Genomic DNA, 114347 nt, shown 5'->3' on the forward strand with positions numbered 1-114347 from the left:
GGCACCGCGCACCCGCGACGCCGAGGCCGAGCGGGACGCGCTGGACGAGTTCGAGGCGGCGGTGGAGCGCGCCCGGCGCGAGAGCGACACCGGAAGCCACGAGCGGCCCAGGCCGCACATCGACCCCACGCACCCCCCGCAGGACCAGAACCACCTTCCGGAAGGAGCCGAGCAGTGAGCACGTCGACAGGTGACACCCCGACGGGCGGCGTCACGCCGACCGACCTGCAGGCGGCCGCAGCCGACTTCACCTGGCTGCTGAACCGCTTCGCGAACGAGACCGCCGGCGTGGTCGACGCGATCGCCGTGTCCTCCGACGGTCTGCTGATCGCGGTCTCGGAACTGCGTGAACGCGCCCACTCCGAACGGCTGGCCGCGATCGTCTCCGGCATCACCAGCCTGGCCGCCGGCGCGTCCGGCAACTACGGCCTGGGCGGCCTCAACAAGGTCATCATCGACCTGGAGGGCGGCCATGTCATCGTCTCCGCGATCGGCAGCGGCGCCGTGCTCGGCGTGGTCGCCGACAAGGAGGCCAAGCTCGGCAACATCGCCTACGAGATGACGTTGTTCGCCAACCGCGCGGGTGCGGCGCTCAGTCCGCAGCTCGTCCTGGAGCTGAAGAACAGCGTCGGCGTCCCACAGACGCGCTGACCGGCACCGCCGGTCGGCACAGCCGAGAAGGCCGAGAGAGGAAGACACAGCCATGGCGGACGGCACCCCGCCCCCGGGCCCGGACCCGGTCGGCCCCGCCCCCGCCGTACGGCCGTTCCTGGTCACCGCCGGCCGGGTGGCGGACAGCGCCTCCGGACCGGCGATGCCCGTCGAGACCCAGGTGGTGGCCACCGCCGCCGGGCTCGCCGTGCTGGACCGGCTCTCCTTCGAGCAGCACGACATCGTCGCCGCGTGCCGGATTCCGCAGTCGCTCGCGGAACTGGCGGCCCGGCTGCGGCTGCACCTGAACGTGGTCCGGGTGCTGGCCGAAGACCTGCGCGAGGCCGGGCAGCTGACGGTGCACGTGCCCGACTTCGAGGCCACCCACGACTCGTCCGTCCTGCGCAGGGTTATCGATGGCCTGCGGGCCATCCCCGACTCCCGAGGGGTACTCCGTGACACCGACTGACTCGCTGACCCGGGGCACCGGGCGTACGGCCGTACGGCCGCCGCTGCCGGTGAAGATGGTCATCGCGGGCGGTTTCGGCGTGGGCAAGACCACCGCCGTCGGCTCGATCTCGGAGATCGAGCCACTGACCACCGAGGCGTCGATCACCGAGGTCGCGGCGGGCGTGGACGACCTCTCGCTCACGCCGCGCAAGACGACCACGACCGTGGCGATGGACTTCGGCTGCATCACCATCGACCCGACGCTGAAGCTGTACCTGTTCGGCACGCCCGGGCAGGAACGGTTCGGCTTCATGTGGGACGACATCGTGGAAGGCGCGCTCGGCGGGCTCGTCATCGTTGACACGCGTCGCCTCGACGACTGCTACGCGGCGGTCGACTACTTCGAACACAAGGGGATTCCGTTCGCCGTCGCGATCAACGCGTTCGACGGCCGCGTCGAGCACACGCTGGACGAGGTGCGGTGGGCGCTGGACGTCGCCGAAGGGACGCCGCTGGTCGTCTTCGACGCGCGGGAACGGGGTTCTGTGCGGGATGCGCTGCTTGTCGTGCTGGAACTGGCGCTGGCGCGTAGTGGGGGGTAGTGCGGTGGGTGGGGAACTGCGGGCCGGATGTGGCCGGCCGCGCAGTTCCCCGCGCCCCTGACGGGGCGCTAACTCCGCCGTACTCCGGGAGAGACCGTCAGTCTCTGTACCGCCCAGAAGATGCCCAGCGTGGCCAGGGCCATGGCCGCCACCAGCGTGGCGCCGCCCACGACCTTCTCGTAGTTCTTCTGGTAGAGGCCGTCGATGATGTAGCGGCCCAGGCCGCCCAGGCTGACGTACGCCGCGATGGTCGCCGTCGAGACGATCTGGATGGCCGCTGAGCGCAGGCCGCTGAGGATCAGCGGGAGGGCGACCGGGAGTTCCACCTGGAAGAGGACGCGTGCCTCCGGCATGCCCATGCCCCGCGCCGCGTCCACCGGGGACGGGTCGACCGAGCGCATCGCCTCGTACGTCGTGACCAGGATCGGCGGTACGGCGAGGATCACCAGCGGGATCATCACCGGCAGCATGCCGAAGCCGAGCCAGATGAACATCAGGACCAGCAGGCCGAAGCTGGGCAGCGCCCGGCCGGCCGTGGCGATCAGGGCGAGGGTGTTGCCGCCGCGCCCGTAGTGGCCGGTGACCAGGCCGACGGGCAGGCCGATGACGGCCGCGTAGGCCAGCGCCTCCAGCGAGTACTGGATGTGTTCCCACAGGCGGGTGGGGATGCCGTCGTAGCCGTGCCAGTGGGAGCTGTCGCTGAAGAACGCGTGGATGAAGTTGAGGACGTTCACCGGGTGCTCTCCTTCGGCATCCAGGGCGTCAGCACACGGCGTACGAGGACGAGGACGGCGTCGGCCAGGATGGCCAGCACCGCGGTGGTCACGACCGAGTTCACCGCCAGTTCGGGGCGGTGGTAGATGTTCGCGTCGTTGAGCAGGTTGCCGAGGGCGCCCTGGTTGCCGATCAGCATGCCGACGCTGACCAGGGAGATGCTGGAGACGGTGGCCACCCTGAGGCCCGCGATGATCGCGGGGACGGCGATCGGCAACTGCACCTGGAAGTAGCGGCGTACGGGGCCGAGGCCCATCGCGGTGGCGGCGGCGAGGGTCTCCGCCGGGACCGAGCGGACCCCGTCCACGATGGCGGGGACCAGGACCACCAGGCTGTACACCGCGAGCGGGATCATCACCGTCGTCTCGGTCTGGCCCGTGTAGTCGATGAGGACGACGAAGAAGGCCAGCGAGGGGATGGCGTACAGGATCGTGGTGACCCCCAGCACCGGCGGGTACAGCCAGCGGAAGCGCACGCAGAGCTGGGCTATGGGCAGGGACACCAGCAGACCGGCCAGGACCGGGATGAGGGCCTCGCGCAGGTGCAGGCCGATCAGCCCGAAGTAGGTGTTCTGGAGGTCGCTCGGGATGTCGAAGAAGCCGCTCATCCCCCGACCTTCGCGTCGTCGCGGCCCTCGGCGTGGGCGGTGCGGATCGCGGCGCCGATGACCTGCTGGGAGACGACGCCTACCGCGCGTCCCTCGCCGTCCACGGCCACGGCCCAGCCGGTCGGCGAGAGGACGGAACCGTCGAGGGCGGCACGCAGCGAGTCCCGGCCGGGGACGAAGGGCCGTCCGTACGGGACCAGTTGCTCCGGGCGGATCGACCCGGCGGTCAGGGCCCTCGGCTCGCCCCAGCCGAGCGGCCTGCCGTCCAGGTCCGTCACGAGGAGATAGGGGGCGTCGGCCGTGGCGCGGGCGCCGAGCCGGGTGGCGTCGGCGTCGATCGCGACGATCGGCGCGGTCTGCAGCTCGAGGTCCGCGGACGGGAAGAAGGAGAGCCGCCGGATGCCCCGGTCGGCGCCGAGGAAGTCCTCGACGAAGGCGTCCGCGGGGTCGGTGAGCAGTTCGGCCGGCGGGGCGTACTGGGCGAGATGGCCGCCGGTGCGCATCACCGCGACCATCGTGCCGAGCTTGATCGCCTCGTCGATGTCATGGGTGACGAAGACGATCGTCTTGCCCAACTCGTCCTGGATCCGCAGAAGTTCGTCCTGAAGCCCCTTGCGGACCACGGGGTCCACGGCGGAGAACGGCTCGTCCATCAGCAGCACCGGCGGGTCGGCGGCGAGCGCCCGGGCCACGCCCACGCGCTGCTGCTGGCCACCGGAGAGCTGGTACGGGTAGCGCTTGGCGAGGGCCGAGTCGAGGCCCACCCGCTCCATCAGCTCGGCCGCCCGGGCCCGCGCCCTCTGCTTGGTCCAGCCGAGCAGCCGGGGCACGGTGGCGATGTTGTCGATGATGGTGCGGTGCTGGAAGAGACCGGCGTTCTGGATGACGTAACCCATCGACCGGCGCAGGGTGTTGACGGGCTGCGCGTGGATGTCGGCGCCGTCGAGGAGGATGCGGCCCTCGGTGGGCTCCACCATCCGGTTGATCATCCGCAGGGTCGTCGTCTTGCCGCAGCCCGAGGGGCCGACGAAGACGGTGATCGAGCGGTCCGGTATCTCCAGGGAGAGCCGGTCGACGGCGACCGTACCGTCCGGGTACCGCTTCGTGACTGAATCTATCCGTATCAAAACGCCGAATACCCTTCGGGTTTGCCAGAAAGTGCCCAGTTATCGACCACGGTCGCCGTGGCGCAGGCTGTTGTGGACAGAGTTTAAACCGGAAGTGTTTCAGCACTTTGGCGACTGACTGATCCTCTTCAGTTTGTGACCTGACCGAGGCCCGCTGTGCGACACCTGTGAGTTCGCTGATTCTCATTCCCCGCTCAGTGAAGCCTCAGGGCCGCCCCAGACCGCGCCCCGATCGTCAAGGTCATGAACGAAACGAACGCGGGAGGCGTCCGCCGCCGGTCGGTCGAGATCGTGGTGCCGGTGTCCAACGAGGCACACGTCCTCGCCGACAGCATCGGCCGTCTCGACGCATACCTCGAAGACTCCTTCCCGTTCCCGTTCCGCATCACGATCGCGGACAACGCGAGCACGGACGCCACCTGGACGGTGGCGACCGGCCCGACCCTGCGCCTGCCGCACGTCCACGCACAGCGGCTGGAGCAGAAGGGCCGGGGCCGCGCCCTGAAGCACGTGTGGAGCCGGTCCACGGCCGACGTCGTCGCCTGCACGGACATCGGCCTCTCCACCGGGCTCGACGGCTTTCTGCCCCTGGTCGCGCCCCTCCTCTCCGGCCACAGCGACCTCGCCGTCGGCAGCCGGCTGCACCGGCAGTCGGCGGTGGTGCGCGGCCCGAAGCGGGAGTTCATCTCACGCTGCTGCAACCTGCTCCTCAAGGCAGGCCTCGGCGCCTTCCCCCACTCTCGGCTGCGCTCGAGCGCGGGGACCCCCACCTCGGACGCGCAGTGCGGCTTCAAGGCCGTGCGCACCGAGGTGTTCCGCGCCCTCGCCCCGCACACCGAGGACACCGCCTGGTTCTTCGACACCGAACTGCTGGTGCTCGCCCAGCGCAACGAACTCCGCGTCCACGAGGTCCCGGTCGACCGGGTCGACGACCCCGACAGCCGGGTCGACATCGTCCGCTCCGCCCTCGACGACCTCAAGGGCATGGCCCGCATGCTCCGGGCCACCGTCACCGGCCGTACCCGCGTCCACGCCGTACCCCGCCGCACCACCGTCCCCCAGAACGTCACGCCCCTGCCCGCCGGGGCAGCCACCGCCGTCGAGCCCATGGAGTACGCGTCATGACGACCCTCGCCCCGCCTCCCGCCCCGGTCCAGGACGGCCGGCACCGGGCCGCCGCCCCGCCGGTCTCCCGCGCCAGAAGGCTGTTCCTGGGCGCCCCCGACGACCCGCGCTGGGCCCGCCCGGCCCTGTGGGCGATCCTGCTCCTGGCCACCGCCCTGTACGCCTGGAACCTCACCTCCGTCACCGGCAACACCTTCTACGACGCCGCGGTCTACTCCGGCACCAAGAGCTGGAAGGCGTTCTTCTTCGGCGCCCTGGACGCCGGCAGCTTCATCACCGTCGACAAACCCCCCTTCGCCCTCTGGGTGATGGGCTTGTCGGCCCGCGTCCTCGGGTACGGCACCTGGCAGTTGATGCTGCCAATGGTCGCCGTCGGCGTCGGCTCGGTGGCGTTGCTGTACCGGCTGGTGAAGCGGGACTTCGGGGTCGTGGCGGCCACGGTCGCGGCCCTCGTCCTGACCCTCACGCCGATCACCGTCGCCCTCAACCGCGACACCAACCCCGACCCGGTCCTGGTCTTCCTGATGCTCCTGGGCGCGGCCGCCCTGCTGAAGGCGGTGCGTACCGGCAAGCTGCTGCCCCTCGTCTGGTCGGCGGTCGCGATCGGCTTCGCGTTCAACACCAAGATGATGCAGGCGTACGTCGTGCTGCCCGCGTTCTTCCTGGTCTACCTGTGGGCCACGAACGCGTCGTTGGGCAGGCGCCTCCGCAACCTCGTCGTCGCCACGGCCGCGTTGGTGGTCAGCAGCTCCTGGTGGATGGTGGTCGTCGACCTGATCCCGGCCTCGGACCGGCCGTACATCGGTGGCTCCACCGACAACACCGTGTGGGACCTGGTCATCGGCTACAACGGCTTCGGCCGGATCTTCGGGGCGAGCTCCTCCGTCGGCTCGCAGGGCAACGGCGCGAGCTTCGGTGGCAGTTCGGGCCTGTACCGGATGTTCAACGACATCATGGGCGGCCAGATCTCCTGGCTGATCCCGTTCGCCGCGGTCGCCCTCGTCGGCGGACTCGTGCTGCGCGGCCGGGCGCCGCGCACCGACGCCAAACGGGCCGCGCTGGTGCTGTGGGGCGGCTGGTTCGTCCTGCACTTCCTGACGTTCTCCCTCGCCGAGGGCACCTTCCACCCGTACTACGTCACCGCCATGGCGCCGGGGATCGCCGCCCTGGCCGGCGCGGGCGGGGTCATGCTGTACAAGGCCTTCCGGGAGGGCTCGGCGGCGAGGTGGGGCTGGGTTCTCCCGGCCGCCGTCGGCGCGAGCACCGTCTGGGCGGTCGTGCTGCTCCAGCGGGTCTCCGGTTCCGGCACGGTGTACACGGTCGCCGAGGTGGTGGTCGCGCTGGGCGGTGCGGTGGCGGTGGCCGGACTGCTGATCGGGCGGTTCATGAAGCGGCAGCGGCTGATGGGCCTCGCGGCGGTGGCGGCGGTCGTCGCCCTGCTGGCCGGCCCGGCCGCCTACTCCGTCTCGGCGGCCACCAGCGCGAGCAGCAACGGCACCAACCCGACGGCCGGGCCCAGCACCGGTGGCGGCATGGGCGGCGGCGGTGGCCAGGGTCCGAGCGGCAGCGCGCCCGGCGGGAACGCCCCGAGCGGCTCCGGAAGCTCCACGAGCTCCGGTGGCCGGACGATGGGCGAGCCTCCGACCGGCGGCAACTCCTCGTCGAGCACGCGCTCGTCGTCCTCGTCGTCCTCGTCGTCCTCGTCGTCCTCGTCGTCCTCGTCGTCCTCGTCGTCCTCGTCGTCCTCGTCGTCCTCGTCGTCCTCGTCGAAGACCGCCTCCGGCGGTCAGACGGGTGGCGGCATGGGCGGCAGCCAGGTCGGCTCGGCGATGATCACGTACCTGGAGAAGCACCGGGACGGCGCCGCCTGGCTGGTGGCGGTGGCCACCGACCAGACGGCCTCCTCGATCATCCTGGAGTCCGGTCAGCCCGTCATCTCCATGGGCGGCTGGTCCGGCAGCGACAACGCGATGACCCTCGCCAAGCTCAAGAGCCTGGTGGAGTCCGGCAAGCTGCACTACGTCGTCGTCAGCAGCGACGGCGGCCAGGGCACGAACTCCGAGATCGCGACCTGGGTGAAGAAGCACGGCACGGCCGTGAGCGCGTACGGCGGCCTGTACCGCCTGGACGCCTCCGACGCCGGCTGATCCCCACCCCGGAAAAGAAGGCGGGCCGCCAGGAGCGGCCCGCCTTCTCGTGTCGTACCCGGGGTCACGCGGCGACCGGCAGCCCCGGCGTCCGCAGCACGGCCCGGTCCGTGTCCACCACGAACACCTCGCAGCCCGGGCGGCTCGCCGCCCACGCGGCGCCGTCCGTGCCCATCGCGAAGGCGGCCGTCGCCACGGAGTCGGCCTCCGTCAGCGTCGGCGCGACCACGGTGACGCTCAGCAGGCCGGTGGCCGGGCGGCCCGTGCGGCCGTCGACGATGTGGTCGCCGCGCTCGTAGCGCCCGGAGGTGGCCACCGCCCCGTCCGTGATCTCCAGCGCCAGGCACAGCTGGTCTGCCTGCTCGGGGTGGCGGACCCCCACCCGCCAGGGCCCGCCGGCCGCGACCACGTCTCCCCCGGCGTTCAGGCAGAACCGCTTCGCCCCGGCCGCCGACAGCAGTTCCGCCGCCCGCTGCACCGACCAGCCCTTGACCACCGCGCACGGGTCGAGGCCCCGCCCCGGCAGCCGTACGTCGAACGCGCCCCCGGTCGCCAGCCGGTACTCCTCGCACAGCGCGAGCACCTCGGCGAGGTCCGGGCTCACCTCGGACTCGGCGAGCTCACCCCGGTCCAGGCGGGAGACCTCGCTGTCCGGCCTGAAGGGGCTGAACCGCTCGTCGACCCCGCGCAGCCACGCGAAGGCGACGTCCACGGCCTCCGCGAAATCCCCCTCGTCGTCGATGCGGAGCGAGACCGGGAAGCCCATGACGTGTTCGACTCGGTTCATGATCAGCCCTTCGCGTCGATCGCGGCCTGGAGGGACTCCTTGTAGCCGTCACTGGTGATCGTCGCGCCGGACACGGTGTCGATGTCCGCGCTCTGTGCCTTCAGTGTCTCAGCGATGAGCACCGGCACCGCGGCCGTCGTCTGCGGATGGTTCGGCTGCTGGAGCATCCTCACCGCGGAGATCCTGTCGCCGGAGAAGGTCACCTGGACCTGGACGGGACCCTTGTCCGTGTTGACGGTCGTGCCCTTGACGACCGTGCCCGAAGCGGTGGACGAGGTGGCCGACGGGGTGGTGGCGGGCTCGGCGGTGGTGGACGTCGTACCGCCGATGGACGGCTCGTAGCGCCAGACGGGGATCAGGCCCGCGACGCTCAGGGCGACGACAGATATGGCTCGCTTCACGGTGTCTCTCTCATCCCGCCAGGCTGAAACGCTCGAAGTGGATCTGCGCCTTGGGCACGCCCAGGTCTCCCAGGGTGCGCAGCACCGCGTTCATCATCGGCGGCGGCCCGCACAGGAAAACGTCCCGGTCGGCGATGTCCGGGACCAGCCGGCTCAGCTCGCGCGGGGCCAGCTTGTCGGGGACGGGCGGGCCGGTGACCAGGTGGAGTTCGGCGCCCTTGGCGACGGCGAGGCCGCGCAGCTCGTCGTAGAGGACGGCGTCCCGGTCGGTGGCGACACGGTAGATGACGACCGCGTGGCCTTCGAGGTCCTCCAGGAGGGCGCGGATCGGGGTGACGCCGACGCCGCCCGCGATGAGCAGCGACTCGGGCTTCTGCCGGTGCAGGGTGGTGAAGGCGCCGTAGGGGCCCTCGGCGAAGACCCGGGTGCCGGCCTTCATGTGCCGCAGGCCGGCGCTGCCGTCACCGGCCGCCTTGGCGGTCAGGCGCAGGGTGCGGCCGTCGGGTGCGGCGGAGAGGGAGAAGGGGTTGGCCTGCCACCAGCGGTCCTTGGTGAGGAAGCGCCAGAGGAAGAACTGACCGGCCTGTGCGCCCAGCTTGTCGAGGTCACGCCCTGTGACGTACACCGAGACGACGTTGTCCGACTCGGGGACGACGGCGGATACCCGGAACTGGTGGCGGTGGTTGCGCCACAGCGGCAGGACCAGGCGGCCCAGGGCCACCGCGCCGAGCGCCACGCCCCACACCGCGTACCAGTACGCCTTCGCGGCGGACGACGCCGTGAAGGTCGTACCGACCGCGACCTGGTGGCTGAAGGCGAGCACCACGGCCACGTAGGTGTACAGGTGGATGAAGTGCCAGGTCTCGTAGGCGAGCCGGCGGCGGGCGAAGCGGGCCGAGACGGCGCCGACCACGATGATGATGCCCAGCGCGACCACGGCCCGGAGCACGCCCTCCGTCGTCTCCGCGAGGTCGACCAGCTCACCGACCGGGCCGACGCCCGCGCCGTCGGCGTAGCCGAAGCTGATGAAGACGGCGTGCGCGAGCAGCGTCCAGAGCAGGGCGAAGCCGGTCCAGCGGTGCCAGGAGGTCAGCCGGTCCATGCCGATCCGGCGGTCCAGCCAGGGCAGCCGGGCCACCAGCACCAGCTGGAAGGCCATGACGAGGGCACCGTAGAGTCCGAAGAAGCGGCCGATGACGATCAGCGCGTTGGAGGCGAAGCCGGCCTGGGCGAAGAAGCAGGCGACCACGGCCGCGTTCGCGGCGAGCACGGCGTACAGGCCCGTGCGGGCCACCACCCTGGGGCGTATCGCCGTGGGGGGCGCAGGGGGCGATTGGACGGTCGTCACGGGTGGGCAGCTCCTTGATCGGGTCCTGGGAGTCGAGCTTCACCCGTGGCTGCTGTCGTTTTCCTGTCGGACGACTTTCAACTGCTTATCGATGTCTTTTCTGTGTGAGACGGGGTCTGGCGCACCCGGCCCGGTGGCGCAGTATGAGCGGGTGGAAAAAGTACGACTCCTCGTCGTGGACGACGACCCGCCGATCGCCGACCTGGTCGCGACGGTCGCGCGGTACGAGGGCTGGGACGCGGTCACCGCGTATTCCGGTGAGGACGCGCTGGCCAGGGCCGCCGACTTCCGGCCGGACATCGTCGTGCTCGACCTGATGCTGCCCGACCTCGACGGCTTCGGGGTGCTCGACCGGCTGCGGCGCTCCGGGACGATGGTGCCGGTGGTGTTCCTCACGGCCCGCGACGGGGTCGCCGACCGGGTCGCGGGACTGACCCGCGGCGGGGACGACTACCTGGTCAAGCCGTTCGCGGTGGAGGAGCTGATGGCCCGGCTGCGTACGGTGCTGCGGCGTAGCGCGGGTCCCGGCTTCCAGCGCTCGGTGCTCCGGGTCGCCGACCTGACGATGGACGAGGACACCCGCGAGGTCCGCCGCGGCGACCGGCTGCTCTCCCTCACCCCCACCGAGTTCGAGGTGCTGCGCTACCTGATGCGCAAGTCGCCGACCGTGCTCACCAAGGCGCAGATCCTGGACCACGTGTGGGAGTACGGCTTCGGCGGCCGGTCGAACGTCGTCGAGCTGGTGGTCAGCCGGCTGCGCCGGAAGATGGACGAGACCGGCGGCGAGCCGCTGATCCACACCGTGCGCGGCTTCGGGTACGTCATACGGCAGCAGGCGGGCGAGTGACAGGCCGGCTCCTGCGCTCGTACCGGAGCATGCGCCTGGGCACCCGCCTCGCGCTGGGGCTGGGGGCGCTGGCCCTGGTGGTGTTCGCGGTCGTCGGCACGGCCCTGACGACCTATATGCGGGACTACCTCTCGGCCCAGCTCGACGACCAGCTCGGGCTCGCCCAGACCGCCCAGTCGAAGAGCATCGAGCAGAACGGCACCCTCCAGGGCAAGAAGTACTACCGCTGGTACTACGCCGTGTACGACGTCTCGAACGGCACCCCGGTGCTGCGCAAGCCCGAGGAGACCACCGACCTGCCCGCGGACATCGCCGACCTCACCTCGGTGGCGAAGGCCCAGGTCGCCGCGGGCACCGAGGTGCTGCGCACCAAGGACCTGACCGGGGAGGGCGAGTACCGGCTGCGCGGGTGCGAGGTGGAGCCGGGGGTGGTGCTGGTCAGCGGGGCGCCGATGGACAGCATCGACGACACGGTACGACAGCTGGTCACGGTCCAGGTGGTGGCCTTCGGGCTGGCCCTGCTGGCGCTGGTGGTGTTCGGCCGCCGGCTGCTGCGCAACGGCCTGGAGCCGCTGAGCGACATGGCACACACCGCGCACGGCATCGCCTCGCACAACCTGACGGAGTCGGCGGCCCGGCTGCCGCTGCGCGCGGCCAAGCGGGGCGGCGGACCGGAGGTCGAGGAGCTGCGCACCGCGTTCAACACGATGCTCGAACACATCGACCACTCCCTCGCCGTCCGCGCCGAGGCCGAGCAGCGGCTGCGCCGGTTCGTCGCGGACGCCTCGCACGAGCTGCGCACGCCGCTGATGTCGGTGCGCGGCTACGCCGACCTCTTCCAGTACGCGGCCGCCAACCACCCCGAGGAGCGCGACAGGCACCTGGCCCGGCTGCGCGCCGAGGCGGCCCGGATGGGCGTCCTCCTCGACGACCTGCTGCTGCTCGCCCGCCTGGACGCGGCCGAGGTGGAGGCTCCGCTGCGGCTGGAGGACACCGATCTGACCGAGCTGGTGCGGGAGGCGGCCGACGCCTTCCGCGCGGCCCACACCGACCACCCCCTGACAGTGACCACGGGCCCGGACCCGGTCCCGCTCCGCCTCGACCCGGTCCGGATCCGCCAGGTCCTGGACAACCTCCTCACCAACGCGGCCGTCCACACGCCCGCCGGCACCCCCGTGTCCGTGACGGTCGCCGTCACCGCCGGCTCGGCTTCGGTGATCGTCACCGACCACGGCCCCGGCATCCCGCCCGCCGACCGGGCCCGGGTCTTCGACCGCTTCTACCGTGTCGACAAGGCCCGCAGCCGCGACCGCGGCGGCAGCGGCCTCGGCCTCTCGGTGGCCCGGGCGCTGGTGGAGGCGCACGGCGGGACCATCGCACTGGGCGAAGGCCCCACCGCCACCACGGTGTTCACCCTGACGCTGCCGAGGAAGCCGGGGGTACCCCCAGCGCCCCGAAAGGGGGCGCTGGGGGTACCCCCGGCCGAAGGCTGGGGGAGGAACTGCGCGACCGGCCACGACGGCGCCACAGCCGACTGACGGCAAATCGCGGTACCTCCAGCGGAGCGCTCAGCCCCCCGCCTCCTCCACGGAGCTGAACCCGCCCTGCCGGGGGTGCGGACGCGCCGCCAGCACCGCGACGTCGTCCTCGGCGTGCCGGGCGTCCAGGCGGGTGAGGATGGACTCCAGCAGGCCGTCGACGTCGACGGCGGGGGCGAAGTGCAGTTCGGCGAGGCGGTGCAGGGAGCGGTCGATGTCCTCACCGCGGTGTTCCACCAGGCCGTCCGTGAAGAGCACCAGCGCCTCGTCGGGTTCGAGCTGGTGGGTGGCCGACTCGTAGCCGCCGAAACCGGTGCCCAGGGGAGGCCCGACGGGGACCCGCAGGAGTGCGGTGCGGCCTCCCCTGGTGATCAGCGCGGGCGGCAGATGGCCGGCGCTGGCCAGGGTGACCTGCCCGCGGCCGGGGTCGACGCGTACGAGCAGGCAGGTGGCGGGCCTTCGGTCCGCCTCGTTGGCGGCGATGTCGTCCATCTGCCGCAGCACCCGGTGCGGCGGCAGCTCGGAGGAGGCGATGTAGCGCAGTGAGGAGCGGTACGCGTTCATGTCGACGGCCGCCTCCAGGCCGTGGCCCATCACGTCGCCGACGACGAGCAGCGTGCGCCCGAAGTGCAGCCGTACGGTCTCGCACCAGTCGCCGCCGACCAGCACCCGCCCGCCGGCCGGGAGGTAGCGGATCGACACGTCCAGGTTCGGGTGCGGCCGGCCCGGCTCGGAGAGCAGGGCGCGTTGCAGGTCACCGGCGGTGCGGTTGACCTCGTCGTACTCGCGGGCGTGCCGGATGTGGGAGGCGGCGCGTTCGGCGAGGAGGGCGAGCAGTTCGGCCTCCGCACGGGCGAACGGCGTCCCCTCGCGGGCGCAGACCAGGACGCCGTACTGGTCGGAGCCGCTGGTCAGGGGCGCGCACAGGGCCGGGCGCGAGTGGCTGCCCGGTGGGCGGGACAGCCACGGGTCCGCCCAGTTGTCGGCGGCCGGGGTGCCGGCGTCCCGGGCGACCGCGGTGGCCCAGCGGGCGTCGGGCAGCAGATCGGCGTCGCCGGTGATCGACTCGTAGCCGGAGACGGTGTCGCCGACCCGCCGCATCACGGCCGCGCTGCCGCCGGCCAGCCGTACCGCCGCCCGGGTCAGCTCCGTACAGGTGGTGGACTCGTCCAGGCTGGTGCCGATGCCGGCCGCGGCCGTGCGCAACGCCCGGAGGGGCGCGGCGGGGTCGGCGCCCGCCACGAGCCCGTCCGGTCCGCCCAGGCCGTCGGCGGACGCGAGTCCCCTACGGGACTGGAACCATCGCGCGACACCCGACACCTTCACAGAATCTCAAACAGCGCCGCTCCGGGCACCAGCCGTCTGTGCCAGGAGCCCCGGGAGACGCTTCACCGAGGCCGCGGGCGCGAGTGCCGCGGCCGTCGGCCCACGGGCCCGTCCGCAGACGGGCCCGGCCGGACTCAGCTCTCGTCGGCGGTCAGCCGGAGCGAGATCGAGTTGATGCAGTACCGCTGGTCGGTCGGGGTCGCGTACCCCTCACCCTCGAACACATGCCCGAGATGCGAGCCGCAGCGCGAGCAGCGCACCTCGGTGCGGACCATCCCGTGGGTGCGGTCCTCGACCAGCTCGACCGCGTCGGTGTCCTTCGGGTCGTAGAAGCTCGGCCAGCCGCAGTGGGACTCGAACTTCGTGTCGGAGGTGAACAGCTCGGCACCGCAGGCGCGACAGGAGTACACGCCCTTGGTCTTGGTGTCGGTGTACTCACCCCTGAAGGCCGGCTCGGTCGCCGCCTGACGCAGCACGGCGTACTCGGCCGGCGACAGCTCCGCCCGCCACTGCTCGTCCGGCTTCTCGACGTCGTACGACATGACTCTCAGCCCCTCACTTCGCCAGGCGTTCCAGGATCCTCGGGCCCAGGTCCGTCACGTCGCCCGCGCCCATGGTGAGAACCAGATCACCGGGCTTCGTCATTCCCGCGACCACGGCGGGGACCTCGGCCTTGTCGTGCACGGCCGTGACGTCGGCACCGGCCGCCCGCGCCGCCTCGATGATCAGCTCGCTGGTGACCCCGGGGACCGGGTCCTCACGGGCCGGGTAGATGTCGAGGACCACCGACGCGTCCGCGAGGGCCAGCGCGTCGCCCATCTCCTTGCCCAGTTCCTGGGTGCGGGAGAAGAGGTGCGGCTGGAAGACGACCAGGATCCGGGCGTCCCCGGCGGCGGCGCGCATGGCCTCCAGGTCGGCGGTCATCTCGGTCGGGTGGTGGGCGTAGGAGTCGATCACCTGGACGCCGGCCGCCTCGCCCTTGAGCTGGAGGCGCCGCTTCACGCCGGTGTACGCGGCGAGGGCGGGCGCGAGCTCGGCGGCGGGGACCCCCAGGGCCACGCCCGCGGCCAGCGCGGCGACCGCGTTGTGCGCGTAGTGCCGGCCGGGGACCGACACCGTGAACGTCAGCTCGGTGCCGTCCAGCAGGACGGTGACCTCGCTCTTCAGGCCCTGCGGTACGACGGAGAGCACCCGCACGTCGGCGTCCGCGGCCTCGCCGTACGTCACCGTCCGGACCTTTCCGGCCACCCGCCGGGTCAGCTCGCGCGCCCCCTCGTGGTCGGCGTTGACCACCAGCGTGCCGCCGGGCACGATCCGGCCGGCGAAGGTCTCGAAGGACTCGTAGATCTCGTCCATCGAGGCGTAGTTGGCGTGGTGGTCGAGCTCCACGTTGAGGACGATGGCGACCTCGGGCGCGTACTTGTGGAAGCTGCGGTCGGATTCGTCCGCCTCGGCGACGAAGATCTCGCCCTCGCCGTGCAGGGCGTTGGAGCCGGGTGCGTCGAGGTCGCCGCCGATGGCGTACGAGGGGCTGCGGCCCAGCGCGGTCAGGGACACCGCGAGCATGGACGTGGTGGTGGTCTTGCCGTGCGTGCCGGCGACCGCGATCGGACGCAGGCCGTCCATCAGCGCGGCGAGGGCGTCCGAGCGGTGCACCACCGGGACGCCCAGCTCGGCCGCGCGGGCCAGTTCGGGGTTGTCCTTCCGGATCGCCGACGACACGACGACACAGCTGGCGTCGTCGGCGAGATGCCCGGCCGCGTGCCCGATGTGCACGGTGACGCCGAGCGCCCGCAGCGCCCCGGCCGTCTCCGACTCCTTGGCGTCACTCCCGGCCACCTGGGCCCCGCGCTGGGCGAGGATCTTGGCGATCCCCGACATCCCGGCGCCGCCGATCCCGATGAAGTGCGGACGCTCCATGGCGGAAGGAAGGCCGGGTGCCATGTATTTCTCCCAGAGACGGTGACGTGCGAAAGCGTGCTCAGCCTATGTGCTCGGACATCCGGCGCCTTGCAAGGGGCGCGAGCATCAGCGCCCCGAAAGGGGCGCGGGGCCGTATCGATGTGCGGCTACCGCCGCATGGGCGCGACCAGCCCCCACGCGCCCGCACCCGCCGACGCACCGCACCCCTCGTACGGCGCCTACGCCTTGCTGTGCGAGAACAGCTTCAGCACCGGCACCCCCACCTTGTGCCGCGCCCGCGACGCCCAGTCCCGGTGGAAGAACTCCTCCACATAGTGCGGATCGGTCAGCACGATCACCTCGTCCGCGCCCACCTCTTCCACGAGCTTCCGCAGCGCGTCCAGCGGGTGGTCCTCGACCATCCGCCCCTCCGCGCTGCTGCCCGCCGCCCGCAGGGCCGTCAGGGACACGTCCAGCGCCTGCTCGGCAGGGCCCTTCGCCGCATCCCCCTCCGGCGTCTCCCGCTCGCGCGTGGCCTCGTCGAGTTCGCCGAGCGCGATGTCGTCGATGGCCCGCAGCAGGCGGTCCGCCTGGTCGCCGCGCGGCTGGAGCAGCACGTGGAAGGCGACCTGCTCGTCCCCGTGCAAGGTGGTGACGAACTCCACGTCGGCGGACGTCAGGGCCTTCTCGATCATCAGAACGCTTGTGAACACCAGGCGCCTCTTCTCCCTAGAGGGTCGCTCGACCCTCTGTCCTCCGTGGGGCCGGCACCCCTGCGGAAACCATCCTGCCCCGTGATCGCACGGGTACTGCCGGATTCAGTTTGCCCGCCGGAAGCTAAGCGGAACGGTATATTCCGCCGTTTTCAGGACCGGCGGTAGCGACCGAACAGGAATCCGGCCTCTTCCAGGAGGGACACTAGTTCGAAGCGTCGGGGTACGGCGACACCGGGCCCCCCGGCGATCCGCTGCGCGTGGCCCGCCGTGAGCATCGGGGAGACGGTCAGGCACAGCTCGTCGAGGACGCCGGCGGCGACGAACTGCCCGAGCAGCCGGGGGCCGCCCTCGGTGAGCAGCCGGGTGTGGCCGAGGTCGGCGAGGGCGCGGACCGCACGGGCGGGGTCGACACCGACGCCGTCACCGGCGACCACCACGCGGGCGCCGGCCTTCTCGCATGCGGCGACACGGTCGGGCGCGGCGGCCGCGCCGGTCAGGACCAGCGTGGGCACGAGGGGCGAGGTGAACAGCGGCAGCGAGAAGTCGAGGTCGAGGCTCGCGGTGACGACGGCGACCGCGGCGACCGCGGCCTGACCGGCCGCGGTCCGGGCGCCCGCGAACTCCGCCCGTTCGCGTACCGGCCGGTACCCCTCCTGCCGTACCGTTTCCGCGCCCACGACGACGACGTCCGCGAGCCCTCGCAGGGTGCCGAAGATCCGCATGTCGGCCGCGCCCGAGATGGGCTGCGACCGCCCGTCGTGCTGCCCCGCCCCGTCGAGCGTGGACACCATGTTGGCCCGCAGCCACGCCTCCCGCCCGGCGGATTCGGGGTAGGCATAGGCGAGGGCCAGCTCGGCCAGGCTCCACTCCCGGTCGGCGGAACCGGAACCCTCGGCCCCGCCCTCGGGCAGCGCCCCCTCGGCCGCACCGCCGGAGGCCTGGGCTGTTGTTCGTTCGGTCACAGGGAACAGGCGTCGCATGTCGTGCAGTGTGGCACGGCAACTAGCATGGGTGACCGTGTCGTCTTCTCCCGCCGCATCCGAGGTCAGCCCCATAGCCGACGCGGCCCCGCTGTCCCTGTGCGCCCGTTCGCCGCACGTCCCCGCGGACCGGCTGGTCGCCGAGATGGTGCCGCCGCCCCGCTTCGACTCCGTCCGCTTCGCCACCTACATCCCGGACCCGAACCAGCCGACCCAGACCGAGGCCGTACGGGTCCTGGAAGGGTTCGCCGGCGGTCTCGGCGGGGCGCACGCGGTGGCCGGCGGCAGGCGCGGCTTCCTCGGCCTCGGGAAGGCGAAGGCGCCCAGGACGCCGGCCGGGCCCCGCGGGGTCTACCTCGACGGCGGGTACGGCGTCGGCAAGACCCACCTGCTCGCCTCGCTCTGGCACGCCACCCCGGCCGAGCCCGCGCTGAAGGCGTTCGGCACCTTCGTGGAGCTGACCAACCTGGTCGGCGCCCTCGGCTTCCAGCAGACCGTGCAGACCCTCTCCGGCCACCGTCTGCTGTGCATCGACGAGTTCGAGCTGGACGACCCCGGCGACACGGTCCTGGTGTCGACGCTGCTGGGCCGGCTGGTGGACGCCGGCGTCGCGCTCGCCGCCACCTCCAACACCCTGCCGGGCAAGCTCGGCGAGGGCCGGTTCGCCGCCGCCGACTTCCTGCGCGAGATCCAGGGCCTGTCGGCCCACTTCCGCCCGCTGCGCATCGACGGCGAGGACTACCGCCACCGCGGCCTGCCCGAGGCGCCGGCGCCGTACTCCGACGAACAGGTGACGAAGGCGGCGTACGCCACCCCGGGCGCCTCGCTCGACGACTTCCCGCACCTCCTGGACCACCTGGCCAAGGTGCACCCCAGCCGGTACGGCGCACTCACCGACGACCTGAGCGCCGTCTGCCTGACGGACGTGCAGCCGGTGCCCGACCAGTCGACCGCACTGCGGCTCGTGGTCCTCGCGGACCGGCTCTACGACCGCGAGGTCCCGGTGCTGGCCTCCGGGCTGCCCTTCGACAGGCTGTTCAGCGAGGAGATGCTGAACGGCGGCTACCGGAAGAAGTATTTCCGCGCGATATCCCGGCTCACCGCCCTGGCCAGGGACGCCAAGGGGCTGGTCGACGCCGGCTAGGCCAATAATCGATCAAGCTCCCCAGGTCAAGAGCCCGATCAGGCCACACCACCGGCACTTTTCACGCTCTCTTCGGCTCGCAACACCGAGTTAACCCTGCAAACAACTTTGCAGGGTTAACGTGTTTCTTGACCAACCATTGACCTGTGCTTGGCGCACACAAGAGGCGTGAACTGCTGCGAGGGAGGCTCATGTTCCGAGGTAAGACAGCCCGGACCGTGCTCTCGCTCCTGGCCGCCGCCCTGCTCGCCGTCCAGTTCTTCGCACCCTCGGCAACCTTCGCAGCTGCGCATACCCTCAGTCATGTCGAGGCCAAAGCCCAGTCCGGGCCGAAGTCGTCGGCGAATGCCGTGCGCGCCGCCTCGCACACCCTGCGCGAACACGGCCTCTGCGGCGAGCCGCCCAGCCTGCCGCAGACCGCCGACCGCCATCGCAGCGCCACCGCCGGCTGGGCGGACGACCGCCCGCCCACCGCGCGGCACACCGAGGCCATACGCGCCTCGGTGCCTCCCACAGCCAGGCACCACAGCACGTCGAGAGCGTCGAGAGCCCACTCACCGGCCACGCTTCAGGTCTTCCGCTGCTGACGGGACGGGCTCTGCCCCGGGCTCTCCATGCCCTTCATCCCCCCCCCACGTCGTGCAAGCCCGACGCGCCGCTGTAGCGCGCCAGGAGGAGTCCACACACCATGCAGCCCCTCATCGACAACGCCCGTACGTTCGGACAGCGCCCTGAGGAGTTCGCCAGGCTCGCCGAAGGCCAGTCCCCGCAGGTGCTCTTCATCACCTGCTCCGATTCCCGGGTCGTCCCGGCCCTGATCACCGGCGCCCGCCCGGGCGAGCTCTTCGAGCTGCGCACCGCGGGCAACATCGTTCCGCCGTACGCCTCGACCACCCCCACCAGCGAGGCGGCCACCATCGAGTACGCCGTGGAGGTGCTCGGCGTCCGCGACATCGTCGTCTGCGGGCACTCGCACTGCGGTGCCGTCGGCGCGCTGGTGCGCGGCGACGACCTGACCGCCGTACCCGCCGTACGGGACTGGCTGGCCAGCGCCGAGCCGCGCCCGAGCGGGGCGGCCGAGGACCCGGCCGTCGCGGAGGGCGTGCAGAACCACGTGCTCGCCCAGCTGCTGCGGCTGCGCTCGTACCCCTGCATCGACAGGAAGCTGACGGCGGACGAACTGACCCTGCGCGGCTGGTACTACGAGGTCCACACCGGTGCCGTGCGCGAACACCGCGCCGACACCGACACCTTCGAGGCCCTGTGAGCGCCGCGATGACCAAGTTCCCTTACATACGCCAGGACTTCGCCGCCTCCCTCGTCGTCTTCCTGGTCGCGCTCCCGCTCTGCGTGGGCGTGGCCGTGGCCTCCGGCGTCCCGGCCGAACTCGGCCTGGTCACCGGCATCGTGGGCGGTCTCGTCACCGGGATGCTGCGGGGCAGCAGCCTTCAGGTGTCGGGGCCGGCCGCCGGCCTGACCGTGCTGGTCTTCGAGGCGGTGCGGGAGTTCGGGCTGCCGCTGCTCGGGGTGATCGTGCTGATCACCGGCCTCCTCCAGATCGCCATGGGCGTCCTGCGGCTGGGGCGCTGGTTCCGGGCCATCTCGGTCTCGGTCGTCGAGGGCATGCTGGCCGGAATCGGTCTGGTGCTGATCGCCGGCCAGCTGTACCCGGCACTCGCCGCCAAGGCTCCCGAGTCCGGCCCCGGCAAGATCGCCGGGCTGCCCGGGGCGTTCCTGGACGCCCTCGGGGACGGCGGCGCGCTGGCCTCGCTCGCCCTCGGCGCGGGCACGATCGCGGTCCTGGTGCTGTGGAAGTACGTCCCGGCGAAGGTGCGGACGGTCCCCGGACCGCTGGCCGCCGTCGGCCTCGCCACCCTGGCCGCCTTCCTCCTGGGCCTCCCGGTCGCCACCGTCGAGGTGCACGGGCTGCTGGACTCGGTCCAGCCGCCCCCGCTGAGCGCCTTCGGTGAACTGGCGAGCGCCGGGGTGATCGGCACGATCGTCGCGTTCACGCTGATCGCGTCAGCCGAGTCGCTGTTCAGCGCGGCGGCCGTGGACCGGCTGCACGACGGTCCGCGCACCCGGTACAACCAGGAGCTGATCGCCCAGGGCGCGGGCAACGCGCTGTGCGGGGTGCTCGGGGCACTGCCGATGACCGCGGTGATCGTGCGCAGCGCGGCCAACGTCCAGGCGGGCGCCCGCACCAAGGCGTCCCGGGTGCTGCACGGCGTCTGGCTGCTGCTGTTCGCGGCCCTGCTGCCGGGAGTTCTGGCGTACATACCGATCCCGGCGCTCGCCGGAATCCTGGTCTACTCGGGCGCCAAGCTGATCCCGGTGCGCGCGCTGGCCGTGCTGTGGCGCGAGCACCGGGGCGAGGCGGTCGTCCTCGTCGTCACGGCGGTGTCGATCGTCGCGGTGAGCATGTTCGAGGGCGTGCTGATCGGGCTCGCCCTGTCGATCGTCAAGACCGCCTGGGAGGCCTCGCATCTGAAGCTGGAGGTCGTCGACAAGGGCGCGGGACCGATCGACGCCCACCTGTCGGGCAACGCGACCTTCCTGCGGCTGCCGAAGATCCTCGACAGTCTGGAGGCGCTGCCCCAGGACCGCCCGATCCGGGTGGACCTCTCCGGGCTGCACCACCTCGATCACGCCTGCCGGACCGCGCTGGAGAGCTGGGCCCAGCGGCACAGCGACGCGGACACCGAGCCGGTGAAGGTCACGGCCGCCTGAACCGGCGGCCGCCCCGGGCCGGGGTACCGACGCCCCTCGGCATCCCGGCCCGGACCAGCTGCCCTGGGCCGTGGCCCCGACCCTCCCGACGGGCATATCGTTACAGCAACAGACATATCGGACCTCTTTACCTGGGGGTCGTGATGGTTCAGGAGCTGCTGGTCGCGGTGGTGGTGGCGCTGTGCGTCGGCGCGCTGTATCTGGCCGCCGCGGCGCGGGTCGTCAAGCAGTACGAACAAGGCGTGCTGTTCCGGCTCGGCCGCGTCGCGGGAGACGTACGACAGCCCGGCTTCACCCTGGTGATCCCGTTCGTGGACCGGCTGCACAAGGTCAACATGCAGATCGTCACGATGCCGATCCCCGCCCAGGAGGGCATCACCCGCGACAACGTCACCGTGCGCGTGGACGCGGTCGTCTACTTCCGGGTGGCCGACGCGGTGAGCGCGCTGGTCAAGGTCGAGGACTACAAGTTCGCCGTCTCACAGATGGCCCAGACCTCGCTGCGTTCGATCATCGGCAAGAGCGACCTGGACGATCTGCTCTCCAACCGCGAGAAGCTCAACGAGGGCCTGGAGCTGATGATCGACAGCCCGGCCGTGGGCTGGGGCGTGCAGGTGGACCGGGTCGAGATCAAGGACGTGTCCCTGCCGGACACGATGAAGCGCTCGATGGCCCGCCAGGCCGAGGCCGACCGGGAGCGCCGGGCCCGGATCATCAACGCCGACGCCGAGCTGCAGGCCTCGAAGAAGCTGGCCGAGGCGGCCCAGCAGATGGCGGACACCCCGTCGGCCCTGCAACTGCGGCTGCTGCAGACGATCGTGGCGGTGGCCGCCGAGAAGAACTCCACCCTGGTCCTGCCGTTCCCGGTGGAGCTGCTGCGGTTCCTGGAGCGGGCCGGCGGGCAGCCGGGGCCGAACGGCGGCACCCCGGCCGAGATCGGCGAGAGCACCGTGCGGACCGGACCGCCGCCCGGGTGATCCGGCGCCGTGACGCCCGTCGCGCCACACCAGAAAATAGGACATATCCACCTACGTTCATAGGGTGATCCGACTAGCACGCCGTCTTACCGGTACGACCACCGTATGCGTCGCCCTGGGCGCCGCGCTCGCCGCCTGTGGCACCACCGAGGCCCCCCACGCCGGCCCGCCGGCCCCCGCCAAGGCCTCCTCCTCCGCCACCCCGCCGCCCACGCTCGCCCCCGGGCCCGGCGGTACGGCACCCGTCTTCACGAACGGTCCGCGCACCCTGGGCAAGACCGTCGCCCTGACCTTCGACGCCGACATGACCGCCGACCAGGGGCCGCGCGCGGCCAAGGGCGAGCACTTCGACAACCCCGCGCTGATCGCGACCCTGCGCCGGCTGAAGGTGCCGGCCACGATCTTCATGACCGGCCGCTGGGCCGACCAGTACCCGGCACAGGCCCGTTCCCTCGGCCGCGACCCGCAGTTCGAGGTCGCCAACCACTCCTACAGCCACTACGCGTTCACCGGCGACTGCTACGGCCTGCCGACCGTCGCCGCCGCGAACATGAAGTCGGACGTGGAGCGCGCCTACGCCGCCCTGCTCCGCGCCGGGGTACCGCACCCGATGCCGTACTTCCGCTTCCCCGGCGGCTGCTACGACCGGCAGGCGCTGCGCGCGGTCGGCGCGCTCGGGGTCACCGCGGTGCAGTGGGACGTGGTCAGCGGGGACGCCTTCGCGACGGACGCCGACGCGGTGACCAAGCAGGTGCTGGACGGGGTGAAGCCCGGTTCCGTGGTCGTCATGCACTGCACCCGCAGCGCCGCCCCGACCACCGAGCAGGTGGTGCGGAGCGTCGTACCGGAGCTCCGCAAGCGGGGCTTCCGGTTCGTGAAGGTCTCCGAGCTGATCGGGGAGACGCCGGGGCACCGGTGACCGTCCTACGCTGGAGACATGAGCGACGAGGGGCATGAGGGCTACTGCACGACCGCCGAGGGCGCGAAGCCGCCGACGGCGGACGGTCCGCCGTACGCCGAGTGTGTGCTGTGCCGGGAGCCGACGGAGTACCCGGAGTCGTACAAGGGCATCACGATGTGCCAGCGGTGCGAGTGGCAGGAGGCACAGCGGACCGCCTGCTCAGGATGAGCGGCGGCCGTTGACGGCGCAGGCCATGGTGAAGGCCGCGGCGGTGAGCAGGGCCGCCGCGGCCACCGGCAGCAGCGAGACCGGGATCCGGCCGGATTCCGACCCGGAGACCAGACCGCTGACCGCCGCGTGCGCCGGGGAGCCCCCGGCCACCACGGCGAGCAGCGCGGCCAGCAGCATCGCGGGCACCGCCCGGCCCGGCGAGCGCAGCAGCGGCCGGTTGGTGAGCGCGCCGACCGCGGTGCCCAGCAGGGCACAGGCGAGGGTGGCGAGGAGACCGGCGGCACCGGCCCGCAGGGGTGGTACGGGGAACCGGTGGTCGTTGGTGGCGTGCCGGCTGATCACCGTCACGACCAGGGTGGCCGCCGTGCCGAGCAGCGCGGCGGCGCCGAGGGCGGTGAGCAGGGCGGCCAGATGGGCCCTGGCCGGGCCGCGCGCCGCGGTGACACAGGCGCGGGCGGCCGGCGGTTCGCCCGTGACGCAGATCCGTACCAGCCAGGCGGCCACCGGCAGCAGCGCGGCGGCCGTGTAGCCGAGCGAGTCCAGCACCGGCTGACCGCTCTGCACGCCCACGCCCAGGAACACCGCGTACAGGATCACCGGGGGCAGCCAGCGCTGGGAGCGCAGGAGGAGAGCGGTCTGGTAGCGCAGGAGTGCGGTCATGGGCGGTCTTTCTCGTCCGGCGGGACGTCCGAGGGGCTGCCGGTGAGGCTGTCGGAAGGGCTGACGGAGACCACGTGCCAGGGCGGCCGGGCCGTGAGCAGGGCACGCAGGACCACGTCCGAGTGGGACGCGGGAACCGTAAGACGGTAGGTGCCCTGGGTCGGTTCCTCGGCCACGGCCGCGGTGCGGGTCGCGTCGGCGGGCAGCCGGCCGCCGGCCGGGCCCCGGACGGTGACCACGGTGAGCGGGCCGACGGGTGAAGTCGCCTGCACGGTCCGGGGCCTGAGGGTGCCGTCGACGACCTGGTGGATCGCGTCGGGCGCACCCGCGAGCCGCCGGGGATCGTGGTCGACGAACAGCACGGCGCCCCCGGCGGCGGTGCGCTCGGCGACGGCCCGCTCCAGCTCGGCACGGGCCTCGGCGTCCAGGCCGGTCCAGGCCTCGTCCAGGACGAGGAGTTCGGGGTCGGCGAGCAGCGCCTGGACGACGGCGACCTTCTGGCTGGTGCCCTTGGAGAGCTGGGCCATGGGCGTGGCCGCGTAGGCCGCGGCGCCGAACCGCTCCAGCCAGTCCGCTGCGCGGGCCGCGGCCGACCTGCGGGAGAGGCCGTGGACGGTGCCGAGATGGGTGAGGTAGCCAGAGGGGGTGAAGGGGAGCGCGGAGGGGAAGCGCTCGGGGACGTACGCGGTGCGGGGGCGGCCGGTGACACGGCCCTCGGTGGGGGTGTCTATGCCGGCGACGATGCGGAGCAGGGTGGACTTGCCGGTGCCGTTCGCTCCTTCCACGCGGGTGAGGGAGCCGGGGGTGAGGGTGAGGTCGATGCCTCTTAACACCCAGGGGCCGCGTATGCCGTAGCGGCGGCCTACGCGGGCCAGTTCAAGATCACGGTGCATGGGGATATTGTCGTGCGATCCCGACGCGGGGGTGAGCACCGTCTCGGACTGCGGGCGCGTTGTGGCTGGTCGCGCCCGCGCGGCGGAGCCGCAAATGACACGGCCCGCGCCCCTTAGGGTGATGGGGTGAGCGTTGATTCCATGTCACCCGGCGACAGCCCGTTCAAGACGGAACCCACTGCACGTGACGAAGCACCCCAGTTCGTGTTGCCCCTTGTCGTGCGGATAGAGAAGTCGGCTCCCCCGCCCCGCACCGACGCACTCGAAACGGCCGCTCGGGCCGTGCTGGCCATGCTCAGTGATGAGCGGGCCCTCGGGGACGGTGAGTGGGCGCAGGCCGTTCGGGACTGGGAGGACGCGCGGATCCGGAAGGTCGTGCGGCGGGCTCGGGGGGCCGAGTGGCGGCGGGCCGGGGAGTTGCCCGGGATCACCCTCACGGGGAAGTCGGCCGAGGTGCGGGTGTTTCCGCCGGTTCCCCTGGACGGGTGGCCCCGGGAGCTGGCCAAGTTGCAGGTGTCCGAGACCGAGTTGGACGATCCCGAGCCGCCCGCGGGTGCCGACCGGTCCGCGCCCGTGCTGTGGCTGAACCCGGAGTTGGAGATGTCGGCCGGGAAGGCGATGGCGCAGGCCGGGCACGGGGCGCAACTGGCCTGGTGGGCGCTGTCGGAGGAGGAGCGGGAGGCGTGGCGCGACGCCGGGTTCCCGCTCGCCGTGCGGACCGCCGATCCGGCCGAGTGGCGTGAACTGACGGACAGCGGGCTGCCGTTGGTGCGGGACGCCGGGTTCACCGAGATCGCCCCGGGCAGCTGCACGGTGGTCGCGGACCATCCGGCACTTCACTGACCTGGTCTTTTTTAACTCCCCTGGGAAACTTTGCCTGTTGTTTGAACGGCGCCGTCGTCCCACCCGTACGTCCTGGCACTGAACCAGCGACACGGGGAGGCATCCCTTGCGGCGTTTCAACGGTACGGCCATGGTCCTGGCGGCCCTCGCCACCACGCTCGGGGCGCTCGCCTACCCCGTGTGGTCGTACGCCGACCGCTCCGGCACCGGGCAGGCGAACCTGGCGGCGGGGACCGTGGCCACCCAGTGGGGCCCGCTGTCCGCCGCCGACCGCGATCTGATCGTGCGGGTCCGGCTCGCCGGCCTGTGGGAGCTGCCGGCCGGGCAGCAGGCCATCGAGCGGGCCCCGAGCACGGCGATCAAGGAGGCCGGCGACCATCTGATCGTCGGCCACACCGACCTGGACCGGCGGGTGCGGATCGTCGCGGGGCAGCTGGGCGTCGAACTGCCCAACGTGCCGAACGAGCAGCAGCAGGGCTGGCTCCAGGAGATGTCGGCGGCGACCGGCGCCGAGTACGAGTACAAGTTCGTGAACCTGCTGCGGGCCGCGCACGGCAAGATCTTCCCGGCGATCGGGACGGTACGGAACACCACCCGCAACAGCCTGGTGCGGCAGCTGGCCTCGGACGCCAACCAGACCGTGCTGGACCACATCACGATCCTGGAGAAGACGGGCAAGGTCGACTTCGAGGCCATCGCCAACGAGATCGCCAACGCGAGCACGGCCAGCCCGACCGGTCCTGCGGTACCGGCGCCGGGGGTGGTGGTGCCCTCCGCGCCGGCCGCGCAGGCCAGCGGCGACGTGCGCACCACGTCCCGGCCCTCCCCCGGCGCGCCGGGCACGGTGAACACCGCACGCCCGGATCCGGTGGACAGCCTCGGCGTGCTCGGCGGGTAGCCGGCCGAACAGCTCCCCGGAGCGCGGGCGCGAACCTCAAATGTTGCTCTGAAGCGGCAGACAACGCGGTTCGCGGACGCGCTCCGGGGCCATACCCCCGTCATTCGGAGCAGGAGGGGGACGGCCATGACCGCGGAGCGGCTGGGTACGGGCATCGGCTGGCGGCCGGAGATCGCGGACGCCGTGGAGCGCATGCCGGGCATCGACTGGGTCGAGGTCGTGGCCGAGAACACCTGTCCGGGCCACCTCCCCGAGCCGCTGCGGCGGCTGCGCGAGCGCGGGGTCACTGTCGTCCCGCACGGTGTCTCGCTGGGCCTCGGCGGCGCGGACCGTCCCGACGGGGAACGACTGAGGGCGCTCGCCGAGCGGGCGGAGGCCCTGGCCTCACCCCTGGTCACCGAGCACATCGCGTTCGTCCGCGCGGGCGGCCCGCGCACGGCGTCGCCGGCCCTGGAAGCCGGCCACCTGCTCCCCGTCCCCCGCACCCGGGACGCCCTCGACGTGCTCTGCGAGAACGTCCGCATCGCCCAGGCCGCGCTGCCGGTGCCGCTCGCCGTCGAGAACATCGCCGCGCTCGTCTCGTGGCCGGGCGAGGAGATGACCGAGGGGCAGTTCCTGTACGACCTCGTGGACCGTACCGGGGTACGGCTGCTGATCGACGTGGCGAACCTGCACACCAACCACGTCAACCGCGGGGAGGACCCGGCCAGGGCCCTCTCCGAACTCCCCGTCGAGGCGATCGCCTACGTCCATGTCGCGGGCGGCTTCGAGCGGGACGGCGTCTGGCACGACAGCCACGCCCACCCGGTGCCCCCGGCGGTCCTGGACATCCTGACCGACCTCGCGTCCCGGGTCGCGCCGCCGGGTGTGCTGCTGGAGCGGGACGAGAACTTCCCGGAACCGGCCGAGCTGGAGCGTGAGCTGACGGCGATCCGGACGGCCGTGACGGCGGGCGGTGCGGTGGCCGGCCGCCCGTGGGAGCCCTCGCCGGCGGCTCCCGCCCCCGAGGTCTCCGACGCCGCCCGGCAGCGGGTCGGGCTCGCGCAGACCGCGATGCTGTCGTCGCTGGTCGCGGGGACGCCGCTGCCGGAGGGGTTCGACCGGGCGAGGATGGGGGTGCAGGCGCGGGCGCTGGCCGCGAAGCGGGCGGATGTGGTGGCGAAGATCGCCCCGGAGCTGCCGGAGATCCTGGGGGCGGGGTACCGGGCGGCTTTCCTCACGTATGCGCAGGAGCGGCCGATGACGGGGGGCTACCGGCGGGACGCCCTGGAGTTCGCGGGGGAGCTGCTGCGAACGGGGAGCGGTCCCTCTCATCGGCGGCTGGAGCAGTGGTGGCTGGAGCGGGCGGGGTCGGCACCTCGACGATCGCTTGCGCGCAGGGTGCTGCTGCGGCGGGGTTAGCGGCCCGGGGGCAGGGACGCTCACCGGCGCTTGCCGGGTGCCGCCCGCGCCCACCCGTGCCGCCCCAGCGGCACGACTGCCCGCGGATCACGTGCCCCGTAAGGGGCGCTGGGGGTACCCCCCGGCCGAAGGCCGGGGGAGGAACTGCGCGATCAGCCCCCACCGGCCCACGGCCGACGTACGGCCCACGCGCCCTCGGCGCTGCTTCGTCCGTCACACGGTCCGACCGCTCTCCGCACCCCTCGGTAATATGCCAACCCCGCGCGGCGAAGCCCCACCGTGCGGTGCAGGAGGCAACATGCGCGCGCGACCCCGACCCCCCGTCCAGGGACGAGGCATATTCAGCGGTACCGGGCTGATCATCGTCTGTCTCGCGGCGACCCTCGCCGCCCTGGTGTTCCCGATCTGGTCGTACGCCGACCGTTCCGACCCGACCGGCTCGGTGAACGTGCTCAGCGCCCAGACCGTGACGACGGCGTACGGCCCGCTGTCCGCGCAGGACCGGGACTTCATCGTGAAGGTCCGCCTCGCCGGGCTCTGGGAGCTGCCGGCCGGGGAGATGGCGGAGCAGAAGGGCACCACGGCGGCCGTACGGACGGCCGGGCAGCACCTCGTCGACGGACACACCTCCCTCGACGCCCACGTCCGCACCGTCGCCGCCCAGCTCGGCGTGCCGATCCCGAACAGCCCGAACGTCCAGCAGCAGCAGTGGCTCGCCACACTGAACGCCGCGCAGGGACAGGACTTCGACCGCGAGTTCGCGAACATCGTGCGGCTGGCGCACGGCCGGGTCTTCTCCGTGGTCGCGCAGGTCCGCGCCGCCACCCAGAACACCCTGGTCCGCGATCTCGCCGACGACGCCAACACCACCGTCCTGGACCACATCAAGGTCCTGGAGGCGACCGGCTACATCGACTTCGGCACGCTGGCACAGCAGTTGGCCGCCACCCCCTCCCCCGTCGCCACACCGCCCGTCGTCGCCCCGGCGGACGCGACCCCGATCGCACCGGGGCCGGCAGCGACCCCGTCGCCGTCCTCGACGTACACACTGCCGCCCGCCACCGCCAGCCCGGAACCGGACTCCTCCGACAGCCCCTGACCTGCGCGGGGAAACGGAACGTCACATACCTACAACACTCGGTCCGGAATGTGAACAGGGCATGGCGGTGGCCAGGACCCTGGCATAGAAACGTGTCATGTTCTGGGTCCTTCTCCTGCTCCTGGCCTGGGCCGTCGCCGGCACCGCCTGCACCCGGCTGTGCCTGGCCGCCGTACGGACGGCGGCCGTCGACGCGGACGCGGGCCATGGACACGATCTGACGCTGTACGAGGCCGCGTTCCTGTCCGGCGGGCCCGCGCGGGTCGCCGATCTGACGCTGGTGTCCATGGCCCGGCAACGGCGGCTGCTGCTCGCCCACACCGGCTGGGCGACCGTCGTGGACCCGCGGGGGCGGGACGAGATGGAGCGGTCGGTGATAGGGGCCATCGGGCCCGAGGGGCAGTCGCGGATAGCGCCGGTGCGCTCGGCGGCGGCCGACACGGACGCCGTGCGGAGTCTCGGCGAGGAGCTGGTACGGGCGGGGCTCGCGGTGCCCGACGCGGCGGCGCGCACGACGGTCGCCTCCGGTGTCCGGCAGGTCCGGGCCGCCGCGCTGGCGATCCTCGGGCTCGCCGTCGTCGCGCTCACGCTGCCCGCGCCGACCGAGATGCCGCGCGACCTGGTCGCCGTCTGGTTCGCGCTGCCCCTCACCCTGACGCTGAGCTGCCTGGCCATCGCCCGCGTCGAGGTGCATCCGTACTCGCGCTGGGCCTCCCCGGCCGGCCAGCGGCTCCTCGGCACGCTGCACCGGCGGGCGAACCGCGCGGCCGACGACCAGTCGCTGCTGGCCTCCGTCGCCGTCCGGGGCATCCGCGCGATCGGTGAACCGGAGCTGCGTGCGGCCTTCGCACACCGGGACCAGCTGCCACGGGAGTGAGCGGGGGCGCATAGGGAGCATTGCGCCGACACCGGCCCGATGGTGCTTGCCTTCGCCGACAACCGGTCGAAATATCCCTTTTATTGCTGCCGTGCAGTCGCTGCGGTGTCCTTGCCGCCACGCCACCGCAGCCGTTGCACCGAAGGGATACGCATGAGAGCCCCCGCCCTGTACTCGGCCGCCGGGTCCCTGATCCTGACCACCCTGGCCGCCGCCCCGGCCGGGAGCGCCCCCCGCGTCCCGGACGCGGCGGCGGCCGAACTGCACGGCACCGCCGTGGCCGCCGCGCGGGCGCGCGCGGCGGGCATCGACTTCGGCAGGTGCGCCGCCGACCTGGAGGCGCCGGAGACCCTCCGGTGCGGCACGGTGAGCGTCCCGCTGGACTACGCGCACCCGGACGGCAAGCAGATCAAGCTGACCGTCAGCCGGGTGGCGGCCACCCACAAGGACCCGCACAACAGCAAGCGCAGGGTCCCCCGGCAGGGTGTCCTGGTCTACAACCCGGGCGGGCCCGGCGCCTCCGGCATGCTCTTCCCGACGGTCGGCGTGCTGCCCGAGTGGAAGCGCATCGCCGCCGCCTACGACCTGGTCGGCTACGCCCCGCGCGGCGTCGACCGCTCCGCCCCGCTGTCCTGCGTAGCCCCCAGGCACTTCTACAAGGCGCCGTCGCAGTCGCCGACGCATCCCTCCGAGGAGTACAAGAAGGCCCGGATCAAGGAGGCGCAGGCGTACGCGAAGGGCTGCCTCAAGCGCTCCGGGAGCAGGCTCCGCCACTACACCTCGCTCAACAACGCCCGTGACCTGGACGTGCTGCGCGCGGCGCTCGGCGAGAGGCGGCTGACCTTCATGGGCGCCTCGTACGGCACCTACTTCGGCGCGCTGTACGCGACCCTCTTCCCCTCGCACGTCCGGCGGATGGTGCTGGACTCGGCGGTGAACCCGGACCCGGCGCAGGTCTGGTACCGGGACAACCTGGAGCAGTCGGCCGCGTTCGAGAGCCGCTGGGCGGACTTCCGGGAGTGGATCGCCGGGAACGACGCCGTGTACAAGCTCGGCGACACGGCCGCCAAGGTGCAGGCGAGTTACGACAAGGCCGCCAGGCGGCTGGCGAAGAAGGCGGCCGGCGGGAAGGTCGGGCCGGGGCAGTTGCAGGGCGCGTTCCTGTCGGCCGGGTACTACGACGACTTCTGGCCGAGCCGGGCGGAGGCGCTGTCGAAGTTCCTGAAGGGGGACGCCAAGCCCCTGGTCCGGCTGGCGGCGCCGACCGCGGAGACGGCCGCCGAGGCGGAGAACGGCAACGCGGTCTACACGGCCGTCGAGTGCAACGACGCGTCCTGGCCGACGAAGTGGCAGACCTGGAACCGGGACAACACCCGGCTCGCGCGCGTGGCGCCCTTCGAGACCTGGGACAACGCCTTCATGAACCTGCCGTGCGCCTACTGGCCGGTGCCCCGGCAGAAGCCGCTCGACGTCCGGACGGGCCCCGGTGAGCTGCCGCCGACGCTCATCCTGCAGGCCGAGCGGGACGCGGCCACGCCGTACGCGGGCGCGCTGGAGATGAACCGGCGCCTGTCCGACTCGGTGCTGGTGACCGAGCGGGACGCGGGCACGCACGGCATCGGCGGCGGTCCCAACAAGTGCGTGAACGGCTACCTGGAGGCCTACCTGCTGGAGGGCCGGCTCCCGAAGCGGCACGCCTCGTGCGCGGGGCACGCGGAGCCGAAGGCGGCGGCGCCGGCCGACCATGCCCGGGGGAAGGACCTGCGGGACTCCCTGAAGGGCAAGACCGGCCAGCGCTGACGATCGTCAGGCGAGGCCCGCGACCAGATCGGCCACCGACTTGCGGCGTCCGGTGTAGAACGGGACCTCCTCGCGGACGTGCCGGCGGGCCTCGGAACCGCGCAGGTGGCGCATGAGGTCGACGATGCGGTACAGGTCGTCGGCCTCGAAGGCCAGCACCCACTCGTAGTCGCCGAGCGAGAACGAGGCGACCGTGTTGGCACGCACGTCCGGGTAGCCGCGGGCCATCTTGCCGTGGTCGGCGAGCATCCGGCGGCGGTCCTCGTCGGGCAGCAGGTACCAGTCGTACGACCGCACGAACGGGTACACGCTGACGTAGTTGCGCGGGGTCTCGTCGGCGAGGAACGCCGGGATGTGCGAGCGGTTGAACTCCGCGGGCCGGTGCAGCGCCATGTTCGACCACACCGGCGTGAGCGCGCGGCCCAGCTTCGTGCGGCGGAAGAGGTTGTACGCCTCCTGGAGCTGGTCGCTGGTCTCCGCGTGCCACCAGATCATCAGGTCGGCGTCGGCGCGCAGACCGGAGACGTCGTAGGTGCCGCGGACGGTCACGTCCTTGGCGGCGAGCTGGTCGAACAGCTCCTGGACCTCGTCGGCGTAGCCCGCGCGGTCCTCGGGCAGCACGTCCTTCAGCTTGAAGACCGACCACAGGGTGTAGCGGATGACCTCGTTGAGGTCCTTGGCCAGCTTGCCCTTGTTCGGGATCCTGCCGGACTCGGTGGTGGGGGCGTCGTCACTCATGGTCCCTATTCTCCCGCTCCGCCGTGCAGGCTCTGCACCGGGTTGGCCATCAGCTCCTCGACCCCGCCGAGGTCGCCCGCCAGCTGGTCCACGGCCGCGTACGCGCTCGCGATGCAGGCGGGGATGCCGACACCGTCGTACTGCGCGCCGCACACCGCGAGGCCCGGGAGCTTGGCGACGTGCTCGCGGACGCGGGCCACGCGCGCGTGGTGGCCGACCGGGTACTGGGGCAGGCCGTCGGTCCAGCGGGTGACGCGGGTGGCGACGGGAGCCGCGTCCAGTCCGGTGGCCTCGCGCAGGTCGTGCCGGGAGAGGTCGACGAGGTCGGCGTCCTCGCGGCCGAGGATCGCGGTCTCGCCGTACCGGCCGACCGAGGTGCGCAGGACGACGACGTCCGGGTCCTCGTCGGCGATCCAGCCCCACTTCTGGGAGGCGAAGGTGGAGGCCTTGATGGTGCGGCCGTCGACGGGCGGGACGAGGAAGCCGCTGCCGGCGGGCAGGCCGAGCCCGGCGCGGCGGTAGGCGAGGGTGATCAGGGCCATCGAGGCGTACTCGACGGCGGCCAGGTCGGCCGCGGCGGCGGGTGCCTCGGCGCGCAGCAGGCCGGCGGCGGCGGGGGCGGGAACGGCGACGATCACGGCGTCGGCGGACAGCACCCGGCCGGGGGTGCCGATCCGCCAGCCCCGGGGTTCCCTGCGCAGTTCGGTCACGGGCGTCCCGGTCAGGATCTCTCCGCCGCGGGCCCGCACCGACTCGGCGACCGCGAGCGGCAGGGTGCCGACGCCGCCCTCGATGCCCATGAAGACCGGCCCGGTCTGCTGGGCCGCGGCCGCCTTGGCCTGGATCTCGCGGACGGCCTCCGTCAGCGAGTCGTGGTTCTTGGCGGCCTGGTAGAGCTGGGGGACCGCGGAGCGCATCGAGATGCGGTACGCGTCGCCCGCGTAGACCCCGCCGAGCAGGGGCTCGACCAGCCGGTCGACGACCTCCCGGCCGAGCCGCGCGGCCACGTACTCCCCCACCGCCACGTCGTCGCCGACCTCGGTCCGGGGCAGGTCGGCGTCGCCCTCGATGCGGGCGAGGCCCTCCTCGGAGAGCACGCCGGACAGCGCGGCGGCGGTGCCGGGAACGCCCATGACGTGGCCCTTGGGCATGGGGCGCAGGGCGCCCCGGGTCCAGATGGCGGCCGTGGCGGTGGCGGGGGCCTGCAGCCGCTCGCCGAACCCCACCTCGCGGGCGAGGGCGACCGCCTCGGGCCGGCGGGCCAGCATCGACTCGGCGCCCAGGTCGACCCGCACGCCGGCGATCTCGCCGGGCAGCAGCTTGCCGCCGACTCGCTCCGAGGCCTCCAGCACGGTCACGCGCGCGCCGCGCTCCAGCAGCCGGTGCGCCGCGGCCAGCCCCGCGATCCCGGCTCCGACGACGACGACCTGACCCGTGCCCGTACCCGTTGCGCTCATGACCTCACTCTCTCAGACCGCACTGACGCCCCCGCCCCGGCCCGGTGACCCGTACGCGTCCGGACCGTGACCGCACCGGGACCGCCGCCCCCGAACGTCCCGCCCCGCCCGGGCGTCGAAGTCGCGTCAGTCGTCACCACCCCCGGGGGGAACCATGCGCCATCCCGCACGACCCGTACGCCCCGCCCTCGCCGGCCTCCTGCTCGCCGCCGCGCTCGTCCTCACCGGATGCGGTGCGAACGACGCCTCCGGCGGCGGCTCCGCGAGCGATGCCAAGGCCGACGTGCACAGCGCTGCCGGGGAGGCGGCGGGCTCGGCGGGCGCCAAGGACAGCGGCAGCGGGACCGGCCGGACCACGCCCGATCTCACGGTGAACCGGATCATCCGCACCGCCTCGCTGACCGTGCAGGTCAAGGACGTGCCCAAGGCCCTCGACGCGGCACGCACCACGGCCGAGGACGCCGGCGGCTACGTCGGCGACGAGACCACCACCCGGGATTCCGCGGGCCACGAACGCACCCGCGTGGTCCTCCGGGTGCCCACCGGGAAGTACGACGAGGTGCTCGGCGCCCTCCAGGGCGCGGGCAAGCTGATCGACCGCACCGCGAAGGCGCAGGACGTCACCGACCAGGTGGTCGACGTGGACAGCCGGGTCAGGTCGCAGCGGGCCAGCGTGGCCCGGATCCGCGAGCTGATGGACCGGGCGGCCAAGCTCAGTGACGTGGTCACCCTGGAAGGGGAGTTGAGCAGCCGGGAGGCCGACCTGGAGTCGCTGCTGGCCCAGCAGGCGTCCCTGAAGGACCGCACGAGCATGGCCACGATCACGCTCTCCCTCACCCGGACGCCGGTCAAGGCGGCCGCGGAGGACGACTCCCCGGGGTTCGTGGACGCCGTGTCCGGCGGCTGGCACGTCTTCGTCACCATGCTGCGCTGGATCGCGCTGGCCCTGGGCGCGGCCCTGCCGTTCGCCGCCCTGGCAGCCGTACTGGCGCTGCTGTGGTGGCGGCTGGCCCGCCGGCGGCGGGCCACCGGGCAGCCCGGCAGCGAGACCTGAGCGAGCCCGAAATGCCCGCGCCCCGTAGCGTGTTCGCATGAGCATGAACGGTGGGCGGGAACGACTGGTCGTGATCGGCGGTGACGCCGCGGGCATGTCCGCGGCGTCCCAGGCACGTCGGCTGCGGGGACCGGACGAGTTGGAGATCGTGGCCTTCGAACGCGGCCACTTCACCTCCTACTCGGCGTGCGGGATCCCGTACTGGGTGGGCGGTGACGTCGAGGAGCGGGACCATCTGATCGCCCGCTCCCCCGAGGAGCACCGGGCCCGCGCGATCGACCTGCGGATGCGCACCGAGGTCACGGAGATCGACGTGGCCGGGAAGCGGGTACGCGCGCGTGACGTCGATTCCGGCGCCGAGTCCTGGACGTCGTACGACAAACTCGTCATCGGCACCGGGGCCCGCCCGATCCGCCCCGACATGCCGGGCGCGGACGCGCCGGGGGTGCACGGTGTGCAGACCCTGGACGACGGCCAGGCCCTCCTCGACACGCTGGCACGCACGCGTGGCCGCCGGGCCGTGGTGGTCGGCGCCGGCTACATCGGCGTCGAGATGGCCGAGGCGCTGATCAACCGGGGCTACGAGGTGACGGTCGTCAACCGCGGCAGCGAGCCGATGTCCACGCTCGACCCGGACATGGGCCGCCTGGTCCACGAGGCCATGGAGGGCCTCGGCATCACCATGGTCGACGACACCGAGGTCACCAAGGTGCTCACCGGCCAGGACGGCAGGGTGCGCGCGGTGGCCACGGAGGACGCCGAGTACCCGGCGGACGTGGTGATCCTGGGCATCGGCGTCCGTCCGGAGACCGGCCTGGCCGAGGCGGCGGGCCTGCCCGTCGGCCGGCACGGCGGGCTGCTCACCGACCTCGCGATGCGGGTGCGCGGGCACGAGGACATCTGGGCGGGCGGCGACTGCGTGGAGGTCCTGAACCTGGTCTCGGGCCAGGAGCAGTACATCCCGCTCGGCACCCACGCCAACAAGCACGGCCAGGTCATCGGCACCAACGTGGGCGGTGGCTACGCCACGTTCCCGGGTGTCGTCGGTACGGCGGTGAGCAAGGTCTGCGACCTGGAGATCGCCCGCACCGGCCTGCGCGAGAAGGACGCGCTCCGGGTGGGCCTGCGGTTCGAGACGGTCACCGTCGAGTCCACGAGCCGTGCCGGCTACTACCCCGGCGCCAGCCCCATGACGGTCAAGATGCTCGCGGAACGCCGCACGGGCCGCCTGCTCGGCGTCCAGATCGTCGGCCGGGAGGGCGCGGGCAAACGCGTCGACATCGCGGCGGTCGCCCTCACGGCGAACATGACGGTGGAACAGATGACGGCCCTGGACCTGGGCTACGCACCACCGTTCTCACCGGTGTGGGACCCCGTACTGGTAGCGGCGAGGAAAGCCACGGCAAAGGTGCGAACTTTCTAAGGGGCGCGCAGGTCACCGACCCAGGGGCGCGGGGAACTGCGCGACCAGCCACAGTCCACCCGCACCCCGCAACGCATCTCAAGCCGTGCCGCTGATCCGCGGCAACGAAGTAACCCCCGCCCCTCCCGGCGCAGCCGCGGCAGCAGGCTGCTCGGTCCCCGGCCGCGCATGCGCGGCCGCGGGCCGCGTCGACCGCAGCCGGTTGCTCACCGCCTCGTCCAGCGTCACCGGCCGCTGCATCTGCGCGGCCAGCCGCCCCGCCTCCTGGCCGAGCCGTGCCACGTCCTCCCAGGGCAGCCGTACGACAAGGGAGATCTCGGCCTCACCGTCGGGCAGGGCCTGCATGGGAGGGAATGCCTGAGGAGTAACCCGCTCGTTCATCGCCTGTTCCTCACGTCGCCTGAACCTCACGTCGGTCGCAAGGACATACGCACGCGCGCGTGGCGACGTTCACCGAGGCTCCCCACGCATCGAGCGCCCCCGCCCTGGGCACTAGTCAGCTGTGGTCATCCCCGTTCATGACGTGAACCCGGTGCGTCGCACGCCGTACGTGACGTACGCGTTGATCGCCGCGAACGTGCTCGTCTTCCTGTTCACGCCCGGCATAGCCGGCTCCGTGGCCGGTGGCAGCGACCTGGCGCAGCTGTGTCATCTGCAGGCTTTCATGGATCACTACGCGGCGGTCCCCCGGGAGCTGATCCACCATCAGATGCCGCAGGTGGTCCCGAGCGGCCAGGTGGGCATCGGCCGGAACGGCGCCGGCTGTGTCGTCGGCCCGCCCGGTTACGACAAGTCGCCCGCGCTGTCGGTCTTCACGGCGATGTTCCTGCACGGCAGCTGGCTGCATCTGCTGGGCAACATGCTGTTCCTGCTCATCTTCGGCAACAACGTCGAGGACCGGATGGGGCACATCCGCTTCTTCCTCTTCTACGTCTTCTGCGGCTACGCGGCCGGCTACGGCTTCGCGCTCCTCAACGCCTCGTCGGGCGACCCGTTGATCGGCGCGTCCGGCGCGATCGCCGGGGTCCTGGGCGCGTATCTGGTCCTCTACCCGAGGGCCAGGGTCTGGGTACTGGTCCCGTTCCTGGTCTTCCTGCCGCTGCGGCTGCCGGCCTGGCTGGTGCTGGGCTTCTGGTTCGTGCTCCAGGCCGTCTACTCGTCCGGCGAGGGCGTCTCCGACGCCGGGACCGTGGCGTACGCGGCGCACATCGTCGGCTTCCTGGTGGGCATGGTGCTCGCCTGGCCGCTCAAGCCGGGCACACCCCCGCCGCCGGAGCCGCGCGGCCTGCTGTTCGGCAGGCGGGCCCGGCCCCGGCACGGCTGGTAACGGACCGGGTCAGCGCACGCTCTCGGTGTGCACGAACTCGACGAGGCGGGTCAGCGCGTCCGGGTCGGTGGACGGCATCACGCCGTGGCCCAGGTTGAAGACATGGCCTTCGAGACCGGCGGCCGCGTCGAGCACCTCGCGCGCCTTGGTCTCCACCGCGTCCTTGCCGGCGAACAGGACGGCCGGGTCGAGGTTGCCCTGGAGCGCCTTGCCGGGGCCGACGCGGCGGGCGGCCTCGTCGAGCGGGACCCGGTAGTCGACGCCGACGACGTCCGCGCCGGCCTCGCCCATGAGCTGCAGCAGTTCGCCGGTGCCGACGCCGAAGTGGATGCGCGGGACACCGTATCCGGCGACGGCGTCGAAGACCTTCGCGGAGGCGGGCAGCACCGAGCGCCGGTAGTCGGCGGGGGCCAGCGCCCCGGCCCAGGAGTCGAAGAGCTGGACGGCGGAGGCGCCGGCCTCGATCTGCACCTTGAGGAACACGGCCGTGATGTCGGCGAGGCGGTCGAGCAGGTCGGCCCAGAGCTCCGGGTCGCCGTACATGATCGCCTTGGCGTTCTCGTACGTGCGCGAGGGGCCGCCCTCGACGAGGTAGCTCGCGAGGGTGAACGGCGCGCCGGCGAAGCCGATCAGCGGGGTCGGGCCGAGCTCGGCGGTGAGCAGGCCGACGGCCTCGGTGACGTAGGTGACGTCCTCGGGGGTGAGGTCACGGAGCTGGGCGAGGTCGGCGCGGGTGCGGATCGGGTTGGCGACGACCGGGCCGACGCCGGGCTTGATGTCGAGGTCGATGCCGATGGCCTTGAGCGGGACGACGATGTCGCTGAAGTAGATCGCCGCGTCCACGTGGTGCCGGCGGACGGGCTGGAGGGTGATCTCGGCGACCAGCTCGGGCCGCGTGCACGACTCCAGCATCGGGATGCCCTCGCGCACCTTGTGGTACTCCGGCAGCGAGCGGCCGGCCTGGCGCATGAACCACACGGGGGTGTGCGGCACGGGTTCACGCCTGCACGCCTTCAGGAAGGCACTGTCGTACGTCGCTGTCGGCTGCTGGCCCGCAGGGCTTCCGTTCGCACTCACGACGGCAAGTCTCGCACGCCCCGGAAGCCGACATGGCCGCGCCCTTACATGGTCCTTAGGTGGTGTCTCTCCCTGCGCGAAGGCGTCGTTCCCCTTACTCTTCCCCGCATGGCTGCGGCTCAGGGACGACTGTCGGACGGCGCTGGCGGGATGGGCGAGGGGAAGGACACCGGGGAGGACGAAGGACATACCGGGAGTGCGGCGCCACCGGTACCGCCGGCCTTCCGGGCCGCGGTCGACGCGCTGCGCGGTGCCCGGCTGCGGCCACAGGTCGAGGTGGAGCCGACGCCCGCCCCGCAGCGTCTCGCCCCGTTCGCGTACGCCGTGGAGGCGGCGGTGGTCGACGGTGAGCAGGATCTCGCCGACGGGCGTCTCGTACTGCTGCACGACCCGGCCGGGCACGACGCCTGGCACGGCACGTTCCGGCTGGTCACGCTGGTACGTGCGGAGCTGGAGCCGGAGATGGCGGCCGATCCGCTGCTGCCGGACGTCTGCTGGGCGTGGCTGACCGGCGCGCTGCAGGCGCGCGGCCTGGCGTACGGCGAGCCGAGCGGGACCGTGACGCGCGCCAGTTCGCACTACTTCGGCGGGCTGTCCGCGCGCCCCGCCGCCTCGCAGATCGAGATCCGGGCCTCCTGGACACCCCGGGAGGGCCGCGCCGGCGTCCCGGACACCGCCGCCCACCTCGCCTCCTGGTGCGACCTGCTGGCGCAGGTGGCGGGCCTGCCGCCGGCCGCCCCCGGCGACGCCTCGGTGGTCACGCTGCCGCAGCGCCGCGACCCGCAGGCCCGCTGAACCCGCACCGTCACGGGGACCCGTCCACCCGGGTCCCGTCGACTCACCCTTGATTGACCATCCTTTTGTCGATACGGCCACTTTCTGTCCCGTACGGCAACGGCCCGAACCGATTCGATCTTCGGATGATCGATCGCGTGTCCGAATTGCACGTATTGTTACTCACCAGATCGTGATCATTCTCTAAAGGCGGACGGGTTTGGTGCCGAAGACGACTGTGACCTTGAAAGCACGGTTCGTCCCGGCTTCTTCCCCCACAAGCCGGCCCCGTCCCCCACCCCAGGAGGCCTGGTGTCCGTTCTCCTAGAGCAGCCCGCAAGCCTGGTCGCCTACCGCCCGAACAAGCCCACCGCCATGGTGGTCGTGGCCGACCCGCGCGTCCGCTCCACCGTCACCCGCCACCTGTGGGCGCTCGGCGTGCGCGATGTCATCGAGGCCTCGTCCATCGCGGAGGCTCGTCCCCGCATCGGCAACCCCCGCGACATCTGCGTCGCCGACGTCCATCTCCCCGACGGCTCCGGCCTGACCCTCCTGTCCGAGACCCGTGCGGCGGGCTGGCCCAACGGCCTGGCCCTGTCCGCCGCCGACGACATCGGCGCCGTGCGCAACGCCCTGGCCGGCGGCGTCAAGGGCTACGTCGTCACCGGCACCCGCACCAACATCGGGCTCCCCACCCGACCCGGTGCCGCCCCCATCGGCGCCGCCTCCCGCATGCATCGCCGCCCCCCGGGTGCCCCGAGCCACCCGGGCGGCTACCGCGAGCTCTCCGGCCGTGAGGTCGAGGTGCTCCGGCTGGTGGCGGAGGGCCAGTCGAACAAGGCGATCGGCGTCTCGATGGGGCTGTCCGCCCTCACCGTCAAGAGCCACCTCGCCCGCATCGCCCGCAAGCTCGGCACGGGCGACCGCGCCGGGATGGTCGCCGTGGCACTGCGCACCGGAATCATCCACTGACCGACCGTTCACCGACCGGTCACCGACCGGTCATACGTTCACCGACGTGACCGGACCGGCCGCCGGTCCGGCGTCATGTCGTAACCCGTTGTCCCCCGTTCGTGGACCTGATCTTTCACCGGCCTGACTGGTTTACGACCCTCCGGCGTCCGTCGACGGAACGTTCCGTCGACGGATGCCGTCCACACACAGATACCCTTGACATGTGACCGACGCCCAAGACACCGCAGCAGACAGTTCACTGCGCACCACCGGGGGTACCCCTCCGGACGACGCCGGATCTTCTGTGACGGGGGCGCCGATCCCTTTGCTGGAGCCCCGTGAGGGCATTCCGCCGGTGATCGTGGACGAGGGCTCGCTGGCCGGCGTGATCGCCGCCTTCGCCGCCGGCTCCGGGCCGGTCGCCGTCGACGCCGAGCGCGCCTCCGGCTACCGCTACGGCCAGCGCGCCTACCTCGTCCAGCTGCGCCGCGAGGGCGCGGGGACCGCGCTGATCGATCCCGTCGCCTGCCCCGACCTGTCCGGCCTCGGCGAGGCGCTGGCCGGCGTCGAATGGGTGCTGCACGCGGCCACCCAGGACCTGCCCTGCCTGCGCGAGATAGGCATGACGCCCAGCAGCCTCTTCGACACCGAGCTGGCCGGGCGGCTCGCCGGGTTCCCCCGGGTCGGGCTCGGCGCGATGGTCGAGGGCGTCCTCGGGTTCATGCTCGAAAAGGGCCACTCGGCCGTCGACTGGTCGACCCGGCCGCTGCCCGAGCCCTGGCTGCGGTACGCGGCGCTGGACGTCGAGCTGCTCGTCGACCTGCGGGACGCCCTGGAGAAGGAGCTGGACCGGCAGGGGAAGCTGGAGTGGGCGCGGCAGGAGTTCGACGCGATCGCGGCCGCGCCGCCGGCCGAGCCGCGCAAGGACCCCTGGCGCCGCACGTCGGGAATGCACAAGGTGCGCCGGCGCCGGCAGCTGGCGGTGGTACGGGAGCTGTGGCAGACCCGGGACCGGATCGCGCAGAAGCGGGACGTGTCGCCGGGCAAGGTGCTCAGTGACGCGGCGATCGTGGAGGCCGCGCTGGCGCTGCCGGCCAATGTGCACGCCCTCGCGGGACTGAACGGCTACGGCCACCGGATGGGGCGGCGGCAGCTGGAACAGTGGCAGGCGGCGGTGGACCGCGCCAGGACGCTGCCGGACCCCGCGCTGCCGCAGCCGGGACAGCCCGTGACGGGGCCGCCGCCGCCCCGGGCGTGGGCCGACAAGGACCCCGCCGCGGCGGCGCGCCTGTCGGCCGCCCGGGCCGCGGTCTCGGCCCTGGCCGAGCAGCTCACCATGCCCCAGGAGAACCTCGTCGCGCCGGACACCGTGCGCCGGCTCTGCTGGGAGCCGCCGCAGGTGGTCGACGCGGAGACGGTGGGGGCCGCGCTGGTGGGGTACGGCGCGCGGCCCTGGCAGGTGGAGCAGGTGACACCGGTGCTGGTGGCGGCGTTGTCCGCCTAGGCGGACGGCCGGCACACGACGTCGGCGGCCGGTCCGCCTCGCTCAGTCACTGCGGGTCCCGACGACCGGTTCGCCCTGCGGCGGTTCCGGTTCGGCCGGATCAGTCCGGTCGGCCGGGCCGTCCAGGAACGCGGTGTGGAGATGCCTGCCCCGGTCCACGGAGAAGTCGATCTCGGGCAGGAGTTCCGGAACGGCGATCACGGTCATCAGGTTGCGGTACATACGAGAAATCCGCGTCTCGACATTCCGCATGTGCCGGTCGAGGGTGTTCGAGATGAGCACCACTCCGGCCCAGTTCCCCGCGATCTGGTAGGCCTGCTCCTCGACGTCGACGAAATTCTTCAGCTCGCCGCGTCGCCGCGCTTCGGTGAGCTGCTCCGTATTGAAAGCGATCCAGTCCGGCCAAGGCGTTCCGTAGGTCTCCGGCGCACTACTGTGGAACGACAGCTTCAAAGCGGCCTGAAGGGCGTTCTCGTGGGAGATCCGGTGGGCCAGGATCATTCCGATGTCGACCACCTCCTGGAGCATGATCCGCTGTTCCCGCAGGCCGTCCATGGTCAGCGTGTTGTGCATGATGGCCGTCGCCACTTCGACCTTTCCGCCCGGGAAATGCCGGTAGAAGGCCCCCTTGCTGGTCTGTGCGGCGGTGATGAGGTCACCGATCGACGTGCCTTCATAACTGTCCATCACGAAAAGCGCACCGGCGGTGTCGAGGATTCGCTGCCTCGTGTCGATGGCGCGTTGTTGCTGACGTCGCGGCCTGCGCGGGTTGCTCATTCGATCTCGCCTTCGAGGCCCGCCGACGGGAATACGACCGAACGGGCTTTGTCCGGGACAGCCGCGCACGCATTTCGAAACGCCCCTCCGCGCACGCGCTGATCAGCGCCCCGATACTACCCCGGAGACCGGACCGGGCGAGGGGCTCACGGGACCGGGCGAAGACCGTCCCGCGCCCCGCCCGTGGAGCGGTGGACACCGCCCGCGCCCGCTCCTCGCTTGACGTCACCATGCCAGAGTTCCAGACTTGGCGAGTCATAACAGACCGAGTAGTCCCTTCTAGCCGGGAGACCACCACGGCAACATGGACATAACTCCTCTTTGGGTAACGCTCCTTGGCTGCCGTGAGCACCCAGCCGGCCATCCGGCCCGAACAACGGCCCCTCACATCCGGTAAGTTTCCGGGCAGTTCATGGAACCGACGCACCGTTCCGCCGGAACAAAGGGGAAGCAGCGCGGAAGAGACCACTTGGTCCAAACAGGCCTGGCGACACAGGGCCGGGGCAGTCGGCCGGACTCGGTACGGCAGTGCCCTTTCAGACACTTTCACCGGCCGAGCGGCGAGCCGAACCGTGGCCCCGCCCCCGCCCACACCCGCTGGGGAGTCCGCAGCCATGACCACCGTCCCCTCCGTCGTCGCGGCCGTGTCACGGACCGATCCCGCCGCCGGCACCGTCGCGGTGGTCGCCCCGTACGAGGGAGGGGGACCGTGTCCCCGGGCCTTCGCGGGGCCCGACCGGCCGGCCGTGGCCGTCCTTCCGGAGCACCGGCTGCGGCCGCCTGCGTACCGGAACGCGACGCTGCCCGCCGGGTACGGCGACACGGTCGTGCACCGGGGACTGCGGCAGACGGTCAAGGCGCTGCGGGCGCTCGGGGTGTCCGCCGTCGTCGCGGGCGGGACCGGGGGCATCGAACTGGCCGAGCGGATCGCCTGGCAGCTCGGTCTCCCCGGAGCCGATCCCGCGAACTCGCCGCTGAGATACGACCGCGGCGCCCAGGCGGACCGGCTGGCCCGGCTGGGGATCCCGGCGCCGCGGGGCATCCGTACCGCGCGCCCGGCCGACGCCGTGGCCTGGGCGCGGTCGCACCCCGCGGCCGGCTACCTGCTCGCCCCGGCGGCCGCCGGAACCCCGGTCGACGCGGTGGAATGCGCGGACGAAGGCGGGATCGGCGCGGCCTGGCCGGCGCTGTGGCACGCGGCCGCCCGGCACTCGGGCAGCCCGCACCTGGTGCTGACCGAACTGCCCGGGCGCCGCCGGTACACGGTCGACACCGTCACCCGCCCCGGCCCGGACGGGCGGCCCCAGCACGTGGTCACCGGGCTGCGGGCGGACGACCCTGCCGGACCGCGCGCGCCGGGCAGCCCGTCGGTGCCGGCCCTGACGGGCTACACGATCCGGGTGCTCGACGCGCTCGGCGTGGTGTGCGGCCCGGCCACCGTCCGGCTCGCGTACCGCGACGACGACACGGCCGGCCGTGGGCCACTGCTGATCTGCGCACTCGCGGCGCCCGTCATGACACGGGCCGTCGGCGTGCCTGACCTCCGGCCCCCTCCCACCGTCCCCTTCATCCGGGACCGTCCATGACCCGGCGGCCGTCCGCCCGCGTACCCCACCACCCGAGAGGAACCCCTGTGCTCACGTCATCCGCGCCCCGGCCCCGCCCCGCCGGCACCCGGCGGCTGTTGACGGGCAACGCCCGCATCTTCGAGCTGGGCACACCGCGAACGGCGCCGTCCGCGCGGCGTCCGTTCGCCGCCCCGGTGATGCGCGCCGTACGAGTCCGCGGGTCCGATGGGGCTGGTCGCGCAGTTCCTCCCCAGCCTTCGGCCGGGGGTACCCCCAGCGCCCCTGGCGGGGCGCTGCAGCGCAGGCACCTTCCCATGTGACGTTCGCCGCTCCACCCTCCAGGACTGGGCAGTCACGTTACTCATAAGTAGCATGGGCCTGAGCGCGTGCTCAGCGCATCGCAGCAGTGCCATCCCGCACCCTGGAGGAGAGCCAATCGTGCCTCGTACCGTCAGGGATGTCGTCTTCGTCGACGGCGTCCGTACCCCGTTCGGCAAGGCGGGCCCGAAGGGCATCTACCACGAGACCCGTGCCGACGACCTCGTCGTGAAGGCGATCCGGGAGCTGCTGCGCCGCAACCCCGGTCTGGACACCAAGAAGATCGACGAGGTCGCCGTCGCCGCGACCACGCAGATCGGTGACCAGGGTCTGACCATCGGCCGTACCGCGGGCATTCTCGCGGGCCTGCCGACCTCCGTGCCCGGTTACTCCATCGACCGCATGTGCGCCGGCGCCCTGACCGCCGTCACCACGGTCGCCGGTTCCGTCGCCTTCGGCGCGTACGACGTCGCCATCGCCGGCGGTGTCGAGCACATGGGCCGCCACCCGATGGGCGAGGGCGTCGACCCGAACCCGCGGTTCGTCAGCGAGAAGCTGGTCGACGAGTCGGCGCTGTTCATGGGCATGACCGCCGAGAACCTGCACGACCGCTACCCGCAGATCACCAAGCTTCGCGCGGACGAGTACGCGGTGCGCTCGCAGGAGAAGGCCGCCAAGGCGTACGCCAACGGCAAGATCCAGGCCGACCTGGTGCCGATCTCGGTACGCCGGACCAACCCGGAGGGCGGCGAGACCGGTTGGGGACTCGTCACCGCCGACGAGCCGATGCGGCCGGGGACCACCCTGGAGAACCTGTCGGGTCTGAAGACGCCGTTCCGCGTGCACGGGCGGGTCACCGCCGGTAACGCGGCCGGTCTGAACGACGGTGCGACCGCCTCGATCATCGCCTCCGAGGACTTCGCCCGCGAGAACAACCTGCCGGTGAAGATGCGCCTCGTGTCGTACGCCTTCGCGGGTGTCGAGCCCGAGGTCATGGGCTACGGCCCGATCCCGGCCACGGAGAAGGCGCTCGCCCAGGCCGGGCTGAGCATCTCCGACATCGGTCTGTTCGAGATCAACGAGGCCTTCGCCGTGCAGGTGCTGGCCTTCCTCGACCACTACGGCATCGCGGACGACGACGAGCGCGTCAACCAGTACGGCGGCGCCATCGCCTTCGGTCACCCGCTGGCCTCCTCCGGCGTGCGTCTGATGACGCAGCTGGCCCGCCAGTTCGAGGAGCAGCCGAACGTCCGCTACGGCCTGACCACCATGTGCGTCGGCTTCGGCATGGGCGCGACGGTCATCTGGGAGAACCCGCACTTCGAGGGGGACAAGTGAGCACCACCGCCGAGCTTCTGAAGCAGGCCTCGGACCTGTTCCCCGACGAGGTCGTGACGTCGGCGCACGTACGCCACTTCGACCTGCCGTTCGGGGCGGGCCGCTTCGCGCTGATCACCCTGGACAACGGCCTCGACCACACCAAGCCGACCACCTTCGGCCCGGCCTCGCTGGCGAACCTCAACACCGCCGTCGACCAGGTCGAGAAGGAGGCCGCCGACGGCACGATCGTCGGTGTCGGCATCACCGGCAAGCCGTTCATCTTCGCGGTCGGCGCCGACCTCAAGGGTGTCGAGCTCCTCAAGGAGCACGAGCACGCGCTCGCCATCGGCAAGGGCGGCCACGAGGTCTTCAAGCGCCTCGCGGGTCTCGCGGTGCCGACCTTCGCGTACTACAACGGTGCCGCCATGGGCGGTGGCGTCGAGGTCGGTCTGCACTGCACGTACCGGACCGTCTCGAAGGCCATCCCGGCGTTCTCGCTGCCCGAGGTCTTCCTCGGTCTGGTCCCGGGCTGGGGCGGCTGCGCGCTGCTGCCGAACCTGATCGGCGCCGACAAGGCCGTCTCGGTGATCATCGAGAACAGCCTCAACCAGAACAAGCAGCTCAAGGGCGAGCAGGTCTTCGGCCTCGGCATCGCCGACGCCCTCTTCGAGGGCGCCGACTTCCTTGAGCAGTCGCTGATCTGGACCGCCCAGGTACTGAAGGGCGACATCGAGGTCGAGCGTCCCGTGATCGACCGCGGCGAGGCCTGGGACCAGGCCGTCGCGCGCGGCCGGTTCATCGCGGACTCCAAGGTGCACAGCGCCGCCCCGGCCGCCTACCGCGCCCTGGACATCATCGCCGCCGCCAAGAACGGCGACCTCCAGCAGGGGTACGACGCCGAGGACCTGGCCCTCGCCGACCTGATCATGGGTGGCGAACTGCGCGCCGGCATCTACGCGTTCAACCTGGTGCAGAAGCGCGGCAAGCGCCCGGCGGGTGCCCCGGACAAGAACCTGGCGCGTCCGGTCACCAAGGTGGGCGTCGTGGGCGCGGGTCTCATGGCCTCGCAGCTCGCGCTCCTCTTCCTGCGCCGCCTGGAGGTGCCGGTCGTACTGACCGACATCGACCAGGAGCGCGTCGACAAGGGTGTGGGCTACGTCCACGCCGAGATCGAGAAGCTGCTCGGCAAGGGCCGGATCAACCAGGACAAGGCCAACCGCCTCAAGGCCCTGGTCACCGGTGTGCTGGACAAGGCCGAGGGCTTCTCCGACGCCGACTTCATCATCGAAGCGGTGTTCGAGGAGATCGGTGTCAAGCAGCAGGTGTTCGCGGAGGTCGAGGCGGTCGCCCCGGCGCACGCGATCCTGGCGACGAACACCTCCTCGCTGTCGGTGACCGAGATGGCGTCGAAGCTCAAGAACCCCGAGCGGGTCGTGGGCTTCCACTTCTTCAACCCGGTCGCGATCCTGCCGCTCCTTGAGATCGTGCGCGGCGAGCAGACCGACGACGCCTCGCTGGCCACGGCCTTCGCCGTCGCCAAGAAGCTGAAGAAGACCGCGGTTCTGGTCAAGGACGCCCCGGCGTTCGTCGTGAACCGCATCCTCACCCGCTTCATGGGCGAGATCCAGAACGTCATCGACGAGGGCACCCCGGTCGAGGTCGCGGAGAAGGCGGTCGAGCCGCTGGGCCTGCCGATGTCGCCGCTGGTGCTCCTGGAGCTGGTCGGTCCCGCCATCGGCCTGCACGTCTCGGAGACCCTCAACCGGGCCTTCCCGGACCGTTTCACGGTCTCCCCGAACCTCGCGGCCGTCGTCAAGGCGGGCAAGCGCGGCTTCTACGTCTACGACAGCGGGAAGCCGGAGCTCGACCCCGAGGTCGCCGCGCTGCTCAAGCAGGGCGACGTCGTCCTCACCGAGGAGCAGGTCCGCGACCGTGTCCTGGACGCCGTCGCCCAGGAGATCGGGCTCATGCTCGACGAGGGTGTCGTCGCCGAGGCGCAGGACATCGACCTCTGCCTGATCACGGGCGCCGGCTGGCCCTTCCACCTGGGCGGCATCACGCCGTACCTGGACCGCGAGGGCGTCTCGGAGCGCGTGAACGGCAAGAAGTTCCTGGCCCCGGGCGTGGCTTCGGTCCCGGCGTAACGGCCACAGCAGTACGAGAGGGGCCCTCCGCACCGCGCGGAGGGCCCCTTTTCACGTGCCGTACGGAGGTCAGACCTCGCGCCAGGCCTCAAGGGCCAGCCCGGGCTCGTCCTTGCGGCGGGTGAGGAGGAGCTGGCCGGTGGACGGGGACAGGCTCGTCGCGGTCACCCGGCCCTCCGCGTCCGTGGTCAGGGCCACCCGGGCGTCGGCCGGGAGTTGCGGTCCCGACTCGGTCCACCAGGCGCCGGCCCGCTCGTCCTGGGTCGGATACGCGGCGAAGGCCACCCGGCCGCTCGCCGAGCGCTGGGCGAGCAGGGTGCAGTCGTACCCGTCGAGTTCGCAGCGGACCGCGGCGACCGGGCCGGGCCCGGCGGAGGCCAGCAGGGCGTACGGCTTGCCGCCCGGACGCCAGGCGCACAGGTCACCGGACTCGTCGGTGTAGAAGAGGGTCGTGCTCCCGGCCGAGGTGGCGAGGGCGGTGAGGGTCCCCGGGCGGACCGGGGCCTCCAGCGCCTCCAGCTGCACGGGCGGCTTACCGGCCTCCTCCTGACGCCAGTAGACGATCCCGCCGGGCACGGCCGCGTACACCTCGACGCGCCCCGACTCGCCGGTCACCGCGGCGAGCCCGTCCTCGACCAGCCGCCCCTTCAGGTCCCGCCACGGCTCCCAGCCGCCCTTCTCCTTCTGCGCGACCATGCTCACCCCGCGCCCCCGGTTGCGGACGAAGACATGGGCTCGCCCCTCCGCGTCCACGGCGACGGCCGGTGCCCCGGTCGCCTCCCCCCTCTTGCTCGGGTGGCCGATCGACTGCCAGTCCAGGGCGGCCAGACGCGGCCGGAAGTGGGTGGAGTGGACGAGCCCCGACTCGCCGTTCACGGTGGGCCGCCAGGCGACCAGATGGGCGTACCCGTCGACGCCCTGTCCCACCGCGAAGCCCGGGTGCAGCCGCTGGTCGCCGCCCACTTTCCGGGGCGTGCCCCAGGGCGCGCCGGGTCCGCGTTCCGCCCGGCACAGCACGGCGTCGCCGGACGGCAGATAGACACTGAGCCGGCCGTCACGGCCGCGGAGGAGCCAGTCGCCGTTCACCGCTTCACTCTAAGCGGGGCCGTTCGCGGCAGTGGGGCGGCCCCTGGCGTGCGAGGCTTGGGGCATGGAAGACGAAGCTCCCCTGCTGGTGATCGTCGACGGCGCGAACGTCGTCGGGTCGCGGCCGGACGGCTGGTGGCGGGACCGCAAGGGAGCCGCCGAACGGCTGCGCGACCGGCTCGCCGAGCGGGGGCTGCCCGGCCGCCCGACGCCGGTGGAGCTGGTGCTCGTCGTGGAGGGTGCGGCCCGCGGGGTGGCCTCGGTGCCCGGGGTACGGGTGGAGTCGGCACCCGGCAGCGGCGACGACCTGATCGTGGAACTGGCCGCCGAGGACCCCGGCCGGCCCCGGCTCGTCATCACCGCCGACCGCGAACTGCGCAGCCGGGTCACCGAGTTGGGCGCCGAGGTGATCGGCCCGAGCGCCCTGCTGCACTAGGCGCTCCGCTGGAAGCGCCGCGACAGGCCGGCTGTCGACTGCGGCGCCGTCGTGGCGGGTCGCGCAGTTCCTCCCCCAGCCTTCGGCCGGGGGTACCCCCAGCGCCCCTTACGGGGCACTCGGCGCCCTGACGTACAGCACCGCCCCGTCCACCTCGCCCGCCTGTTCGTACCCGGCCGCGAGCAGTCTGCGCAGGCCGGGGACGCGGTCGGGGCCGTACGGCTTGCCGCGGGAGTCGTCGATCACCAGGGCCGGTGCCCGGTCGGCCAGTTCCGCGCGGAAGACGGGCCAGGTGCCGGCGACGGCGTACTTCTCGCCCACCTGCGGGCCGTCCCGGCCGCCGCTGAAGTTGGTGAGGAGGCCGGCGGTGAGGTAGCGGGTGGCGGGGGTGCGGTCGGCGAGCCAGTACGTCTCCGGGTGTATGCCCCAGACCAGGACCCGGTCGCCGGGCGCGGTACGGCGGTCGAGGGCGAGCGCCAGCCTCTGGGCGTGCGCGAGTTCGGGGCGGGGGGCCAGGACGCCCCAGGTCAGGAACAGGGTGCAGGCGCAGGCCGAGGCGAGGACGGCGGCCGAGGTCCGTTCCCGGGGCAGGATCTGCAGCGCGGCCGTGGCCAACAGCGCGAGCGGCGGGGTGAGTTGCAGGAAGTAGTGGCCGAAGAAGTGGAAGCCGAGGGTGACGGCGGCCGCCGACGCGGCCAGCCACAGCCACAGGTCGACGGCGCCGGTACGGGCGATGCGCAGGGCCCGCGCGATGGGCGGGAGCAGGCCGGCCGAGGCCGCGCCGAGGATCGCGGTGTTGGCCACCGCCCGTACCAGCACGTGGAGTTCCGAGCCGGTGAAGGAGGCGTAGGCGCCGGAGCCGGTGACCGTCCAGAAGGCGAAGCCGGCCGGGTCCGTGGCCAGGGCCGCGCCCAGCACGGGCAGGGCGGCACCGGCCGCCAGCCTGAGCAGGCCCGCGCGCGCACCGCCGTACCGGTTGAGGAGGTAGAGCACCGGCAGCAGGACGGCCCCGCCGGTCTGCTTGGTGAGGAAGGCGCACGCGACGGCGGCCCCCGCCGCTGCCCAGCGGCGGCGGTCGGCGCACCACATCGCGGCGGCCGTGCAGGGCAGCATGAACACCTCGAAGGTGGCCGCCTGCGCGTCCTCGGGGTTGAGCCCGACCGAGACCAGCAGGTACAGCGCCCCGGCGGTACGGCCCGCGCGGTCGCCCCAGCGCCGCCGGGCGAGCGAGGCGAGCAGCGCGGCGGTGGTCAGCTGGGCCAAGACGGCGAGGACCCGGACCGCGGTGAGCGACCCGGACCCGAAGACCGCGAAGGTCCCCTCGTACAGCCACGGCAGCAGCGGCGGCTTGCGGTCCACGACCGTCTCGTACAGCTGCCCGCCGCGCGCCAGCATGCGGGCCTGTACGGCGAGAAAGCCCTCGTCCGGGTTCCACAGCGGCCGGAGGAAGGAGGGCACCCTGGTGACGCAGGCCAGCACGGCGAGCAGCGGCAGCAGCCGCGTCCAGTACCCCTTCCCTGCGACTGCGGACCGTGGTGGGGCGAGGGGCGCGAGAAGCATGGGGAGCACGCTATCCGGCCCCGCAGTCCCATCCGGACGGGACATACGGGGCCGAAGTGGCGAGAGTGCCGGTCACGGAGTGTCGGCGGGCGTCCGTTCGGCCTGGGCGAGGCGGCTGTGCGAGCGGCCGTAGAGGAAGTAGACGACGAAGCCGATGACCATCCAGACGGCGAACCGCAGCCAGGTCTCGGCGGGCAGGTTGAGCATCAGCCACAGCGAGGCCAGCACGGACACGACCGGCAGCACCGGCACCCAGGGGGTGCGGAAGGACCGCTCCAGGTCGGGCCGGGTGTTGCGCAGGATGATCACGCTGATCGCGACGACGATGAAGGCGAAGAGCGTGCCGATGTTCACGAGTTCGGCGAGTTCGCTGAGACTGGTGAAGCCGGCGACGATCGCGATGACGACGCCGAGCAGGATGGTCGGCCGGTACGGGGTGCGGAACCTCGGGTGGGTGTGCGAGAAGAAGCGGGGCAGCAGGCCGTCCCGGCTCATGGCGAAGAACACCCGGGACTGGCCGAGCAGCAGGATCATGCAGACGGTGGTCAGGCCGACGGCGGCGCCGAAGCTGATCAGGCCGGCGAACCAGGGGTGTCCGGTGGCCTTGAAGGCGTCGGCCAGCGGGGCGTCCACGGACAGCTCGCGGTACTTCTGCATGCCGGTCACCACGACGGCCACGGCGACGTACAGCAGGGTGCAGATGATCAGGGAGCCGATGATGCCGCGCGGCACGTCCCGCTGGGGGTTGCGGGTCTCCTCGGCGGCGGTGGCGACGACGTCGAAGCCGATGAAGGCGAAGAAGACGACGGAGGCGGCGGTGAAGATGCCCATGACGCCGAAGTTGGACGGTGCCCAGCCGAACATCAGCTGGATCAGCGGGGCCTTGAGGTTGCCGCCGGCCGGCACGGCCTCCTTGGGCGGGATGAAGGGGCTGTAGTTGCCGCTGTGGATGAAGAAGGCGCCCGCGATGATGACGACCAGGACGACGGCCACCTTGATGGCGACGACGACCGAGGTGACCCGGGCGGAGAGCTTCATGCCGACGACGAGGATCGCGGTGAGGACGAGGACCAGGGCGGCGGCGAGGATGTCGAAGCCGAAGCCGTGGGCGCCGTCGCGGCCGCTGAGGTACGCCGGCAGATGCCAGCCGGCGTTGTCGAGCAGCGAGTGGATGTACCCCGACCAGCCGACGGCGACCACCGCCGTGCCCAGCGCCAGCTCCAGCACCAGGTCCCAGCCGATGATCCACGCGGGGAACTCGCCGAGGGAGGCGTACGAGAAGGTGTACGCGGAGCCGGCCACCGGGACGGTGGAGGCGAACTCTGCGTAGCAGAGTGCGGCGAGGCCGCAGACGACGCCGGCCACGACGAAGGAGAGCGCGACGGCGGGGCCTGCGGTGTTCTTGGCCGCCGTGCCGGTCAGGACGAAGATGCCGGTGCCGATGATGACACCCACGCCGAAGACCGTGAGGTCCAGGGCCGACAGCGACTTCTTGAGCGCGTGCTCCGGTTCCTCGGTGTCCTTGATGGACTGTTCGACGTTCTTGGTCCTGAAGAGGGTACTGCTCACGTGCCTACCTCCCGAGACGGCCGGAGGTGCGTATGCCCGGCAAAGGCAGGTTCACGCAGATGGGCCGGTCTCGCCACCGGAGGGGTGGGACCGGCCCATCGGGGTGGTTCGGGTTTCATCGGGGGCTGCGAACCGTCCGTGGCTGGTCGCGCAGTTCCTCCCCCAGCCTTCGGCCGGGGGGACCCCCAGCGCCCCTGAAGGGGCGCCTCAGCTGGGGCGCCTCACATTCAATCCCTCGCCGGTTCCACCGAAGTCACATCCGTCGGCTGGCCGTCCAGCTTCGCGACCAAGCCGGTGACCTGGCGGGCGATGTCCGGGGCGGTCAGGCCGATCTCCGCCATGACCTCGGCCCTCGACGCGTGGTCGAGGAAGCGGGGCGGGATGCCGAAGTCGCGGAGGGGGACGTCGACGCCCGCGTCGCGCAGGGCCTGGGCGATGGTGGAGCCCACGCCGCCGACGCGGACGTTGTCCTCGACCGTGACGACCACCCGGTGGCGCTCGGCCAGCGGGGCCATCGCCTCGTCGACCGGCTTGACCCAGCGCGGGTCGACCACGGTGGTGGAGATGCCCTGCTTGTCGAGGAGGGCGGCGATCTCCAGGCACATGGGGGCGAGGGCGCCCACGGAGACCAGGAGCACGTCCGGGGTGTCGGTGCCGGGCTCGCGCAGCACGTCCATGCCGCCGACCCTGCCGACGGCGGCCACGGCGGGGCCGACCGCGCCCTTCGAGAAGCGGACGACCGTCGGGGCGTCGTCGACCTCGACGGCCTCGCGGAGCTGCGCCCGGACCTGGTCGGCGTCGCGCGGGGCGGCGAGCCTGAGGCCGGGGACCACCTGGAGGATCGACATGTCCCACATGCCGTTGTGGGAGGCGCCGTCGGTGCCGGTGACGCCGGCCCGGTCCAGGACGAACGTCACCCCGCACCGGTGCAGGGCCACGTCCATCAGCACCTGGTCGAAGGCGCGGTTGAGGAAGGTGGCGTACACGGCGAAGACGGGGTGCAGGCCGGCCGTGGCGAGGCCCGCCGCGGAGACGGCGCCGTGCTGCTCGGCGATGCCGACGTCGTAGATGCGGTCGGGGAAGGTGTCCGCGAACTTCTTCAGGCCGACCGGCTGGAGCATGGCCGCCGTGATGGCGACGATGTCCTCGCGCTCCTTGCCGAGCTCGACCATCTCGTCGCCGAAGACCGAGGTCCAGTCGGCGCCGGAGGCCTTGACCGGCAGGCCGGTGTCGGGGTGGATGGGGCCGATGCCGTGGAAGCGGTCGGCCTCGTCCTGGAGGGCGGGCTGGTAGCCGCGGCCCTTCTCGGTGAGGCAGTGCACGATCACCGGGCCGCCGAACCGTTTGGCCCGCGCCAGGGCCGACTCCAGGGCCTCCATGTCGTGGCCGTCGATCGGGCCGACGTACTTCAGGCCCAGGTCCTCGAACATGCCCTGCGGGGCGATGAAGTCCTTCAGCCCCTTCTTGGCGCCGTGCAGGGTGTCGTAGAGCGGCCTGCCGACGACCGGCGTGCGCTCCAGCAGGTCCTTGCCGCGGGCCAGGAACCGCTCGTACCCGTCCGTCGTACGCAGGGTCGCCAGGTGATTGGCGAGGCCTCCGATGGTCGGGGCGTACGAGCGCTCGTTGTCGTTGACGACGATGACGAGCGGGCGGTCCTTGGCGTCGGCGATGTTGTTCAGCGCCTCCCAGGCCATGCCGCCGGTCAGGGCGCCGTCACCGATCACGGCGACGACGTGGCTGTCCCGTTCGAGCAGCTGGTTGGCCTTGGCGATGCCGTCGGCCCAGCCGAGCACGGTGGAGGCGTGGCTGTTCTCGATGACGTCGTGCTCGGACTCGGCCTGCGAGGGGTAGCCGGACAGGCCGCCCTTCTGCTTCAGCTTCGAGAAGTCCTGGCGGCCGGTCAGCAGCTTGTGCACGTAGGACTGGTGGCCGGTGTCCCAGAGCACCTTGTCCTTCGGGGAGTCGAAGACGCGGTGCAGGGCGATGGTGAGCTCGACCACGCCCAGGTTGGGACCGAGGTGTCCGCCGGTCTTGGAGACCGCTTCGACGAGGAAGCTCCGGATCTCCTCTGCCAGCTGGACCAGCTCCTCGGGGCTGAGCCGGTCCAGATCGCGCGGTCCCCTGATACGGGTCAGCAGCGGCACCCGTGCCTCCTTGCAGTAGAGCTGATCGAGCTGTTGCCGGGCTCGTCGAGTCTAATGTTCCGCCCGGGCGGAACGACTCCGGCCCTTGGGTCATGGGTCACGCGATCGGCTGTACCCATCATGAGCCCCACCTATGACACGACTGTGCCCGGTGCCTTCCAGGCACCGGGCACAAGTCCTACCTAGGGGCGCTGGGGGTACCCCCCGGCCGAAGGCCGGGGGAGGAACTGCGCGACCAGCCACAACGGACCGGCACCCGGCAGCGCGCCCCGCGCCCGACGGCGCTAGCCGCGGCCCGCGGCCTTCTGGCTCTTGCGGGAGACGGAGTCGATGACGACCGCACCCAGCAGAACACCACCGGTGATCATGTACTGGATCGACGTGTTCATGTTCAGCAGGTCGAGGCCGGTCTGGATGGACTGGATGACCAGCATGCCCAGAAGGGCGGACCAGACGGTACCGCGGCCACCGAACAGCGACGTACCACCGATGACGGCCGCCGCGATGGCGAGCATCAGCGTGTTGCCGCCACCGGCGTTGAGCGTCGCGCTCGCGGTCTGGCCGGCGAAGAACATACCGCCGATCGCCGCGAAGCCGCCGGAGATCGCGAACACGGTGATCCGGACCATCGGCACGCTGATACCCGCACGGCGGGCCGCCTCGATGCCGCCGCCGACCGCGAAGACCTTGCGGCCGTACGTGGTGCGGCGCAGCACGAAGTCGACGATGACCAGGGACGCGAGGAAGATCACCAGCGCGTTGGAGACACCGGCCGCGTTGTTCAGCACGGCCGCAGCCACGAAGGACGCGATCGCGAGCAGGGCGACGCGGATGAGGATCTCGCTGGTGGGCCGGAACGGCACACCCGCCGCACGGCGCCGGCGCTGCTCGTTGAACTGGCCCAGGGCGGACAGGACGACGCCGAGGCCGGCCAGCAGGTAGGCGCCGATGATGGCCTGGTCCATGAAGAAGGAGCTCTGGCCGAGGATGTGCACCGGGCCGCTGTCGGCCGGGATGTTGATCGTGCCGCTGTCGCCCAGCAGCCACAGCATCAGGCCGTTCCAGCCGAGGAAGCCGGCCAGGGTGACCACGAACGCGGGTACGCCGATCTTGGCGAAGAACCAGCCGTGCAGCGCGCCGATGCCGATGCCCGTGATGATCGTCAGGACCAGGGCCAGCCACTGGTTCATTCCGTGGTTGACCACGAAGACGGCGAACACCGTGGAGGCCAGACCGCTCACCGAGCCGACGGACAGGTCGATCTCGCCGAGCAGCAGCACGAACACCAGACCGATGGCGAGCATGCCGGTGGCCGAGAGGAAGTAGCTGATGTTGGAGAGGTTGTCCGCGCTGAGGAACAGGCTGTTCTTCACCTGGAAGATGGTCCAGATGATGATCAGGCCGAGGACCACCGGCAGCGAGCCCAGCTCGCCGCCCTTCACCCGGCGGGTGAACTCCGTGAGGTAGCCCTTGAAGCCCTCCTCACGGACCAGCAGCCGCGGGTCGACGACGGTGACCGGCGCGGCCGTGGGGTCGTCGGCGGGGGCGACCGTGGTCGGGGCCGCGGCCGCCGCCTCGGTCTTGCCGAGCTCGGGCGACTCGTCGCCCTTCACGGTCTTGTTCGACGTCTCGCTCACTTTGCCGCCTCCGTGGTGCGTCGCTCGGAACGACGGGTCACGGCGTTGTCCGTGGCACCCGTGATCGCGGCGATGATCTCTTCCTGGCTGGTGCTCTTCACGGGGAAGAAACCGTTGTTCTTGCCCAGCCGCAGCACGGCGACGGTGTCCGCGACCGCCTTCACGTCGGCCATGTTGTGGCTGATGAGGATGACGGCGAGGTTGCGCTCGCGCAGCCGCTCGACCAGGTCGAGGACCTGCGCGGTCTGCTCGACACCGAGGGCGGCGGTGGGCTCGTCGAGGATGACGACCTTCGGGTCGCCGATCAGGGCGCGGGCGATGGCCACGACCTGACGCTGACCGCCGGAGAGACTGGCGATCGGGATGCGCACGCTCGGGATGCGGATGGAGAGCGTGCTCAGCAGCTCGCGGGCCTGCTTCTCCATCGTCACCTCGTCGATGACGCCGCGGTGCAGCAGCTCACGGCCGAGGAAGAGGTTCCCCACCACGTCGAGGTTGTCGCAGAGCGCGAGGTCCTGGTAGACCGTCGCGACACCCAGCCCCTGGGCGTCGTGCGGCTTGTTGATGCTGACGGAGTTGCCCTCCCACTCGATGACGCCCTCATCGATGGGATGCACACCCGCGATCGTCTTGACCAGGGTCGACTTTCCTGCGCCGTTGTCGCCCACCAGGGCGACCACTTCTCCGGCGTGGACCTCCAGATCGACGTCGGTGAGTGCCTGGACCGCACCGAATCGCTTGGAGACTCCGCGCAACGCCAGCACGGGCGTAGCGGACACGTGAACCATCTCCTTCGCCGCCTGACCGGCGGGGATGCCGCGCTTGGTGATCAGGCGCGGAGGGTCGTGCGGTACCTCGGACTGTCGTCGGGGTACGCACGCGGTTTACAAGATGAACATGCGCGAATCCGCTGCGCTTGGCAACGGGTCCGTCCGACGCCCGCTCCGGCAGCGGGGTTTGAAGGCCGGAGCGGGCGTCGGAGGGGTTTCGCGAGACCGCCGGACGGCCGTGGCACCTTGCGGAAGGGCCGGCGCGTCGGGCGGCCGGGGCCCGGGTGTCGTACTGCGACCACCCGGGCGCTGGCGGCCGGAGCCTCGCGGCTCCGGAGCGGGACTACTGGAGACCGGCGGCCTTGCAGGCCTTGGCGAACTCGCTGGTGCAGATGTCCGAGACGGTGTACAGACCGTCCTTGATCACCGTGTCCTTGATGTTGGCCTTCGTGACCGACACCGGGGTCAGCAGCTGCGAGGGCACCTTGTCGCCGGAGCCGCTGGTCTGCGTGCTGGTGGCGAGCGAGTCGATGCTCTTGCCCTGCAGCAGGTCCACGGCGATGGTGGCGGCGGCGTCGGCCTCCGGCTTGAACGCCTTGTAGACGGTGGAGGACTGGGTGCCGGCGACGATGCGCTGGATGCCCGCGAGCTCCGCGTCCTGACCGGTCAGCGGGATGCCGCTGATGCCGGCGCCCTTGAGGGTGGTGGCGATGCCACCGGCCATGCCGTCGTTGGCGGAGTAGACGCCCGCGATGTTCTTGGCACCGAGCTGGGTGATGGCCGCCTTCATCTTCTGCGCGGCGACGGTGTCCTTCCACAGGCCGGACTGCTCGTAGGCGATGTTCACCTTGCCGTCGAGGGCCTTGTGCGCACCCTGCTTGAACTGGCCGGCGTTCGGGTCGGCGTCGTCACCGTTGATCATGACGATCTTGGACTTGGTGGTCGCCTTGGAGCCGAGGGCGTCCAGCAGGGCCTGGCCCTGGAGCTCGCCGACCTTGACGTTGTCGAAGGAGACGTAGGCCGAGACCTTGCCCTGGGCGAGGCGGTCGTACGCGACGACCTTGACGCCCTTGGCCACGGCGGCGTCGATGGAGGACTTGATGGCCGCAGAGTCCTGGGCGGAGATCACGATGACCTTGACGCCCTTGGTCACCATGGTGCTGACCTGCTGGGCCTGCTTGGCGGCGTCACCGGCGGCGTTCGCGTAGTCGACCGTGCAGTCGGCACACAGCTTCTTGACCTGGGCCTCGAAGTACGGGTGGTCGAACTTCTCGTAGCGCGCGGTCACGCTGTCGGGGAGCAGCAGGCCGATGGTCTTGCCACCGGAGGAGCTGCTGCTGCTCGAGTCGCTCTTCTTGTCGTCGCCGGCCTTGCCACAGGCGGCGACGGACAGCGCCATGGAAACCGCGGCGGTGCCGATCACGACTCTACGCATCGTTGCGTTCATTTGGGGGTGCCTCCCTGACAGGGCCGCAACGCTGCGGCCGAGGTGGCTCGAAGTCAACTCGGCCGCAAGTTCGACGTCAAGAAGTAAATACTTAACGAGATGGCAACGGCGCCATGCGTTCTCTAAGTGAAGACAGGTGCAACAGCGGGCACAGAGCCGTCCAAAAGTGTCGAATCTCCCATCTCGCTGAGCGCGAGAGCAAGCGCTCCGAGCACCTCCGCGCGACCGCCGAGGGCCCCCGGAAGCACCGAGAGCTGGCGTGCGGCACTGGGGATCGCATAGCGCCCCACGGACTCCCTGATGGGCCCCAGGACCAGCTCTCCGGCCTCGGCGAGGTCGCCGCCGAGGACCACCCGGCTCGGGTTCAGCAGATTGCAGAGATTGGCCACCCCGCTGCCGACGTGACGGCCGACGTCGCCGATCACGCGACGGCAGCCCGGGTCCCCGTCCCGGGCCAGCCGCACGACGCCCTCCATGGTCAGGTCGGGGCCGTGACCGGGCTGGAGCAGCGGCAGCACGTAGCGGGCCGCCGCGAAGGTCTCCAAGCAGCCGCGGTTGCCGCAGCGGCAGACCGGGCCGGACTCGTCGAGCGTAATATGTCCTATTTCGCCCGCCGTGCCGCCGGGCCCCCGGTAGATCTTCCCGTTGATCACCAGACCGGCGCCGACACCGCTCGCGACCTTGATGTACGCGAGATCGCGGACGCCCTTGCCGCTGCCCCAGACCAGCTCGCCGAGGGCGCCGAGGTTGGCGTCGTTGTCGACGTGCACGGGGACGCCGAGGCGGAGCCGGAGCTCCTCCGCGGGTCTCGCGCCGATCCAGCCGGGCAGGATGGCGCTGGAGCCGAGGGTGCCGGACTCGACGTCGATCGGGCCGGGGACGCCGACACCCACGCCGGCGATCTTCGAGCGGTCCACGCCGGTCGCCGCGATCAGGCGGTTGACCAGCTCCTCCGCCCTGTCGAAGCCCTGGCTGGCCGACGCGTCCACGTCGAGGGGCTCGGACTCCTCGGCCAGCACCTGGTGGGCGAGGTTCCCGATCGCGACGCGCAGGTGGGTGTGGCCGAAGTCGACGCCTATGACGATGCCGGCGTCACCGCTCAGACTCACGCTGCGGGCCCTGCGGCCGCCCGCGGAGGTCGGCGTGACCTCGACGGTTCCGCCGTCCTTGAGCTCGCGCACGATGTTGGAGACCGTCGCGGCCGACAGGCCGGTCGTGCGCGCGATCTCCGCCTGCGTGAGCGATCCGGCCAGGCGTACGGCCCGTACGACACGTTCCAGGTTGGCTCGGTGCAGCGACGACTGCGACCCCGGAGTCTCCATCGACCCATCCACTCCCGCCATCGGAGGCGGCCACGGTGCCGCCAACGTGACCCAGATCACCTCACTGAGACCGGGTCACTTACAAGTTATGAACTCCAAGCTCTGCTGAACGGGTTACCGCCGTCAAGTCCTTGACAGAAATCGTTGGCGGTTCGGAGGTCGCCTGAGGGACATGCGACGGACATGTCTAGGCCACTGGTCAGCAGGTGCGGAGGGGGGTCCGTGGCCGGGTGGGTCGTGGCTGGTCGCGCCCGCGCGACGGAGTCGCATATTGAATACAGCCCCACGCCCCTTTGGGAGCGCAAACGCTTCGTTACTTCAAAGCACCCGCCGTCAGACCTGCCACCACCTGGCGCTGGAAGACGATGTACGCCGCAAGGACCGGGAGCATCGCCATCACCAGGCCGGCGAAGAGGCCGGACCAGTCGCCCTTGTAGCCCTGGCTGACCGCCAGCTGGACCAGGCCCTGGGTGAGGACGTGTTTGTCGGGGTCCGTGTTGAGGACCGTCGGGAGCATGTACTGGTTCCACTGGCCGAGGAAGTTGAAGATCCCGACGCTGATCAGGCCGGGCTTCGCCATCGGCAGCATGATCTGGAAGAACGTGCGGGTGTGCGAGGCGCCGTCGACGAAGGCGGCCTCGGCCACCGAGGTGGGGAGCGTGCGGAAGAACGCCGTGAGGAAGAAGACCGTGAACGGCAGCGAGTACGCGATGTAGACCAGGATCAGGCCGTGGATCGTGTTCAGCAGGCCCAGGTTGTTGACGACGTAGAACAGCGGGACCAGCGCGAGCATGATCGGGAAGCTCATGCCGCCGATGAAGAGGTAGTAGATGAAGCGGTTGCCGGGGAAGTCGAAGCGGGCCAGGACGTAGGCGGCCATCGAGCCGAGGACCAGGGTGCCGATGAGCGAGCCGCCGACCACCAGGACGGTGTTCAGGAAGTAGTCGCTCATGTTGGCGTCGGTCCAGGCCCGCGCCCAGTTCTCGAAGTGCAGCCGGTCCGGGAGCGCCCACGGCGAGGTGAAGATGGACCGGTCGTCCTTGAAGGACGTCATCACCGCCCACAGCAGCGGCGTGACCACCATGACCGCCCAGATGACCAGGATGCCGTGGGAGAAGACGTTGAGGACCCCGCCCTCCCGCTTCGGCCGGGGCGGCTTCGGCGCGGCGGGCTCGGTCTCGGTGACAGTGACGTCGGTCTCGGTCGTCGTCATCGCTTCAGTACTCCAGCCGCTCGCGACGGCCCAGCCGCATCACGACCGCCGCGAAGGCGAGCGTGACGACCAGCAGGGCGACGCCGATGGTGGTGGCGTAGGCGGCCTGACCGTCCCGGAACGCCTTCTGGTACACGTACAGGACCATCACGGTCGTCGAGTAGTCGGGCCCACCCGGTCCTGTCGTCATGATCTGTACGACTGCGAACGACTCGGCGCCGAGCGCGAGGATGCCCATGTAGACCCAGCCGGACTGCACGGTGTCCCACAGCAGCGGCAGGGTGATGCGGAAGAAGGTGGTGGCGCGGCCGGCGCCGTCGAGCAGGGCGGCCTCGTAGAGGTCCATGGGGATGGACGCCATGCCCGCCGAGAAGAGGACCACGAAGAATCCGACCGTGGACCAGACCAGGACGGCCATCACGCACCACAGGGCGAGACTCGGGTCACCCAGCCAGAGCGGCTGGATATTGTCCAGACCAATTCCGCGGAGCAGTGAATTGATCGCGCCGCTGTCGGGGTTGTAGGCGAAGGCGAACAGCAGCGAGACGATCGCGATCGACAGCACCTGCGGAAAGAAGTAGACGATCTTGTAGAAGGAGGAGCCCCGGACCCCCGAGATGACCGGGCCGCCCTTCCTCCTCCGGCCGCCCACGTTGATCATGAAGGCGAAGAACAGCGCCAGGCTGATCGTCACCAGCGGCAGCACGACCGCGAACATCAAGCTGTGCTGCAAGGACTTCCAGAAGACGTCGTCGTGCAGCATCCTCCGGTAATTGTCCAGGCCGACCATCTTGAATTCGGGGCTCAGGCCGGTCCAGTCCGTGAACGAGTAGTAGATGGACTGGATGAACGGCCACACCACGAAGAGCGCGTACAGTCCGAGGGGCAACGCCAGAAACCCCACGATGAACCGGTACTTGCCGTGCTGCATCGCCACTCCGGTGCCGAGACGGTTTCTGGTTACTGGTGCTTGTAGTGCTTGATCGAGGTGTCCTTGGCGGCCTCATCGGCGAAGCCCTGGATCTTCTTGACGGCCTCCGCCGGGGTGAGCCGGCCGGCCATCATCTCGCCGAGGCCGGCGACTCCGATCTTCTCCTTCTGGAGTTGCACGTACCAGTCCTGGAGCCGCGGGTTGACCACGTTCGACCCGGCCAGCTTCAGCGCCGCCACGCCGGAGGTGAGGCCCGGGGTGAGGGTGATGCCGTCGGTGCCGCCGTTGTACGCGGTCAGCGACTTCACCTTCGTCGTGAAGTTCTTCGAGGACGCCTCGCTGAGCATGATGCGCAGCTGCTCCATGCCCCCCTGGGCGTTGGCGGCCTTGGCCGGGACGATGAAGGGCTCGCCGCCGGAGGCCCAGATGGTGCCGAACGGCATCTTGTCGTTCTTGTCGATTCCGGTGGGCGCGGAGACGGCGAGGTTGAAGTCGGAGGGGATGACGTTCGCCGACTCGTTCTCCACCCAGGAGCCGTTCGGGATGAACAGGGCCTTGCCCTGCGCCCAGGCGGTCTGCGACTGGATGTGGTCGAGGCCGGGGGTGCCCTTGAGGATGTAGCCCTTCTTGTAGAGCTCGTAGTAGGCCTCGAAACACGCCTTGACGGCCGGGTGTTTCCAGGCGTTCGGCTCCAGGTTGTCGATCGCGTTCAGGACCTCGACGCCGCCGACCTTGCCGATCATCGGGTAGAGCGAGAAGGGGATGTAGTACGGGTACTTGCCCGCGTAGGTCCAGCCGGCCATGCCCTTCTTCTTGGCCTTCTCGCAGACGGCGATCATCTGGTCCCAGGTCTGCGGGTACTCCGCGTCGAGCGAGTCCAGGGCCTTCTGCGAGTACCACACGCCGTAGACCGTGTAGGCGTAGTACATGATCCAGACCGGGTCGCCGTCGAACTGGCCCATCTCGACGATGCCGGGGCGCAGCGTGTCGCGGACCTTCTTGTTCGGGTCGTCGTACGACGGGGCGTCGAGGAGCGGGGTGAGGTCGGCGAGCTGTTTCTTGCCGACGAGCACGCCCATGTCCATCTGCTCGGCGCCGGAGTTGTCGATGAGGTCCGGCGGGGTGCCCTGGTTGAAGCGCGGCTGGAGCGTGGACTGGATCTTCTGGGTGGCGGAGAACTTGACCTTGGCCTTCGGGAAGTCCTTCTCGTAGATCTTCACCGCGTCCTCGGCGTACTCCTTGCCGAAACCGCCGTCGAAGAGGACGAATTCCATCTGCGCGGTGTCGTTGACGCCCAGCGGGTTCTTGGCCGTCTTCTTGCCGGCCTTGTCCTTGGACTGACCGCCGCCGCCGCTGCTGGCGCAGGCGGAGAGGAATCCGACGGCGGGCACGGAAATCAGGCCGAGTGCGGCCGAGCGCCTGATCAGCTCACGGCGGCCGACACCCTCGGAACCGGGGTTCGCTGCGGAAGTGGATCCCATGCTCAAGTCCTCGCCTTCTCCAGGACTCAGGCGGTGAACCGGATCCTCCCCGGCACCGCGGTCGGGTAGTGCTGGGTCGTGCAGGAAGTCGTGCGGGAAACGCCGACAGGTATAGTCCACTTCCCGCCGGCGGGGCAAGATCGAATGCAAGGTTGGCCATGGGTCTTTTCCTAGTTGAGACCTGTCGGAAATATGAGCGATCTCTGTACGCCTTGCCGGAAAAAGAGCCGACATACACCCCTGAATGCCGCACCCAACACCCTTGACATCACGGGCCACTTGACCACCTACTGGTTCCTGCGCCACGCAGCTGACAACGTTGTCTCATGTGGCAGGGAGGGTACCCGTTGATGCAGCGGAGAACGCAGCGAAGAACAGGGCACGGATCCGGTACGGCGGTCGTGATCGCGGCCGCCGTAGTCATGACCCTGGGCTCCCAGGGGGCCGCGGTCGCCCTGCCGGCCAAGGCGCCGGCGGCCGCGACCCAGTTCGCATCCTCGTTCGAGTCTGGCGACCCGTCACCGGACTGGACCGACACCGTCGACACCGACCCGAGCGGCACCCCGCGCGCCTCCGGAGTGGACGGCGGCTACAGCACCGGCATCCCCGGCAACGTCACCGACCACGTGACCGACGAGCGGGCGAGCGGCGAGAACACCGGCGCGGGCGAGGTCAAGGAGAACCTCGTCGACGGGGAGTCCGGCACCAAGTGGCTCACCTTCGAGCCCACCGGCTGGGTCGAGTTCGACTTCGACAAGCCCGTCAAGCTGGTGACCTACGCCCTCACCTCGGCGAACGACTACGCCGAACGCGACCCCGCGGACTGGACCCTCCAGGGCTCTACGGACGGCAAGGACTGGAAGACCGTCGACACCCGCAGCGGCGAGGCCTTCACGGAGCGGTTCCAGACCAAGTCGTACGACCTCTCCGCGCCGGCCGAGTACCAGCACTTCCGGCTCGACGTCACGAAGAACAACGGCGCCCCGGACATCCTCCAGATCGCCGACGTCCAGTTCTCCACGGGCGGCAGCGGCGGGCCGGTGCCCCAGGACATGCTCTCGCTGGTCGACAAGGGCCCGACCGGCTCGCCGACCGCGAAGGCGCGGGCCGGGTTCACCGGAAGGCACGCGCTGCGCTATGCCGGACGGCACACGGCGACCGGCCGGGCGTACTCGTACAACAAGGTCTTCGACGTGAACGTGAAGGTCGGCCGGGACACACGGCTGGCGTACCGGATCTTCCCCTCGATGGCCGACGGCGACCTCGACTACGACGCCACCAACGTGGCGGTGGACCTGGCCTTCACGGACGGCACCTATCTGAGCGGCCTCGGGGCCGTCGACCAGCACGGGTTCGCGCTCTCGCCACGCGGGCAGGGCGCGTCGAAGGCGCTGTACGTCAACCAGTGGAACGACATCTCGTCGGTGATCGGTTCGGTCGCGGCCGGCAAGACGGTCGACCGGATCCTGGTGGGCTACGACTCCCCCGCCGGCCCGGCCAAGTTCCGCGGCTGGATCGACGACGTGTCCCTGAAGCCGGTGGCCCCCGAGAAGCCGAAGGCGCACCTGTCCGACTACGCGCTGACCACCCGCGGCACCAACTCCAGCGGCAGCTTCTCCCGCGGCAACAACTTCCCGGCGACCGCGCTGCCGCACGGCTTCAACTTCTGGACGCCGGTGACCAACGCGTCATCGGAGAGCTGGCTGTACGAGTACGCGCACGCGAACAACGACGACAACCTGCCGACGATCCAGGCGTTCAGCGCGAGCCACGAGCCGAGCCCCTGGATGGGCGACCGGCAGACCTTCCAGCTGATGCCGTCCGCCGCCCCGGGCACCCCGGACACCGGCCGGGAGGCCCGCGAACTGGCCTTCCGGCACGAGAACGAGACCGCGCGGCCGTATTACTACGGAGTCAGGTTCGAGAACGGCCTCAAGGCCGAGATAACACCGACCGATCACGCGGCCGCGCTGCGCTTCACCTACCCGGGTGACGACGCGAGCGTGGTCTTCGACAACGTGACCGAGCAGGCGGGCCTGACCCTCGACAAGGAGCACGGGATCGTCACCGGCTACTCCGACGTCAAGTCGGGCCTGTCGACGGGCGCCACCCGCCTCTTCGTCTACGGCGTCTTCGACAAGCCCGTGACGGGCGGCGACTCCAGCGGGGTCAAGGGCTACCTGCGCTTCGACGCGGGCGCCGACCACACCGTCACGCTCCGCCTGGCCACCTCCCTCATCAGCGTCGACCAGGCGAAGGACAACCTGCGCCAGGAGATCCCGGACGGCACCTCCTTCGACACGGTCAAGGCGCAGGCGCAGAGGGTCTGGGACAAGCTGCTCGGCAAGGTGGAGGTGGAGGGCGCCACGGCCGACCAGCTGACCACCCTCTACTCCAGCATGTACCGGCTGTACCTGTATCCCAACTCCGGTTTCGAGAAGGTCGGTTCCACGTACCAGTACGCCTCCCCGTTCTCGCCGATGACGAGCCAGGACACCCCGACGCACACCGGCGCGAAGATCGTGGACGGCAAGGTGTACGTCAACAACGGCTTCTGGGACACGTACCGCACGACCTGGCCGGCGTACAGCCTGCTGACGCCTTCTCAGGCGGGCGAGATGGTCGACGGGTTCGTGCAGCAGTACAAGGACGGCGGCTGGACCTCCCGCTGGTCCTCCCCCGGCTACGCCGACCTGATGACCGGCACCTCCTCGGACGTGGCGTTCGCGGACGCCTACGTGAAGGGCGTGAAGTTCGACGCGAAGGCGGCGTACGACGCGGCCCTGAAGAACGCGACCGTCGTACCGCCCTCCTCGGGCGTCGGCCGCAAGGGCATGTCCACCTCCCCCTTCCTCGGCTACACCAGCGACGACACCCGCGAGGGCCTGTCCTGGGCGATGGAGGGGTACGTCAACGACTACGGCATCGCCGAGATGGGCAAGGCGCTGTACAAGAAGACGGGCGAGAAGCGCTACAAGGAGGAGTCGGACTACTTCCTCAACCGCGCCCAGGACTACGTGAACCTCTTCGACTCGAAGGCCGGCTTCTTCCAGGGCAAGGACGCCCAGGGCGACTGGCGGGTGGACTCGGCGTCGTACGACCCGCGTGTGTGGGGCTACGACTACACCGAGACCAACGGCTGGGGTTACGCCTTCACCGCCCCGCAGGACAGCCGGGGCCTCGCCAACCTGTACGGCGGCCGGTCCGGCCTCGCCGACAAGCTCGACGAGTTCTTCGCCACGCCCGAGACCGCCTCCCCCGACTTCGTCGGCTCCTACGGCGGGGTCATCCACGAGATGACCGAGGCCCGGGACGTCCGGATGGGCATGTACGGCCACTCCAACCAGGTCGCCCACCACGTCATCTACATGTACGACGCGGCCGGCGAGCCCTGGAAGGCGCAGGCCTATGTCCGGCAGGCGCTCTCCCGCCTCTACCTCGGCAGCGAGATCGGCCAGGGCTACCACGGCGACGAGGACAACGGCGAGCAGTCGGCCTGGTACCTCTTCTCGGCCCTCGGCTTCTACCCGCTGGTGATGGGCAGCGGCGACTACACGATCGGCTCGCCGCTGTTCAAGAAGGCGACGGTCCACCTGGAGAACGGCCACGACCTGGTGATCAAGGCCCCGCAGAACAGCGCGAAGAACGTCTACATCCAGGGCGTCCGCGTCAACGGCCAAGCCTGGACGTCGACTTCGCTCCCCCACTCCCTCATCTCCAAGGGCGGCGTCATCGACTTCACGATGGGCCCGAAGCCGTCGGCCTGGGGCACCGGCAAGGACGCCGCCCCGGTCTCCATCACCAAGGGCGACAAGGTCCCGACCCCGCGCGCGGACGCCCTGAAGACCGACGGCTCCCTGTTCGACAACACCTCGGCGACCGAGCAGACGGTGACGTCGGTGGACCTGCCGGTGACCAAGCCGGTCAAGGGCATCCAGTACACCCTCACCTCACCGTCGGACCGCACGAAGGCCCCGACCGGCTGGACCCTCCAGGCCTCCACGGACGGCAGGAACTGGCAGACTGTGGACCACCGTTCGGCCGAATCCTTCGGCTGGGACCTCCAGACCCGGGCCTTCACCGTCCAGAAGCCCGGGACGTACGCCCACTACCGGCTCGTCCTGGACGGCGAATCCACCCTGGCGGAGGTGGAGTTGCTGGCCTGAGACAGCGGCACGGAGAGGGGGGCGGGCCCGTTCGGGTCCGCCCCCCTCTGTCGTTCAGCGGTCAGCCGGTGGCGAGGGCGAACACGTGCAGGTCGCTGTTCTCCGGCAGCCGGACGGCCTTGATGGTCCTGCCGTCCGGTGCGGTGAAGGGCTGGGTCGCGAAGACGTGGGTCGGTACCGGGTCCTTGTCCGCGCCGGCCACGTTCCGGTACGCGGTCGTCGCCACGATCTGGTTGCCGTACTGGACGGTGCCGCCTCCCCCGCCGATGGTCCAGTCGGTGAAGGAGAGGTCGACGGTGCCGGTGGTGCCGTCGGTGTAGGTGACGGTCGCCCGGGCGGACTGGTTGCCGTTGGTGGCACTGCCGAGGAAGGACAACCTGGCCGCGGGGGTGGGGAGTTCGATGGTCTGGGCGGTGGCCGTCGCGTTGTCGGGGCGGCCGGCGGGGGCGTTCGGCCAGGTGTAGGTCAGGCCGTCGACCGTGCCCTGGGCGCCCGGCGTGAGGCCGGCCGCCGCGAGGGCCTGGCGCGAGTAGCTCCAGCCGCCGCCGTCGAAGTCGGCCTCGTCGTGGTCGCCGGAGTCGTCCGAGACGCCGGTGTTGGAGTAGGCCGCGAGGAGGGTTCCGGGTGCGGCGACGGTGAGGGCGACCGGCTGGACGTAGGAGGAGTCGGCCGAGGTGACGGTGATCTTCGCGTCGTAGTAGCCCTGCGGGGTGCCCGCGGTGGTGGCGAGAGTGATCTGCCGGGAACCGCCGGTGACCGTCCCTTCCGCCGGGGTGGCCGACACACCGTCCGGTGTCTCGACGCGGAAGCGCACCTCGGGGCCGCTGCCTCCGGACAGGGACAGGGCGCGGACGGTGAGCGTCGTGCTGTCGCCGGGGGCGATCGTCGCGGTCGTCGGACCGACGCCGATCTGGTACGGCTGCTCGCCCTGGCGGAAGGAGGGGGGCGGGGTGCCCGTGCCCCAGGTGCGGTTCGGGGTCGTGGCGAGGGTGTAGTCGAGGCGGCCGCCGGCGCGCACGAAGCTCGCGGGGAGCCAGGAGCGGTCGCCGGCGCGGCCGTCGACCTTCAGGGACTGGACGTACGGGGCGTCACTCGCCGCTCCCGTCGCATGGATCGAGATGTCGTTGCCGTCCGGGCGGTCGATCTCCACGCGTTCGAACAGAGGCGCGGCGAGGACGAGTTCGGCACGGGAGGGGACCTGTGGGTACATGCCGAGCGCCGAGAAGACGTACCAGGAGGACATCGCGCCCAGGTCGTCGTTGCCGGGGATGCCGCCGGGCTGGGTCGACCAGAGCTGTGTCATCGCCGCGCGGACGGTCTCCTGCGTCCGGTAGGGGGCACCGGCATAGTCGTACAGGTAGGGCACGTTGAGCGAGGGTTCGTTGTCGAGCTCGGACTTGTCGCCGCCGCTGCCGGTGAAGGCCCAGCTGCCGTCGCTGTTGTGGAAGAAGGCGTCGAGGCGGGCGAGGGCCTTGTCGGTGCCGCCCATCGCGGCGAAGAGCCCGGCCGGGTTGTGCTGGACCATCCAGGTGTACTGGGCGGCCGTGCCCTCGACGAACCCGTTGCCGGTGGCCGGGGTGAAGCCGGTGACCCAGCTGCCGTCCGCCTTGCGGTTGGCGACGTAGCCGCCGCCGGGGTCGGCGGCGACGTCGAAGTTGTTCTGCCACCACTGGGAGCGGTCGGCGAAGGCGGTCGCCGTCTCCTTCTCTCCTGCCGCCGCGGCGAGCTGGGAGAGGGAGAAGTCGGCCGTGGACATCTCCAGGGTCTCGGCGGCGCCGCCCCAGGCGTTCGACACGGACGGCATGTAGTGGTGGGCCAGGTACTTGTCGAGGGACGGGCGCTGGCCGGCCGACAGCACCGGCTTGCCGGCCGGGGACAGGTCCTGGGCGGTCGGGACCGTCGCCGCCTTCACCAGCGAGCCCAGCGCGCCCTTCAGGTCGAAGTCGGTGCCGCCGAAGGCGCGGATGCCGGCGAGGGCGGTCGGTGCCGGGTCGCCGTTCATGACGTGGGTGCCGCTCGCGCCGTGCAGCCAGCGGTCCCAGACGCCGCCGTTCTGCCGGGCGAGTTCGTAGAGCGACTGGGCGACGTCCGAGCCGGTCCTGGGATCCAGCAGGGTGAGCAGCTGGACCTGGTCGCGGTAGACGTCCCAGCCGGAGAAGGTGCCGTACTGCGCCCGGTGGCCGCGGGCGACCCGGTGCACCTTGCCGTCGCCGCCCCGGTAGCGGCCGTCCGCGTCGCTGATGACGTTCGGGTGGAAGAGGGAGTGGTACAGGGCCGTGTAGAAGGTGGTGCGGTCGGCGTCCGTGCCGCCGCCGACGCGGATCGCGTCGAGGCGGTCGCGCCAGGCGCGGTGGGCGGCGTCGCGGACGGCGCCGAAGGAGCGCCGCGGCGGGTTCTCCGTCCGCAGGTTCGCCTCGGCGGCGGCCCGGCTGACGTACGAGATACCGACCTTGACGTTCACCGGGCCGGAGCCGGGCGCGAACTGGAGGTATCCGCCGGCCCCCTTGCCGGCGACGGGCCGCCCGCCGTTCGCCGAGAAGCCGCCGGTGCCGCCGGACGCGCTCGTCGAGCCCGGGCTGAGCCTGTCGTCCCGCCAGGTGCCGGTGGCGGTGAAGGCGCGGTCGAAGTGGGCGGTGAAGTAGAGCGTGTAGTAGGAGCGTTGGCCTTCGGGGTCGAGGTAGCCGCAGAAGTCGCCGGAGGTGACCGAGCCGGAGACGGTGCGGGTGTCCGGGTCGATGGTGACCGTCGAATCGGCCGAGCCGACTTCGGAGTTGGCGGTGCGGATCAGCAGGGAGGCGGGCTTGCCGGCCGGGTAGGTGAAGCGGGCCGAGCCGGTGCGGGTGGTCGCGGTGAGGTCGGCGGTGACGCCGGAGGCGAGGCCGACCCTGTAGTGTCCGGGCTCGGCGGTCTCGTCGGTGTGGCTGAAGTCCGAGGCGTAGACGGCGTCCTTGGTGTCGCTCGCGGGGGACGAGGTGACCTCGCCCGCGTACGGGAAGAACGGGATGTCGCCGCTGCCGCCCGCGCAGCCGGTGCCGGACATGTGGGTCAGGCTGAAGCCGCGGATGCGGGTGGCGTCGTACTGGTAGCCGCCCGGTGCGGCCGTTCTCGTCGCGTCGCCTCTGGTGTTCTCCGGGCTCCAGGAGAGCATCCCGAACGGCACGACGGCGCCCGGGAAGGTGTTGCCGCCGTTCCTGCTGCCGATCAGCGGATCGACGTACGCCGTGGGGTCCTTGACCAGTTCGGGTGGTGCGCTGGTGGTCGCCGCGAGGGCGGGGGTGGAACCGCCGGCCGCGAGTACCGCGGCCAGCAGCAGGGACATGGGTCGGAAACGCATGACGCGGCCCTTCCTCCTCCGGACGGGTCGCGCACCACGGGTCGCACAAGCCGCAGGGACAGTAACGTGCGCCACCGGTACCACGGAAGACCGCGAATGCCTCGGACGGCGCGGACCTGCTTCACCCGGTCGGGTGACCCGAAGTGGGTTGACATCGTTGTCGGTTGGAACGGTAGAGTCATGTACAGACCATGAGACAACGTTGTCGCCCGTCACGGCGTCGACACAAGCCGCACCACGGACGTGCAAGAGGCACCACGAGCAACTCCCACCCGGACAGGCTCACCCACCCCCCTCGCCTGCCCGGCTCGCGGACCCGGTGTGCACCGACACCGGGTCCGCCCAGAGCGGATCGCGTACGTCAACCGACCTGGCACGGCAGGCCGGTTGCACTGTCCCCGCCGTCGCCCTGCACGACGTACCCGAACGTCGTGCTCTGTCCGGGACTGAGCGAGCCGTTCAGTCGGCGTTGTGGACCATCACGTGCTGTCCGCTGTAGGTGGCGTTGCCGTTCCAGAGGCCGGCCACCGACTGACCGCCGGGGAGCGCCTGCTTGGCAATGCTGGTGGTGGTCTTGTGCTGCCAGTCAACAGCGCGGCGCGTGGCTTTTGCGCGGAGCTGCTTGATCCGGTCGTAGGCGTGCCGCAGGCGGCGGGATGCCTTCTCCCCACGTCGCTGGTGCTGCTTGCGCTGGGCGGCACGTCGTTCCAGGCCCAGTAGCGTGGCCTTCTCCTGCGGGTTCAGCCACTTGTCCCGGTCGGCTTTCCCGTCGGGGAGACGGGGCGGGCGTCCGTGGTCCTGGTGGTTGCCGTCCGACAGGGCCAGGGGCAGGTTCACCCCGGCGTCGATGCCGACCTGCGGCCCCTGATGGGGTCCGGGTGCAGTCTGAAGGGTCTGGACGCGGAAGGCGATATGCCAGCCAAGCGCGTCCTTGACCAGCCGGGCCCCGGTGATCCGGTTCTCGGTGTCGGCCCGCTTGCCGACCGGGAGGTCCTTGGTCCAGCGGACGCGGCCGATCCTGGGGATGTCGACCATGCCCCAGCGGCGGTGCACACGGGCGATGTTCAGGTCCCGGCCCTGCGGGATGTCCACCGACATCACCGTGCGCAGGCGGGACTTGAAGTTCGGGGCGTCGGCGCGGTGGTCCCAGCAGTTCTTCCACGCCTGGAAGGACGTCTTCAGCACCGCCTGCGCGGCCTGGGCGGGGAGCGCACCGAACCAGTCGATGTCTTTCCGCGCCTGACGGATCGCGGCGTCCGCCCCGGCCAGGGAACGCTTCTCCCTCGGGAGCATCGTCCACCAGTCATGCAGGCAGTTCCACAGAGTGCGGGCCGCGTGCGCCTGGTAGTCCATGAGCCGGATCTGCGCAGGAGTCAGCGCCAGCCGGGCACGATGCCCGAACTGCCGCCCTCCTGCACACGTTCCGTACTCACACGATCACACTTCCGTTTGATCCATGCGCGATGGAATCCGAATCCCCAGCGGTCGTGCGCGGGTCATGGAGACGAACGCGGGGCGGGAGCGGGCCCGCCGCCCAGGCGGGTTCCGGTCCGCCGGGGCGAGATGGGAGCGCTCCCACCCCACTCCCCTGTGAAGCTAGCGCGGACCGGGGCGGGTGTAAACGGCGCGGCATGGCTTCACTGCTTCGAGTGGCGATACCTTCGTGCAGAGGATCACGACGCGTCACCGCGCCCACACTCTCGCCCATGGGAGCAGTGATGACGACACGCCAGCAGGGACCGGCCAACGAGGACAACTGGATGTTCCCGCCTGCTGACGGCTGGACATTCGACCAGGTCAAAAATCTGGAGCTGCCTTTCGACTGGGAACTCGTGGACGGGTGGATCGTGGTTAAAGGGCAGCCCAGGTTCTGGCACAACGACGTACGGGACGGCATCGCCGACGCCCTCAAGGCGGCCCGCCCAAAGCCCTATCGGGTTCTGAGCGGGCAGTGCGTGATGGTGGACGAGCAGAACGTCGTCAAGCCCGACGTGATCGTCTTCGACCCTCGGAACCTTGACTACTTCGAGGTGGAGTGCATCCCGACGTCACACCTCACCCTCGCCGTCGAGGTCGTTTCCCCCGGCTCCCGCCAAGATGACCGCGTGAGCAAACCCGCTCAGTTCGCCGTCGCCAAGGTCCCCTGCTACTGGCGCGTCGAGCTCGACCGGGACCACAAGCTGACGGTGCACGAGTACTGGCTCAACGCCGACACGCGGTCGTACATCCCGGCCCCCCTGCACCCGATCCACCGGGGAAAGCTCGTCACAGAGCTGCCGTTCCCGGTACAGATCGACCTCGACGCCCTCATCGGGTTCTGACCGCCGCGGACTTCCGCGGCCCCGCTCATACGGGCGCCGTACGGGCGACCGTCGCCGTTCCGGTCGGCGGGAGTTCGGAGACCGGCAGTTCGAGGGTGAACTCCGTACGGCCCGGGGTGCTCCGTACGTCGATGCGGCCGCCGTGGGCCGTCGTGATGGCCGAGGCGATGGCGAGGCCCAGGCCCGAGCCGCCTTCCAGAACGCCGGCGCGGGTGCGGGAGGTGTCGGCCCGGGTGAAGCGTTCGAAGACGGTCGGGAGGAGGGCGGGCGGGATGCCGGGGCCGTCGTCCCGGACCCGGATCACGCAGGTGGTGGCGGTGGATTCGACGCTCGCGGTCACGGTCGTACCGGCGGGGGTGTGCACCCGTGCGTTCGCCATCAGGTTGGCCACCACCTGGTGCAGGCGGGCCTCGTCGCCCAGCACCAGCGCCGGGCCGTCGTCGAGATCGAGTTCCAGCTGCCAGACATGACCGGCCCCGGCCGCCCGCGCGTCCCACACCGCCTCCGCGACCAGCGCGGCCAGGTCCACCTCGGCGGTCTGCAGCGGGCGTCCCTCGTCGAGGCGGGCCAGGAGCAGCAGGTCCTCCACCAGGCTGCGCATCCGGGCCGACTCGGCGTTGACCCGGCGCCAGGCCAGGCCCGGCTCGATGCGGTCCGTACCGCGGTTCATCAGCTCGGCGTACCCGGCGATCGAGGCGAGCGGGGTGCGCAGTTCGTGGCTGGCGTCGGCCAGGAAGCGCCGCATGCGCTCCTCGCTCCGGCGCACCTGTTCCTCGCTGCGCTGGCGTTCCGCCAGGGACGCCTCGACGTGGTCGATCATCCGGTTGAGGGCGGCGCCGACCTGCCCGGCCTCGCTGCCGGGGTCGGTGTCCCGTTCGGGCACCCGGGTCAGGCCGGTCACCTGGCCCCGGCCGAGCGGTGCGTGGGAGACCTCGACGGCGGTGGCGGCGACCCGGCCGAGGGGGCGCAGCTGCCGTCGTATCACCACCGCGCAGACGCAGCCGGCTGCCGTGAGGCCGACGGCGGCGACCGCGATCTCGACCGCGACCAGGCCGCTGATGGTGTCCAGTACGTCGTCCATGGGCAGGCCGGTCAAGACGCGGATGCCGCTCGCGTCGAGGGCGGCGACCCGGTAGGTGCCGAGTCCGGGGACCGCGCGGGTGTGGGTCGAGCCGTCCGGCGCGATGCCCTTGAGGGCGGCGGTCTGGGCGGTGGTGAGCGAGCGCGGGGGCGCGTCGTGGCCGACCACGGCCGCGCTGAGGATGTTGCCCTTGGCGTCGAAGCGGGCGGCGAGCATGCCGGCCGGCTGGCCGCCCTCGTTGAGGAAGGTCAGGTCGCGGGTCAGCTCCGGGTGCAGGGAGGCGCCGCCCGCGTTGCGCTCCACCGCGTCGTTCACCCGGTTGTCCAGGTTGCCCAGCAGATAGGCGCGTTGGGCGAACACCGTGGTCAGGGCCATCGCGGCGCACACGCAGACCAGGACGGCGGTGATGAAGACGAGCAGTCGCGTGCGCAGCGACCGGCTCCGCAGCCGGGCGGTCATCTGCCGTCCTCCACGGGCCGTACGACGTATCCCATGCCGCGCACGGTGTGGATCATCGGCGCCCGGCCCCGGTCGATCTTGCGGCGCAGGCTGGAGATGTAGACCTCGACGAGGTTGCCGCCGCCGTCGAAGGAGGTGCTCCAGACGTGGTCGAGGATCTGGGCCTTGCTGAGTACCTGGCGCGGATGGTCCAGGAGCAGGCTGAGCAGGTCGAACTCCTTGGCGGTGAGCCTGATCGGGGTGCCGGCCCGCTGCACCTCGCGGGACTCGGCGCTCAGCACCAGGTCGCCGAGGACGCGTACGGAGTCGTCGGCGGGGGGCTGTTCGGTGCCGGCCCGGCGCAGCAGTCCGCGCAGCCGCAGCACGACCTCCTCCAGGGAGAAGGGCTTGGTGACGTAGTCGTCGGCCCCGGCCTCCAGGCCGTCGATGCGGTGTTCGATGGCGTCGCGGGCGGTGAGCATCAGGACGGGCAGCCTCGGCATCTCGTAGCGGAGTCTGCGCAGCACCTGAAGGCCGTCGAGGTCGGGCAGCATCCCGTCGAGCACCACCGCGTGCGGGGCGCACCCGCGGGCCAGCCGCAGGGCGGTCTGTCCGTCGAGCGCGGGGTAGGGGCGCCAGCCCGCGTCGGCGACGGCGGCGGAGAGCAGGTCGGTGAGACCGGGCTCGTCGTCGACGATCAGGACGCGTACTCGGCCGGTTCGGGCCCCTGCGGTGGCAGACATGTAGCAAGTCTGTGCCGGTCTCCTGGGGGAATGCTGTGTTCCCGCTGAGCCGAAGCCGTGGGACACGACGGGCGCGGGGGCCGGAATGCGGACGTGAGGACCGGGGGCGACCGGCCGCGGCCGGGTCCGCCGGGGGGGTGTTCGCGCCAACTCTGCTGACCGAAGCGGGCATTGGCACGCTCCGGCCACCGTGTTCCCTTGAGCCGCCGCCGCCCCGGCGCCCACTCTGATCTCTGGCTTCCGCTTTACCGGGCGGAAGCGTTTCCACGTTCAGCGGAGGACGTCCACCCATGCGAAGACTCCACGCCCTGTGGGCCGTGGCAGGAGCGGCCGGACTGCTCGCCGGGGCTGTCATGCCCGCGACAGCCGCTCCGGGCTCCCCGGTCACCACACCCGTCACACCCCTCACGGGTCCGAGCACCACCGCCCCGCCGCAGACCGTCACCCTCATCACCGGCGACACCGTGACCCTCACCGTCGGACCGGACGGCAAGAAGGCCGTCGACGTCCGGCGCGGCAAGGGCCGTGAGGCCGCCACCTTCCTGTCGAGCGAGAAGGACGGCGAGATCAGCGTCCTGCCGGCGGACGCCATCCCGCTGATCAAGGCGGGCCGTCTCGACCCGGCTCTGTTCAACGTCTCCCAGCTGATCGAGCAGGGGTACACGGACGCGAAGACCGGCAGCACCCCGGTCATCGCGACGTACGGCACGGGCGCCGAGACCCCCGAGGGCACGCGCCGGACGCTGGCGCTGCCCGGGATCGACGGCGCGGCGCTCAGCGCGAAGAAGTCGACCGCGTTCTGGTCGGACATCGCCCCGCCGCTGGGCACCAAGCCCACCGCGAAGGCCGCGAAGCAGCTCGGTGACGGCATCGACAAGATCTGGCTGGACGCCAAGGTGAAGGCGTCCCTCGACGTGAGCGTGCCGCAGATCGGCGCGCCCGAGGTGTGGAAGGCGGGCTACGACGGCACGGGCGTCAAGGTCGCGGTCCTGGACACCGGCGTGGACCTCGGGCACCCGGACCTGGCCGGGAAGATCGCCGGCTCGGAGAGCTTCGTACCGGACGAGACCGTGCAGGACGGCTTCGGCCACGGCACCCATGTGGCGTCCACGATCGTCGGCTCGGGCGCGGCCTCGGGCGGCCGGTACAAGGGGGTCGCGCCGGGCGCCCAGTTGCTGGTCGGCAAGGTGCTGGACAACACGGGCAGCGGCCAGTCGTCCTGGATCATCGCGGGCATGGAGTGGGCGGCGCACTCCGGTGCGAAGATCGTCTCGATGTCCCTGGGCGGTACCGCGTACGGCCCCTCCGACGTGCTCAGCCAGACCGTCGACGACCTGTCCGCGTCCACCGGCACCCTCTTCGTGATCGCGGCCGGCAACGCGGGTCCGGGCGAGCAGACCGTGGGCACCCCGGGCATCGCCGACTCCGCGCTGACGGTGGGCGCGGTCGACAAGTCGGACAAGCTGGCCTCGTTCTCCAGCCGGGGTCCGCGCCCCGGCGACTTCGCGGTGAAGCCGGAGATCACCGCGCCGGGCGTGAACATCACGGCGGCCCGCGCCGCCGGTACCACCATGGGCACTCCGGTCGACGACTACTACACCACGGCGAGCGGTACCTCGATGGCGACCCCGCATGTGGCGGGCACGGCGGCGCTGGTCGCCGAGGCGCATCCGGACTGGACGGGCGAGCAGATCAAGGAGGCACTCGCCAGTACCGCGAAGACGAACGCCGACAACTCCGTGTTCGAGCAGGGCGACGGCCGGGTCGACGCGGTCCGCGCCGTCGAGCAGGACGTCTTCGCGACCCCGACGCTGAGCTTCGGCAGGTTCGAGGACGGTGACACCGGGGTCGTCAGCAAGGACATCACGTACACCAACACCACCGACAGTGCGGTGGAGTTGAAGCTCTCGTCGTCGCTCGCCGACCTCACGCTGGGCGCGGACACCCTGACCGTGCCCGCGCACGGGACCGCCTCGGTTCCGGTCGGCGTCGACCCCGGGCAGGAAACCCAGGGCCGGTACTCGGGCCATGTCACGGCGACCGCCGACGGCATCCAGGTCACCACGGGCGTCGGCTTCGAGAAGGCGCCGAAGACGTACAACCTCAAGGTCTCCCTCGTGGACCGCGAGGGCAACCCGTCCACCGGGGCGTCGATCTACACGCTCCAGGAGCTGAACGGCGCCTACCCCGACGAGTACGGCTTCATCGGCACCGGCTGGACCTGGCAGGTACCGGCCGGCACCTATTCCATCGCGACCTGGATCCCGGACCGGGACGCGGGCGGCCTGGCCGTCGGCACCTCGGTCGTCGGCAACCCCGAGATCAAGGTCGACAAGGACACCGCGGTCGTCCTCGACGCCCGCAAGGCGGTGGAGATCAAACCGAAGACCAAGCAGGACTCCGAGTTCCGGGGCTTCAGCACCAACTGGCACCGCGCGGGGCCGGGCAGCGCCTGGGGGCTCACCTACAGCCAGGGCTTCTGGACCACGCACGTCTATGTGGCACCGACCCAGCAGGTCACCGTGGGCACCCTGGACTTCTACGCCAAGTTCCGCCTGTACGTGAAGGAACTGACGGCGAGCGTCACCAGCCCGGAGAAGACCGCGCTGTCCTCGCTCTACTACTCGCAGACGTACAACGACTTCCCGTTGAAGATCAGCGGGAAGCACACCGTGCAGGCGGTGGACGCGGGCGGCGGTACCGAGGCCGACTTCGCGGGGCTCGACGTCAAGGGCAAGGTGGCGGTCGTCGGGCTGGGCGCCACGGAGCGGGCACAGACCGCTCTGGACAACGCGACCAAGGCCGGGGCGGGTTACCTCATCGCGTACCGCAAGACACCCGGATTCTGGATCGAGGCCGTGGACCGCGCGACCAGCGTCCCGCTGATGATCGCCACCGGCGAGGAGGGCGCCGAGCTCGCCGGCCTGCTGAAGACCGGCAAGAAGGTCACCCTGAAGCTGAGCGGTACACCGGTCAGCCCGTACGTCTACAACCTGCTCGCCGCGCAGAGCGGCGCCATCACCGCGAACCAGACCTACACCCTCGACAAGTCCGACACGGTGAAGCAGAAGGCCCGCTACTACGGAGCCACGGCCGGCGAGATGGGAGCGGACACCCTGTACACCTTCCGCCCCTGGCAGCTCTTCGGCATCGAGACCAGTGTCTACACGCAGCTGGGCACGGAACGCGACGAGTACTACTACGTCGACCCTGACACCCGTACCTGGCACGTCGTCTATCCGAACTGGCAGGCGTCCAAAGGCGAGTGGAGCCCGCTGCGGACCTTCGGCAAACCGGGTACGGAGCCCACCGAGGACTGGCTGCGCCAGGTCCTCCGGCCGGGAAGCAGCGAGGAGTACGGCCTCTCCGTCCGCGACGGTGACAAACTCACCCTGTCGATCCCGGAGCTGACCGACTCCACGCCGGGCCACTACGGATACGTCGACGGCACCGACAACACCGCGAAGGGCAAGCTCTACGCGGACGGACAGCTGGTCGGCGACTCCACGCTCGGCGGATACGGCGTCTACGACGTCCCCGCGGCGAAATCCTCGTACCGCTTCGATCTGGACGTGCAGCGCCGGGCGGCCTGGGCCAGGTACTCCACGAGCACGCACACCGAGTGGACCTTCTCCTCGGCGCACACCGACACGGAGACGCCGCTGCCGCTGCTCACGGTCGGTATCGCCCCGAGGCGTCTCGACCTCCTCAACCGGGCCGACAGCGGGCGTGAGGTGGAGGTCAAGCTGCCGCTCGCGAACCAGCTGGGGAGTGTGAAGGCGAGCAGTCTGGAGGCCTGGGTCTCCTACGACGACGGCACCTCATGGAAGGAAGTGGAAGTCAAGGGCGGCAAGGCGCGGTTCAAGCCCGCGAAGGGCGCCGAGACGGTGTCGCTGCGGGTGCGGGCCACCGACCGGGACGGCGACGGGATCGACCAGACCGTGCTGCGGGCGTTCGGCCTGAAGTGAACGATGCCCTGAGCCACTGTAAGGATTCTTAACAAAGAACCTCTACCGTGGCGAGCCATGGTGAACACCGCACAAGATCCTGCAAGACAGACCCCTGCTGCGAGCCCCTGGGCCGCGGTGGGGGTCTCCGCCTTCGACGAGATGGTGTACCGGTCGATTCTGCATCAGCCCGACGCCGGCGCGGCCGGCTGGGCGCTGCTGACCAGGTCGACCCCGGCCCAGCTGCGCGAGGCCTGCAACCGGCTGCTCACCCTCGGGCTGCTCCAACCGCCGGACTCCATGGGCGGGTTACGAGCGGTCGACCCGCGGGTGGCGATCCGTGCGCTGATCCGGCGGCGCGAGACGGAGTCCGAACTGCTGGCCGCCACCGCTGAGGAGATGGCCACGGCGTACGAGGCCGGGCTGCTGCGCGAGGAGCCGTCCCGGCTGATCGAGGTCGCCTCCGGCGAGGGCGCCATCGCGGCCCGGCTGGAGGAGATGTACGCCCGTGCCGAGCACGAGGTGTGCCTTTTCGACACTCCGCCGTACCTCGCCCCGCCCGCACCGCAGGTGGACCTCCAGGCCGATCTGCTGAAGCGCGGGATCGTCTCACGCGGCGTCTACGCGGCGAGCGGCCTGGAGGATCCGAACACTCTGTCCCGTGCCTGGAAGATGGTCGAACTCGGCGAGCAGGCCCGGGTGCTGCCGTCCGTGCCGCTCAAGCTGCTGGTGGTCGACGGACGCCGGGCGATGCTCCCGCTGACCTCGTCCGATGCGGGCGGCTACTGCGCCGTCGTCGTGTGGCACTCGGCGGTCACCGAGGCCCTGCAGAAGCTCTTCGAGCTGGCCTGGCAGCAGGCGACCCCGCTCGGCCGGCCCGAAGGGAACGGCGAACTCTCCGAGGACGAGCAGACGTTGACACGGCTGCTGGCGTCCGGGATGAAGGACGAGGCGGTGGCCCGCCATCTGGGGGTGAGCCTGCGCACGCTGCGGCGGCGGGTGAGCGATCTGCAGGACCGGCTCGGGGCGGCGAGCCGGTTCCAGCTCGGGCTGCGGGTCGCGCAGCGTGGCTGGCTGTAGCGCAACGATGCGGGGCCGCGCTCCCTCCGGCAGGAGCGCGGCCCCGACTGGCGTACCGGATCCCTTACTTGCGGATCAGGCTGCGCAGCACGTACTGCATGATGCCGCCGTTGCGGTAGTAGTCGGCCTCACCGGGGGTGTCGATCCGGACGACCGCGTCGAACTCGACGCCGGTGTCGGTGGTGACCTTGACCGTGCGCGGGGTGGTGCCGTTGTTGAGCTCCTCGACGCCGGTGAAGGAGAAGGTCTCCTCGCCGGTCAGGCCGAGGGATTCGGCGGACTGGCCCTCCGGGAACTGCAGCGGCAGGACGCCCATGCCGATGAGGTTCGAGCGGTGGATGCGCTCGTAGGACTCGGCGATGACGGCCTTGACACCGAGCAGCGCGGTGCCCTTGGCGGCCCAGTCGCGGGACGAGCCGGAGCCGTACTCCTTGCCGGCCAGGACGACCAGCGGGATGCCCTGCTCGATGTAGTTGCGGGAGGCGTCGTAGATGAACGACACCGGCGCGTCGGCCTGCGTGAAGTCGCGGGTGTAGCCGCCCTCGGTGCCCGGCGCGATCTGGTTGCGCAGGCGGATGTTGGCGAACGTGCCGCGGATCATGACCTCGTGGTTGCCTCGGCGGGAGCCGTAGGAGTTGAAGTCACGACGCTCCACACCGTGCTCGGTGAGGTACTTGCCGGCCGGGGTGTCTGCCTTGATGGCACCGGCGGGCGAGATGTGGTCGGTGGTGACCGAGTCGCCGAGCTTGGCGAGGACGCGGGCGCCGGCGATGTCGGTGACCGGGGCCGGCTCGTGCTGCATGCCCTCGAAGTACGGGGGCTTGCGGACGTAGGTCGACTGCGGGTCCCAGTCGAAGGTGTTGCCGGTCGGGATCGGCAGCGACTGCCACTGGGCGTCACCGGCGAAGACGTCGGCGTAGGACTTGTTGAACATGTCCTCGCCGATCGCGTTGGCGACGACCTCGTTGACCTCGGCCTCGGTCGGCCAGATGTCGGCCAGGTGGACCGGCTTGCCGTCCTGGTCGGTGCCGAGGGCGTCCTTGGTGATGTCCACCTTCATGGAGCCCGCGAGGGCGTAGGCGACGACCAGCGGCGGGGAGGCCAGGTAGTTCATCTTGACGTCGGGGTTGATACGGCCCTCGAAGTTGCGGTTGCCCGAGAGGACCGAGGTCACGGCCAGGTCGTGGTCGTTGACCGCCTTGGAGACCTCCTCCGGCAGCGGGCCGGAGTTGCCGATGCAGGTGGTGCAGCCGTAACCGACCAGGTTGAAGCCGACCTTGTCGAGGTACGGGGTCAGGCCCGCCTTCTCGAAGTAGTCGGTGACGACCTTGGAGCCCGGGGCGAGGGTGGTCTTGACCCAGGGCTTGCGGGTCAGGCCCTTCTCGACCGCCTTCTTGGCCACCAGGGCGGCGGCGACCATGACGTACGGGTTCGAGGTGTTGGTGCAGGAGGTGATGGCCGCGACGGTGACCGCGCCGTGGTCGATCTCGTACGTCGAGCCGTCGGCGGCGGTCACGGTGACCGGGTTGGACGGGACGCCGTTGATGGACGCCGGGGCGTCGGAGGCCGGGAAGGACTCCTTGCCCGCCTCGTCGGCGGTGTCCACGTAGTTGCGGACGTCCTGCGCGAACTGCTGGGCGGCGTTGGCGAGGACGATACGGTCCTGCGGCCGCTTCGGGCCGGCGATCGACGGGACGACCGTCGACAGGTCCAGCTCCAGCTTCTCGGAGAAGTCGGGCTCGGCCTTCGGGTCCAGCCAGAGGCCCTGCTCCTTGGCGTACGCCTCGACGAGCGCGACCTGCTGGTCGGAGCGGCCGGTCAGGCGCAGGTAGTTCAGGGTCTCGCCGTCGATCGGGAAGATCGCGGCGGTGGAGCCGAACTCCGGCGACATGTTGCCGATGGTGGCGCGGTTGGCGAGGGAGGTGGCGGCCACGCCCTCGCCGTAGAACTCGACGAACTTGCCGACGACGCCGTGCTTGCGGAGCATCTCGGTGATCGTGAGGACGAGGTCGGTGGCGGTGGTGCCCGGCTTCAGCTCACCGGTCAGCTTGAAGCCGACGACGCGCGGGATGAGCATGGAGACCGGCTGGCCGAGCATGGCGGCCTCGGCCTCGATGCCGCCGACGCCCCAGCCGAGCACGCCGAGGCCGTTGACCATGGTGGTGTGCGAGTCGGTGCCGACCAGGGTGTCCGGGTAGGCCTGCCCGCCCCGGACCATGACCGTGCGGGCCAGGTGCTCGATGTTCACCTGGTGGACGATGCCGGTGCCCGGGGGGACGACCTTGAACTCGTCGAACGCGGTCTGGCCCCAGCGCAGGAACTGGTAGCGCTCCTTGTTGCGGCCGTACTCCAGCTCGACGTTCTGCTTGAAGGCGTCGTTGGTGCCGAACTTGTCGGCGATGACGGAGTGGTCGATGACCAGCTCGGCCGGGGCCAGCGGGTTGATCTTCGCCGGGTCGCCGCCGAGCTCCTTGACGGCCTCACGCATGGTGGCGAGGTCCACGACACAGGGAACGCCGGTGAAGTCCTGCATGATCACGCGGGCCGGCGTGAACTGGATCTCCTGGCTGGGCTGGGCCTGCGAGTCCCAGCCGCCGAGGGCACGGATGTGGTCGGCGGTGATGTTCGCGCCGTCCTCCGTGCGGAGCAGGTTCTCCAGCAGCACCTTCAGGCTGTACGGAAGGCGAGCCGAGCCTTCCACCTTGTCCAGCCGGAAGATCTCGTACGACTCGTCGCCCACCTGCAGCGTGCTGCGGGCGTCGAAGCTGTTCGCCGACACGACAGTCTCCTTCATTGATGTGCGCGTACCACCGTCATCGTGCCGCCACGCCGACTTGGCCGATCCAGTAAGGTCAGACTAAGTTAGGCATGCCTTACCAGGGTGGCGGTTACGGTGCGCCTAGGCAGATATCTCGATGTCGAGATAACTCTAGTACACGGTCGCGGGTTGGTCATGCCCGGACCCGTGTCCCTTGTCATCCAATCGAGTCGTTTGACAGCGAACCCAGTCGTTTCGGCTTCTTTGACAGTGAACCTAGTCGCGTGGGGTGAGCGATCCAGTGGCCGTCAATGAGACGGGGGTTGCTGGTGACGGACCGGTCTTCCGAGTCTGCGCTATTGGGGGAGGGTGACCAGGATGCGTTACCGCTGCCGGGAGGTACGTCGCCCCGGCAAAAGGGGAAGGCCCACACCGGCCCGCGGGCGGCCGACGCAGGTTCACTGCAAGAGGTTGGCCTTCCACATGACGTTCCTTGCCATCCAACCCAGTCGGCGCAGGCGGCCAGGGGGTCCGGGCCGAAAGAAGCGTCACCGACTGCGTTGACAGCGAAGTTAGTCCGCGCAGGTCAGCGACTTCGGCCCGACTAACTTCGCTTGTCAAAGGACAACCCGCTGTGTTGTGCACCGACGAGTTGCGCGTGGCGCTGCGCGACCGGGGGCACTGCTGGGGCCTGCTGGTGCTGTGCCGGGCCCGGGGCGCGCTGCCGTTCTCCCCCGCCGACGTGGCGCTCGCCGCCCGGCTCAGCACCCCGGTGGGGCGGGCGCTGCGCCAGGCGTTCCTGCTGGGCGGCACGGACCTGGGCGACACCCCGGACGCGCCCGGCCTCGTCGTCCTCGACCGCGACGGCCGGATCCGGCAGGCCACACCGACGGCACGGCACTGGCTCGGGCAGATCCAGGAGAGCCGTCCGACCGACGAGGAGACGGGTCCGCTCGCGCTGCAGGCCGTGGCGGCCGGGGTCCGCACCACGGCGCACGAAAACACCGGGGAGTCGTCGGCGCCGGTCCACTCGACACGCTCCCGGGTACGGACCCACAGCGGCCACCGGGTCACCCTGCACGCCACGCACATGCCGGTCCCGGGTGAAGGGGAAGGGCCCGGGGAGGATGCCGGGGCCGGGCACACCTGTGTCTCGGTCGGTCTCAGCCAGCCCGGCGAGCTCGCCGCGCTCGTGCTCGACGCGTACGGCCTGTCGGCCCGCGAACGCCAGGTCGCCCAGCGGGTGCTCGTGGGCCGGTCCACCATCGAGATCGTGGACGAGCTGGCGATCACCGAGGACACCGTCCAGGACCGTCTCAAGAAGATCTTCCGCAAGGCGGACGTGCACAGCCGCCGCGAACTCATGGAAGAGGCCTTCTTCCACCACTACCTGCCCGGCCTCGTCCAGCCTCCGCTGACCACGGACGGCCGGAGGCGTCCGCGGGGCGGCGGCGCCGGGAAAGAGGCCGCCGGGGCGGGCTGAGGGCGCCGCGCCGGGGTAGCCGAAAGACTGTCGGCAAGCCTCACAGCGAGGCGGAAGGAGACACCGTGCCCCTCACGTTCCGCAAGAGTTTCCGGATCCTGCCGGGTGTGCGCCTGAACATCAACCGGCGCTCCTGGTCCATCACCACCGGGGGCCGACACGGGCCCCGGCACACGCACAGCAGTACGGGGCGGCGTACGACGTCGCTGGATCTGCCGGGCCCGTTCGGGTGGCGGCGCACCAGCAGGGCCCGGCGCCGGTGACGGCCGCGGGGTTCCGTCTCAGGAGCCCTCGATCCAGCCGTAGGCGGTGAGGTCGGCCAGGAGGCGGGCGACCGGGGCGGCGGCCTCGGCAGGTGAGCAGTGGGCTGCCTTGGCGAGGATGGTCACCACTTCCTGTTCGGTGCGCGGTTCGCGCAGCGCCTCCAGGAGGATGCGGGCCGCCCGGTTGACGCGGGCGGCGGTGAAGGAGGTGTCGTCGATCACCTGTGCGCCGCCGTCCGGCTCCGGACGGAGCTGGAGTGAACCCGGAAGGCGGAGCGTCGGCGTGTCGGACACCGGGTCAGAGCGTGTCAAGCCGGGCCTCCCGCGAGATGAAGTCGAAGTGCATGCCGGTCAGGCCGTTACCCACGCCCGGACGGACGCCCGCGGCACCCTCGTTGAGCAGGCAGTTCAGGCCCCGGTCCACCCGGTCGGCGGACAGCACGCCGGTACCGACGGCGACCTCGGTGACCGCACCGCGGTACTCGGGACCGCTCGTCGCATGGATGCCGTCGGTGAACGGGCCGAACCCGTCGACGAAGCGGTTGTCCCGGATCTCCACCGACAGCGGACGGGATTGCCGCATCGCCTCCGCTGTTTCGGCGGCGGCCCTGAATCGGTCGGCGCGGGCGCCCGTCAATTCACGGTGTTCGGCGACGAGTACGGAATCTATCCGCAGCGTTCCGGAAACAGTGAGCTCGGCGTCGACGCGGCCGGCCAGATCGGTCGGCGACATGGCCACCTCGAAGTGGTTTCCGATGGTGGAGTACTCGTCGGGGAGAAGTTCGGGACGGGTACGGCTGGAGAGCTGGAGTTGTTCCGGAAGGAGGATGGCGAGATCCGTCCCGCAACCGGTCATGCGCACTTCTTCGCGGGCCAGGAGAAGTTGGGAGATGATCCGGAGATTCGCCGCGATACGGCCCGCGATATCGATCTCGGAGAACCTTTCGAGACCGTATCCGGCGACCTGTGGATCGGCGGAGAAGGTGGCCAGTGGAATCCACGGCACACCGGACCCGGAAAAGAGGTCGCGCAGAGCCCGCCGGGACGGCAGGCGGCCGTAGTCCAGCGGTACCGCGACCGCTCCCGGCGGCGCCGGCTCGCCGCCGTCCAGCACGCCGTCGAACGTCGACACCGGCACCCCGTGCGCCGTCAGCCAGTGCGCGAGACCGGGCTCGTCGGTCCGGACGATGCCATCCCTACCTGCGAAGACCATCCCCGGGTTGGTCAGCGGCCCGTCACGCATCGGGCACCAGCGCGGCCAGGCAGGGGCAGGTCGGGATGTCGCCCAGATGGCTCTTGCGGACCGCGGGCGCCTGTCGCCGCACGCCCCCTCCGTGGGCCTCGCCGGGCTCCGGTCTCCCGTCCGGAATCCTCAGGGCGCGGCCGTACATATCGCCGTCGCCCGCCACGCCTTCCGCCACCCAAATCCTTCGAGACATATGCGATCCCCACCGTGTGCGGTGAGAGTGCGGGAATTCCCGGCGGCTGCCGGCGACGCCTCTCGGAACGGCCGGCGGCAGCCTCGGGCACAACGGATCGTGAATCAGATTCCGTGGTAGACGATCGCGAGGAACGGCTTGGGATTCTCGCCCTCCGGCGTCCTGACGGTCGCTCCCTGGTCGGCGTCGAGGGAACCCAGCGGAGGATCTCCGGGGCTTCCGGAGTTCCGACGAACAGAGCGGTCCCCATGGCCACCTGGGGCATTTCTCGCACCTCCGACGCGAGCCTGACGACACGTGCAGGCGGCGAACACCGGGCGCCACTCCAGCGTACGGAGGAAACACCTCGGGACAACGGCCGGCGGAATCCCTGACCAAACGTCGGGAGCCGCCTTGACGCGCTCTCACCCCGCCCTTGCGCGAATCTGAACGACGGTCGACGGGCCGAACAGTCGGACCCGTTGACAGGACGTCACCCGAACGGACCCCCCGACGGGCGCCATCTCATATCTGAGATAACCTCGGCCTCATGGCAGACGACTACCTCGCACGCATCGGCAAGCTCATCCGTGACGCCCGGCAACACCGCGGCTGGACACAGACACAGCTCGCGGAGGCGCTCGGCACCAGTCAGAGCGCTGTCAACCGCATCGAGCGCGGCAACCAAAACATCAGCCTTGAGATGATCGCTCGAATCGGTGAGGCCCTGGACAGCGAGATCGTCTCACTGGGCTACGCGGGCCCGATGCATCTGCGGGTGGTGGGCGGCCGCCGGCTGTCCGGCGCCATCGACGTGAAGACCAGCAAGAACGCGTGCGTGGCCCTGCTGTGCGCCTCGCTGCTCAACAAGGGGCGCACGGTACTGCGCCGGGTGGCCCGGATCGAGGAGGTGTACCGCCTGCTGGAGGTGCTCAACTCGATCGGCGTGCGCACCCGGTGGATCAACGACGGCGTCGACCTGGAGCTGGTGCCGCCCGCCGACCTCGACATGGCGTCGATCGACGCCGAGGCCGCCGTGCGCACCCGCTCGATCATCATGTTCTTCGGCCCGCTGCTGCACCGCATGGACCACTTCAAGCTGCCGTACGCCGGCGGCTGCGACCTCGGCACGCGGACCATCGAGCCGCACATGATCGCGCTGCGCCGGTTCGGCCTGGACATCGCGGCGACCGAGGGGCAGTACCACGCGCAGGTCGACCGCGCGATCCGCCCCGACCGCCCGATCGTCCTGACCGAGCGCGGCGACACGGTGACCGAGAACGCGCTGCTCGCCGCCGCCCGGCACGACGGCGTCACCGTCATCCGCAACGCCTCCTCCAACTACATGGTCCAGGACCTCTGCTTCTTCCTGGAGGCGCTCGGCGTCAAGGTCGAGGGCATCGGCACCACGACGCTGACCGTGCACGGTGTCCCGACCATCGACGTGGACGTGGACTACTCCCCCTCCGAGGACCCGGTCGAGGCGATGAGCCTGCTGGCCGCCGCGGTCGTCACGGAGTCGGAGCTGACGGTCCGCCGCGTCCCCATCGAGTTCCTGGAGATCGAGCTCGCCGTCCTGGAGGAGATGGGCCTCGACCACGACCGCAGCCCCGAGTACAGCGCGGACAACGGCCGTACCCGCCTGATCGACCTCACGGTCCGCCCCTCCAAGCTGGAGGCGCCGATCGACAAGATCCACCCCATGCCCTTCCCGGGCCTGAACATCGACAACGTCCCGTTCTTCGCGGCGATCGCGGCGGTCGCCTCGGGCCAGACCCTGATCCACGACTGGGTCTACGACAACCGCGCGATCTACCTGACCGACCTGAACCGCCTCGGCGGCCGCCTCCAGCTCCTCGACCCGCACCGGGTCCTGGTGGAGGGCCCGACCCGCTGGCGCGCCGCCGAGATGATGTGCCCGCCGGCCCTGCGCCCCGCCGTGGTCGTCCTGCTGGCCATGATGGCGGCCGAGGGCACGTCGGTCCTGCGCAACGTGTACGTCATCAACCGCGGTTACGAGGACCTCGCCGAACGCCTCAACTCGATCGGGGCGCAGATCGAGATCTTCCGGGACATCTGATCCGCGAGTGCCGCCGCACCCCGTCTGACCTGCTGCTGAGCGGGTCAGGGAGGGGTACGGCGGCATCTCTGGGACTTCTCCGGGCCTTTGGGCCGCGCTCCACAGGCTCTACCGACCGGCCACAGCCGCGGCTAGGCGACGCGGGGTGGAGCAGCTCAATAGCTCGCCGGGCTCATCACCCAGAAGTCGAGGTCGGCGTCAGGAACGAGGGGCGGGCCTGCCGGTGAGTGTGCGCGGCAGCGAGGTGAAGCGCGAGATCACGGCTTCAGCGCCACGGCTCCCAGCTGGGGTACGACCGTGGGCTCTTCGCCGGGCTCCGGCCGCCACAGCGAGCAGGACACGAGCCCGGGCTCCAGGAGCGTGAGCCCGTCGAAGTACTGGGCGACCTCCTCGCTGCTGCGGGCGGTGACCGGCGGTTTGGCGTTGGCGTTCCAGAACTCCATCGCCTCGAGCTGGAGGTCGCCGCCGAGTTCGGGCACCGTCGTGGGATGGGTCAGTACGAGGAAGCTGCCGGGGGACAGCGCCTCCACGAGCCGACGTGCGATGGCCCGCGCCTCGTCACCGTCAAGGACGAAGTTGAGGATGCCGAGCAGCATGAGTGCGGTGGGCTTGGTGAGGTCGAGCGTCCGTCCGGCGATGCGCAGGATGGTGTCCGGGTCGTGCACATCGGCGTCGATGTAGTCGGTGGCGCCTTCCGGGGCACTGGTCAGCAGGGCGCGGGCGTGCGCGAGCACGATGGGGTCGTTGTCGACGTACACGATCCGCGACTCGGGGGCGATCCGCTGGGCGATCTCGTGGGTGTTCTCCAAGGCCGGCAGGCCGGTGCCGATGTCGAGGAACTGACGGATGCCGTGCTCCTCCGCCAGACAGCGCACGGCGCGGCCGAGGAACTCCCGGTCGGCGCGCGCGATGTCGCGGATCACGGGGATCATTCCGGCAACGTGATCGCCCACCTGCTGGTCGACCTCGTAGTTGTCCTTGCCGCCCTGCCAGTAGTTCCACACGCGAGCGTTGTGCGCAGTCGCAGTGTCGATCCGCTGCACTGCGGCGGTGGCCCTCTGGTTCTCGCTCACGTCTTCCTCTCCTCGCACGCCCAAGGACCGCGTGAAACAGGGCACTTGCGGCCACGGCTGCGCTATGGCACATCGGTGGGCGTCATTCTGCCCTACACCGCCATCGACGTGTCCCGGAACAGGTGGGACGGAGGAAACTTGGGTCTACGGCGCTCTGCTCGCGGCTGTCGCCACTTGGGTCGGCCTGCCCCTGCCGGACGATGAGATCCACCAGACGTCCTCGTGATCCGCTCCCGGCCGGCTGATGCGGAAACGAGGGCTCCGCCACCGAGGACGCCGCCGTCGGCCTGTCGCTCTTGCCGTCCGGGCGCCCGGAGATCAGGATCTACGGGACCGCCCGAGATGGCGGGCGGTCCCGGGCGGTCCTCCGGCGGCCTGGCTGCACGCCATGAAAGGCACGGCATGATGACGAGCGGTGACACCGTCGCACTCGACGACCCGGTCGGCGAGTCGCTGCGCGGTCACCACGCCGCCCTCGCCCGCCGGCTCGGCCGGGCCGCCACCTATCTTCCGGGCGTCGCGACCTTCTCGGCGGTGTCCGCCGACCCTGACGCGGCGGACTGGGCCGACCTCGCCCAGTTGCTCGGCGGAGGCGAGTTCGCCGACATGTTCAGCTGCCCGGCGACCCCGCCGCCGGACTGGGCACCGGTGTTCGCCCTCGAAGGCCGGCAGCTGATCTGGCCCGCCGGCACCCGCCCGGCTCAGGCGCAGACCGCGACCGGCACCGACGTGGTGGAGCTCGGTCCGGCCGATGTGCCCGCCATCCTCGAACTGGTCGAGCGGACCCAGCCGGGGCCGTTCTGGCCGCGCACCCACGAACTCGGCACCTACCTCGGCATCGGCGCCGACGGCAGACTGGTGGCCATGGCGGGCGAACGGCTCCGGCCCCCGGGCTGGACCGAGATCAGCGCCGTCTGCACCGCCCCGGAGGCCCGTGGGCAAGGACACGCCGCCCGCCTCCTGAACACGCTCGTCGCCCGCATCCTGGCGCGCGGCGAACGCCCCTTCCTGCACGTGGCCGAGGCGAACACAGGCGCGCTCGCACTCTACGAACGGCTCGGCTTCACCACCCGCAAGCACGTGACCTTCCGCGGTTTCCGCACCCCCTGAAGGCGTCGACGGCCGAGGCGTGCACCGGTTTTCAGCCCGGTCGGGAAGCGGTGTCCCGCTGCTGGACGCGTTCGGCGGCACGGACGATGTTGCGGGCCATGCCGCCGAAGACGATCGCGTGGAAGGGCGACACGCTCCACCAGTAGAGCTGGCCGAGCAGCCCGTGCGGGTGGAACAGGGCCCGTTGCCGGTAGCGCGCGCCGCCGGCCCCCTGCTCGTCGACGTACATCTCCAGCCAGGCCAGGCCGGGCAGCCGCATCTCGGCGCGCAGCCGCAGCAGCCGCCCGCGTTCGATCTCCTCCACCCGCCAGAAGTCCAGCGAGTCACCGACCCGCAGCCGCCGCGCGTCACGTCGTCCCCGGCGCAGGCCCACCCCGCCGGCGAGGCGGTCGAGCCAGCCGCGTACCGCCCAGGCCAGCGGGAAGGAGTACCAGCCGTTCTCGCCGCCGATGCCCTCGACCACCTCCCACAGCGCGCCGGGAGCCACCTCGGCGTGGCGTTCGCGTACGTCGGTGTAGAGGCTGCCGCCGGCCCACTCCGGGTCGGTGGGCAGCGGGTCGCTGGGAGCGCCCGGCACGGAGGCGGAGGACCAGCGGGTGACGACCTGGGCGTCCCGCACGCGTTGCAGCGCGAGGGAGACGGCGCGGTCGAAACCGACCGGGTGGCCCGGCGGGCTGGGCACGTACCGCTCGATGTCCCGTTCCCGGCACACCACCTCGTGACGGAGCGACTCCGTGAGCGGGCGGGCGATGGCGGCCGGCACAGGGGTCACCAGGCCGACCCACTGGCTGGAGAGGCCGGGCGTGAGCACCGGCACGGGCAGGATGAGCCGCCGGGGCAGCCCGGCGACGGCGGCGTACCGGTGCATCATCTCGAGGTAGGTGAGCACCTCGGGGCCACCGATGTCGAAGGCGCGGCTGACGTCCGGCGGCAGGCCTGCACACCCGACCAGGACGCGCAGCACGTCCCGTACGGCGATCGGCTGGATGCGGGTGTGCACCCAGCGCGGGGTGACCATCACCGGCAGCCGCTCGGTCAGGTAGCGCAGCATCTCGAAGCTGGCCGAGCCGGAACCGATGATGACGGCGGCCCGCAGTACGGCCGTCGGCACACCCGAATCGAGGAGGATACGTCCCACTTCGGCGCGGGAGCGCAGGTGCGGCGACAGTTCCCGCTCGGGCACGTCGGCCGGGGTCAGGCCGCCCAGGTAGATCAGGCGGCCGACTCCGGCCCTGCGGGCCTGCTCGCCGAAGACGTGGGCCGCCTGCCGGTCGGTGCGCTCGAAGTCGCGGCCGGCGCCGAGCGCGTGCACCAGGTAGTAGGCGACGTCGACGCCCGCCAGCGCCGCCGCCACCGCGTCCGCGTCGGTGGCGTCGCCCGGTACGACCTCCACCCGTCCGGCCCACGGCTGGTCCCGCAGCTTCCGGGGCGTGCGGGCCAGACAGCGCACCCGGTACCCGGCGTCCAGCAGCTCCGGCACCAGCCGGCCGCCGATGTAGCCGCTGGCACCGGTCACCAGACAGGTCCTCGGACCCGGGTCGGCGGTTCCGTTCACGTTCGTCGTCGTCCCGGCCGTCTCGTCCGCCACGCGAACCGCCTCAGTCGTCGTCCGTGCGCCCTCGCGCCCGTCGCCCCCCGATACCTCTACGGTGCCGCCCGCCCGTCCGGGTGCGCCGGACGACTACTGCATCCGGGTGACGTGGAGCATCCGGGTGACGTGGAGCTCTCGCACGTCTCGTCCGTCCGCCCCACGGACGCCGCAGCGTTCAGCGCCCCCAGCCGGTGCAGGCGGAGGACCCGTCGGACAGTTCGACGCAGGCCCGCGCCTCGGACGGGCCCCGACGCCGATCAGCAGGGTGTGGAGATACCTGCCGGGCACGAGCACCAGCCGTGGCTGGTGCCGCCCGTCGGTGGTGTCGACCCGCACCCGGTCCGTGCTGCCCGGCGCGGTGATCCGGCCCCAGGCCGCCCGGCACTTCGGGCTGTAGCGCAGCTCCACGGTCCGCCCGGCGGTCTCCCGTCGGGCCCGGGTGCCCGCATCCGTCCAGCAGTCCGTGTCGTGCTGTTCGGGGTCGCGGTCCGTGCAGGACTCCCCCCGGCAGGTGCCGCTGGTGGGACCCGGCGCCGGATCCCGGTGCCAGCCGCCGTACGTCCATGCCACGGCGCCCACGCCGAGGGCGGTCGCCAGCGCGGTTCCCGCCGCCACGAGAAGGACGGTGCCGCTTCCGGTCCCGGGGTTCCGGCCCGCCGTGGTCGTCCGGGGTGCGCGGCACGGGGGCGCTCCGGGTGGGGGCGGCGGACTCGTCGGGCCGTCCGGGGGGCGGGTCCGTGACCGTGACGTGCCCGGGGGCAGCCTGCGGGCCTGCCACCGCCCGGGCCGGGCCGGTGGTGGCCTCCGCCCCGGTGGCGCGGGCGTCGCGGCCGCTCCATGCCCGGTCGGCGAGCTGCCACAGCGCCGGCAGCCGCACCGGGTCCGCGCCGCTCAGCTTCGCCGGCGTCTCCACCGCGTCCCGGGGCGGGAGCGTCTTGCCGTTGAGGTAGCGCTCCCAGGACGACGTGCTGTAGGCGGTCCGGGCCGCCAGCGCGGCGAAGCTCAGCCCTGTCTTCTCCCGCGCCTCCCGGAGCCGTTCCACGAGGTGACGGACCTCGGGTGCGGTGTCCGCCCGCGGCGGACGGCCCGGCGCCGGGCCGGTGCCCTCAGTCACCCGGCCTCCTGAGCTCGCGCCAGGTCATGGGGCCCACCACGCCGTCGGCGGTGAGTCCGCGGGACCGCTGGAACCGCTGGACCGCGGCCCTGGTGTGGGGTCCGAACGAGCCGTCGATGCCCTGCGGGTCGAAGCCGTGCCGTCTGACCAGGCACTGCACCTCCGCCACCGCCTCGACGGTGATGCCGACGTGGTACTCGTCGGCGAGGGTCGTGCTGTGCCCGGCGTACAGCAGTCCGTCGTGCAGGGTGAAGCAGCACGGGAACGTCTCGACGGGGTGGGTGGACGTCGGCGCCTTCGTGGTCGCGGTGGCCGCGCGGGGCTCCGGCTCCGTCGACGGCGCCCCGGGCCAGGCGATCGCCACGGCCACCGCCGCCGCCAGGGACGCCTTCTACGAGGCCGTCCTGCAGACCATCGCCCGGGTCGCCGCGGGTCGGGACCCGGGCATCCCGCGTCTCCTCCAGGACGTGCAGCGGGTGCAGGACGCCCGGTCCGCGCGGGGCACCGACAGCAGAGCGGCTCCGCGGACGGTGTGCAGCACGCGGTGACGGGCTGCGCCACCGGGCTTCGTGGTGTGCGGCGGACCGGTTCGAAAGGGGGTACACCCGCCTGCACCGTCCGTTACAGTCGCTTGCTGTCGCTGCGGTTCGGGTCGTTGCCGCCTGGGGGGTGCCGTGGGCCGGTCAGGGCGTGTGGGGCTGGTGGTCAGTGCACGATGGCTCGCGTACGAAGACGATCAGGCATACCTGCACGAGGCCGCCGAGGTCATCGCGGACGCCCTGTACGACCCGGTCCTGGGGGCCTGCGAGCCCGCCGTCGCGGGGCTGCGGGTACTCCTGGACCCGACCAAGGAGGTCCTGGAGGAGCGGATCCGGGAGGCCTTCGCGGCCGCGTCGCTCGCCGGAGCCACGCTGGTGCTGTACCTGATCGGGCACGGGTCCTCGGACTTCGACGACGACCTGTACCACTTCATCCCGGCCGATCACCCCGTCAGCCTGATGGAACTGCCGGCCCGGGGATACCCGCTGGGCGCCCGACTGCGCGCCCTCCACGGCGAGTTCCCCGGCTCGGACGGCGTGATCCTCGTCATCGACACGTGCGAGTCGGGACGGCTGGCCGGTGAGCGCAGGTGGTCGATGCCGATGAAGCGGATCTCGGTGTCCACCGCCACCAGCTACGAGGCGGGCTGGAAGGCGCGCTTCAGCCGGGTGGTGGGCAGGTACCTGGAGTCCGGTATCGACGACGCGGGCCGGTACCTGAGGGCGTCGGACTTCCAGCGCCACATCCCGCAGTGGGAGGACCAGTTCCCGCACCACTTCGTCCACGACGAGAGCGACGACGCGGGTCTGTGGATCAGCGCGAACCGTGCGAGCCGCAAGGGCCTGGTGGCGGACCTGGTCGCCCGGGTCACCCGCAGGCAGGGCGGTCTGCACGAGATCCACCGCCGCTACCAGCGCCCCGAGGGCCACGATCCGGTGGCGCGGTCCGTGCGAGAGCACCGCAGGGTGGCCGTACTGGGGGCGAGCGGCTCCGGGAAGAGCGCCACGCTGCAGATGACGGCGATCGACCGCATCGATCCGGGCCGGGCGGGCCCGAACCCGGACCGGTCGTTGCCCCGTCAGGCGGTGGCGTTCTTCCCGATCGCGGCCGACACGACGCCGGAGGAGTTCGCCAGGGAGATCAACGAGCAGCTGTACATGTCGGCCCGCGAGGCCTTCCTCGAAGCGGAGGAATCCTTCCTGCAGACCATGCCGCAGGACGAGGTGGAAGCGCTGCCGGCCACCGAGCGCTGGCTCACCGGGCCGTTGCGGCACCTGCCCGGCGAGGTGGAGGTCCTCCTGGTCGTCGACGCGCTGGACCAGCTGCCCGCCGAAGCCGCGACGGCGGTGACGGCATGCATCACCGAACTCGGCGACGCGGACCGCTACGGCCACGTGAGCACGGTGGTGTCGGTCCGTCACCGGCCCGAGTACGGCTACCCCGCCATCGTCCCGGCCGGCTTCGCATGTGTCACGGTGCCACCGTCCACGGAGCGCCAGGTGCGCCGGTACGCGGAGCGCAGGAACATCCCCACCGACCGGGTCACCGACATCGTGCGGATCGCGGAGGGCAACTGGCTGATCGTCACCCTGCTCTGCAACGAGCTCAGCGGCCGCCCCGAACGCGAGACCGACCGTGACACGGGGCTGCCCACCACCCGCGAGGAGCTCTACGACCGGCTTCTGGCCCGCGCCCTCGGCGAGTACCGCCGCGAGCGGCGCGAGGACGCCGACCGGCACCTGGCCGCGGTCCTGGCCGTGCTGGCCTACGGCGGCGAGAGCGTCCTGGTCCCGCTGGCGGTGCTGTGCGCCGCGTCCCTGCGCCTGGGCGGTCCGGCGACCGTCGCGGGCGTGCGCACGGCCCTGGTCGCCCTGCACCATCTGGTGGAGCGGGTCGAGCCGGGCACCGAGAGCGAGCAGCTCACCGCCATCCACCCGACCTTCATCCACCACCTGCAACGCTCGGGGCCCCCGGTGCTTCCGAGCGCCATCCGTGCCCACTCGGCAATCGCCGACGCCCTGGCTAAGCTCGCTCCCATGGCCGAGGGCAGGAACAGCGGCGATGATCCGGTGCGCGCCTACGCGGAGCGCAGCGAAGCCACCCACCGGTGGGAGGCGGGAGACCCCGACGGCGCCATCGACGTGCTGATCGGCCGTCCGGCGGCGCTGGCCGGGGAGAACAGGCTCCGCTGGGAGCGCTGGACCCGCACCATCACCGACACCTTGGGGCCCGCCGACCTGCGCAGCCTGCGGGCCAGGCGCGAACTGGCGTCCTGGACCAGCCGCTGCGGCCTGTTCGCGTCCGCCACCCGGCTCTACACCCAGCTCCTGCCCGACGTCACCCACGCCCTGGGCACCGACGACACCCTCTCCATGCGCGTGGAACTGGACGCGGCACTCACCCGGGGCGTCTCCGGCCACGCCTCGGAGGCCCGCGACCTCCTCCAGGACCTGGTGCCGCGCATCGGCGCGGCCCAGGGCCCGCACAGCGAACTCACCCTGGAGGCCCGGCACGCCCTGGGGAGCTGGACCGGGCTGGCCGGCGCTCCCCGAGCGGCGATGGACCAAATCCGCGAGGTCCTGCGGGACTGCCGCGAGCACCTGGGCGAAGAGCACGCCGAGACGCTGTCGTGCCGCAACAGCCTGGCCCGCTGGACCGGCGAATCCGGCTACCCCGCCCAGGCGGTCGAGGAGTTCGAGGCGCTGCTCCCGCTGCAGATCCGCCGTCTCGGCCCGCTGCACCGCGAAACCCTGCGCACCCGCTACAGCATCGCCTACTGGAACGGGGAGGCCGGACGGCCCGAGCGGACCCTCGCGCTCCTGCGCGACCTGGTGCAGCAGCAGATCGAGGGCCTCGGCGAGGACCACCCCGACACCCTGCGCACCCGGCACGGCATCGGGCTGTGGAGCGGTGTCAACGGCGATCCGGCCGAAGCCATCCGGATCCTCACCGACCTCATGCCCGCGCGCGTCCGCGTCCTGGGCCCGGACCACCCCGACACCCTGCGCACCCTGAACAACCTCGGCCGGTGGACCGGCGTCATGGGCCGCTACGACGACGCCATCCGCGTCCTCGAGGAAACACGCGAACGCCGTACCCGCACCCTGGGCGCCTCCCACCCCGACACGATGCGCACCGTCAACAACATCATCGACTTCACCGGCGCGGCCGGCGATCCGGCGCGCGCCCGCCAACTCGCCGAACAGCTCCTGCCACTGCAGCAATCCGTCCTGGGCCCGCACCACCAGGACACCCTGCGCACCCGCTTCAACCAGGCCAAATGGCAGGCCGCACAGGGAGATGCCGCGGGCGCCCTGGCCAACCTGCGCGACCTGCTGCGCGACCAGCAGGCCGCCATCGGGCACGAGCACCCGAACACCCTGCGCACCGCCGAGGAGATCGCCGCCCTGGAGCGGCAGGCAGGCGCGTGAGCCCGCCCGCCCCCTCACTCCTCCCGGTCGGCCTCCGCGTCGTCGCCGTCCGGCGCGCCCCGCAGCTCACGCAGGGCGCGCACCACATCGTCGCCCTCGCCCCGCAGCGTCGTCTCGCGCACCACACCGTCCGGGCCGGTGACCCGCACGGAGGTCTCCAGAGGAACCGACGCGTCGCGCGAGCGGGCTTCCCGCCGCGCGCGGACGACCATGAGCACCGCGTCCAGCGTTCCGGGGGCGATCTCCAGGAGGAACCGGAGCAACTCGCCGCCCTGGCGGCCCGGCACGGAGGCGTCCGCCACCCGGTCCACCCCGCCGGACACGACCGGAAGACCCGCCAGGTCGCCCCGGATGTCCTTCAGCGCCCCGCGGACGGCCTGAACCGACTCGTCGGATACGACCGGCGAGGCGACCGCTATCTCCACCGACCAGGTGCCCATCGTGCCTCCGCCCTCCGCACCGCGACCCCTCCGGTGTCGCCGACCGCAACCATATTGGCCAACTCACTCCCTTGGACCGGCATTTCATGAACTCCGCGACCGAACTGGTCATCTTCGACTGCGACGGGGTCCTGGTCGACAGCGAACGCCTGGCCGTACGCGTCGACTCCGCGCTGATCACCGAGCTCGGCTGGCCCCTGACCCCCCGGGACATCGCCCAGCGCTTCGTCGGCCACTCCAGGCAGTACATGCGCGAGCAGATCGAACACCATCTCGGCCGCCCCCTGCCCGACAACTGGCAGGGCCCCTTCGAACAGGCCTACTGGGACCTGATCGACAAGGAACTCACCGCCGTGGACGGCGTCAGGGAGGTGATCGAGCACCTCGCCGTCCCCTACTGCGTCGCCTCCAACGGCAGCCACTACAAGATGACCCGCTCCCTGGGCCGCGCCGGCCTGCTGGCCCTGTTCACCGGGCGGATGTTCAGCGCGGACGACGTGGCTCGTCCCAAGCCCGCGCCCGACCTCCACCTGCATGCCGCAGCACGGATGGGCGTCCCTCCGCAACACTGCGTGGTCATCGAGGACAGCCCCTTCGGCCTCGAAGGTGCCCGCACGGCCGGAATGCGCACCTTCGGCTACACCGGCGGGGTGAACACGGCCGAGCAACTCGAAGGACCCGGAACCCGCCTCTTCCAGGACATGCGCGAGCTTCCCGGACTGCTGGGCGACGCGATCCTGCCCGGCATCACCCGGCGTTGAGCAAGGAGGCGCCATGAGCTCCATATACGGCTCGGACGGTCGCGCCGCAGCCCTGCTGCGTCAGGTGCCGACGGCTTCCGAGATCGCGAACTGGCCACGCCGGGCACGCGCCGCGTCCGGCGCGTTCCAGGACGCCGCCCGGGTCCTCACCACCACGGTCCACGCCTGTGCCGTCGACGACCGCGTCGAACTCGACGACAGATACGGCATGTTCGACCAGGTGCTCGTTGCCGCGCAGCGCTGCGGAAGAGACCAGTACCTCAGCGAGCCGCTCCAGCAGATCCACTCCGGAAAGGTCAGCCTGGCCGCTTGGACAGCAGCCCAGTGGGCCGGCGTGCTCTGCGACCGGAACGATCGATACCGCTTACGGGGCCTGATCGGCCAGGTCATCCACGAGGTCTGGCGGGCCGGGAGGGCACTCGACCTGGAAGCCCAGGGCCCTCCCGAGGGCGTCCGATCGGCGTGCGGGCAGCTGGCACGGCACATCCAGTACGAGGGCAACGTCCCGGACCCCGCCGTGGCCGGGGTCATCGCGCAGTTGTCCCGCGCCTACACGAGTTCCGGCCACTCCACGACCACCGCACACGGGATCCTCGCCGGCGCACTCGTGGACGCCGGCCGAAGCCACGACCTCGTCCACGGGGGAACAGGACGCTCCGGCCCCGGTGTGACCTTCTTGGGCGACGCGCTGATGTTGATCCTCCACCCGCCGCCGGGCTGAGCCGTCAGACGCCCGGCTCCCCGCCCCCCAGGGTCAGGGCGCCGTCGGGCGCCAAGGTGATGTGCACACCGTGGCTGATCCGGTCGAGAGTGTGGCACAGCCAGCCTCGGTCCTCGGCCGGGGCGGGCTCCAGCCGCAGCCGCCGGACCTGGAACGGCACCATCCGCAGGCCGGTGAGCCCGCCCGTGTCCGGGGCCAGCGTGACGAGGTGGGCGAGACGGAGGTCGTCGCGATACTCCTCGTAGCCGGTGATCCCCTCGTAGTCGTCGATGAAGTCGCCGCAGCCGTACAGGATCAGCCGGCCCCGGTACACCTCGACGGGGCGGGGATGGTGACAGGAGTGCCCGTGGACGACGTCCACGCCGCCGTCCACGAGGGCGTGCGCGAAGCGGACCTGGCTCCGGGGGACGAGGTAGCCCCAGTTGGAGCCCCAGTGCACGGACACGACCACGAGGTCGCCGGCGCCCCGCGCCCGGCGCACGGCCGTGACCACCTCCGCCGCCGACGAGGCCGACAACTCGGGAACGAATGCGACACCCGGCCGGTCCTCGGTCGCCGCCCAGTCGGCCGGGATGCCGCTGGACCCCGTCCCCAGGGCGAAGACCAGGAGGCGGCGGCCGTCGCGGAGGGGGACCGCGGCCGGCGCGTACGCCTCCGGGGCGTTGCGTCCGGCGCCGGCCGTTCGCACTCCGGCACGGTCCAACGAGGCGAGCGTCTCCGTCAGGCCGGTGCGGCCGAAGTCGAGCACGTGGTTGTTGGCCAGGACACAGACATCGGGCCGGGCGACGGTGAGTGCGGGCAGGTTGTCCGGGTGCATGCGGTAGTGGACCGCTTTCCCCGGTGCGAACGCGTCGCTGCGCGTCACCGACGTCTCCAGATTCAGCACTCTCGCGTCCGGCGCGACCTCCTCCAGCAGCCGCAGTGCCTCGCCCCACGGCCAGCACGGGGCGACGGGAGCGGGGATCGGGCCGCCCGCCGACTCCGCCAGGCGAACGTAGGACCGGGCGTCCCCGCCGTAGTCCTCCCGCAGCGCCGGATCACCGGGCCGCGCGAGGATCTGGTCGACACCGCGCCCGAGCATCACATCCCCGCACAGGAACAGCGTCACCGTGCCGTCGCCCATGGCTCCACACTACGAGCCGCACCGCGCCTCGGAGCGGCAGGGCACACCGGTCTCCGCCACACCGGCCGACATGTCGCCGTCCGCCGCTCCCGGCGCCCGGCGCCCGGCCTCCGGGCCGTCGGCGAGCTGCACGGACAGCCTCCGGGATTTGTTGGAACGTCATGACAAAGTGATTGACATCCCCTGGAGGCCGCCCCATAGTACGTGTCACTAGAGCGCGCTAATAAAGCGCTCTAGCACAGAACCAGCCGCCGTCGGCCGCACCCTCTGGCCGTCGGCACGGAGCTCCACTCCCGCCTGTGCGAGGCATCCGGTCGGCCACCGGTGCCGAGCCCCCACCGCCGGCGGGCCACCGCTGTCGCCGTCGCGACGGCGGTGGTGATCCCTGACTCATCGACCGTCAGCCCGGCGCCGGAGCGCCCGCCTTCCCCGTTTCACCGCCGGCTCCTTCCGCTCTCCAGAGCCGACCCAGACCGCACAGCGAGGTGCAAGGGACATGCACAGAAACCACCGAGCCGCCGCCATGGCCGCCACCGTTCTCGCGGGCGTCCTGCTCGCCGCGGGCTGCTCCAGCAGCTCCGGCGGCAAGAAGTCCCAGGACAGCGGCGCCGCCGCGTCCGCCGGCAAGGCGTCCACGCCCCGCATGACGGTGGCCATGATCACCCACGCCCAGCCCGGCGACACCTTCTGGGACCTGATCCGCAAGGGCGCCGCCGCGGCCGCCGCGAAGGACAACATCAAGCTGGTCTACTCCGCCGACCCGAGCGCCGCCAACCAGGCCAACCTGGTGCAGAACGCGATCGACCAGAAGGTCGACGGCATCGCCCTGACCGCGGCCACGCCCGACGCCCTGAAGGCGGTGGTGACCAAGGCCAGGGCCGCGAACATCCCGGTCGTCGGCTTCAACTCCGGTCTGGACGCCTGGAAGAAGCTCGGCATGCTGGAGTACTTCGGCCAGGACGAGAACATCGCGGGTGAGGCCTTCGGGCAGCGCCTCAACCAGCTGGGCGCCAAGCACGCCCTGTGCGTCGTGCAGGCCCAGGGCCAGGTCGCCCTCGAAGCCCGCTGCGCTGGCCTGGCCAAGGGCTTCAAGGGCAAGACCGACAAGATCTACGTCAACGGCACCGACATGCCCTCGGTCAAGTCCACCATCACGGCCAAGCTCCAGCAGGACTCCTCGATCGACCAGGTCGTCACGCTGGGCGCCCCGATCGCCCTGACCGCCATCCAGTCCGTCAAGGACGCCGGCAGCAAGGCCGAGGTCGCCACCTTCGACCTCAACAAAGACCTGGTGTCCGCCGTCCAGAACGGCTCCGTCGAGTTCGCGGTCGACCAGCAGCCCTACCTCCAGGGCTACCTCGCCGTCGACTCCCTGTGGCTCTACAAGAACAACGGCAACTACAGCGGCGGCGGCACCGCCCCCGTCCTGACCGGCCCCGCGTTCGTCACCAAGGACAACGCCGGCTCGATCGCCAAGTTCGCCGCCAACGGCACCCGCTGACGTTCAGTCGGCGATCAGCGGGTCGAGCGGGCCGTCCCCTGAAGGGGGCGGCCCGGTCGTGCCCCGCACCACCAGTTTCGGGTCCAGCACCGCTTCCCGCGGCTCCAGTTCGGGTTCCTCCAGCCGCTCCACGGCGAACCGCACCGCGTACTCGGCCATCAGCCGCGCGTCCTGGCGGACGGTGGTGAGGCCGACCGGCATGAGGTGGGAGAGATGACTGTCGTCGAAGCCGACCACGGAGAGGTCCCCCGGCACCTCGACACCGCCTCGGGTCATGGCCATCAGCACGCCCATCGCGCAACGGTCGTTGCCCGCCAGCACCGCCGTCGGCAGCGGCAGCCCGCGGTCGCGTTCGGCGAGCAGCAGCCGTCCGGTCTCGATGCCGGACTGCTCGGTGTGCGCCCCGGGTATCACCCGGATCTCCGGCTCCAGACCGTGCCGGCGCATCGCGGCCCGGTAGGAGCGCCGCCGCTCGGCCGATCCGGGGCCCCGGCCGCCGTCGATGTGGACGATCCTGCGGTGGCCGAGCTCGACCAGGTAGTCCATGGCCTGCCGGACGCCCTTGCTCTCCGCGCTGTGCACGAAGTCCACCCGGGCCCGCGGCACCCGGCGGCTGACCGACACCGTCACGACGCGCCGGCCGAGTTCGTCCAGGTAGCCGGGTTCCGCGTCCGGGCCGAGCAGGATCAGCGCCTCGCAGCGGTGGCCGAGCAGCGCCTCGACCGCCTTCTCCTCGCTGCGGCCCCGGGCGGCGGCGGAGAGCAGCACGTCGTAGCCGAGCCGTTCGGCCTCCGGGTAGACGCCCTCGATGAGGTCGGTGTGGAAGGTCTGGTGGACGGTGAACATCACGCCGAGGGTGCGGCTGCGGCCCCGGGCGAGCAGCCGGGCCGCACTGTCGGGGCGGTAACCGATCTCGTCTGCGACCCGCAGCACCCGCTCGCGCGTCTCCTGGCTCGCGCCCGGCTGGTTGCGGAACACGATCGACACCAGCGCCCGGGAGACACCCGCCCGGTCGGCGACGTCGGACATCGTCGGCCGCTGCCTGCCCACTCCATCCACCTGCACACCCACCCTTCGACGGAGCCAACCCTAGGCCCTGCCCCGGGGATCTCCCGGAAATCCTCCCGCAACAGGTATTGACATGACATTCGGACAGGGGTCATCGTACTCGCACTAGAGCGCGCTAGTAGAGCGCGACAAAGGCCCGTCTCACGCGGCACGGCCCCCTCCCTCCCCCGAAGGACACGCCATGGCAACGGCGCCAACCGCCCTCCGCACCACCGCCGGCAACCTGTGCCTCGGCTCCGCCCCCGACTCCTGGGGCATCTGGTTCCCCGAGGACGAGCACCAGGTGCCGTACACCCGCTTCCTCGACGAACTGAAACAGGCCGGCTACCAGTGGTTCGAGCTCGGCCCCTACGGCTACCTCCCCACCGACCCGCGGCGGCTGAAGGAAGAGCTCGACGCCCGCGGACTCAAGGTCTCCGGCGGCACCGCGTTCGGCGCGCTGCACCGCCCCGAGGCCTGGGACGAGATGCTCGCCCATGTCCGCCGGGTGGCCACGCTGACCCAGGCCGCGGGCGCCCACCACCTGGTCCTCATCCCGCCCATGTACCGGGACGAGAAGACCGGCGCGTTCACCGAGTCGCCCGAACTGACCGCCGCGCAGTGGGCGGGCTTCGGCAAGGCCGCCGACCGGCTGGGCCGGCTGCTCCTCGACGAGTACGACGTACGCCTCGTCGTCCACCCGCACGCCGACAGCCACATCCAGACCCAGCCGGAGATCGAGCGACTGCTGAACGAGTCCGACGGCCGGTACACGAACCTGTGCCTGGACACCGGGCACGTCGCCTACGGCGGCGGGGACAACGTCGGCCTGATCCGCCGCTTCGGCGAGCGCGTCGGCTACGTCCACATCAAGCAGATGGACCCGGCGGTCCTCGCCCAGGTCGCGGCGGAGGACCTCGGCTTCGGCGAGGCCGTCAAGCGGGGCGTCTGCGTCTCGCCGCCCGCCGGAGTACCGAACCCCGCCGACGTGATCGCCGAACTGGCCGCGCTCGACGCCGAGCTGTTCGTGATCGTCGAGCAGGACCTGTACCCGTGCGACCCCGAGGTGCCGCTGCCCATCGCCACCAGCACGCGCGAGTACCTGAACGGCCACGGCCTGTCGGGTACCCGTCGCCCCGCCCGCGACCGGTGAGGAGGCGGCTACGACACCGGCGTCATCAGGGGATGGGCGTCGCGGCCGTGGTGCTGTGGCTGGCCGACTTCGTGATCGGCCTGGTCCTCCCGTCGCTGGTCTCCGCCGTCGGGATCTCCGGCACCTTCTTCCTCTTCGTCGTGGCGGGGATCCTCTCGCTCACCTTCGTGAAGCTCCACGTCCCCGAGACCAGGGGCCGCACCCTCGAAACCCTCGAAGCCGAACTCCGGGCACGCTTCTCCTGACCCCTGAAGGGACGACCATGACCGTACGCGTAGGCGTCATCGGCGCCGGCTGGATCGGCAACGAGCACATCCGGCGCCTCACCCACACCGTCACCGGAGCCCGTGTCACCGCGGTCACCGACATCGACCCGGCCCGTGCGGCCGAGGCCGCGGAGCCGGTCGGCGCCCGGGTGCTGACCGACGGGACGGCCGTGGCCGCGGCGGACGACGTGGACGCCGTACTCGTCACCTCCTGGGGCCCCACCCACGCCGAGCATGTGCTGAACGCGATCGCCGCCGGGAAACCGGTCTTCTGCGAGAAGCCCCTCGCCACGACCGCTGAGGACTGCCTGCGCATCGTCGAGGCCGAGCAGGCACACGGCCGCCGCCTGGTCCAGGTCGGCTTCATGCGCCGCTACGACGCCGGCTACCGGCAGCTCAAGCAGGTCATCGACGCCGGCCGCATCGGCGAGCCGCTGATCGTGCACTGCGCCCACCGCAACCCGACCGTCCCGGAGTCCTACACCTCCGCGATGGCCGCGCTGGACACGGCCGTGCACGAGGTCGACGTGCTGCGCTGGCTCCTCGACGACGAGATCGTCTCCACCCAGGTGATCACCCCGCGCGCCACGAGCAAGCGGTCCGAGCACCTGAAGGACCCGCAGATCATGCTCTTCGAGACCGCCAAGGGCGTCCGCATCGACCTGGAGGTCTTCGTCAACTGCCGGTACGGCTACGACATCCAGTGCGAGGCGGTCGGCGAGGAGGGCCTGGTACGGCTGCCCGACCCGGCCGCGGTCGGCGTCCGTACCGCCGGACAGCACAGCACGGCGGTCCTCACCGACTGGGTGGGCCGCTTCCGGGACGCCTTCGACACCGAGTTCCGCGAGTGGATCGCCAACCTGGCGGCGGGCTCCGCGCCCACCGGCCCCTCCGCCTGGGACGGCTACGCCGCCACCGTCATCACCGCCGCGACCGTCGAGGCCCTGGAGTCGGGCAGCGTCGTCGCCACCGACCTCAAGCCCCGCCCGGCCTTCTACGGAGGTACCGCATGAAGATCGCACTCGACCCGTACATGTTCCGCGCCCTGCCGATCGGCGACATGGTGCGCACGGTGGCCGAACTCGGCTACGAGTACATCGAGTTGTCGCCGCGCGACGACTTCATGCCGTTCTTCCTGCATCCGCGCGCGGACGACGACCGGATCGCCGAACTGAAGAACTCCCTGCGCACGCACCGCGTCCAGCTCTCCTCCGTCCTCCCGCTGTACAGGTGGTCGTCCCCGGACGAGACGGAGCGGCAGGCGGCCGTCCGCTACTGGAAGCGGATGATCGAGATCACGGCGGATCTCGAATGCCCCCTGATGAACAGCGAGTTCAACGGCCGTCCGGAGCGGGCGTCGGAGAGCGAGGCGGCCTTCTGGCGCTCCCTGGAGGAGCTCCTCCCCCTCTTCGAGCGCGAGGGCATCGCCCTCAACCTGGAGGCGCATCCGGACGACTTCTGCGAGGAGAACACCCCCGCGGTCGACCTGGTCCGCGCGATCAACAAGCCGTGGGTGAACTACCTGTACTGCGCCCCGCACTCCTTCCACCTCTCCGGCGCCGACCCCACGGCCGACATCGCGGCGATGATGAACTACGCGGGCGACAAGCTCCGGCACGTGCACATCGCGGACTCCTTCAACCACAAGGGCTCCAGCGGGCTGCGCTACATCCTCAACCCGCCCGGCACCGCGGCCCGCGTCCACCAGCACCTGGACATCGGCCAGGGCGAGGTCGACTGGGACGCGTTCTTCGGCACCCTGCGCGAGCTGGACTTCGACGGCGTCGCCACCGCCTGCGTCTTCGCCTGGGAGGAGCGGGCCCGCGAGTCCTCGGCGTTCATGCTGGACCGCATCAGGAAGGAACTGGCGGCATAGGCGCTGCACCGGCGGTGCCGTGGTGTGTCGTTGTTCGGCCGCGGCGCCGTTGTGGCTGGTCGCGCAGTTCCCCGCGCCCCGTACGGGGCGCTGTCCAACCGCAGCTGACTTCGCGAGGCCCGCTCAGCCGAGAGCCTCCTCGATCGCCGTAAGCCACACGTCCACCGGCCCGGCCGTCAGGAACCCGCTGCCCGCGCCGGCGAGTTGGCCGGCGGCCGGGCGCAGGGACGACAGGCAGCGGCGCAGGGCCGGACGGTCGCCGAGTGCCAGGGCTACGGCCGCGGCGACACACCACAGTGCCTCCTGCACGAGGTCGGCAGGAGGCTCGGGCAGCCCGCACAGCGCGTCGCGGGCCGCCGTTTCGTCACCGGCGGCGAGGGCGAGCGCGGGCCGGACCCAGGGGAGGTACGGTCCCCAGTCGGCGGCCGGGTCCACGGCGTCGCGGATACCGTGCGGCCGCCCCGTCAGCCGGAGGCAGAGCAGCGCGAAGGGCAGCAGCCCGTCGCGCACCCCGGGCATACCGGCCCCGTCGAGGAGCCGGCCGACCTCGCGGTAGGCGGCCTCGACGGCACCGGTTCCGCCCCCGTCGTGCCCTGTCCCGCCCGTCGCCGCCAGGCGCAGTGCCCGGTATCCCTCCGTGAACACCCGGACCAGCGGCAGTTCATGACGGGCCGCCAGGCGGTCCGCCGCCGTGGCGTGTTCGTCGGCCGTCGCGAAGTCGGCGAGGGCGGCGCGGGCCTGCGTCCGGATCAGGTGGCCGAGCACCTCGTAGGTGACCAGGCCGTGCCGGGCGGCGAGGGCGACCAGTTCGGTGCCGACGGCGTCGCGGCGCGGGGCGAGGCCGGTCCCGGTGCAGGACTGCATGAAGACGCCGTTGAGGGCGAAGGCGAGCAGCGCCGGGTCGTCCAGGCGGCGGGCGAGGTGCTCCGCCTCGGCGGCGGCCGCCACGGCACGGTCTGATCCGGTGCCGCGGGACTCCAGGGCGACGGTGGCGAGCAGCCGGCAGCGGGCCGCGTCCTGGGCGGGGGTGGCGGGGAGGCGGACGAGCGCCTGTTCGGCGGCCCGGACGATGCGGGCGGCGCCCGTCTCGTCGTCGGACCGGGGCCAGATCGCGGGGACGTCGTAGGCGCCGATGACCCGGGCGGTGAGTTCCGGGTCGCCGGACTCCTCGGCCGCGGTGATCGCCGCGAGCCGGTGTTCGAGGGCGGCGGCCGGCCCGCCGGAGCCGGTCACCGCGAGGGTGCGCAGCAGTCCGACGGTCGATTCGAGCCGGGCCCGGGCGCCGGCGGCGACGTTGCGGTCGTACGCCTCGGCCGCCCGGGACCAGACCCGGGCCGCCGTAGCCCCGCGTTCCGCGTCCAGGCCGGGGTCTTGGGCGAGCACGTCGGCCTCCAGCCGCTGCAGGGCCCGGCCCGGGTCGAGGCCCAGCCGGCCGGCGAGGGTCGCGCGGGCCCGCCGCAGCACCGCGAGGGCGTCGCCCTGGCGGCCGGTCCGGTAGAGGGCGAGCGCCAGCAGCCGCCAGGCCTCCTCCCGCCACGGGTGCCCGGTGAGGTGGGCGTCCAGGTCGGGTACCGCCTCGGCCGCCCGGCCCGCCGCCAGCAACGCCTCGGCCCGCTGCTCCACGGCCCGCAGCCGCAGCTCGGTGAGCCGGCCGCGCTCGCCCCTGCACCACTCCTCGTCCGCGAACTCGGCGTAGGCGGGTCCCCGCCACAGCTCCAGCGCCTCCCGCAGCCGGTGCGCGGCCCGCGCGGGCTCCTCCTGCGCGGCGGCCTCCACGGCCTGCTCGAACCGCCAGGCGTCGACCGCTTCCGCGCGCAGGGCGTAGCCGGGTCCGTCGGTGACCAGCAGCCGGGCCGGGGTGCGGGGCGGCCGGTCGGGTTCGAGGGCGCGCCGCAGATCGCCCACGAAGGTGCGGACGGCGCCGACGGCGGCGGGCGGCGGCTCCTCCCAGAGGTCGGCGACCAGCCGGGCGACGGGTACGACCCGTCTGCGGGCGACGATCAGCCGGGCCAGTACGGCGCGGTGCTTGGGGCCCTTCAGGGCGAGCGTGGCACCGGCGCGGTCCGCCGTCACCGGCCCGAGCACCCCGAAGCCGACCTCGTCCTTGCTCACCCGCCCACCGTAAGTGCTGCTGATCGGCTGCTGATCGGGGCACGGGAGCCTCGGCGCATGAACATCCCCGGTTTCCAGCAGCACCGCATCCCGGTCGCGGACGGTGTCTCCCTGCACACGGCCGTGGGCGGCACCGGCAGCCCCGTCGTCCTCCTCCACGGCTTCCCCCAGACCCACCTGATGTGGCGGCACGTGGCCGTCGAGCTCGCGGCCGACCACACCGTGATCTGCCCGGACCTGCGCGGCTACGGCGCCAGTGACAAACCGGCCGACGCGGACGGGTCGTCGTACTCGAAGCGGACCATGGCCGCGGACGTCGTGGCGCTCGCCCGGGCCCTCGGCCACGAACGCTTCGCGCTGGCCGGGCACGACCGGGGCGCCCTGGTCGCCTTCCGGGCCGGGCTCGACCGTCCTGGCGCCGTCACACACCTGGCGCTGCTGGACGTACTGCCCACCGCGGACATGTGGGAGGTGCTGCACGGCGCCTCGGCCGCCGTGGCCTTCCACCTCTACCTCATGGCCCAACCGCCGGGTCTGCCCGAGCAGTTGATCGGCGCGGCGCCGGACCTGTTCTTCGGTCACTTCCTCGACCTGTGGTCCCGCGACCCGGGGGCGATCCCCTCAGACGTCCGCGCCGGCTACCTCGCGGCCTGCCGGGAAGCGGTGCCGTCGATCGTGGCCGACTACCGCGCCTCGGCGGGCGTCGACGCCGAGCACGACCTGGCCGACCGGGCCGCCGGAAATGTGCTCGGCATGCCGGTCACCGTGCTCCAGCAGGACTGGGGCGCCGCTCTCGGCTACGACGCGGGTGCCCTGTGGCGGGCCTGGGCGCCGGACCTGGAGCACCGCACGGTGACCTGCGGGCACTTCATGGCGGAGGAGGCGCCGGGCGAGGTCACCGACGCGATCAGGAAGACGCTCGCCCGGTGAACGGCCGGGCCCCGGCGGCCGGGGCCCGACCGACCCGACGGCCGTTCGGACGGGCGTGTCAGGCCTTGACGAGGGTCATGTCCCGCTCCGCGACGGCGTGGATGGACGGCAGCGGCAGGCCGCCCACGGGGCGCAGTTCCAGGATCGTGGCCTCGACGTGCGCCGCGCCGGGCTTGAGCTTCTCCGTGGTGACCTGGCCGGTGTTCTTCCAGTCGTGCTTGGTGCCGTCGCACACGGCCCGGCTGCCGCCGATGCCGTGGTGGAGGTTCGGCGACTGCTGGCTGATCGAGGAGCTGATGAAGACCGGTCCCGTGGCACCGGTGCAGGTGTAGGTGCCGGAGAGGGTGACCGTGCCGTCGGAGGCGAGACTGCCGGTCGGGTCGACGGTGACGGACTCGGTGGGGGCGGCGGGCTCGGGGGCGGCGGTCGCGGGGGCGACGGCCGCGCACAGCAGCGCGACGGAACCGAGGGCCGCGGCGAGGGCGGGGCGTACGGGCATGGCTACGGGCATGACTTCCTTCCCGGAACATGGGGGGCAAGCCCTGCATACCGGGCGGCCCGGGCACATCGCGTGACCGTCACCCCTTCGGTGGCGCGTCCCGGCCCGCCGTCCGGGCCCGCCGGGTCCCTTCCCCGTCTCGGGCGTGCGGTGACCGTCGTGGAAGCGTCCGTGAGTTGTCCGCGTGTTGTCACAGGTCGCGGCAGGTGGTTCCCCGGCGTTCACGGCGGGAGCATGGTCTTGGCATGGCTCCCGGCGAAGGCGCCGAAGGCAACCCGTGGAGGTGCGCCATGTGTTCCCACCCGTCCCCGAGCGCGACGGCCGACCGCGGCCTGACGCACATCGTGGCCGCCCACCCCGAGCAGGGCTGGGCCCTGCTGTGCGACGGGGCGATCGTCTTCGACGACACGGGCGAGCTGCACGCCGACGGCAGCGTGGTCCCGCCGCACCGCGGCCCGGCCGAGCGCCTCGCCGTCGCCGCCTGACCCGGCCCCCGGCAGCCGGCGCGCGGCATCCGGGACGGACCCCGGAATCCTGACTCTCATTCAGCCGTGCACCGAAGGTGACCAGCAGTGATGCCGGGGACCTAAAATGATCAACGTGCCCGAGCAACACGCCCCGAGGTCCCTCATCGTCACGCTCTACGGCGCGTACGGCCGCTTCCTGCCCGGCCCGGTGCCCGTCGCCGAGCTGATCAGACTGCTGGCCGCCGTGGGCGTGGACGCCCCCTCCGTACGTTCGTCGGTGTCCCGGCTGAAACGGCGCGGGCTGCTGGTGCCGGCCCGGACCGCGCAGGGTGCCGCCGGGTACGAGCTCTCCGCGGAGGCACGGCAGCTGCTCGACGACGGCGACCGCCGGGTGTACGCCTCCGCGCCGCGGCAGGACGAGGGCTGGGTGCTCGCGGTGTTCTCGGTGCCCGAGTCGGAGCGGCAGAAGCGGCACGTGCTCCGCTCCCGGCTGGCCGGACTCGGCTTCGGCACGGCCGCGCCGGGCGTGTGGATCGCCCCGGCCCGGCTCTTCGAGGAGACCAGGCACACCCTGAGCCGGCTCGGCCTGGACCCGTACGTGGACTTCTTCCGCGGCGACCACCTCGGCTTCCAGCCCACCACCGAGGCCGTCGCCCGCTGGTGGGACCTGACCGCCATCGCCAAGGCCCACGAGCAGTTCCTCGACGCCCACGAGCCGGTGCTGCGCGGCTGGGAGCACCGCACCGACACCCCGCCCGAGGACGCCTACCGCGACTACCTCCGCGCCCTCGACACCTGGCGCCACCTGCCGTACACCGACCCCGGGCTGCCGACGAACCTGCTGCCCGCCGACTGGCCGGGCACCCGCGCGGCGGCCGTCTTCCGCGCCCTGCACGAACGGCTGCGGGAGGCCGGGGGCGCCTTCGCCGGCCTGCAAGCGGCTCCCTGAACGCCCGCGTGAACACACTGCCTTCTGTGAAATGTTCATTGCAGGGCACTGTGACCTCTTGCGTACCAGGAGTCACTCAGTTAAACCTCAGGTTCCTTAACCGCTCCTCTCAGACTTCTTACCTACTCTTCGACGGGTCGTACGCGAGTTCGCCGAGAAGGTAAGGAAGAGGTCTGTTGCGCATGACCACCACGCCAAGGGCTCAGGGAGCCACGGTCTGGCTGACGGGGCTGCCGAGCGCGGGCAAGACGACGATCGCCCGCCTCCTCGGCGACCGGCTCAAGGCCGAGGGACATCGCGTGGAGGTCCTCGACGGTGACGAGATCCGTCGCTTCCTCTCGGCCGGCCTCGGTTTCTCCCGGACGGACCGCAACACCAACGTGCAGCGCATCGGCCTGGTCTCCGAGGTGCTCGCACGCAACGGCGTGCTCTCCGTCGTCCCGGTGATCGCCCCCTACGCGGACAGCCGCGAGGCGGTCCGCAACCGGCACGAGAAGAGCGGGACGCCGTACCTGGAGGTACATGTGGCGACCCCCGTCGAGGTGTGCAGCGAGCGGGACGTGAAGGGCCTGTACGCCAGGCAGGCCGCGGGCCGGCTGACCGGGCTGACCGGCGTCGACGACCCGTACGAGCCGCCCACGGATCCGGCGCTGGTGCTGCGCACCCAGGAGCAGACCCCGCGGGAGTCGGCGGACGCGGTGCACGCGCTGCTGGTGGAGCGGGGGCTGGCATGAGCACCTTCACGCTGTCGCACCTGGACGCGCTGGAGTCCGAGGCGGTCCACATCTTCCGCGAGGTGGCGGGCGAGTTCGAACGGCCGGTGATCCTCTTCTCCGGCGGCAAGGACTCCATCGTCATGCTCCACCTCGCCCTCAAGGCGTTCGCCCCGGCCGCGATCCCCTTCTCGCTCCTGCACGTGGACACCGGACACAACTTCCCCGAGGTCCTCGAATACCGGGACCGTGTGGTCGCCGCACATGGGCTGCGCCTCCACGTGGCCTCCGTACAGGACTACATCGACCGCGGTGTGCTGCGCGAACGCCCCGACGGCACCCGCAACCCGCTCCAGACCCTCCCGCTGACCGAGAAGATCCAGAGCGAGAAGTTCGACGCCGTCTTCGGCGGCGGCCGCCGCGACGAGGAGAAGGCCCGCGCCAAGGAGCGCGTCTTCTCCCTGCGCGACGAGTTCTCCCAGTGGGACCCGCGCCGCCAGCGCCCCGAGCTGTGGAACCTCTACAACGGCCGGCACGCCCCCGGCGAGCACGTCCGCGTCTTCCCGCTCTCCAACTGGACCGAGCTGGACGTCTGGCAGTACATCGCCCGCGAGGAGATCGAACTCCCCCAGATCTACTACGCCCACCACCGCGAGGTCTTCATGCGGGGCGGGATGTGGCTGACCGCCGGTGACTGGGGCGGGCCGCGGGAGAACGAGTCCGTGGAGAAGCGGCAGGTGCGCTACCGGACCGTCGGTGACATGTCCTGCACGGGCGCGGTGGACTCCGACGCCGACAGCATCGAGAAGGTGATCGCCGAGATCGCCGCCTCCCGGCTCACCGAGCGCGGCGCGACGCGTGCCGACGACAAGCTCTCCGAGGCCGCGATGGAAGACCGCAAGCGCGAAGGGTACTTCTAGGCATGACCGCCATGACCAGCACGACCATCGACACCCTGCGGTTCGCGACCGCCGGCTCCGTCGACGACGGCAAGTCCACCCTCGTCGGACGGCTGCTGCACGACTCCAAGTCGGTCCTCGCCGACCAGCTGGAGGCCGTCGAGCAGGCCTCCCTCAACCGCGGCCAGGACACCCCCGACCTCGCCCTCCTCACCGACGGCCTGCGTGCCGAGCGCGAGCAGGGCATCACCATCGACGTGGCCTACCGCTACTTCGCCACCCCGAAGCGCCGGTTCATCCTCGCCGACACCCCGGGCCACGTGCAGTACACCCGCAACATGGTCACCGGCGCCTCCACCGCCGAACTGGCGATCATCCTGGTCGACGCCCGCAACGGGGTCGTCGAGCAGACCCGGCGGCACGCGGCCGTGGCGGCCCTGCTGCGTGTCCCGCACGTCGTCCTGGCCGTCAACAAGATGGACCTGGTCGGCTACGAGCGGGCCGAGTTCGAGCGGATCGTCGCCGACTTCACCGCCCAGACCGCCGAGCTGGGGCTCCCCGAGGTCACCGCGATCCCGGTCTCGGCGCTGGCGGGTGACAACGTCGTCGACCGTTCCGCGCACATGGACTGGTACGACGGCCCGGCGCTCCTGGAGTTCCTGGAGAACGTCCCGGTGGCCGCCGACGCCACCGACGCCCCGGCCCGTTTCCCGGTCCAGTACGTCATCAGGCACGGTGACGTCCGTCACTACGCGGGCCAGCTGGTCTCGGGCTCGCTGCGGGTCGGCGACCGGGTCACCGTGCACCCGTCCGGGGCCACCTCCACGGTCGCGGCGATCGACGTGCTCGGCGCCGGCGCCGAGGCGGCCCGTGCCCCGCAGTCCATCGGGGTGCGCCTGACCGACCAGCGGGACGTCTCGCGCGGTGACATGATCACCGCGGGTCCGGAAACGCCGGTGCTCACCCAGGACGTGACGGCGGCCGTGTGCCATCTGGCCGACCGGCCGCTCCGGGTCGGCGACCGGGTGCTGCTCAAGCACGCCACCCGGACCGTCAAGGCGATCGTCCGGGACCTGGGGGGCGCGGCCGAGCTGACCGTCAACGAC

At 71.4% G+C, this 114347-nt stretch carries 97 protein-coding genes and 4 pseudogenes (2 of these 101 cut by a window edge); 53 read left to right on the plus strand and 48 right to left on the minus strand.

The features are described from left to right. The 4 genes in view from ACFY6U_RS03530 to ACFY6U_RS03545 are tightly spaced (at most 52 nt apart) and all read left to right on the plus strand, a layout consistent with a single transcriptional unit that may run on beyond the window. Positions 1–178, plus strand: partial view of an ATP-binding protein gene (locus tag ACFY6U_RS03530; protein WP_390034867.1) — the 3' end only. The gene continues 2303 nt to the left of window position 1, outside the view; 178 of the gene's 2481 nt are visible here — the last part of the coding sequence; its start codon lies beyond the left edge, outside the window; it ends in the stop codon at positions 176–178. Beyond that, positions 175–651: a roadblock/LC7 domain-containing protein gene (locus ACFY6U_RS03535; protein WP_351497223.1), complete on the plus strand. Its 477-nt coding sequence runs from the start codon at positions 175–177 to the stop codon at positions 649–651. The genes ACFY6U_RS03530 and ACFY6U_RS03535 overlap by 4 nt, the downstream gene beginning before the upstream one ends. Positions 652–703: 52 nt before the next feature. Then, positions 704–1120: a DUF742 domain-containing protein gene (locus ACFY6U_RS03540; RefSeq protein ID WP_089104679.1), complete on the plus strand. Its 417-nt coding sequence runs from the start codon at positions 704–706 to the stop codon at positions 1118–1120. After that, positions 1107–1703 (plus strand): ATP/GTP-binding protein, encoded by a 597-nt coding sequence (locus ACFY6U_RS03545; protein WP_217547088.1) that lies wholly within the window; start codon positions 1107–1109, stop codon positions 1701–1703. Before ACFY6U_RS03540 ends, ACFY6U_RS03545 begins: the two co-directional genes overlap by 14 nt. Before the next feature lie 68 nt (positions 1704–1771). Here ACFY6U_RS03545 and ACFY6U_RS03550 read toward each other — a convergent pair whose 3' ends face one another. The 3 genes from ACFY6U_RS03550 to ACFY6U_RS03560 are packed head-to-tail and all read right to left on the minus strand — an operon-like array spanning position 1772 to position 4211. Further along, complete coding sequence (locus tag ACFY6U_RS03550; RefSeq protein ID WP_390034868.1) at positions 1772–2437, minus strand: ABC transporter permease; 666 nt, start codon at positions 2435–2437, stop codon at positions 1772–1774. Next, positions 2434–3084, minus strand: coding sequence for an ABC transporter permease subunit (locus ACFY6U_RS03555; protein WP_351497229.1), 651 nt, complete (start codon positions 3082–3084; stop codon positions 2434–2436). Before ACFY6U_RS03555 ends, ACFY6U_RS03550 begins: the two co-directional genes overlap by 4 nt. Next, the gene (locus ACFY6U_RS03560; RefSeq protein ID WP_351497231.1) at positions 3081–4211 is read right to left on the minus strand and encodes an ABC transporter ATP-binding protein; all 1131 of its coding nucleotides are present in this window, start codon (positions 4209–4211) and stop codon (positions 3081–3083) included. Before ACFY6U_RS03560 ends, ACFY6U_RS03555 begins: the two co-directional genes overlap by 4 nt. A 243-nt stretch (positions 4212–4454) precedes the next feature. On the opposite strand from ACFY6U_RS03560, the gene ACFY6U_RS03565 reads away from it, so the two are divergent. Further along, positions 4455–5336 (plus strand): glycosyltransferase, encoded by an 882-nt coding sequence (locus ACFY6U_RS03565; protein ID WP_390034869.1) that lies wholly within the window; start codon positions 4455–4457, stop codon positions 5334–5336. Continuing rightward, positions 5333–7483 carry an ArnT family glycosyltransferase gene (locus ACFY6U_RS03570; RefSeq protein WP_390034870.1) on the plus strand — a complete coding sequence of 717 codons (2151 nt, stop codon included), beginning with the start codon at positions 5333–5335 and terminating at the stop codon, positions 7481–7483. Before ACFY6U_RS03565 ends, ACFY6U_RS03570 begins: the two co-directional genes overlap by 4 nt. 64 nt (positions 7484–7547) lie before the next feature. On the opposite strand, the gene ACFY6U_RS03575 is transcribed toward ACFY6U_RS03570, so the two are convergent. The 3 genes from ACFY6U_RS03575 to ACFY6U_RS03585 are packed head-to-tail and all read right to left on the minus strand — an operon-like array spanning position 7548 to position 10019. After that, the gene (locus ACFY6U_RS03575; protein WP_390034871.1) at positions 7548–8270 is read right to left on the minus strand and encodes an FAD:protein FMN transferase; all 723 of its coding nucleotides are present in this window, start codon (positions 8268–8270) and stop codon (positions 7548–7550) included. Positions 8271–8272: 2 nt separating this feature from the next. Then, a complete protein-coding gene (locus tag ACFY6U_RS03580; protein ID WP_390034872.1) occupies positions 8273–8671 on the minus strand; it encodes an FMN-binding protein in 399 nt (132 codons plus the stop codon). A 10-nt stretch (positions 8672–8681) separates the two neighbouring features. Continuing rightward, positions 8682–10019 (minus strand): ferric reductase-like transmembrane domain-containing protein, encoded by a 1338-nt coding sequence (locus tag ACFY6U_RS03585; protein ID WP_390034873.1) that lies wholly within the window; start codon positions 10017–10019, stop codon positions 8682–8684. Between the two features lie 151 nt (positions 10020–10170). Between ACFY6U_RS03585 and ACFY6U_RS03590 the strand changes: the two genes are divergently transcribed. Both ACFY6U_RS03590 and ACFY6U_RS03595 read left to right on the plus strand, forming a co-directional pair. Next, positions 10171–10866, plus strand: coding sequence for a response regulator transcription factor (locus ACFY6U_RS03590; RefSeq protein ID WP_390034874.1), 696 nt, complete (start codon positions 10171–10173; stop codon positions 10864–10866). Then, the gene (locus tag ACFY6U_RS03595) at positions 10863–12404 is read left to right on the plus strand and encodes a sensor histidine kinase (protein ID WP_390034875.1); all 1542 of its coding nucleotides are present in this window, start codon (positions 10863–10865) and stop codon (positions 12402–12404) included. The genes ACFY6U_RS03590 and ACFY6U_RS03595 overlap by 4 nt, the downstream gene beginning before the upstream one ends. Positions 12405–12434: 30 nt before the next feature. Here ACFY6U_RS03595 and ACFY6U_RS03600 read toward each other — a convergent pair whose 3' ends face one another. The 5 genes from ACFY6U_RS03600 to ACFY6U_RS03620 all read right to left on the minus strand — a co-directional run bounded on the left by ACFY6U_RS03600 (position 12435) and on the right by ACFY6U_RS03620 (position 17328). Further along, complete coding sequence (locus tag ACFY6U_RS03600; protein ID WP_390034876.1) at positions 12435–13724, minus strand: PP2C family protein-serine/threonine phosphatase; 1290 nt, start codon at positions 13722–13724, stop codon at positions 12435–12437. A 140-nt stretch (positions 13725–13864) separates the two neighbouring features. Further along, entirely contained in the window at positions 13865–14272 is a 408-nt protein-coding gene (gene msrB / locus ACFY6U_RS03605) for a peptide-methionine (R)-S-oxide reductase MsrB (RefSeq protein ID WP_390034877.1), read from the minus strand. A 13-nt stretch (positions 14273–14285) separates the two neighbouring features. Beyond that, entirely contained in the window at positions 14286–15674 is a 1389-nt protein-coding gene (gene murC, locus ACFY6U_RS03610) for a UDP-N-acetylmuramate--L-alanine ligase (protein WP_390034878.1), read from the minus strand. Between the two features lie 197 nt (positions 15675–15871). Further along, on the minus strand, positions 15872–16345 hold the full coding sequence (locus ACFY6U_RS03615; RefSeq protein WP_390034879.1) for an indole-3-glycerol phosphate synthase: 474 nt from the start codon (positions 16343–16345) through the stop codon (positions 15872–15874). A gap of 152 nt (positions 16346–16497) precedes the next feature. Beyond that, positions 16498–17328 carry a pyrimidine reductase family protein gene (locus ACFY6U_RS03620; protein WP_390034880.1) on the minus strand — a complete coding sequence of 277 codons (831 nt, stop codon included), beginning with the start codon at positions 17326–17328 and terminating at the stop codon, positions 16498–16500. A gap of 37 nt (positions 17329–17365) precedes the next feature. Between ACFY6U_RS03620 and zapE the strand changes: the two genes are divergently transcribed. The 7 genes from zapE to ACFY6U_RS03655 all read left to right on the plus strand — a co-directional run bounded on the left by zapE (position 17366) and on the right by ACFY6U_RS03655 (position 23308). Further along, complete coding sequence (zapE, locus tag ACFY6U_RS03625; protein ID WP_390034881.1) at positions 17366–18472, plus strand: cell division protein ZapE; 1107 nt, start codon at positions 17366–17368, stop codon at positions 18470–18472. Positions 18473–18663: 191 nt separating this feature from the next. After that, positions 18664–19059 (plus strand): hypothetical protein, encoded by a 396-nt coding sequence (locus ACFY6U_RS03630; protein WP_390034882.1) that lies wholly within the window; start codon positions 18664–18666, stop codon positions 19057–19059. A 101-nt stretch (positions 19060–19160) separates the two neighbouring features. Then, positions 19161–19739: a carbonic anhydrase gene (locus ACFY6U_RS03635; protein ID WP_390034883.1), complete on the plus strand. Its 579-nt coding sequence runs from the start codon at positions 19161–19163 to the stop codon at positions 19737–19739. An 8-nt stretch (positions 19740–19747) separates the two neighbouring features. Then, positions 19748–21202 (plus strand): SulP family inorganic anion transporter, encoded by a 1455-nt coding sequence (locus ACFY6U_RS03640; RefSeq protein ID WP_390034884.1) that lies wholly within the window; start codon positions 19748–19750, stop codon positions 21200–21202. Between the two features lie 143 nt (positions 21203–21345). Continuing rightward, positions 21346–22179, plus strand: a complete 834-nt coding sequence (locus tag ACFY6U_RS03645) for a slipin family protein (RefSeq protein WP_351497294.1) — start codon at positions 21346–21348, stop codon at positions 22177–22179. Positions 22180–22243: 64 nt separating this feature from the next. Continuing rightward, on the plus strand, positions 22244–23098 hold the full coding sequence (locus ACFY6U_RS03650) for a polysaccharide deacetylase family protein (protein WP_351497263.1): 855 nt from the start codon (positions 22244–22246) through the stop codon (positions 23096–23098). 18 nt (positions 23099–23116) lie between these two features. Continuing rightward, positions 23117–23308, plus strand: a complete 192-nt coding sequence (locus ACFY6U_RS03655; protein WP_390034885.1) for a hypothetical protein — start codon at positions 23117–23119, stop codon at positions 23306–23308. Here ACFY6U_RS03655 and ACFY6U_RS03660 read toward each other — a convergent pair. Together ACFY6U_RS03660 and ACFY6U_RS03665 are read right to left on the minus strand one after the other, a co-directional pair. Further along, entirely contained in the window at positions 23300–23971 is a 672-nt protein-coding gene (locus ACFY6U_RS03660) for an ABC transporter (protein WP_390034886.1), read from the minus strand. The genes ACFY6U_RS03655 and ACFY6U_RS03660 overlap by 9 nt on opposite strands. Continuing rightward, entirely contained in the window at positions 23968–24864 is an 897-nt protein-coding gene (locus tag ACFY6U_RS03665; RefSeq protein ID WP_390034887.1) for an ATP-binding cassette domain-containing protein, read from the minus strand. The genes ACFY6U_RS03660 and ACFY6U_RS03665 overlap by 4 nt, the downstream gene beginning before the upstream one ends. Before the next feature lie 141 nt (positions 24865–25005). Between ACFY6U_RS03665 and ACFY6U_RS03670 the strand changes: the two genes are divergently transcribed. The 6 genes from ACFY6U_RS03670 to ACFY6U_RS03695 all read left to right on the plus strand — a co-directional run bounded on the left by ACFY6U_RS03670 (position 25006) and on the right by ACFY6U_RS03695 (position 31782). Further along, entirely contained in the window at positions 25006–25707 is a 702-nt protein-coding gene (locus ACFY6U_RS03670; protein WP_390035194.1) for a peptidyl-tRNA hydrolase, read from the plus strand. Positions 25708–25813: 106 nt separating this feature from the next. Then, entirely contained in the window at positions 25814–26605 is a 792-nt protein-coding gene (locus ACFY6U_RS03675; protein WP_390034888.1) for a DUF4142 domain-containing protein, read from the plus strand. A 126-nt stretch (positions 26606–26731) separates the two neighbouring features. Further along, on the plus strand, positions 26732–28006 hold the full coding sequence (locus ACFY6U_RS03680; protein WP_390034889.1) for a DUF692 domain-containing protein: 1275 nt from the start codon (positions 26732–26734) through the stop codon (positions 28004–28006). A gap of 298 nt (positions 28007–28304) precedes the next feature. Beyond that, positions 28305–29105, plus strand: a complete 801-nt coding sequence (locus ACFY6U_RS03685; protein WP_390034890.1) for a DUF4142 domain-containing protein — start codon at positions 28305–28307, stop codon at positions 29103–29105. A gap of 97 nt (positions 29106–29202) precedes the next feature. Next, complete coding sequence (locus ACFY6U_RS03690; protein WP_390034891.1) at positions 29203–29982, plus strand: TIGR04222 domain-containing membrane protein; 780 nt, start codon at positions 29203–29205, stop codon at positions 29980–29982. Between the two features lie 153 nt (positions 29983–30135). Continuing rightward, a complete protein-coding gene (locus tag ACFY6U_RS03695) occupies positions 30136–31782 on the plus strand; it encodes an alpha/beta hydrolase (protein ID WP_390034892.1) in 1647 nt (548 codons plus the stop codon). A gap of 6 nt (positions 31783–31788) precedes the next feature. Here ACFY6U_RS03695 and hemQ read toward each other — a convergent pair whose 3' ends face one another. Both hemQ and hemG read right to left on the minus strand, forming a co-directional pair. Beyond that, positions 31789–32520, minus strand: coding sequence for a hydrogen peroxide-dependent heme synthase (gene hemQ, locus ACFY6U_RS03700; protein WP_390034893.1), 732 nt, complete (start codon positions 32518–32520; stop codon positions 31789–31791). Positions 32521–32525: 5 nt separating this feature from the next. Further along, entirely contained in the window at positions 32526–33977 is a 1452-nt protein-coding gene (gene hemG / locus ACFY6U_RS03705) for a protoporphyrinogen oxidase (protein ID WP_390034894.1), read from the minus strand. Positions 33978–34131: 154 nt separating this feature from the next. Between hemG and ACFY6U_RS03710 the strand changes: the two genes are divergently transcribed. Beyond that, entirely contained in the window at positions 34132–35031 is a 900-nt protein-coding gene (locus ACFY6U_RS03710; protein WP_390034895.1) for a DUF4349 domain-containing protein, read from the plus strand. A 37-nt stretch (positions 35032–35068) separates the two neighbouring features. Then, complete coding sequence (locus ACFY6U_RS03715) at positions 35069–36454, plus strand: FAD-dependent oxidoreductase (protein ID WP_390034896.1); 1386 nt, start codon at positions 35069–35071, stop codon at positions 36452–36454. Positions 36455–36532: 78 nt separating this feature from the next. Here the strand turns inward: ACFY6U_RS03715 and ACFY6U_RS03720 are convergent, their stop codons facing one another. Beyond that, positions 36533–36835, minus strand: coding sequence for a hypothetical protein (locus ACFY6U_RS03720; protein ID WP_351961903.1), 303 nt, complete (start codon positions 36833–36835; stop codon positions 36533–36535). A 121-nt stretch (positions 36836–36956) separates the two neighbouring features. On the opposite strand from ACFY6U_RS03720, the gene ACFY6U_RS03725 reads away from it, so the two are divergent. After that, on the plus strand, positions 36957–37781 hold the full coding sequence (locus ACFY6U_RS03725) for a rhomboid family intramembrane serine protease (RefSeq protein WP_390034897.1): 825 nt from the start codon (positions 36957–36959) through the stop codon (positions 37779–37781). Between the two features lie 9 nt (positions 37782–37790). On the opposite strand, the gene hemE is transcribed toward ACFY6U_RS03725, so the two are convergent. Further along, positions 37791–38858, minus strand: a complete 1068-nt coding sequence (gene hemE / locus ACFY6U_RS03730; RefSeq protein ID WP_390034898.1) for a uroporphyrinogen decarboxylase — start codon at positions 38856–38858, stop codon at positions 37791–37793. 108 nt (positions 38859–38966) lie between these two features. On the opposite strand from hemE, the gene ACFY6U_RS03735 reads away from it, so the two are divergent. The 3 genes from ACFY6U_RS03735 (at position 38967) to ACFY6U_RS03745 (ending at position 42090) form a co-directional block, all read left to right on the plus strand. Beyond that, the gene (locus ACFY6U_RS03735; RefSeq protein WP_390034899.1) at positions 38967–39653 is read left to right on the plus strand and encodes a DUF3000 domain-containing protein; all 687 of its coding nucleotides are present in this window, start codon (positions 38967–38969) and stop codon (positions 39651–39653) included. 291 nt (positions 39654–39944) lie between these two features. Continuing rightward, a complete protein-coding gene (locus ACFY6U_RS03740) occupies positions 39945–40604 on the plus strand; it encodes a response regulator transcription factor (RefSeq protein ID WP_089104714.1) in 660 nt (219 codons plus the stop codon). 205 nt (positions 40605–40809) lie between these two features. Beyond that, positions 40810–42090, plus strand: a complete 1281-nt coding sequence (locus tag ACFY6U_RS03745) for an HRDC domain-containing protein (RefSeq protein WP_390034900.1) — start codon at positions 40810–40812, stop codon at positions 42088–42090. 42 nt (positions 42091–42132) lie between these two features. Here the strand turns inward: ACFY6U_RS03745 and ACFY6U_RS03750 are convergent, their stop codons facing one another. Further along, positions 42133–42867: a TetR family transcriptional regulator gene (locus tag ACFY6U_RS03750; RefSeq protein WP_390034901.1), complete on the minus strand. Its 735-nt coding sequence runs from the start codon at positions 42865–42867 to the stop codon at positions 42133–42135. 614 nt (positions 42868–43481) lie between these two features. Here ACFY6U_RS03750 and ACFY6U_RS03755 point away from each other — a divergent pair. From ACFY6U_RS03755 to ACFY6U_RS03765, 3 genes are all read left to right on the plus strand, one after another. Further along, positions 43482–44453, plus strand: a complete 972-nt coding sequence (locus tag ACFY6U_RS03755; RefSeq protein ID WP_390034902.1) for a hypothetical protein — start codon at positions 43482–43484, stop codon at positions 44451–44453. A gap of 420 nt (positions 44454–44873) precedes the next feature. After that, positions 44874–46091, plus strand: coding sequence for an acetyl-CoA C-acyltransferase (locus ACFY6U_RS03760; protein WP_352359847.1), 1218 nt, complete (start codon positions 44874–44876; stop codon positions 46089–46091). After that, positions 46088–48217: a 3-hydroxyacyl-CoA dehydrogenase NAD-binding domain-containing protein gene (locus ACFY6U_RS03765; RefSeq protein WP_390034903.1), complete on the plus strand. Its 2130-nt coding sequence runs from the start codon at positions 46088–46090 to the stop codon at positions 48215–48217. The genes ACFY6U_RS03760 and ACFY6U_RS03765 overlap by 4 nt, the downstream gene beginning before the upstream one ends. A gap of 69 nt (positions 48218–48286) precedes the next feature. Here the strand turns inward: ACFY6U_RS03765 and ACFY6U_RS03770 are convergent, their stop codons facing one another. Next, positions 48287–49303, minus strand: coding sequence for a hypothetical protein (locus ACFY6U_RS03770; RefSeq protein ID WP_390034904.1), 1017 nt, complete (start codon positions 49301–49303; stop codon positions 48287–48289). 64 nt (positions 49304–49367) lie between these two features. On the opposite strand from ACFY6U_RS03770, the gene ACFY6U_RS03775 reads away from it, so the two are divergent. Beyond that, on the plus strand, positions 49368–49739 hold the full coding sequence (locus ACFY6U_RS03775; protein WP_390034905.1) for an NTP pyrophosphohydrolase: 372 nt from the start codon (positions 49368–49370) through the stop codon (positions 49737–49739). 108 nt (positions 49740–49847) lie between these two features. Here the strand turns inward: ACFY6U_RS03775 and ACFY6U_RS03780 are convergent, their stop codons facing one another. From ACFY6U_RS03780 to ngcE, 10 genes are all read right to left on the minus strand, one after another. Further along, entirely contained in the window at positions 49848–51299 is a 1452-nt protein-coding gene (locus tag ACFY6U_RS03780; protein WP_390034906.1) for an ArnT family glycosyltransferase, read from the minus strand. A gap of 72 nt (positions 51300–51371) precedes the next feature. After that, entirely contained in the window at positions 51372–52868 is a 1497-nt protein-coding gene (locus ACFY6U_RS03785; RefSeq protein ID WP_390034907.1) for an amino acid permease, read from the minus strand. A gap of 227 nt (positions 52869–53095) precedes the next feature. Next, a complete protein-coding gene (gene dxs / locus ACFY6U_RS03790; protein ID WP_390034908.1) occupies positions 53096–55012 on the minus strand; it encodes a 1-deoxy-D-xylulose-5-phosphate synthase in 1917 nt (638 codons plus the stop codon). A 284-nt stretch (positions 55013–55296) separates the two neighbouring features. Next, complete coding sequence (locus ACFY6U_RS03795; protein ID WP_390034909.1) at positions 55297–56649, minus strand: sugar ABC transporter permease; 1353 nt, start codon at positions 56647–56649, stop codon at positions 55297–55299. Continuing rightward, positions 56646–57437, minus strand: coding sequence for an ATP-binding cassette domain-containing protein (locus tag ACFY6U_RS03800; RefSeq protein WP_093498532.1), 792 nt, complete (start codon positions 57435–57437; stop codon positions 56646–56648). Before ACFY6U_RS03800 ends, ACFY6U_RS03795 begins: the two co-directional genes overlap by 4 nt. A 325-nt stretch (positions 57438–57762) precedes the next feature. Next, the gene (locus ACFY6U_RS03805; RefSeq protein ID WP_390034910.1) at positions 57763–58854 is read right to left on the minus strand and encodes a sugar ABC transporter substrate-binding protein; all 1092 of its coding nucleotides are present in this window, start codon (positions 58852–58854) and stop codon (positions 57763–57765) included. Positions 58855–58988: 134 nt separating this feature from the next. Continuing rightward, positions 58989–60188 (minus strand): ROK family transcriptional regulator, encoded by a 1200-nt coding sequence (locus ACFY6U_RS03810; protein ID WP_390034911.1) that lies wholly within the window; start codon positions 60186–60188, stop codon positions 58989–58991. Positions 60189–60501: 313 nt separating this feature from the next. Beyond that, entirely contained in the window at positions 60502–61401 is a 900-nt protein-coding gene (locus ACFY6U_RS03815; protein ID WP_390034912.1) for a carbohydrate ABC transporter permease, read from the minus strand. Positions 61402–61405: 4 nt separating this feature from the next. Next, positions 61406–62332, minus strand: coding sequence for a carbohydrate ABC transporter permease (locus ACFY6U_RS03820; RefSeq protein ID WP_390034913.1), 927 nt, complete (start codon positions 62330–62332; stop codon positions 61406–61408). Positions 62333–62361: 29 nt separating this feature from the next. Further along, a complete protein-coding gene (ngcE, locus tag ACFY6U_RS03825) occupies positions 62362–63813 on the minus strand; it encodes an N-acetylglucosamine/diacetylchitobiose ABC transporter substrate-binding protein (RefSeq protein WP_390034914.1) in 1452 nt (483 codons plus the stop codon). Between the two features lie 422 nt (positions 63814–64235). Between ngcE and ACFY6U_RS03830 the strand changes: the two genes are divergently transcribed. Then, positions 64236–67979 carry a GH92 family glycosyl hydrolase gene (locus ACFY6U_RS03830; protein ID WP_390035195.1) on the plus strand — a complete coding sequence of 1248 codons (3744 nt, stop codon included), beginning with the start codon at positions 64236–64238 and terminating at the stop codon, positions 67977–67979. A 61-nt stretch (positions 67980–68040) separates the two neighbouring features. Here ACFY6U_RS03830 and ACFY6U_RS03835 read toward each other — a convergent pair whose 3' ends face one another. The 3 genes and pseudogenes from ACFY6U_RS03835 to ACFY6U_RS03845 all read right to left on the minus strand — a co-directional run. Further along, positions 68041–71313: a GH92 family glycosyl hydrolase gene (locus ACFY6U_RS03835; protein ID WP_390034915.1), complete on the minus strand. Its 3273-nt coding sequence runs from the start codon at positions 71311–71313 to the stop codon at positions 68041–68043. 361 nt (positions 71314–71674) lie between these two features. After that, positions 71675–71859: pseudogene (locus tag ACFY6U_RS03840) on the minus strand (cellulose binding domain-containing protein); the annotation flags it as partial. A gap of 6 nt (positions 71860–71865) precedes the next feature. Then, positions 71866–72666: pseudogene (locus ACFY6U_RS03845) on the minus strand (RNA-guided endonuclease InsQ/TnpB family protein); the annotation flags it as partial. Between the two features lie 353 nt (positions 72667–73019). Between ACFY6U_RS03845 and ACFY6U_RS03850 the strand changes: the two are divergent. Then, positions 73020–73634 (plus strand): Uma2 family endonuclease, encoded by a 615-nt coding sequence (locus ACFY6U_RS03850; protein WP_390034916.1) that lies wholly within the window; start codon positions 73020–73022, stop codon positions 73632–73634. A gap of 25 nt (positions 73635–73659) precedes the next feature. Here ACFY6U_RS03850 and ACFY6U_RS03855 read toward each other — a convergent pair whose 3' ends face one another. Together ACFY6U_RS03855 and ACFY6U_RS03860 are read right to left on the minus strand one after the other, a co-directional pair. After that, the gene (locus tag ACFY6U_RS03855; RefSeq protein WP_390034917.1) at positions 73660–75174 is read right to left on the minus strand and encodes an ATP-binding protein; all 1515 of its coding nucleotides are present in this window, start codon (positions 75172–75174) and stop codon (positions 73660–73662) included. Next, on the minus strand, positions 75171–75896 hold the full coding sequence (locus ACFY6U_RS03860) for a response regulator transcription factor (protein ID WP_390034918.1): 726 nt from the start codon (positions 75894–75896) through the stop codon (positions 75171–75173). Before ACFY6U_RS03860 ends, ACFY6U_RS03855 begins: the two co-directional genes overlap by 4 nt. Positions 75897–76186: 290 nt before the next feature. On the opposite strand from ACFY6U_RS03860, the gene ACFY6U_RS03865 reads away from it, so the two are divergent. Then, positions 76187–79864, plus strand: coding sequence for a S8 family serine peptidase (locus tag ACFY6U_RS03865; RefSeq protein WP_390034919.1), 3678 nt, complete (start codon positions 76187–76189; stop codon positions 79862–79864). A gap of 57 nt (positions 79865–79921) precedes the next feature. Continuing rightward, positions 79922–80923: a helix-turn-helix transcriptional regulator gene (locus tag ACFY6U_RS03870; RefSeq protein WP_390034920.1), complete on the plus strand. Its 1002-nt coding sequence runs from the start codon at positions 79922–79924 to the stop codon at positions 80921–80923. 64 nt (positions 80924–80987) lie between these two features. On the opposite strand, the gene acnA is transcribed toward ACFY6U_RS03870, so the two are convergent. After that, the gene (gene acnA, locus ACFY6U_RS03875; protein WP_390034921.1) at positions 80988–83702 is read right to left on the minus strand and encodes an aconitate hydratase AcnA; all 2715 of its coding nucleotides are present in this window, start codon (positions 83700–83702) and stop codon (positions 80988–80990) included. 613 nt (positions 83703–84315) lie between these two features. Between acnA and ACFY6U_RS03880 the strand changes: the two genes are divergently transcribed. After that, positions 84316–85164 (plus strand): LuxR C-terminal-related transcriptional regulator, encoded by an 849-nt coding sequence (locus ACFY6U_RS03880; protein ID WP_390034922.1) that lies wholly within the window; start codon positions 84316–84318, stop codon positions 85162–85164. Between the two features lie 65 nt (positions 85165–85229). Beyond that, a complete protein-coding gene (locus tag ACFY6U_RS03885) occupies positions 85230–85427 on the plus strand; it encodes a DUF4236 domain-containing protein (protein WP_390034923.1) in 198 nt (65 codons plus the stop codon). 18 nt (positions 85428–85445) lie between these two features. Here the strand turns inward: ACFY6U_RS03885 and ACFY6U_RS03890 are convergent, their stop codons facing one another. Both ACFY6U_RS03890 and ACFY6U_RS03895 read right to left on the minus strand, forming a co-directional pair. Then, positions 85446–85721 carry a PqqD family peptide modification chaperone gene (locus ACFY6U_RS03890; RefSeq protein ID WP_390034924.1) on the minus strand — a complete coding sequence of 92 codons (276 nt, stop codon included), beginning with the start codon at positions 85719–85721 and terminating at the stop codon, positions 85446–85448. A gap of 4 nt (positions 85722–85725) precedes the next feature. Then, the gene (locus ACFY6U_RS03895) at positions 85726–86670 is read right to left on the minus strand and encodes a hypothetical protein (protein ID WP_390034925.1); all 945 of its coding nucleotides are present in this window, start codon (positions 86668–86670) and stop codon (positions 85726–85728) included. 725 nt (positions 86671–87395) lie between these two features. On the opposite strand from ACFY6U_RS03895, the gene ACFY6U_RS03900 reads away from it, so the two are divergent. Further along, positions 87396–88925 (plus strand): helix-turn-helix domain-containing protein, encoded by a 1530-nt coding sequence (locus tag ACFY6U_RS03900; RefSeq protein ID WP_390034926.1) that lies wholly within the window; start codon positions 87396–87398, stop codon positions 88923–88925. 257 nt (positions 88926–89182) lie between these two features. On the opposite strand, the gene ACFY6U_RS03905 is transcribed toward ACFY6U_RS03900, so the two are convergent. After that, a complete protein-coding gene (locus ACFY6U_RS03905; RefSeq protein ID WP_390034927.1) occupies positions 89183–89998 on the minus strand; it encodes an SAM-dependent methyltransferase in 816 nt (271 codons plus the stop codon). 405 nt (positions 89999–90403) lie between these two features. On the opposite strand from ACFY6U_RS03905, the gene ACFY6U_RS03910 reads away from it, so the two are divergent. Further along, positions 90404–91108 (plus strand): GNAT family N-acetyltransferase, encoded by a 705-nt coding sequence (locus ACFY6U_RS03910; protein WP_390035196.1) that lies wholly within the window; start codon positions 90404–90406, stop codon positions 91106–91108. 31 nt (positions 91109–91139) lie between these two features. On the opposite strand, the gene ACFY6U_RS03915 is transcribed toward ACFY6U_RS03910, so the two are convergent. From ACFY6U_RS03915 to ACFY6U_RS03930, 4 genes and pseudogenes are all read right to left on the minus strand, one after another. Then, entirely contained in the window at positions 91140–92663 is a 1524-nt protein-coding gene (locus ACFY6U_RS03915) for an SDR family oxidoreductase (protein ID WP_390035197.1), read from the minus strand. Positions 92664–92789: 126 nt separating this feature from the next. Next, complete coding sequence (locus ACFY6U_RS03920; RefSeq protein WP_390034928.1) at positions 92790–93314, minus strand: DUF2690 domain-containing protein; 525 nt, start codon at positions 93312–93314, stop codon at positions 92790–92792. Positions 93315–93570: 256 nt separating this feature from the next. Further along, positions 93571–93813: pseudogene (locus ACFY6U_RS03925) on the minus strand (helix-turn-helix domain-containing protein); the annotation flags it as partial. Further along, complete coding sequence (locus ACFY6U_RS03930; protein WP_390034929.1) at positions 93806–94177, minus strand: peptidoglycan-binding protein; 372 nt, start codon at positions 94175–94177, stop codon at positions 93806–93808. The pseudogene ACFY6U_RS03925 and the gene ACFY6U_RS03930, both read right to left, overlap by 8 nt. Positions 94178–94514: 337 nt before the next feature. On the opposite strand from ACFY6U_RS03930, the gene ACFY6U_RS03935 reads away from it, so the two are divergent. After that, positions 94515–97784, plus strand: coding sequence for a tetratricopeptide repeat protein (locus ACFY6U_RS03935; protein WP_390034930.1), 3270 nt, complete (start codon positions 94515–94517; stop codon positions 97782–97784). Positions 97785–97798: 14 nt separating this feature from the next. Here the strand turns inward: ACFY6U_RS03935 and ACFY6U_RS03940 are convergent, their stop codons facing one another. Further along, positions 97799–98224, minus strand: a complete 426-nt coding sequence (locus ACFY6U_RS03940) for a hypothetical protein (RefSeq protein ID WP_390034931.1) — start codon at positions 98222–98224, stop codon at positions 97799–97801. An 86-nt stretch (positions 98225–98310) separates the two neighbouring features. On the opposite strand from ACFY6U_RS03940, the gene ACFY6U_RS03945 reads away from it, so the two are divergent. Together ACFY6U_RS03945 and ACFY6U_RS03950 are read left to right on the plus strand one after the other, a co-directional pair. Continuing rightward, on the plus strand, positions 98311–98985 hold the full coding sequence (locus tag ACFY6U_RS03945; RefSeq protein WP_390034932.1) for an HAD family hydrolase: 675 nt from the start codon (positions 98311–98313) through the stop codon (positions 98983–98985). 13 nt (positions 98986–98998) lie between these two features. Then, positions 98999–99706 (plus strand): hypothetical protein, encoded by a 708-nt coding sequence (locus ACFY6U_RS03950; protein ID WP_390034933.1) that lies wholly within the window; start codon positions 98999–99001, stop codon positions 99704–99706. A 4-nt stretch (positions 99707–99710) separates the two neighbouring features. On the opposite strand, the gene ACFY6U_RS03955 is transcribed toward ACFY6U_RS03950, so the two are convergent. Next, on the minus strand, positions 99711–100829 hold the full coding sequence (locus ACFY6U_RS03955) for a CapA family protein (protein ID WP_390034934.1): 1119 nt from the start codon (positions 100827–100829) through the stop codon (positions 99711–99713). A 9-nt stretch (positions 100830–100838) separates the two neighbouring features. Then, on the minus strand, positions 100839–100961 hold the full coding sequence (locus ACFY6U_RS03960; RefSeq protein WP_390034935.1) for a hypothetical protein: 123 nt from the start codon (positions 100959–100961) through the stop codon (positions 100839–100841). Between the two features lie 364 nt (positions 100962–101325). On the opposite strand from ACFY6U_RS03960, the gene ACFY6U_RS03965 reads away from it, so the two are divergent. Then, complete coding sequence (locus tag ACFY6U_RS03965) at positions 101326–102330, plus strand: substrate-binding domain-containing protein (protein WP_390034936.1); 1005 nt, start codon at positions 101326–101328, stop codon at positions 102328–102330. Positions 102331–102333: 3 nt separating this feature from the next. On the opposite strand, the gene ACFY6U_RS03970 is transcribed toward ACFY6U_RS03965, so the two are convergent. After that, positions 102334–103359: a LacI family DNA-binding transcriptional regulator gene (locus ACFY6U_RS03970; RefSeq protein WP_390035198.1), complete on the minus strand. Its 1026-nt coding sequence runs from the start codon at positions 103357–103359 to the stop codon at positions 102334–102336. Between the two features lie 220 nt (positions 103360–103579). Here ACFY6U_RS03970 and ACFY6U_RS03975 point away from each other — a divergent pair, with 220 nt between their 5' ends. The 4 genes and pseudogenes from ACFY6U_RS03975 to ACFY6U_RS03990 all read left to right on the plus strand — a co-directional run bounded on the left by ACFY6U_RS03975 (position 103580) and on the right by ACFY6U_RS03990 (position 106672). Beyond that, a complete protein-coding gene (locus tag ACFY6U_RS03975; RefSeq protein ID WP_390034937.1) occupies positions 103580–104530 on the plus strand; it encodes a TIM barrel protein in 951 nt (316 codons plus the stop codon). 29 nt (positions 104531–104559) lie between these two features. Further along, positions 104560–104775 (plus strand): annotated as a pseudogene (locus ACFY6U_RS03980) (MFS transporter); the annotation flags it as partial. A gap of 17 nt (positions 104776–104792) precedes the next feature. Continuing rightward, the gene (locus ACFY6U_RS03985; RefSeq protein WP_390034938.1) at positions 104793–105809 is read left to right on the plus strand and encodes a Gfo/Idh/MocA family oxidoreductase; all 1017 of its coding nucleotides are present in this window, start codon (positions 104793–104795) and stop codon (positions 105807–105809) included. Next, positions 105806–106672 carry a sugar phosphate isomerase/epimerase family protein gene (locus ACFY6U_RS03990; RefSeq protein ID WP_390034939.1) on the plus strand — a complete coding sequence of 289 codons (867 nt, stop codon included), beginning with the start codon at positions 105806–105808 and terminating at the stop codon, positions 106670–106672. Before ACFY6U_RS03985 ends, ACFY6U_RS03990 begins: the two co-directional genes overlap by 4 nt. Positions 106673–106795: 123 nt before the next feature. Here ACFY6U_RS03990 and ACFY6U_RS03995 read toward each other — a convergent pair whose 3' ends face one another. Continuing rightward, positions 106796–108784: a BTAD domain-containing putative transcriptional regulator gene (locus ACFY6U_RS03995; protein ID WP_390034940.1), complete on the minus strand. Its 1989-nt coding sequence runs from the start codon at positions 108782–108784 to the stop codon at positions 106796–106798. 57 nt (positions 108785–108841) lie between these two features. On the opposite strand from ACFY6U_RS03995, the gene ACFY6U_RS04000 reads away from it, so the two are divergent. Continuing rightward, positions 108842–109714: an alpha/beta fold hydrolase gene (locus ACFY6U_RS04000; protein WP_390034941.1), complete on the plus strand. Its 873-nt coding sequence runs from the start codon at positions 108842–108844 to the stop codon at positions 109712–109714. A gap of 58 nt (positions 109715–109772) precedes the next feature. Here ACFY6U_RS04000 and ACFY6U_RS04005 read toward each other — a convergent pair whose 3' ends face one another. Next, positions 109773–110213: a DUF6299 family protein gene (locus ACFY6U_RS04005; protein ID WP_390035199.1), complete on the minus strand. Its 441-nt coding sequence runs from the start codon at positions 110211–110213 to the stop codon at positions 109773–109775. 290 nt (positions 110214–110503) lie between these two features. Between ACFY6U_RS04005 and ACFY6U_RS04010 the strand changes: the two genes are divergently transcribed. The 5 genes from ACFY6U_RS04010 to ACFY6U_RS04030 form a co-directional block, all read left to right on the plus strand. Then, positions 110504–110698 carry a DUF5999 family protein gene (locus tag ACFY6U_RS04010; protein WP_390034942.1) on the plus strand — a complete coding sequence of 65 codons (195 nt, stop codon included), beginning with the start codon at positions 110504–110506 and terminating at the stop codon, positions 110696–110698. 106 nt (positions 110699–110804) lie between these two features. Then, a complete protein-coding gene (locus ACFY6U_RS04015) occupies positions 110805–111629 on the plus strand; it encodes a PaaX family transcriptional regulator C-terminal domain-containing protein (RefSeq protein ID WP_390034943.1) in 825 nt (274 codons plus the stop codon). A gap of 182 nt (positions 111630–111811) precedes the next feature. Then, complete coding sequence (cysC, locus tag ACFY6U_RS04020; RefSeq protein WP_390034944.1) at positions 111812–112363, plus strand: adenylyl-sulfate kinase; 552 nt, start codon at positions 111812–111814, stop codon at positions 112361–112363. Further along, positions 112360–113262, plus strand: coding sequence for a sulfate adenylyltransferase subunit CysD (gene cysD, locus ACFY6U_RS04025; RefSeq protein ID WP_390034945.1), 903 nt, complete (start codon positions 112360–112362; stop codon positions 113260–113262). Before cysC ends, cysD begins: the two co-directional genes overlap by 4 nt. An 11-nt stretch (positions 113263–113273) precedes the next feature. Beyond that, on the plus strand, positions 113274–114347 hold the 5' portion of the coding sequence (locus tag ACFY6U_RS04030) for a sulfate adenylyltransferase subunit 1 (protein ID WP_390034946.1). Its footprint extends 138 nt past the window's final position; the window shows 1074 of its 1212 coding nt (coding positions 1–1074); the start codon lies at positions 113274–113276; the stop codon falls past the right edge of the window.

This window comes from Streptomyces sp. NPDC013157 (assembly GCF_042899865.1).
Taxonomy (GTDB): domain Bacteria; phylum Actinomycetota; class Actinomycetes; order Streptomycetales; family Streptomycetaceae; genus Streptomyces.

Coding starts and splice junctions, on each gene's coding strand:
- ACFY6U_RS03690 (WP_390034891.1), top strand. CDS start 29,203: ATGTTCTGGGTCCTTCTCCTGCTCCTGGCCTGGGCCGTCGCCGGCACC.
- ACFY6U_RS03715 (WP_390034896.1), top strand. CDS start 35,069: ATGAGCATGAACGGTGGGCGGGAACGACTGGTCGTGATCGGCGGTGAC.
- ACFY6U_RS03805 (WP_390034910.1), bottom strand. CDS start 58,854: ATGCGTAGAGTCGTGATCGGCACCGCCGCGGTTTCCATGGCGCTGTCC.
- ACFY6U_RS03670 (WP_390035194.1), top strand. CDS start 25,006: ATGTCACCCGGCGACAGCCCGTTCAAGACGGAACCCACTGCACGTGAC.
- ACFY6U_RS03820 (WP_390034913.1), bottom strand. CDS start 62,332: ATGCAGCACGGCAAGTACCGGTTCATCGTGGGGTTTCTGGCGTTGCCC.
- ACFY6U_RS03985 (WP_390034938.1), top strand. CDS start 104,793: ATGACCGTACGCGTAGGCGTCATCGGCGCCGGCTGGATCGGCAACGAG.
- ACFY6U_RS03575 (WP_390034871.1), bottom strand. CDS start 8,270: ATGAACCGAGTCGAACACGTCATGGGCTTCCCGGTCTCGCTCCGCATC.
- ACFY6U_RS03660 (WP_390034886.1), bottom strand. CDS start 23,971: ATGACCGCACTCCTGCGCTACCAGACCGCTCTCCTCCTGCGCTCCCAG.
- ACFY6U_RS03735 (WP_390034899.1), top strand. CDS start 38,967: ATGGCTGCGGCTCAGGGACGACTGTCGGACGGCGCTGGCGGGATGGGC.
- ACFY6U_RS03645 (WP_351497294.1), top strand. CDS start 21,346: ATGGTTCAGGAGCTGCTGGTCGCGGTGGTGGTGGCGCTGTGCGTCGGC.
- ACFY6U_RS03975 (WP_390034937.1), top strand. CDS start 103,580: ATGGCAACGGCGCCAACCGCCCTCCGCACCACCGCCGGCAACCTGTGC.
- ACFY6U_RS03970 (WP_390035198.1), bottom strand. CDS start 103,359: ATGTCCGACGTCGCCGACCGGGCGGGTGTCTCCCGGGCGCTGGTGTCG.
- ACFY6U_RS03860 (WP_390034918.1), bottom strand. CDS start 75,896: ATGTCTGCCACCGCAGGGGCCCGAACCGGCCGAGTACGCGTCCTGATC.
- ACFY6U_RS03810 (WP_390034911.1), bottom strand. CDS start 60,188: ATGGAGACTCCGGGGTCGCAGTCGTCGCTGCACCGAGCCAACCTGGAA.
- ACFY6U_RS03540 (WP_089104679.1), top strand. CDS start 704: ATGGCGGACGGCACCCCGCCCCCGGGCCCGGACCCGGTCGGCCCCGCC.
- ACFY6U_RS03655 (WP_390034885.1), top strand. CDS start 23,117: ATGAGCGACGAGGGGCATGAGGGCTACTGCACGACCGCCGAGGGCGCG.
- ACFY6U_RS03815 (WP_390034912.1), bottom strand. CDS start 61,401: ATGACGACGACCGAGACCGACGTCACTGTCACCGAGACCGAGCCCGCC.
- ngcE (WP_390034914.1), bottom strand. CDS start 63,813: ATGGGATCCACTTCCGCAGCGAACCCCGGTTCCGAGGGTGTCGGCCGC.
- ACFY6U_RS03830 (WP_390035195.1), top strand. CDS start 64,236: ATGACCCTGGGCTCCCAGGGGGCCGCGGTCGCCCTGCCGGCCAAGGCG.
- ACFY6U_RS03755 (WP_390034902.1), top strand. CDS start 43,482: ATGACCACCGTCCCCTCCGTCGTCGCGGCCGTGTCACGGACCGATCCC.
- ACFY6U_RS03720 (WP_351961903.1), bottom strand. CDS start 36,835: ATGAACGAGCGGGTTACTCCTCAGGCATTCCCTCCCATGCAGGCCCTG.
- ACFY6U_RS03630 (WP_390034882.1), top strand. CDS start 18,664: ATGTTCCGAGGTAAGACAGCCCGGACCGTGCTCTCGCTCCTGGCCGCC.
- ACFY6U_RS03750 (WP_390034901.1), bottom strand. CDS start 42,867: ATGAGCAACCCGCGCAGGCCGCGACGTCAGCAACAACGCGCCATCGAC.
- cysD (WP_390034945.1), top strand. CDS start 112,360: ATGAGCACCTTCACGCTGTCGCACCTGGACGCGCTGGAGTCCGAGGCG.
- murC (WP_390034878.1), bottom strand. CDS start 15,674: ATGGCACCCGGCCTTCCTTCCGCCATGGAGCGTCCGCACTTCATCGGG.
- ACFY6U_RS03800 (WP_093498532.1), bottom strand. CDS start 57,437: ATGGTTCACGTGTCCGCTACGCCCGTGCTGGCGTTGCGCGGAGTCTCC.
- ACFY6U_RS03640 (WP_390034884.1), top strand. CDS start 19,748: ATGACCAAGTTCCCTTACATACGCCAGGACTTCGCCGCCTCCCTCGTC.
- ACFY6U_RS04005 (WP_390035199.1), bottom strand. CDS start 110,213: ATGCCCGTACGCCCCGCCCTCGCCGCGGCCCTCGGTTCCGTCGCGCTG.
- ACFY6U_RS03565 (WP_390034869.1), top strand. CDS start 4,455: ATGAACGAAACGAACGCGGGAGGCGTCCGCCGCCGGTCGGTCGAGATC.
- ACFY6U_RS03900 (WP_390034926.1), top strand. CDS start 87,396: ATGGCAGACGACTACCTCGCACGCATCGGCAAGCTCATCCGTGACGCC.
- ACFY6U_RS04010 (WP_390034942.1), top strand. CDS start 110,504: ATGTGTTCCCACCCGTCCCCGAGCGCGACGGCCGACCGCGGCCTGACG.
- ACFY6U_RS03835 (WP_390034915.1), bottom strand. CDS start 71,313: ATGCGTTTCCGACCCATGTCCCTGCTGCTGGCCGCGGTACTCGCGGCC.
- ACFY6U_RS03945 (WP_390034932.1), top strand. CDS start 98,311: ATGAACTCCGCGACCGAACTGGTCATCTTCGACTGCGACGGGGTCCTG.
- ACFY6U_RS04015 (WP_390034943.1), top strand. CDS start 110,805: ATGATCAACGTGCCCGAGCAACACGCCCCGAGGTCCCTCATCGTCACG.
- hemG (WP_390034894.1), bottom strand. CDS start 33,977: ATGAGCGCAACGGGTACGGGCACGGGTCAGGTCGTCGTCGTCGGAGCC.
- ACFY6U_RS03685 (WP_390034890.1), top strand. CDS start 28,305: ATGCGCGCGCGACCCCGACCCCCCGTCCAGGGACGAGGCATATTCAGC.
- ACFY6U_RS03710 (WP_390034895.1), top strand. CDS start 34,132: ATGCGCCATCCCGCACGACCCGTACGCCCCGCCCTCGCCGGCCTCCTG.
- ACFY6U_RS03895 (WP_390034925.1), bottom strand. CDS start 86,670: ATGCGTGACGGGCCGCTGACCAACCCGGGGATGGTCTTCGCAGGTAGG.
- ACFY6U_RS03635 (WP_390034883.1), top strand. CDS start 19,161: ATGCAGCCCCTCATCGACAACGCCCGTACGTTCGGACAGCGCCCTGAG.
- ACFY6U_RS03910 (WP_390035196.1), top strand. CDS start 90,404: ATGACGAGCGGTGACACCGTCGCACTCGACGACCCGGTCGGCGAGTCG.
- ACFY6U_RS03955 (WP_390034934.1), bottom strand. CDS start 100,829: ATGGGCGACGGCACGGTGACGCTGTTCCTGTGCGGGGATGTGATGCTC.
- ACFY6U_RS03990 (WP_390034939.1), top strand. CDS start 105,806: ATGAAGATCGCACTCGACCCGTACATGTTCCGCGCCCTGCCGATCGGC.
- ACFY6U_RS03870 (WP_390034920.1), top strand. CDS start 79,922: ATGGTGAACACCGCACAAGATCCTGCAAGACAGACCCCTGCTGCGAGC.
- ACFY6U_RS03865 (WP_390034919.1), top strand. CDS start 76,187: ATGCGAAGACTCCACGCCCTGTGGGCCGTGGCAGGAGCGGCCGGACTG.
- hemQ (WP_390034893.1), bottom strand. CDS start 32,520: ATGAGTGACGACGCCCCCACCACCGAGTCCGGCAGGATCCCGAACAAG.
- ACFY6U_RS03680 (WP_390034889.1), top strand. CDS start 26,732: ATGACCGCGGAGCGGCTGGGTACGGGCATCGGCTGGCGGCCGGAGATC.
- ACFY6U_RS03850 (WP_390034916.1), top strand. CDS start 73,020: ATGGGAGCAGTGATGACGACACGCCAGCAGGGACCGGCCAACGAGGAC.
- ACFY6U_RS03665 (WP_390034887.1), bottom strand. CDS start 24,864: ATGCACCGTGATCTTGAACTGGCCCGCGTAGGCCGCCGCTACGGCATA.
- cysC (WP_390034944.1), top strand. CDS start 111,812: ATGACCACCACGCCAAGGGCTCAGGGAGCCACGGTCTGGCTGACGGGG.
- ACFY6U_RS03620 (WP_390034880.1), bottom strand. CDS start 17,328: ATGCGACGCCTGTTCCCTGTGACCGAACGAACAACAGCCCAGGCCTCC.
- ACFY6U_RS03940 (WP_390034931.1), bottom strand. CDS start 98,224: ATGGGCACCTGGTCGGTGGAGATAGCGGTCGCCTCGCCGGTCGTATCC.
- ACFY6U_RS03855 (WP_390034917.1), bottom strand. CDS start 75,174: ATGACCGCCCGGCTGCGGAGCCGGTCGCTGCGCACGCGACTGCTCGTC.
- ACFY6U_RS04000 (WP_390034941.1), top strand. CDS start 108,842: ATGAACATCCCCGGTTTCCAGCAGCACCGCATCCCGGTCGCGGACGGT.
- ACFY6U_RS03965 (WP_390034936.1), top strand. CDS start 101,326: ATGCACAGAAACCACCGAGCCGCCGCCATGGCCGCCACCGTTCTCGCG.
- ACFY6U_RS03950 (WP_390034933.1), top strand. CDS start 98,999: ATGAGCTCCATATACGGCTCGGACGGTCGCGCCGCAGCCCTGCTGCGT.
- ACFY6U_RS03775 (WP_390034905.1), top strand. CDS start 49,368: ATGGAAGACGAAGCTCCCCTGCTGGTGATCGTCGACGGCGCGAACGTC.
- msrB (WP_390034877.1), bottom strand. CDS start 14,272: ATGTCGTACGACGTCGAGAAGCCGGACGAGCAGTGGCGGGCGGAGCTG.
- ACFY6U_RS03780 (WP_390034906.1), bottom strand. CDS start 51,299: ATGCTTCTCGCGCCCCTCGCCCCACCACGGTCCGCAGTCGCAGGGAAG.
- ACFY6U_RS03695 (WP_390034892.1), top strand. CDS start 30,136: ATGAGAGCCCCCGCCCTGTACTCGGCCGCCGGGTCCCTGATCCTGACC.
- ACFY6U_RS03555 (WP_351497229.1), bottom strand. CDS start 3,084: ATGAGCGGCTTCTTCGACATCCCGAGCGACCTCCAGAACACCTACTTC.
- ACFY6U_RS03570 (WP_390034870.1), top strand. CDS start 5,333: ATGACGACCCTCGCCCCGCCTCCCGCCCCGGTCCAGGACGGCCGGCAC.